We start from the raw sequence: 115,343 nt of genomic DNA, 5'->3' as shown, positions 1-115,343 counted from the left end.
TGATGCACCTGGTGCAGCAGCCCCGTGGCCGTCGGATCGGTGAGCTCCTCCGTCACGCGGCCGACATCGTCGCCGATCAGTCCGATCAGCTCGTCGCCACCGTCACGAGCGCCGTCCACCTCGACGACGCCCACGTCACTCGGTTGCAGCACGGTTTGGCCAGGCAGTTCGGGCGTAGCCTGCGCATCAACCAGGTCATCGATCCCGCCGTCGTCGGCGGCCTCCGCGTCCAGGTGGGCGACGAGGTCATCGACGGCACCGTTGCGACGAAGCTCAGCCTGCTCCGCCTGCAGCTCGCCGGCTAGTCACGCTCTCACACACAGACTCGAGGCCTCCCGAAGCCTCGCTACGAATAGGAATCACAATGGCAGACATCAAGATCAGCCCGGATGAGATTCGCGACGCGCTGAAGGACTTCGTCTCGTCGTACGACCCTTCGAAGGCCTCCACCACCGAGGTCGGCCACGTCACGGACGCAGCCGACGGCATCGCCCACGTCCAGGGGCTCCCCGGCGTCATGGCCAACGAGCTCATCCGCTTCGCGGACGGCACGCAGGGTCTCGCTCAGAACCTCGACGAAGACGAGATCGGCGCCATCGTCCTCGGCGAGTTCTCCGGCATCGAAGAAGGCATGGAGGTCACCCGCACGGGTGAGGTCCTCTCCGTCCCCGTCGGCGACGGCTACCTGGGTCGCGTCGTCGACCCGCTGGGCGCACCCATCGACGGTCTCGGCGACATCGCCACCGAGGGTCGTCGTGCCCTCGAACTCCAGGCCCCCGGTGTCATGCAGCGCAAGTCGGTCCACGAGCCCATGCAGACCGGCATCAAGGCGATCGACGCCATGATCCCCGTCGGTCGTGGGCAGCGCCAGCTCATCATCGGCGACCGCCAGACCGGCAAGACGGCCATCGCGATCGACACGATCATCAACCAGAAGGCCAACTGGGAGTCCGGCGACGAGAACAAGCAGGTCCGCTGCATCTACGTCGCCATCGGCCAGAAGGGCTCCACGATCGCCTCGGTCAAGGGTGCCCTCGAAGAGGCCGGAGCCATGGAGTACACGACGATCGTCGCCGCTCCCGCCTCGGACCCCGCCGGCTTCAAGTACCTCGCTCCGTACACCGGGTCTGCCATCGGTCAGCACTGGATGTACAGCGGCAAGCACGTCCTCATCATCTTCGACGACCTGTCGAAGCAGGCCGAGGCCTACCGTGCCGTCTCGCTCCTCCTTCGTCGTCCGCCGGGACGCGAGGCATACCCGGGTGACGTCTTCTACCTGCACTCGCGTCTGCTCGAGCGTTGCGCGAAGCTGTCCGACGAGCTGGGCGCCGGCTCGATGACGGGTCTGCCCATCATCGAGACCAAGGCCAACGACGTCTCGGCGTACATCCCGACCAACGTGATCTCCATCACCGACGGCCAGATCTTCCTGCAGTCCGACCTCTTCAACGCGAACCAGCGTCCCGCGGTCGACGTCGGCATCTCGGTGTCGCGCGTCGGCGGTGACGCCCAGGTCAAGTCGATCAAGAAGGTCTCCGGCACGCTCAAGCTCGAACTGGCCCAGTACCGCTCGCTCGAAGCGTTCGCGATGTTCGCGTCCGACCTCGACGCGGCGAGCCGTCGTCAGCTCGCACGTGGTGCACGTCTCACCGAGCTCCTCAAGCAGCCGCAGTACTCGCCCTACCCGGTCGAGGACCAGGTCGTCTCGATCTGGGCCGGCACCAACGGCAAGCTCGACGAGGTCCCCGTGCCCGACATCCTGCGTTTCGAGCGCGAGTTGCTCGACTACATGGGCCGGAACACGTCGGTGTTGTCCGATCTCAGGGAGAAGAACGTGCTGTCGGACGACATCGTCGCGGCTCTCGAGAGCGGCATCGACTCGTTCAAGCAAGAATTCCAGACCGGTGAGGGCAAGCCTCTCGCTTCGGTGGGACGTGAAGAGTTCGAGGCCACCGACGCCGACGACGTCAACCAGGAGAAGATCGTCAAGACGAAGCGCTGACGCGCCCGTTCGACGTTCACGACTGACGAGACAACAGGAGAGTAATGGGAGCCCAACTCCGGGTCTACCGGCAGAGGATCCGCTCTGCGCAGACGACCAAGAAGGTCACTCGCGCGATGGAGCTCATCTCGGCCTCGCGCATCCAGAAGGCGCAGGCCCGGATGAAAGCCTCCGGGCCGTACTCGCGAGCCATCACCCGCGCGGTGTCGGCCGTGGCGACGTTCTCGGACGTCGACCACGTGCTGACCACCGAGCCCGAGACGGTCGAGCGTGCCGCGATCGTCGTGTTCACGTCGGACCGCGGCCTCAACGGTGCGTTCAGCTCGAACACGCTGAAAGAGAGCGAGCAGCTCGCGCAGCTGCTGCGGAGCCAGGGCAAAGAGGTCGTCTACTACCTCGTGGGTCGCAAGGCCCAGGGGTACTTCGCCTTCCGTCGTCGTGACGCCGAGCAGGTGTGGACGGGCAACACGGACCAGCCCGAGTTCGTCACGGCGAAAGAGATCGGCGACGCCGTCGTCTCCAAGTTCCTCACCGAGGCGGCCGAGGGCGGCGTGGACGAGATCCACATCGTCTACAACCGTTTCGTGAACATGGTCAGCCAGGTTCCCGAGGTCGTCCGTCTGCTTCCCCTCGAGGTCGTCGAGGGCATCGAAGAGCCCGGAGAGGACGAGGTCCTACCGCTGTACGACTTCGAACCCGATCCGACCGAGGTCCTCGACGCCCTGTTGCCGGTCTACATCGAGAGCCGCATCTTCAACGCCATGCTGCAGTCGGCCGCCTCCGAGCACGCCGCCCGTCAGAAGGCCATGAAGGCTGCCAGCGACAACGCCGACACCCTCATCCGCGACTTCACCCGTCTGGCCAACAACGCGCGTCAGGCCGAGATCACGCAGCAGATCTCCGAGATCGTGGGCGGCGCAGACGCCCTCGGGTCGGCCAAGTAGAGCTCTGCACCACAGCATCATCATCCGAAGAGAGAGAAGCCATGACTGACACCGCAACCGCACCGGTCGCGACCGAGTCGGCTCCCGGCGTCGGGCGCATCGCCCGGGTCACGGGCCCCGTCGTCGACATCGAGTTCCCGCACGATGCCATCCCCGGCGTCTACAACGCGCTGACCACGAAGATCACCATCGGTGACACGACCACGCAGATCACGCTCGAGGTCGCCCAGCACCTCGGTGACGACCTCGTCCGTGCCATCGCCCTCAAGCCCACCGACGGCATCGTCCGTGGGCAGGAGGTCATCGACACCGGCGCGCCCATCTCGGTGCCCGTCGGCGACGTCACCAAGGGCAAGGTCTTCAGCGTCACGGGCGAGATCCTCAACCTCGAGGGTGACGAGACGGTCGAGATCACCGAGCGCTGGCCCATCCACCGCAAGCCCCCGAAGTTCGACCAGCTCGAGTCCAAGACCCAGCTGTTCGAGACGGGCATCAAGTCCATCGACCTCCTCACGCCTTACGTGCAGGGCGGCAAGATCGGTCTCTTCGGTGGTGCGGGTGTCGGCAAGACCGTCCTCATCCAAGAGATGATCCAGCGTGTCGCGCAGGACCACGGTGGTGTGTCGGTCTTCGCCGGTGTTGGTGAGCGTACCCGCGAGGGCAACGACCTCATCGCCGAGATGGACGAAGCGGGCGTGTTCGACAAGACCGCGTTGGTCTTCGGCCAGATGGACGAGCCGCCGGGAACCCGTCTCCGCGTCGCGCTGTCGGCCCTCACGATGGCCGAGTACTTCCGCGACGTGCAGAAGCAGGACGTGCTCCTCTTCATCGACAACATCTTCCGCTTCACGCAGGCCGGTTCCGAGGTCTCGACCCTTCTGGGTCGCATGCCCTCGGCCGTGGGTTACCAGCCCAACCTGGCCGATGAGATGGGTGTCCTCCAAGAGCGCATCACCTCGACGCGCGGTCACTCGATCACCTCGCTGCAGGCGATCTACGTGCCTGCCGACGACTACACCGACCCGGCTCCCGCGACGACGTTCGCGCACCTCGACGCGACCACCGAGTTGTCGCGTGAGATCGCGTCGCAGGGTCTCTACCCCGCGATCGACCCGCTTACGTCGACCAGCCGCATCCTCGACCCGCGTTACCTGGGCCAGGCGCACTACGACACGGCGATCCGGGTCAAGGCCATCCTGCAGAAGAACAAGGAGCTGCAAGAGATCATCGCCATCCTCGGTGTCGACGAGCTCTCCGAAGAGGACAAGATCACGGTGTCGCGTGCGCGCCGCATCCAGCAGTTCCTCTCGCAGAACACCTACATGGCCAAGAAGTTCACCGGTGTCGAGGGCTCGACCGTCCCGCTGAAGGACACCATCGAGTCCTTCACCGCGATCGCCGACGGCGAATTCGACCACGTGGCCACGCAGGCATTCTTCAACGTCGGCTCCATCTCGGACGTCGAAGAGAAGTGGGCTCAGATCCAGAAGGAGAACGGCTGATCGTGGCTGCTCTCACTGTCAGCGTCGTCTCGGCCGACCACGAAGTGTGGTCGGGCGAGGCGTCGTCGATCGTCGCTCGCACCGCCGAGGGTGAGATCGGGATCCTTCCCGGTCACGAGCCGATCCTCGCCATCCTGGCCTCGGGTCAGGTCAGGGTCCGGTTGTCCGACGGCACCACCGTCGAGGCGACTGCCGACGACGGTTTCCTGTCCGTCGAGAACGACACCGTGACGGTCGTCGCGCGCAACGCACAGCTCAACTGAGCTCCGCCCGTCTGCACCACCGAACGACATGCTGTTCCTGCTGCCCCCGTCCGAGACCAAACTCGACGGGGGCAGCGTCGGTTCGCGGCTCGATGTGACGGCACTGTCGTTCGACGAGCTCGACGGCCCTCGCCGCGCCTCCTTGGCCTTGCTCGACGAGATGTCGGCCGACGTCGCGGCGGCCGCCGCCGCACTCAAACTCGGTCCCACGCAGGCTCACGAGGTCGAGCGCAACCGGCTCGTGACCGTGTCGCCCACGATGCCCGCTCTGTCGCGCTATACGGGGGTCCTCTTCGACCCTCTCTGTGTGGCAGGCATGAGTGCCGATGCGTGGACGTGGGCTCACCGGCACGTACTCGTGCATTCGGCCTTGTTCGGCTTGCTCCGGGCTGGTGACGAGATCCCCGCCTACCGGCTCTCACACGACTCGAGGGTTCCCCGGACGTCGTTGAGGAAACTCTGGCGAGGGCCGGTGTCCGCGGTCCTGGCAAGCGTCGGCGAACTCGTCGTCGACCTGCGATCCGAGGGATACGTCGGTCTGGGGCCGGCGGGGACGAGGTCGACGTACGTCCGTGTCGTCTCGGATGCGGGCGACCGACGCCGAGCCCTCAACCACTTCAACAAGAAGAGCAAGGGGTTGTTCGTTCGCGCCCTCCTGGCCGATCGTCCGGACCTGGCCGACATCGGCGACCTGACGGAGTGGGCCCGCGGTCGAGGCTTCGTGCTCGAACCCGGAGACGAGAGCGTGCTCGTGGCGGAGTCGGTCCTGCAGGCGTCCGTCTGATCGCCGGGCGGGCGGCGACGCTTCAGATCTGTCTCAGTCCAGGGGCACGGGACCCTCTCGGAACGCGATGCCCTCGTGGCGGAGGAGCCACTTCTTCGTCTCGACCCCCGTGCCCACGGTGTAGCCGGTGACGCCGCCCGTCCGGCCCAGGACGCGGTGGCACGGGACGAGCAGGGGGAGCGGATTCGCCGCCACCGCTCCACCGACGGCTCGCCCGGCCCGAGGATTGCCGAAGGTCCCGCCGAGTCGTCCATAGGTCGTGGCCCGTCCCCACTCGACCTCGAGCAGCGCGGACCAGACCGAGCGCTGGAAGCTCGAACCGACCAGGCGGAGCGGAAGATCGAAGCGCGTGCGCACTCCTTCGAAGTACCCGTCGACCTGGCGTCGGGCTGCATCGAGCAGGTTGTCGGGCCGCTCGGGTTGACCGTCGTGAGGCAGGACGCCCTCACGCTCGATCGCGAGGCCCTCGACGGCGAAGTGCCGACTGACGATCTCGATTCGTCCCACGGGGGAGTCGAGTCGGACGAGCCCCGGTGGTTCGTCGTCGTCGGCACGGCCGGGTGGCAGCGGGGGTACGAGGACGAGGTCGGTCATGGCGTCACGTTAGGGCGGCCGCCCGGTCGGGACGCCGGAGAACGGGCCGGATGTGAACCGACGGCTGCCGCACCCGGCGTGGGGAGGAGACGTGCGGTGGTGCAGCCTGGGCGCGGGTGTGGACGCGGCACCCGAACGGACCGGTCACCGGGCGCTAGCGTGGAGGTCGTGGTCGCCGAACCGCGCCAGAGCCCCCGGTGAGAGGAACGAGATGCCCACCGAACAGTCACCAGGATCGTGGCACCGAGTCGGCTCGATCGACGACACGGTCGTCGGTCGCCCTGCCCGCCCCTCGGGCGTCGACGAGACGGACGCGGACGACACGGTGCTCCGGGTCTCCCCGCCGGCACGGCCGCCGACGAGCGGGGAGCCGAGCCCGTCGGGCCGACCCACCCCGCGCCTCCACGGGGTGAGGGTCGCCGGGCAGGACCTGTCGCTCGACGTGCCCGTCATCGTGGGGCGTCGCCCGACCGGACCGCGCGTGGGCTCTGGACCCCTGCCACGGTTGGTGACCGTGCCGTCTCCGCGACACGAGGTCTCGGGGGCGCACGTCGACGTGCGCCAGCACGGGGGCACCGTCGTCGTCACCGACCTGCGTTCGACGAACGGGACCCGGGTGATCGAGCCCGGACGCGTTCCCGTCGTTCTCCGGCAAGGCGAGTCGCTCGTCGCCCGTGCAGGCACGATAGTGGACGTAGGTGACGGGAACCTTCTCGAGATCCTGCCTCCCCAGCGCATCATCCCGACGAAAGAACCCCTCCTGTGACAGAGCTCGGCCGCCCCACGACCGCCCACGCCCTCGGCCTCGACGGCCCGGGGCTCACCTTCGACTGGGCGGGGGTGACCGACGTGGGTCGTCGCCGAGCGCACAACGAGGACAGCTACCTCGCAGAGGCGCCGCTGTTCGTCGTGGCCGACGGCATGGGAGGGCACAGCGCGGGCGACGTGGCGAGCGACGCGGTCGTGCGCCGCATGAGCGAGATCGCGTCACGCCCGTTCGCCACCACGGACGACGTCGAGACGGCCCTCCGCGTGGCCACGGAGGACATCGCGGTGGCGGCGGCCGACACCGAGCTCGGGGTCGGCACGACGGCCACCGGGGCGTTCCTCTCACGAGAGGGAGAAGGCGCCGAGGTCGACTTCACGGTCTTCAACGTGGGCGACTCCCGCGTGTACATGTTCGAGGACGGCCGTCTCCGCCAGGTGACCGTCGACCATTCCGTCGTCCAGGAGATGGTCGACGCGGGACTCCTGCACGCGGACGACGCCGAGAAGCACCCCGACAGCAACGTGATCACCCGGGCGGTCGGGTTCGACGTCGACCCGCGTCCGGATTACTGGAGGGTGCCCGCCCGACCCGGCCTGCGCCTCCTCGTCTGCTCGGACGGCCTGACCAAAGAACTGTCCGCCGGGCGGATCGCCGAGCTCCTCGGCGGCGTCGACGGTGCCGAGCCGGCGGCGACGGCCCTCGTCGAGGCCGCCGTCGAGGCGGGTGGACGCGACAACGTCACGGCCGTCGTCGTGGACGTCCGGAGCGCCGAGACGACGGACGCCGAGTAGGCGCGACACGCGGACACGGACGGCCCCGCCCCCGAAATGGGGGGACCGGGTCCGTCCACAGGGGGGCCCACGGGCCTCTCGGGCGTCGGGGACCCCCACGTAGAATGGCTGCGGTCGGACCGACGCCGACCTGTTCCGCCCAGCCGACCCGGCATCGATCCCCAGAGGAGGCGACGTGGCTCGACGACTGCCTTCGGCGCCCCCCGTGCTGCCGGGATTCTCGCATGTGCGCGTGCTCGGGTCGGGCGGCTTCGCCGACGTGTTCCTCTACGAACAGAACATGCCGCGCCGGCAGGTCGCGGTGAAGGTCATGCTCAGCGAGGTCGTGAACGACCAGGTCCGCCAGATGTTCCAGGCCGAGGCGAACCTCATGGCCCAGCTGAGTGCCCACCCGTCGATCCTCACGGTGTTCCAGGCCAGCGTCTCGGCCGACGGCCGTCCGTACCTGGTGATGGAACTCTGTTCGTCGTCGTTGAGCGAGCGGTACCGGCGCGACCGCATCCCCGTCGCCGACGTGCTGCGCATCGGCGTCAAGATCGGCAGCGCGGTCGAGACGGCCCACCGGCAGGGCGTCCTGCACCGCGACCTGAAACCGTCGAACATCCTCATGACGGCCTACGGACACCCCGTGCTGTCCGACTTCGGCATCGCCGCGTCCCTCAGCGAGAGCGAGCCGCAGGAGGTCGTCGGCATGTCGATCCCGTGGTCGGCCCCCGAGGTGCTGCTCGACGAGACCAACGGCACCATCGAGTCCGAGGTGTGGTCCCTCGGGGCGACGGTGTACTCGCTGCTCGCGGGCCGGAGCCCCTTCGAGGTCCTCGGCGGCGACAAGAACGGCGCGTCCGACCTGATCGGTCGCATCGACAAGGCCAAGCTCGTGCCGACCGGACGGACGGACGTCCCTCCCACCCTCGAGCGACTGCTCGCGAGGTCCATGTCGCGGCGCCCCGAGAACCGCCAGGCCAGCGTCCTCGAGTTCGTGCGCGAGCTCCAGCAGGTCGAGAGCGAGATCGGCGTCGCGCAGACCCCCATCGAGGTGGCGGTCGACGACTGGGCCCTGGCGACCGTGGCCGACCTCGAGGACAAGACGCGCCTCCGGGGTGTGACCCCCGTGCAGGCCTCGCGACGTCGCCGCCGGCGCCGGGCGACCGAGGCCCAGGTCCAGGCGCAGAACGGCGGTTCGCTCCAGCAGAGCCGCGCCGTGCCTCGCAGCACGGGTACACGTCCGACGCGCCGTCGGTCGCTGCTCGTCGTGACGTGGGCCCTCGTGGCGGCATCGGTGGTGGGGATCGGCCTCGCGGCCGCCGCGACGCTGGTGCTCGTCCGCTCGACGTCGACCGACATCCCCCGGGTGGCCGACGTCGCGTCGTCGAGCGACGGCTCCTCGGTGGTCTTCACCTGGAGCGACCCGGGGCTCCGGGCGGGTGACACCTACGTCATCTCGACCGGGGGGCAGACGAGCCAGCAATCCGCCGACCGGTTCGTCGCCACCCCCGCCGACCCGGGTGACGAGGTCTGCATCACCGTCTCCGTGAGCCGCGGTGGTTCGACCGGCCCGGAGAGCAACGAGAACTGCGCGACGGCGGGTCAGGGCTGATGGGGCGGCTGCTCGACTGGGCCTCCCGTCGTCGATCCGCCGTCGTGACCGGGGTCGGAGTGGTCGTGGTGGCCACGCTCGTGACGACCGTCGCCGTGGCCAGCGGTGGCTACGAGGCCCAGCGCGTCGACCTCTCCGACGGAACGGTCTGGGTCGCCAACGGAGAACGCGCCGCGATCGGTCGGGCGAACACCGACGTCCTGCAGCTCAACTCCGCCGTGCGCGGCACCGGTGCCGACCTCTCGGTCGTCCAGCGCGAGCAGGACGTCCTGCTCGTGGATCGCAGCAACGCCACGGTCGGTGTCGTCGACACCGCCACGGCCGAGGTGGCCGAGAGCGTCCCGCTCCCGCCCGAATCGCCCGACGTGTCGATCGCCGGGGACCGTGTGCTCGTCGTGTCACAGGGCACGGGGGAGGTCTGGAGCCAACCGCTCTCCGACCTGGCGTCCTTCAGCAACCAGGTCGACCCCGATCTCAGCCTCGGCAAGGGACTGGTCACCGACGTCACGCCCGACGGCCGTGTGGTCGCCTACTCGTCCGACACCGGCAGGGTGTCGATCTTCGACGGAACGGTGTCACCCGACGTCGCCGAGACGCACGACGTGCCCGCCTCGTCGTCCTCCGGGTACCAGGTGGCCTCGGTCGGCGGTCACTGGGCCGTGCTCGATGCCGTCACGGGGGCACTGGTCGTCGACGGACGGCAGGTCGACCTGTCCGACCGGGCCTCGGGCGGGCTCGCCCTGCAGACGGGGTCCGACACGGGCGACGAGGTCCTGGTCGCGACGTCCACCGGCCTCTTGTCCGTGTCGATCGATTCCTCACGGGTCGCCGAGGTCGTCGGCGGCCGCGAGGGCGAGCCCGCGCGACCCGTCGTCGTCGGCGACTGCCGCTTCGGCGCCTGGGCGGGCGGGTCGGCGTGGAGCGACTGTGCGTCGGCCCGCGGGGGAGTCCTCGACCTCGACCAGGTCACCGGAGGGGCGAGCCTGGTCTTCGACGTCAACGCGCGCCGGGTCGTGCTCAACGATCCGGCGTCGGGTCGGTCGTGGGCGGTCCAGCGTTCCGGCGAGCTCATCGACAACTGGTCGGACCTCTTCCAAGAGGACCGCGACCAAGAAGAGCAACAGGAGAACGACGACCAGCAACCGCCCGAGCTGGATCTCGACCAGAAACCACCGGTCGCCGTGGACGACGCGTTCGGCGCACGACCCGGTCGAGCGAGCACCCTGCCCGTGCTGCTCAACGACTACGACCCGAACGGCGACCCGCTCGTGATCGACGACGTGTCCGCACTCGACGATGCCGTCGGCCGGATCGACCTCGTCAACGACCGACAACAGGTGCTCCTCACCCTCACCGACTCGGCTTCCGGCACGTTCTCGGTCGACTACACCATCTCCGACGGACGCGGCGGTCAGGCCAGCGCGACGGTCACCCTCACCGTCCGCCAACCGTCGGAGAACTCGCCGCCGCAGCAGGCGCGCAGGACGTCGGCGTCGGTGTCGTCGTCGGGGCGGGTCACCACCTCGGTGCTCGGCGACTGGATCGACCCCGACGGTGACGCCTTCTACCTGACCTCGGCAGGAGGGGCGCCGGGAGTGTCGTACAAGCCCTCGGGGGACGTCGTCTACCAGGACGCCGGTGCGGGCGACACGACCGTCGAGGTCCCCTTGACGGTCTCGGACGGCCGTGACGAGGGGCGAGGATCGCTCGCGATCACCGTGATGGGGGCAGGGCAGGTGCCCCTCGAAGCCCTGCCCTTCTCGCAGCAGGCCTATGCGGGCCAGCAGCTGACCGTGCGGCCGCTGACCTACGCTCGAGGCGGCACGGGCACCGTCAAGCTGAACAGCGTCCCGGCGAAGGCCGACGTCACCGTCACGCCGAACTACGAACAGGGCACGTTCCGGTTCCTCAGCGACGTGCCCGGGACCCACCTGCTCGAGTACACCGTGACGGACGGCGACCAGACGGCGACCGGCACGGTCAGGGTGGACGTCCAATCCCCTCCGGACGCGGGCACACCGCCCGTCACGACGCCCAAGACGATCTTCGTCGAGACGTTGGGCACGCAGACGCTCGACGTCGTCGCGACCGATCGTGACCCGGCCAACAACGTCCTCATGCTCACGGCGACCGATGCCGTGCCCGCCGCGTCCGGGGTCAGGGTCGAGACCCTCGATCAGCGCTACGCCCGCATCACGCTCGCGGCCCCGCTCGACGACGGGCCGGTCACCTTCGGCTACACCGTCAGCAACGGCCTCGCCTCCGCGCCCGGCACCGTGACGGTGGTCGAGATCCCGCGCCGGGCGATCACCCAGCCGCCGATCGCGACCGACGACCAGGTGACCGTCCGGGTGGGGGACTCCATCGACATCGACGTCCTCGCCAACGACGAGCAGCCCGACGGCGACGAGTTGACGCTGGTGCCGCGACTCGAGAGGGACGTCCCGGCCGGCAGCGGGTTGCTCTTCGCGTCGGGTAACCGTCTGCGGTACCTGGCCCCCACCACCCCGGGCAACGTCACGGCGACCTACACCGTCGAGGGCCCCGACGGGCAGCGGGCCTCGGCCCAGGTCGCCATCGCGGTCCGCGAGGTCGACGCGGGCAGCAACGCCGCCCCCGCGCCCCAGTCGGTGACGGCGCGCGTCGTCGCAGGCGAGACCGTGCGCATCGGCGTTCCGCTCGACGGCATCGATCCCGACGGCGACTCGGTCCAGCTGCTCGGGGTGGGCACGAACCCCGAGAAGGGCAGCGTGTCGACCGTCGGCACCGACTACGTCGAGTACCAGGCGAACGCCAGCTCGGCGGGCACCGACAGCTTCACCTACGCGGTCGTGGACGGCTTGGGTGCCCGGGCCACGGGCACTGTCCGTGTGGGGATCTCGACCCGCGCCGACGGATCCCGCAACCCGATCGCCGTCGCGGACGCCGTGACGATGCGACCCGGGGGTTCCATCACGGTCCGTGTGCTCGACAACGACTCCGACCCCGACGGGGGCGCGTTGTCGGTCGACGCCGTCGAGCCGAACGGCGAGGGCGTCGTCGCGAAGGTCGTGTCGGGGACGATGGTGTCGGTGACGCCCCCCGAGACCCCCGGGACGTACGGCCTCGTCTACACGGTGTCGAACGAGCGCGGCGGGCAGAGCTCGACCTTCGTCACCGTGACCGTCGACCCCGACGCACCGTTGAACTACCCGCTCGCCGACGACACGGTGCTCGAACTCAGCGACATCGCCGGTCGGCAGACCGTGACGGTCAACCCCCTGACCAACGTGTTCTTCTCGGACGGCAGCACGTCGCAGCTCGACCTCGGACTGGCCCCGGGATTCGGCTCGACGGCCGAGGTGACGCCGAACTCACGCGTGACCGTCCGCATCACCGACTCGAGCCAGATCATCCCGTTCTCGGTCTCGAGGAAGGACGACCCGGGCGTCCGCTCCTACGCGTTCATCGTCGTGCCCGGTTTCGACGACGCCCTGCCGCAGGTCGACCGGACGGTCCGCCCAATCACGGTCGAGAGCGAGAAGGCCGTCACGATCGACCTCGACCGCTACGTGATCTCCGCCGGCACCAACGGCGTCCGACTGACCGACCCCGCGACGGTCCGGGCGACGAACTCGAACGGCGACGACCTCGTGGTCGACGACACGACCCTCCGGTTCACGTCCGCCGACCTGTTCTCGGGTACGGCCTCGATCTCGTTCCAGGTGACCGACGGTCGCTCGGCCGACGACCCGGACGGTCGGACGGCGTCGCTCGTGCTGCCCATCACGGTGACGTCGCGAGAGAACCAGCCACCCGTCTTCAACGGCACCTCGATCGACCTCGAACCGGGCCAGTCCCGCACGCTCGACCTCGCTCGGCTCACCACGTACCCCTATCCGGACGACGTCGACGAGCTCCGGTACTCGGTCGAACAGGGCGGCGTCGCGGGCTTCGGCTTCGACCTGTCCGGGTCGAAGCTCACCGTCTCGGCCGAGGCCGGCACCGCGAAGGGGACGAGCAGGTCGCTGCCCGTCGCCGTCAGCGATGCCCTCAACCCGGGCCGGAGCGGTGCCGTCACCGTGTCGGTGGTGGGATCGACCCGCCCGCTCGCTCAACCGGCCGCCGATCGTGCCGTCGTCAAGCGCGGGGCCTCGACCTCGGTCGACGTGTTGCAGAACGACCAGGCGACCAATCCCTTCCCCGGGCAGGCGCTGCGGGTGGTGGCGATCCGTGGGCTGAACGGGTCGTCCGTCCCGGCAGGCGTCTCGATCACGCCGAGCGGTGACAACCGGAGTCTCGCCGTCTCGGTCGCGGCGTCCGCGGCCCCCGGCGACACGAACCTCCAGTACCAGGTCGCCGACGTCACGGACGACCCCGACCGTTACGTCTGGGGCACCGTCACCATCAGCGTGCAGGACGTTCCGAACGCACCCAACGCCCCGGTCCGAACGGGCACCTTCACGGGGGGACAGCTCACCCTGAGCTACACGGCTCCGGCGGCCAACAACTCGCCGTTGACCGGCTACCGTCTGACCGGGGCCGGTTCGTCCGGGGGCTCGTACTCAAAGGCCTGCGGGCTGGCGACGGTCTGTACCCTGACCGACCTGCCCGCTGGCCAGCGGTTCTCCTTCACGGTCGTCGCCACCAACGGCGTCGGGGACTCCGCTGCCTCGGCGCCGAGTCCCGCCTACAGTGCCGACTACGTGCCCGCCGCGCCCACGGGCCTGAGCGCGACTGCGGTGCCGTCGGGCCAGGGCGACACCCGCATCACGTGGACGGACTCGCCGGACCCCCGGCCGGGCTCCGCGATCCAGTCGTACGTCGTCGAGTGGTCCGGGCCCACGACGGGCTCCCAGACCGTTCGCCGTGGAGTGCAGCAGAGCGTCATCCCCGGTCTCGTCCCGAACCAGAACTACACGGTGAACGTCTTCGGGAAGAACGACGCCGACGTCGACAGCGAGGCGGCGTGGGCCCGGGCGTCGCTGACGCGGGTGGTACCCGTCGGGAGCCCCGGGGCACCCCAGGTCACGGCCACCCCCGTGAGCGGTGGCGTGCAGATCACCTGGACGCCGTCGACCGCGAACGGCGGATCGGTTCCCACGTACCGGGTGGTCCGCGTCGCCGGCTCGGACGGGCCGGTGTCCTGCGACACCCCTGGTGACCCCGTTCCGCTCGCCGGCGGGGAAGCGACGGACTCGTCCGCGGAGGACGGAGTCAGCTACCTCTACGTCGTGAAGGCGGACAACGGCACCTTCTGTTCCGCGGGTTCGGGTCGGACCACGGCACTCAAGGCCCCGGGTGCTGCTCGCGCGACCGTGGCGTCGATCGAGAACGGTGGGGGACGCTTCGACGTCAGGGTCTCCGCGACCGACGTGGTGTCGGGTACGGCAGCCCGATTCGAGTGGTCGCAGAACGGGCAGACGGGTTGGCAGCCCCTGGCCGCCGACGGCTTCGTCTCCACCGGGGGATACGGCACCGAACTCCAGGTCTACGTCCGAGGCTGTCGAGACGCTTCCGAGACGTTCTGTGGCGCCGCGTCCGATCGTCAGGCCGCGACGCCCGTGACGGTGCGGCCCGTCATCGTCTCGTGCGTCCCCGGCGAACCCCTCGTGGTGAACCCGCCGTCGAACGGTAACCTCGACTTCTCGGCGACGGTCGAGTTCAACGTGTCGCCCCTCATCCTGGACAACTGGCAGTCGGGAGACAGGAACGGCGCGTACACGACGACGTCCCGGGTCGATCCCTCGGCGACGGAGGTCCGCATCCGCGGGACGGTCGACGGCAAGACCGACAGCGGCTACGCACGGGTCACCTGCGGCTGAAGCCCATGAACGACACATCGAGGAACGAAGACACATGAGCATGACCCCCGAGCAGGCGACCTGGTTCTCCGACATCTTCGGGCGACTGGTGGCCAACGTCGACCAGGTGCTGCTGGGCAAGACCTTCGTCGTGCGGCTGTCGTTCACGGCTCTGCTGAGCGAGGGGCACCTGCTGCTCGAGGACTTCCCGGGCACGGGCAAGACCTCGCTCGCCCGCGCGATCGCCCAGAGCGTCCAGGGCTCGAGCAACCGTGTGCAGTTCACCCCCGACCTCCTGCCCGGTGACATCACCGGCGTCAGCATCTACGACCAGAAGGCCGGTGGGTTCGAGTTCCACCGCGGGCCGATCTTCTCCAACATCGTCCTCGCCGACGAGATCAACCGCGCCAGCCCCAAGACGCAGTCCGCCCTCCTCGAGGTGATGGAGGAGAGCCGCGTGACGGTGGACGGCGTCAGCCACCCCGTGGGTTCGCCGTTCATGGTGATCGCCACCCAGAACCCGGTCGAGCAGGCCGGCACCTACCGTCTTCCCGAGGCCCAGCTCGACCGGTTCATCATGAAGACCTCGATCGGCTACCCCGACCACGCGGCGACCGTCCGCATCCTCGAGGGCTCCGCAACGAGGGTCCACGAGGGCAGCCTCAACCCGATCGTCCAGGCCGGGGTCATCACCGAGATGGCGCAACTCGCCCGCACCGTGCACGTCGAGCCCACCATCAGTGACTACGTCGCCCGGCTCGTCGACGGGACGCGCACGGCCCAGGAGGTCCGTCTCGGTGTGAGCGTCCGCGGTGCGCTGGCCCTCGTCCGTTCGGCCAAGACCTACGCGGCGTCCCTCGGTCGTCACTACGTGATCCCGGACGACGTCAAGTCGCTCGCCGAGCCCGTGCTCGCCCACCGTCTCGTGCTCGACCCCGAAGCGGAGTTCGACGGGGTCACGCCGTCCAGCGTCGTGAGCCAGCTGCTCATCGAGACGGCGCCACCCGCCGAGCGGGTAGCCGTGTGAGCGAGCGTCCCCGAGGCACCGACCGGGCCGCCCGGCCCGTGCCGGGGTCGACCGTGGACGGGTCCCGCGCCGGTCGGACACGACCGCGGGGCGGCACCCGCGGCGCCGACCAGCGATTCGATTCCGCGTTCTCGACGGGAACGCAAGGACTGACGAACGCCCGGACCCGGATCGTCGGCGACCGTACCGGCATCGGAGCGGACCTGCTCGTCCTGCTGGTCAGGACGACGCGTGGGGCTCGCCGTTCCGTCCGCCGGGCGTTCACCAGCGCCTCCTCGGTGGTCACGCCCTTCGGGTGGTCGATGCTCGTCGCCGCACCGGTCGGGCTGCTCGTCGGCTACCTGCTCGGCTGGACCGAGTTGGTGGTGGTCGGGTTCGCCGCGATCGTCCTGCTGCTCGTCGCAGGGCTCGCTCTCGTCGGACGGAACACCGTCCGCATCACGCTCGAGATCCCGCACGAGCGCGTGGCCGTCGGCGCCCCGGCGGCCGGCACCGTGCGGGTGCGCAACGCGAGCGCCCGCCGCATCCTCGGAGTGTCCGTCGAGGTCCCCGTCGGACCGGGGCTCGCCGAGATCGGCCTGCCGAGCCTCCGCTCGGGAGACGAGGTCGCCGAGTCGTTCGACCTGCCCACCACCCGACGCGGCGTCGTGGCCGTGGGTCCGGTCAGCACCGTGCGAGGCGACCCGGTCGGCCTCGCCCGACGCGAGATCGAATGGACCGGCGTCACCGAGGTGTTCGTGCACCCCCGCACCATCGGCATCCCGAGCACGAGCACGGGTCTCATCCGTGACCTCGAGGGCAATCCGACGCGTGACCTCTCGCCCAGCGACATCTCGTTCCACGCCCTGCGCGAGTACCAGCCGGGCGACGAACGACGGAACATCCACTGGAAGTCGACCGCCAAGACGGGCACCTACATGGTGCGGCAGTTCGAGGAGAGCAGGCGCAGCCACCTGGTCATCGCCCTGAGCCTCGCGGCCGGTGACTTCGCCAACGACGACGAGTTCGAACTGGCCGTCAGCGTCGCGGGTTCTCTCGGTGCTCGCGCCATCCGTGACGCGCGTGAGGTCAGCGTCGTCGTCGGCGAGACCACCCCCGAGTTCGCCAAGCGGAAGAACCTCGAGATCCGCTCCCTGAGCACGCTGACCCGGAACCGCCTGCTCGACGAACTCGCGGTCGTCACGTCGGCGGAGTCGGCGCTGGCCATCACCGACGTCGCGCGGGTGGCGGGTGATCAGGTCGTGGGGATCTCGGTGGCGTTCCTCGTCGTCGGGTCCACGACGACGGTCACCGAGATGCGCGCCGCAGCCCTGCAGTTCCCCCTGGGGGTGGAGGCGGTGGCGATCGTGTGCGACCCCGAGACGGTCCCCGGCATGAGGCGCATCGCCGATCTCACCGTGCTGACCATCGGGTTCCTCGAGGACCTGCAGAAGTCGCTCGCCCGAACGGCGAGCGCATGAGCGTCGTCGACGGGGTCCGGACGCCCGCGGGGCCCGCGGCGCCTGCTCCGCGCGCACGGTCCCGCGCGCGGCCGTCACGACTGCGAGCCCCGTTCGTCGCCTGGGTCGTCGCGTTGTTCGCGGCCTCGCTCGGCGCCGCCACCGTGACCTTCTGGCCGGTGTACGAGAGCGCCGCCTTCGTCGTGCTCGTCGTCGTCGCCTTCGCCGTCGGCGTGGTCATCGCGCTGGGCACCGCCGCCCTCCGGCTGTCGAGCGTGTGGGTGTTCGCGGCGACGATCGTGGCGTACCTGTTGCTCGGGGTGCCGCTCGCCGTGCCGTCGCAAGCCTTCGGCGGCGTGCTGCCCACGGGTCGGGGCCTCCTGACGTTGGTCTCGGCGACCGCTCTCGGCTGGAAGCAGCTCGTCACCATCGCCTTGCCGGTGGGCAGCTACGAGGCCCTGCTGGTGCCGGTCTTCGCGCTGGTCCTCGTCGGCACGGTCGTCGGCCTGTCCGTCGCGCTCCGCAGCCGACGCGGAGAACTCGCCGTCGTCGTTCCCGTCGTCGTCTGGATCGCGGCGATCGTGCTCGGTCCGGGCGAGGCCTGGTGGCCCCGCGTCACCGGTCTCGCCGTGTTGGTGACGGTGGTCGTCTGGGTCGTCTGGTGGCGCCTCCGTCGACGTCGCATCGCGCTCGGGGCCCTCACCACCCGTGCTGTCACGACGTCTGCCGGGCACCGCCCGGTGGCCGTCCGGGCCGTCGTCGGTGCGTTCGCCACGCTGGCCGTCGCGGGGACGGCCGGCACGGTCGCCGTCGCCGCGATCCCGCCGGTCACCTCGCGGACCGTGGCCCGCACGGTGGTCGAGCAACCGTTCGATCCGCGGGACCACGTCAGCCCGCTCAGCGGCTTCCGGGCGTACGAACAGGAGCCCACCGTCGACCAGGCGCTCCTCACGGTCGCGGGCCTCCGCGACGGTCAGCGACTGCGGGTGGCGACGCTCGACACCTACGACGGTGTCGTCTACAGCGTCGGCAGCGGCGAGGTCGACAGCGCCTCCGGGTTCTTCACCCGCGTGCCGTCCGACGTCGACCAATCCCGCGTCGACGGGCAGGCGACCGCGGTGGACGTCACGATCGGTGCCTACGACGACCTCTGGCTCCCCACCGTCGGCCGACTCGAGTCCGTCTCGTTCGGCGGACCCACGGCGGAAGCCCGGCGGGACGCGTTCTTCTACAACGACCTCACGGGTACGGCGGCCGTCCTCGGCGGACTGCGACAGGGCGATTCGTACCGACTGGACGCGGTCGAGCCCCGCCAGCCCGGCGACGACGAGCTCGACGCGCTCACACCGGGGACCGCCACCGTGCCGACGCCGCGGGACGTGCCCGACGAGCTCACCTCCTCGCTCGAGGAGGACGTCGCCGGGGTCCAGGGCCCCGGGGCGCGCCTCCGGGCGGCGCTGAGCGCCCTGCGCGAGGACGGCTACGTGAGCCACGGCGTCACCGCCGACGAACCCGTCAGCCGATCCGGGCACGGTGCGGACCGCATCGCCCAGCTCTTCACCGACCCCGTCATGATCGGCGACGCCGAGCAGTACGCGACGGCCGCCGCGCTCATGGCCGACCGGCTGGGGTTCCCCGCGAGGGTCGTCATGGGATTCGCCCCCGAGACGGACGGGGGCCCCGTCGACGTCACGGGGTCGAGCGTGACCGCCTGGATCGAGGTCGACACCGCCCAGTACGGCTGGGTGGCGCTCGACCCGAACCCGGCCGAACGTCCCATCCCCGAGGACCAGGTACAGGACCCGACGCAGATCTCCCGGCCCGAGTCCGTCGTCCAGCCCCCACCCCAGGATCCTCAGATGCGGGACGACCAGACGCCGCCGCAGTCCGAGCAGGACGATCCCGAGACCCCTCCGGCCTGGTTGGCCATCGTCCTGGCGGTCGTGCGGGTCGTCGGCTGGAGCGCCCTCGTCGCCGGTCTGCTCGCGGCCCCGTTCGTGACGGTCGTGGTCCTCAAGGCGCAGCGGCGTCGTCGCCGCCGAACGGCGACGAGTCCCTCCGACCGCATCAGCGGCGGCTGGCACGAGTTCCAGGACGCCGTGGTCGACCACGGCATCCGCACCCCGCCCGCGGCGACCCGGAGCGAGGTCGCCGCCGTCGTCGGTGGCTCGCGTCCCGCCGTGCTCGCCCGGGTGGCGGACCGTGCGGTGTTCTCGCCGAACCCGCCCGCGGAGTCCGACGCCGACCGCGTCTGGACGGCCGTCGCCGAGATGAGACACGCCCTCGGCGTCGGGCTCACGAGGCGGCAGCGGTTCGCCGCGGCGGTCTCGCTCCGATCTTTGCGTGGTTACCATGGGCGCACCCCTCCCGAGCGACAGAGGAACGACTGATGTACTGCCCCACCTGTGCCAGCCCCCTGCCCGTCGGCGCGATGTTCTGCGGCGAGTGCGGTCGGGCGGTCTCGAGCGCAGACCTCGCGGCCGCCCGCCGTCGGGCGGACGCCGCCGCCGAGCACGTCGACGCCACCAGTGCACCCGACCTGCCCGAGGCTCCTCCGCGTGCGACCTCGCACCCCCGCCGCAGCGATGCGCAACCCCCGTGGTGGGTGCGCGACCGTCAGGCCGACACCGGCGTGCCCGAGGTCGAGGTCGAGCCGACCCGTGTCGATCACGCGCGGTCCGAAGTGCCCGCGTCGGCTCCCGAGCCCCCGGTGTGGCCGGTCGACGATCGAACCGTCGTGTCCACGGGCGAGGACGACCGCCCGACGGCCTCCGAGGAGGCGCGGGCCGAGTCCCCGAGGACCCCTGACCCCGGCAACCCCACCGTCTCCGGCATCCCCGCCGTCCTCGACGGCCCGGTCGGGGCCCTCGCGACGCCGCCACCCGAGACGGTCGGATCGCCGACACCGCTCCGAGTGCCCTCCGAGCACCCCGACAACGGGCCCCGCCCCTCGTCCGCCCCGCTCTGGACGGCGTCGTTGACGCCTCTCCCATCGGACGATTCCTCTCCCGACGTGGTGGCCGCCGTCGAACCCCCCTCCGCCGAGGCGCCCCACGGACGTCGAGACGACGACGGCGAGGTCCGGTCAGGCGAGGTCGAGACGTCCACCGCCCCTGACGGAACCCGGCCGGTCGAGAACGACCACACCGAGGGCGCGACCGACCCCGAGGCGACGGTGATGCCGGACGAGTCCGCTCCCTCGTCCGACTCCGCCTCCGAGGTCGCCCCCGGCGACCGGGTCGCACCTCCTGCGGGCCCGCCGCCTCTCGTGCGGCCGACGGCCGACGGGCCGCGGGACGGCGACACCGCCCCGGTGGCCGCCCTCGGCCGTGACCTCCGCCCGCCCGTCCCGAGCGGGTCCCGGCCCGCTCTCCCCGAGTCCGACCGCCCTGAGCCCGTACCGCTCGTCGAGCCCGCACCGCTCGTGGAGCCCGTACCGCTCGTCGAACCGGGCTCCGCCGTCGTCCCCGAACGGTGCACGCACTGTGGCGCACCCATCGACGAGGACGACATCTTCTGCGGCGAATGCGGTGCGGTCGTGCAGTCGGTCGCCTTGTCGTTCACGGGCCCGGTCGTCCCGCTCCCGCCCGAGTGGCGACCCGACGACGAGTCCGTCCTCCGCCGTCGTCCCGCCACACAGGACCGTGAGGGCGCCGGATCGGGCTCCGACGACGCCGGGACCTCTTCGAACGGCCCGAGCTCGGGCGACGACGTACCCGTCCGAGACGAGGCCGACGACCGGCAGGACGCCACGCCACGCCTGGCACCCGAACCGATCGACCACGTCCCGGGCTTCCGCGCCGAACGACCGGCGGCGACTGCGACGCCGAGCGTCGCCGGCGTCCCCCCTGCTCCCACGTCGTCGTCGGCTCCGTCCTGGCGCCCGCGTCGGGCGCCCGTCGACCTGCCCGACGACGCCGACGTCGACGAGACCCGGATCGTCCGTCGTGGTGTACTCGGGACCGAGTACGTGCTGCAGTTCAGCACCGGTGAGAGCATCACGGTCGACGGGACCGGCCTCGTCGGCCGTGCACCGACGCCCCAGCCGGGGGAGCGCTTCGACCAGCTCGTCCGCATCGTCGATCCCGGCAAGTCCGTGTCGAAGACGCATCTGGAGTTCGGTCAGGAGGCCGGAGCCCTCTGGGTCAGCGACCGGTGGTCCGGCAACGGGACGGTCGTCCGTCCTCGTGACCTCCCGCCCCGCCGTGCCGATCCCGGAGTCCGCGTCCGCGTGACGCGTGGCACCCGGGTCGAGATCGGCGAGCAGTTCTTCGTCGTGGTCTGACCCACGGCTCCTCCCCACGCGGCAGGGTGGTCGGTCCTTCCCCCGACCCGACCACCCGGTACCCGCCGCGGCCGGTGCTCCGCTCCACTGGAGTCATGAACTCCTCGACCACCGCGGCGTCACCGGTCCTGCCGTCCCGCGTCCGGCTGCCGTCCGGGCCGGCCAGACCCCGCCCGACGGCGACGCCCGTGGCGGCGATGTCGATGGGTGCCGTCGTGTCCGCGTGCGGTGCTCTCGTCCCGTGGACCGCGCCGCCTGCCGTCCTCGGGCTCTCGCTCGCGACGGCTCTCGCGGTCCTCGTCGGCTGGGCCGTCGACCGTGTCGTCGGGGCGACGCTCACGGCACGGCGCGAACGGTCGAGGTTCCTGGCCGCCCTCGACGACGTCGACGAGGTCGTCGCGCGCCTCCGGGCGGTGCGGTCGCGTGAGCTGGCCGACTGGTACCCGACGGCCGATCGGCTCGACGAGTGCGACGTCGCACGTCGTCCGACCCGGGTGCTGGTGCTCGGGGTGGGTCGCGCCTCCAGCGGGCTCGTCCTCGAGGGGCGTCCCGAGGACGACCTCGAGCCGGGCGACCCGGTCGCCGAACGTCTGGCACGCCTCCGGGCCGAGGCGGCCACCCTCGACGAGGCTCCGCTGTGCCTGCCCCTCTCGTCGGTCGTCAGGGTCGTCGGTCCACCCGTGGTGGCCGAGGCCGTGGCGTCGGGCCTCCGCCGTCAGCTCCGGGCCGCAGGGGCATCGTCGGTCGACGCGGCCGCGGCGATCGACTGCGTGGTGGTCCGGGCGCCGACCTCGGGCGGGGCCCGGCCCGAGGCCGAGCCACCCCCGGTCGACACCGTCGTCGTGATCGGTCAGGACGGAGGGGCCACGGTCACCCTCAAGGACGGCCGGCCGTGCCGACAGAGCCTGCGGGTCGCCTTCGTGTCGGTGCTCGACGACGTCGCGCGGTGCGCCTAGCGGTCGACCCCGCTGCCCAGGCGGATGCGGCCCACCAGGCCGTCACCGCCGGTGACCTTCTCGAGCGTGCGCTCGACGACGCGAGCGGCGGCGGCGGCGTCGACGGCCCCCTCGTCGACCAGGAGGCGCAGCGCGACCAGGGTGCCGGCCCTCACGTTCCCGTCGAGCACCTTCACGGCCACCGCGACGCCGTCGGTCGTGCCCATCACCATGACGCCCTCGGCGCCGAGCTTGGCCAGCACGCCCAGCTCGTCGATCGTCACCGTGTTGGCTCGACCGGGACCGTCGATCGCCCAGGCGTCGCCCAGGACGGCCTCGACGAGATGCGCGGCGTGGCCGTCGCGTCCCGACCCGGTCGCGCCGACCGATCCGGTGATGCGCGCGATCGCCCGGGCCAGGCCGACCACGGTGGTCGCGATCACCGGGGCACCGCAGCCGTCGACGCCGGAGTGGTCAGCGGCCTCGCCGGTGAACTCGGCGACCGTCTCGCGCACCGCGGCCTGCAGGGGGTGGTCGGTGGCGACGTAGCGGGACGGGTCCCAGTCGTTCTCGGCACAGGCAAGGAGGAACGCGGCGTGCTTGCCCGAACAGTTCATCGCGAGCCGGCGCGGCGCGGTGGCCTCGCGGGCGCTGGCCCGGTCACCGGGCCAGTCCGGCGGGCAGAGGAGGTCGTCCTCGGTGCTGCCCGACCGGCCGAGCAACGCCTCGACCACCTCGAGGTGGGCGGGCGTGCCCGCGTGGCTCGCCGTGGCCAGCACGGCCTGGGGACCGTCGAGGGAGACCCCCGACCGCAGCACCGTGAGCGCTTGCAGCGGCTTGAGGCACGAGCGCGGGTAGATGGTCGCGTCGGCGTCCCCGATCCGACGCAGTTCGCGTCCGTCGGCGTCCACGACGACACCGGCTCCGAGGTGACGGCTTTCGTCCCAACCCGAGCGCTCGAGCACGGCCAGCTCGACGCTGGCCGAGGCGGTCAGGGGGTGACGGGAGGGCGCGGCGGGGCGGGGGTCGGTCATGATGGGGAGTGTACCGAGGCCCGCCACGCGACCACGTCGCACCGACGAGGGGCCCGAGAGGGAGGCAGCATGCTCGACCACGACTACGCCGTCGACGTCCGTTGGACGGGCGACCGGGGCGAGGGCACGACCTCGTACCGTTCGTACGGCCGCGACGCCACGATCGTCGCCACCGGCAAGCAGCACGACGTCCTGGCGTCGGCCGACCGCACATTCCACGGTGACGCGGACCGCTGGAACCCCGAGGAGCTGCTGCTCGCCGCACTGGCGCAGTGCCACCTGCTCAGCTACCTGCACGTCGCCGCGGCCGCCGGGGTGGTCGTGGTCGCGTACGAGGACGCCGCCGTGGGACGGATGACCCAGACGCACGACGGCGGTGGTCGCTTCACCTCGGTGACCCTGCGGCCCCGGGTGACCGTCGCCGACGACGACATGGTCGTGCGCGCCCTCGAGCTGCACGCCGAGGCGAGCCGCAAGTGCTTCATCGCCGCGTCAGTCGCCTTCCCGGTCGGTCACGAGCCCACCGTCGTGGCGGTGTCCAGAGAAGCCGACCCGGCGTGAGGCAGAATGGCACGGCACCTCCGCCGCGCCGAGCCCCACGGCACGACCCCCGTCACCCCGACCGAGAGATCCCCATGCGCCGTTCCCTCGCCCTCCTGGCCGTCCCCGCCCTCCTCCTGTCGCTCGCGGCCTGTGCCGGTGACGCCGGCGGGTCCTCCGATGCGGCGACGCCGAGCAGCTCGTCGCAGGCGACCTCCGACGTCCCGCTGCGCGCCTCCGGCGAGCCCCAGGCCCCGCAGGACGGGTTCCCGACGGTCGAGCTCGACGCCGACGGCCGCCCGACGGTGACCGTCCCCGACGCGGACGCTCCGACCGAACTCGGTGTCGAGACCCTGATCAAGGGCGACGGAGCCACGGTCCAGGCCGGTGACACCGTCACCGTCCAGTACCAGGGCGTCATCTGGAACACGGGCGAGATCTTCGACGAGAGCTGGTCGCGCGGTGCACCGGCCACCTTCTCGACCGACCAGGTCATCACCGGCTTCGCGGACGGCATGGTCGGGCAGACCGTCGGATCGCAGACCGTCGTCGTCATCCCGCCGGCCGACGGTTACGGCGAGGCCGGCGCCCCGCAGGCCGGCATCTCGGGCACCGACACGCTCGTCTTCGTCATCGACATCCTCGCCGTCTCCTAGTCGACCGTCGCCGCCGACCCCCGACACGATTCCCCGATGATCCGCACCGCGCCTCCTCGTCCGTCCGCCCGTGTCCGCCGAGGACGGTTCGCCGCCGTGGCGGCCGTTCCGCTCGTCGTCCTCGTGCTGAGCGGCTGCACGGGGGGTTCCACCTCACCGTCGACGACGGCGAGCGGCGCGGCGGGCGACTGCAAGGCGCCGACGTCGGGGGCGCTGTCCGACGGCGTCGACGTCACGGGCGAGGTCGAGAGCAAGCCCGAGGTCGTCTTCGACACCCCGCTCGAGGTCTCGTCGACCCAGCGCACCACCCTGGTCGAGGGCAGCGGCGAGGTCGCCGGGCAGGGCGCGGTGGCCAACGTCCGCATCGCGGTCTACGACGCGACCACCGGGGCCGAGGTCACCTCGGCCGGTTTCGACGAGGGTCAGCAGCCCACGCAGCTCACGGTGAGCACCGACTACTACGTGCCGGGCATCGTCGACGCCATCGCCTGCGTGCCCTCGGGCAGTCGCACGGTGACCGTCGCCTCGGCGGCCGACATGACGACCGCGACCGCGGGGGAGCAGGCGGCCGCACCCACGCCCGTGGTCATCGTCGCGGACGTCGTCTCGATCGTGCCGACCAAGGCGACGGGTGAGGCCCAGCCCCCGAAGGACGGTTTCCCGACGGTCGAGCTCGCCGACGACGGTCGGCCCACCGTGACGATCCCGCCCGGCACCGAACCGCCGTCCGACCTGCAGATCGAGGTCCTGAAGAAGGGCGACGGCCCCGTCGTCCCCGACCCCGCGAACGTCACCGTCCAGTACCAGGGCGTGAACTGGACCACCGGCGAGGTCTTCGACCAGAGTTGGGGCAAGGGCACGCCGACACCGTTCTCGACCGACCAGGTCGTGCCCGGGTTCGCCAAGGCCATGATCGGTCAGACGGTCGGCTCGCAGGTCGTGGTGATCATCCCGCCCGCCGAGGGCTACGGCGAGGCCGGTCAACCGTCGGCCGGCATCGGGGGCACCGACACGCTCGTCTTCGTCATCGACATCCTCTCCGTCGCCTAGCCCCCGGTCCGCCCGACCACGGCTCGCCTCGCGGCGGTGGGCGGCCCCGACGACGCTCGCCCTAGGCTGATCCCATGCGTCGCATCACGATCCTCGGCTCCACCGGTTCGATCGGGGTCCAGGCCCTCGACGTCGTCCGGGCCCATCCCGACCTCTTCGAGGTCGTCGGCCTCTCCGCCGGTTCCGACCGTGAGGGCGTGGCCGCGCAGGCCGCCGAGTTCGGGGTCGAGCACACGGCGCTCGGCACCGACGAGTCGGTGCAACTCGTCCGCGACGTCCGGGCCGACGTCGTCCTGAACGGCATCACGGGCTCGGTCGGCCTCGCGCCGACCCTCGCCGCCCTCGACTCGGGGGCGTCGCTCGCCCTGGCCAACAAGGAGAGCCTGATCGTCGGAGGCGACCTCGTGACGAAGCGCGCCGCCCCCGGCCAGATCGTGCCGGTCGACTCCGAGCACTCGGCGATCGCGCAGGCGCTGCGGTCGGGCTCCGACCGCGAGGTGCGTCGGCTCGTCCTGACGGCGTCGGGTGGGCCGTTCCGCGGTCGCACACGGGAATCGCTGGCCGACGTCACCCCGCGCGAGGCGCTCGCGCACCCCACCTGGGACATGGGCCTTGTGGTGACGACGAACTCGTCGACCCTCGTCAACAAGGGGCTCGAGGTGATCGAGGCGCACCTGCTCTTCGACGTCGACTACGACCACATCGACGTCACGGTGCACCCGCAGTCGATCGTCCACTCGATGGTCGAGTTCGTCGACGGCTCGACCATCGCCCAGGCCTCGCCTCCCGACATGCGCCTCCCGATCTCGCTCGGGCTCGCCTGGCCGGACCGCGTCGCGGGCGTGGGGGTCCCGCTCGACTGGACCCGCGCCTCCACCTGGACGTTCGAGCCCCTCGACGAACAGGCCTTCCCGGCCGTGCGACTCGCCAAGCAGGTCGGGCGCGCGGGGGGGACGTACCCGGCCGTCTTCAACGCGGCCAACGAGCAGGCCGTCCTGGCGTTCCACGCGGGACGCGTCGGGTACCTCGACATCCTCGACGTGGTCGAGGCCGTCGTCGACCGGCACACCGCGGGCGAGAGCAGCCTCGAGGGCGTGCTCGAGGCCGAACGCTGGGCCCGTGCCGAGGCGGACGCGCTGCTGGCCCGCTGAGCCCGCCGCCCCAGTTCGGGGCTCCCAGCGTCGTCATGGCCCCGGCGCGGTGGACGTCCGGGCACGGGCGGCTACCCTTGCCCGGTGCAGACGATCCTCCTCTTCGTGCTCGGCGTCCTGGTCATGGTCGTCGGGCTGGCCGTGTCGATCGCCCTGCACGAGGTGGGCCACCTCGTGCCGGCGAAGAAGTTCGGCGTGAAGGTCGGCCAGTACATGATCGGCTTCGGGCCGACCGTCTTCTCGCGCAAGAAGGGCGAGACCGAGTACGGCGTCAAGGCCCTGCCGCTCGGCGGCTACATCTCGATGTCGGGCATGTTCCCCCCGGGAAGGACCGGGGGAGGCGCGCGCCAGTCGAGCACCGGCTTCTTCAACACCCTCGTGCAGGACGCCCGTACGGCCAGCGCCGAGACCGTCGACGAGGGCGACGAGTCGCGCACCTTCTACCGTCTGCCCGTGTACAAGCGCGTCATCATCATGCTCGGCGGCCCGTTCATGAACCTGCTCATCGCGATCGCCCTGTTCGCGGTGCTGCTCTGCGGCTTCGGCGTCCAGCAGGCGAGCACGACGGTCGGCAGCGTCAGCACCTGCGTCCTGCCCGCCGGCTCCACCGAGACGAGCTGCCCCTCGGACGCGCCCGAGGCCCCGGCCTACGCCGCGGGCATGCTGAACGGCGACCGCATCGTGTCGATCGACGGGACGACCGTGACCGACGGCGACCAGATCACGGGCATCCTGCAGCGTTCTCCCGGCGACACCCTCGACGTCGTGGTCGACCGCGACGGCACGGAGCGCACGCTCCAGGTGACTCCGGCCCTGTCCGAGCGCTACGTGACGACGTCGAGCGGGGCCGTGGCGACGAACCCCGACGGCAGCTCGCAGACGCAGGAGGTCGGTTTCGTCGGCATCGGGTTCGCCTACGAGAAGGTGCGCGAGCCCGTGACGGCCGTGCTGCCGGCGGTCGGCGACAACATCTCGCACGTCGTCGGTGTCATCGTCACCCTGCCGCAGCGACTGGTCGGGGTGGCCCAGGCCGCCTTCGGCGGGGCCGAGCGCGACCCGAACGGACCGGTCAGCGTCGTCGGCGTCGGTCGCATGGCGGGCGAGATCGCCAGCCTCGACACGATCCCGGTGGTCGACCGAATCAGCACCCTCGTCGGGCTGCTCGCGAGCCTCAACGTCGCCCTCTTCGTGTTCAACCTGGTGCCGCTGATGCCGCTCGACGGCGGTCACGTGGCCGGGGCCCTGATCGAGGCGATCCGCCGCGGCTTCGCCAAGCTCCTCCGCCGGCCCGACCCGGGCCCGGTCGACACGGCCAAGGCCATCCCCGTGACCTTCGCCATCGTGATCCTGCTCGGCGGCATGACCGTCCTGCTCACCTACGCCGACATCGTGAACCCGATCGACATCTTCGGCTGACGTCCGGTCGCGAGCGACCCGTGACGCACCGGTCACGCGTCCGTCACTCGGCGTCCAGCGCCGAGGTTTACGATGACTTCGTGCCAGCAGTCAATCTCGGAATGCCGAAGGTCCCCGAAGTCCTCGCCCCGCGCCGCAAGACGCGGCAGATCAAGGTCGGCAAGGTGCTCGTGGGTGGCGACGCCCCCGTCAGCGTGCAGTCGATGACCACGACTCCGACCCCCAACATCAACGCCACCCTGCAGCAGATCGCCGAGCTCACGGCCAGCGGCTGCGACATCGTGCGCGTCGCCGTGCCGAGCCGTGACGACGCCGAGGCCCTTCCGATCATCGCGAAGAAGAGCCAGATCCCGGTCATCGCCGACATCCACTTCCAGCCCAACTACGTCTACCAGGCGATCGACGCCGGGTGCGCGGCGGTCCGGGTCAACCCCGGCAACATCCGCAAGTTCGACGACCAGGTCGGCAAGATCGCCGCCGCGGCGAAGGCCGCCGGCGTCTCGATCCGCATCGGCGTCAACGCCGGCTCGCTCGAGCCCAGCATCCTGCAGAAGTACGGCAAGGCCACCCCCGAGGCGCTCGTCGAGTCCGCCGTGTGGGAGGCCTCGCTCTTCGAGGAGCACGACTTCCACGACTTCAAGATCTCGGTCAAGCACAACGACCCGATCGTCATGGTCAAGGCGTACCGCCAGCTCGCCGAACGCGGCGACTGGCCCCTGCACCTCGGCGTGACCGAGGCCGGGCCCGAGTTCCAGGGCACGATCAAGTCGGCCACGGCCTTCGGCATCCTGCTGAGCGAGGGCATCGGCGACACCATCCGCGTCAGCCTCAGTGCCCCGCCCGCCCAAGAGGTCAAGGTCGGCCTGCAGATCCTGCAGTCGCTCAACCTGCGCGAGCGCAAGCTCGAGATCGTCAGCTGCCCGAGCTGCGGTCGCGCCCAGGTCGACGTCTACAAGCTGGCCAACGACGTCACCGACGGGCTCGAGGGCATGACCGTCCCGCTGCGCGTCGCCGTCATGGGTTGTGTCGTCAACGGTCCTGGCGAGGCCCGAGAGGCCGACCTCGGCGTCGCCTCGGGCAACGGCAAGGGTCAGATCTTCGTCAAGGGCGAGGTCATCAAGACCGTTCCCGAGTCCGAGATCGTCCAGACCCTCATCGACGAGGCGAACCGTCTCGCCGCCGAGATGCCCCCCGGCGAGCTGGGCTCGCCCGAGGTCGTCACCGTCTGATCGGGTCCACCCCGGGGGCGACGCGACCCCCGTCAGGAGGCGCGGTGCGAGATCTCTCGCACCGCGCCTCCTTCGTGTGGTCGCTTCCGCGGCCGGGCCGACGGGGCCGTGTGTCGTCGTGTGACGCCCCGATGTGACGCGCCCCGGGGCGTCCGCCAGCATGGACGACGCACCGTGACGGCCCCGGCCCACCCCCGAGCGGTGCTCCCGCAGCGCCCCGAGAGGAACCCATGACCAGCAGCGCCCCCCTGATCGACGCCCCCAAGAAGGGCCCCGGTCGTCTGATCGCCGTCATCGTCGCGGTCGTCGTCGTGCTCGCCGCCGTCGGCATCGCGATCGGAGTCACCCGTGGCGGTGGCGACGACGAGACCGTCCGCATCGGCGTCGTGGGCGCGAGCGACCCGTACTGGGCCGACTTCGTGCAGGCCGCGGCCGACGAGGGCATCACGGTCGACCTCGTGGACTACTCGGACTACGAGCAGCCCAACCCCGCCCTCGCCGACGGCGAGATCGACCTGAACCAGTTCCAGCACATCGTCTACCTCGCGCAGTACGACGTGGCATCCGGCAACGACATCGTGCCGATCGGTTCGACGGCGATCTACCCCCTGCCCCTGTACTCGTCGAAGTACACCGAGCTGAGCGACTTCCAGGAGGGTGACACCATCGCGATCCCCGACGACTCGAGCAACCTGGCCCGCGCCCTGCTCGTCCTGCAGTCGAACGGCCTGGTCTCGCTGAAGGACGGCGGGACGATCTTCTCGGGCGTCAACGACGTCGACGAGTCGAAGTCGAAGGTGAAGGTCGCGACGGTGAGCGCCGACCTCGCCGCCACGTCACTGCCCGACTACGCCGGTGCGATCATCAACAACGACTTCGCGACGAAGGCCGGTCTGTCGACCGACGACGTCATCGCCCAGGACGACCCCAACGACCCCTCGTCGGTGCCCTACGCCAACGTCTTCGCCGCCCGGGCGGAAGACAAGGACGACGCCACCTACCAGAAGCTCGTCCAGATCTACCAGGACACCAAGGCCGTCACCGACGGCGTCGTCGACAACTCGGGTGGCACGGCGATCATCACGAAGATCCCCGCGAGCGACCTCGAGAAGTCGCTGACCGAGACCGAGAAGCTCGTCGAACAGAACGGCTGACCCACCAGGTCGCCACCCCGGCCCGGACCGCGCGCAGCATCCGCTCGCGGTCCGGGCCTCCGCCCGTGCCGAGGAGAACGCGTGCCCGCCATCACCCTGACCGACGTCGTCAAGACGTACCCGCCCCGTGAGAAGGGCGCCGCACCGCTGACCGCGGTCGACGGCGTCAGCCTCGAGATCGCCGAGGGCGAGATCTTCGGCATCATCGGCTACTCGGGCGCGGGGAAGAGCACCCTCGTCCGCCTCGTCAACGCCCTCGAGCCCACGACGAGCGGGAGCATCCGCGTCGACGGCCGCGAGATCACCGGCCTCCGTGAGCGCGAACTGCGCTCGGTCCGGGCCGGCATCGGCATGATCTTCCAGCAGTTCAACCTGTTCTCGTCGAAGACGGTCTGGGGCAACGTCGAGTTCCCGCTCAAGGCGGCGGGGGTACCCAGGGACGAGCACCAGCGGCGGATCAGCGACCTGCTGCACTTCGTCGGCCTCGGCGACAAGGCCCACGCGCGGCCGGACCAGCTCTCGGGTGGTCAGAAGCAGCGCGTCGGCATCGCCCGCGCGCTCGCGACAAATCCCCGCATCCTGCTCGCCGACGAGGCGACGAGCGCCCTCGACCCCGAGACGACCAGCGAGGTGCTCGCCCTGCTCAAACGCGTCAACGCCGAGCTCGGCATCACCATCGTCGTGATCACCCACGAGATGGACGTCATCAAGTCGATCGCCGACCGGGTGGCCGTGATGGACTCCGGCCGCGTCGTCGAGACAGGCCCCACCTTCGAGGTGTTCTCCGACCCGAAGCAGGCGTCGACCAAACGGTTCGTCTCGACGGTCATCGCGGGCACGCCGCACGGTGACGAACTCGATGCGCTGCGGGCCCGCCACCCCGGCGTCCTGGTGTCGGTGCGCATCGCCGAGGGTGGCGTCGACCAGCGCGACGTCTTCGCGCTGCTCGCGCGTCACGGCCTGTCGTTCGAGATCGTCTTCGGCGGCGTGAACGACATCCAGGGACGCACGTTCGGCACCCTGACCCTCGCCGTGACCGGCGACGACGCGGCCGTCCGAGCGGCCGTCGCCGAGCTGGGCGACGACGCGACCGAACTGCCCACCTCGCCGACGACGTCGGTCCGACCCACGGAAGGACGCTGATGGACTCCCTGATCGAACTGCAGCCGATGCTGTGGCAGGCGGCCGTCGAGACCGTCTACATCGTCGCCCTGACCCTCCTCTTCGGCGGCATCGGCGGACTCCTGCTCGGCTTGGCGCTCTACCTGACGCGGGGCGGAGCCCTCTTCGCGAACCGCGTCGTCTACGGCGTGCTGAACGTGGTCGTCAACGTGTTCCGACCGATTCCGTTCATCATCTTCCTGGCCGCGGCCCAGCCGTTGGCGAGGTTCGTCATCGGGTCGGGCAGCGGCAACCCGGCCATCATCTTCACCCTGTCGCTCGCCGCGTCGTTCGCCATCTCGCGCATCGTGGAACAGAACCTGCTCACCGTGCAGCCGGGCGTCATCGAGGCCGCACGGGCGGCGGGGGCCGGCCCGGCCCGCATCATCGGAACGGTGCTGCTGCCGGAGGCGCTCGGACCGCTCGTCCTCGGCTACACGTTCATCTTCGTCGCGCTGGTCGACATGTCGGCGGTGGCCGGCTACATCGGCGGCGGCGGGCTCGGCAACTTCGCCCTGCTCTACGGCTACCGGCAGTTCGACCCGGTCGTGACCTGGGCCGCGGTGCTGCTGATCATCGTGCTGGTGCAGCTCGTCCAGTTCCTGGGCAACTGGCTGGCGAGGCGCGCGCTCCGGCGATGAGGCGCGGTGCCCGGGGGCACGGGAGCTGTCGGGGGACTGGTTTACAGTGGGGCGCGTGACCGACACCGCCACCGCCAGCCCGACCCCGCCGCCGGCTCCGGCCCCCGTGACGCCCGCCGAGCTCGAGCGGGCTCGGCAGATCGTCGGGGCGGTGTCGCAGGCGTTCGGCCGCAAGGTCGTGGGTCAGACCGCACTCCGCGACACCCTGCTCGTCGCCCTGATCACCGGCGGGCACGTCCTGCTCGAGAGCGTCCCGGGGTTGGCCAAGACGACCGCGGCACAGACCATCGCGCAGTCGATCGACGCGAGCTTCCGGCGCATCCAGTGCACGCCCGACCTCCTGCCGAGCGACATCACGGGCACCCAGATCTACGACGCCCAGAAATCGACCTTCGTCACCCAGCTCGGGCCGGTCCACTCGAACTTCGTCCTGCTCGACGAGATCAACCGGTCGAGCGCCAAGACCCAGAGCGCCATGCTCGAGGCGATGCAAGAGCGACAGACGACCATCGGGGGCACGGTCTACCGACTGCCGTCGCCCTTCCTCGTCCTGGCCACCCAGAACCCGATCGAGCAAGAGGGCACCTACCAACTGCCCGAGGCGCAGCTCGACCGCTTCCTGTTGAAAGAGATCCTCGACTACCCGACCCCCGCCGAGGAGGCCGAGATCATCCGGCGCATCGAGAGCGGCGTCTACGACGAGGCCGCCGCACCGTCCACGGGCGTCGGCCTGGCCGACGTCGTCTACCTGCAAGACCTGGCCAAGCGCGTCTACGTCGACGCGTCGATCGTCAACTACATCGTGCAGCTCATCTACGTCACGCGGCACCCGCAGCAGTACATCCCGGCGACCCTTGCCGACTACGTCGAGTTCGGGGCCAGCCCCCGGGCCAGCATCGCCTTCATGCAGGCGGCCCGTGCCCTCGCCCTGCTGCACGGGCGCGACTACGTCATCCCCGAAGACGTCAAGCACCTGCGCCACTCCGTGCTGCGACACCGCATGATCCTCAACTACGAGGCCACGGCCGACGAGGTCGCGCCCGAGACGATCATCGACGCCGTGTTCGGCGCCGTCCAGACCCCCTGACGCCGGTGGCCAGCCTGTTGCTGCGCGTCAGGACGAAGATGGGGCTGTTCGCCCACCGACGCACGATCGACCTGCTCGAGGGCGGCTACGCCTCGGTGCACCACGGGCGCAGCCACGACTTCGACGACCTCCGGGCCTACGTCCCGGGCGACGAGGTGAAAGACATCGACTGGAAGGCCACGGCCCGTCACGGCGAGCCCCTGGTCAAGCGGTACATCGCGAGCCGCCGGCAGAACCTCGTCCTCGTGATGGACACCGGTCGCAACATGGCCGCGACGGCCACGAGCGGCGAATCGAAGAAAGACATCGCCCTGATGGCGGCCGGCGCCCTCGCCTACATCGCCGCCAAGCACGGTGACGTCGTGTCACTGGTGGCGGGCGATTCGTCGGGTACCCGCGCGCACCCGGCGGGCGCGACCGAAGCCCACCTCGAGACCCTCCTGCGGCAGGTCGACCGACGCGTCGACCTCGACGCCCCGACGAGCGACCTCGCGGCCGTGCTCGAGTGGGTCGCGCGGGGCATCCGGCGGCGCTCCATGCTGCTCGTGATCACCGACGACGTCGCGATCGACGATCGCATCACCCGGTTGCTCCGGCGTCTGCGCGCGCAGCACGAGGTCGTCTGGCTGACGATCGGCGACGCCGACCTGATGACGCGCGCGGGTCGGGCGGGCGAGGTCTTCGACGTCCGCGAGATGGCCGGACTGCCGGCGTACCTGCGCGAGAACGCGCAGCTCCGTCGAGAGTTCGACGACTCCTCCCTGCGGCGCGTCGGCGACACCGAGCGCGAGCTCCTGGCCCTCGGCATCAGCAGCCAACGGCTCGGCAGCCAGGCCGAGGTCGTTCCCGGGCTGTTCACCCTGATAGAGAAGCACCGTCGTGTCGGGCGCTGACGACTTCTTCGGGCCCTACCAGTACCCGCTCTGGGTGCTCTGGCTGGTGCTCGGCCTGGTCGGGCTGGCACTCGTGGCCGCCTGGTACGTCTTCGTGATCCGTTTCTCGGCCCGCCGCCTCCCTCCGGCCCAGCGGGCGGCCCGCGCGGCCTCCCGACCGGTCGCCCTCGCCGACACCAAGGAGAAGTACCTCGCCCTGATCGACGAGGTCGAGACGGCCGCCTCCTCGGGGCGGCTGAACGACCGTGGCGTGCACTCCCGGCTCAGCCTGCTCCTGCGGTTCTTCGCGCACGAGACGAACGGGGTCGACACCCACGTGATGACCCTCGCCGACCTCCGCGAGTCGAACCTGCCCCGGCTCGTCGGTGCGGTCGAGCAGTACTACCCGCCGGCCTTCCGGCTCGAAGCGCCCGGCGACCCGGCCCGTGCCGTCGCCACCGCGAGGGACCTGGTGTCGTCATGGGGCTGATCTTCTGGTGGGTCCCGTTGGTCGCACTGGCGGTCGTGGCGGTCGCGGCATGGCTCTACGTGCGGTGGAGGCGCCGCGACAGAGCGCGCCTCCGTCGCCTCGGCGTCCCGGTCGCGCACGGCGAGCGGCTGACCGCGCTGCCCGCGTACCAGCGCGTCGTCCGGCGCTACCGTGCCGCGCTCGCGGTCGTCCTCGTCGCCATGGTGGCGCTGACCGGCATCAGCGTCCTGCTCGCGGCCCGCGTCTCGAGCACCGACGTCGTCGAGCCCCAGTCGTACAAGCGCGACATCATGCTCTGCCTCGACGTGTCGGGTTCGATGACCGAGGTCGACTCCCAGATCGTCGACACCTTCTCGACCCTCTCGCAGGGGCTCGACGGCGAACGCGTCGGGCTGTACCTCTTCGACAGCTCGGCCGTGCAGGCGTTCCCGCTCACCGACGACTACGACTTCGTGCGCACGCAACTCGAGCAGTACCGCGACTCGTTCGACACCATGGGCGAGAACGGGACCCGCTACTGGACGGGCACCGACCTCGGTGACGGTGCGTCGCTGATCGGCGACGGTCTGGCGTCGTGCGTCCTCGGGTTCGGCGACGACGACAGCACGCGGCCCAAGTCGGTCGTGCTCGCCACCGACAACTACGTCAACGGCAAGGCCCTGCTCACGCTCACCGAGGCTGCCGACCTGGCGACCGAGCGCGACGTCCGCGTGTACGCGGTGAACCCCGCCGACCACGCCACGGACGCCGTGGCCGACCAGGTCGCCGCCGAACTGCGCACCGCGGCCGAGTCGACCGACGGTGGCTACTACGCCCTCGACGACTCGACGACCGTGCCGCAGATCGTCGACGAGATCGACGCCCGCGAGGCGGGGCTCTTCACCGGTGCCCGACGGCTCGTGGTGACCGACCACCCGCAGGCCCTGGCGATCGCCGCCCTGCTCGTCGCGATGGGCGGGCTCGTCTTGCTCTGGCGGGTGCGCCTGTGATCGCCCGGGCGCTGGTGTTCCAGCCCGTCCTGCCCTGGTGGCTCCTCGCCGTGGCCGCCGTCGCCCTGCTCGGGTTCACGGGCTGGCGCGTGGTGGCCGAGCGGGGCCGACGACGGGCCCTTCTCACCTGGGTGCGACGTCTGGTCATCGTCGCCCTGCTCCTCGTCGTCGCCGTGCGGCCGAGCCTGCCGGGCGGGTCGGCGCAGGCGTCGGTCGCCCAGCTCAACGTCTTCTTCGTGGTCGACACGACGTCGAGCATCGCGGCGGAGGACTGGGGCGACGGTCGGCGTCGACTCGACGGGGTGCGGGCCGACATCGCCGAGGTCACCTCGCAGCTGGCGGGAGCCCGGTTCTCGCTGCTGTCCTTCGACAGCACCGCCGTCCTGCGGACGCCGCTGACCGACGACGCCTCCGCCGTGGTCGCCGCGGCCGACGCCATGAACCAAGAGGTCACCTACTACTCGAGCGGCAGTTCCGTCAGCGAGGCGAACGACCTGCTGGCCGAGCGGCTGTCCGAGGCCCGGCAGAGTGCGCCCGAACGGGCCAACGTCGTCTACTACCTCGGCGACGGCGAGCAGACCAGCGGCACCGAGCCCGAGAGCTTCGCGGCATCCGCCGGCGACGTCGACGGCGGTGCCGTCTTCGGCTACGGCACCGAGCGGGGAGGCAAGATGCGCGTCTTCGACGGCTACGGCGACGAGTACTCGACGAAGGAGTACATCCAGGACCGCACACAGCCCGGCGATCCCGATGCCGTCTCGACGATCGACGAGGACGCCCTGCGGCGCATCGCCGATCAGCTCGGCGTGCCGTACGTGCACCGCACGGCCGACACATCCGTCGACGCTGCGGTCGCGGACGTCCGCGACGGCGCCGTGGCCTCCGACGAGGGACGGGCCGACAGCCTGATCGACCTCTACTGGATCGCCGCGATCCCCCTGTTCGTCCTGCTGCTCCTCGACGTCGCACTCGTGGCGAGGGCACTGGGCGAGGTCCGTCCACCACGGCCCGTCCGCGCCGGACGCGGTCGAGGGCGCGGTGCGCCGTCGGGACCCGACGCCTCACGACCCGAGAGGCGAGTCCGCCCGTGACCGACACCCTCGTCCCCCCGCCCGTCGACGAGATCCGCCGCGCCCACGAGGCCGAGGCCGGGCCCGACGTCGAGCAGTACCGGAGACGCCTCCGGCGTCGGCTGCTGCTCTGGTCGGCCCCGGTCGTGCTCGTGGTGCTGCTCGTGGCCCTGAAGCTGCTCAGCCTGCCCGCCTTCGCCGCCCTGACGCAGTGGTCGTACGGCGACAGGGAGTTCGAGCGCAGCGCCTCCTGGTCCGAACCCCTCGGCGTCGCCAACGTGGTCGAGCCCTGGGTGCACCACTTCGACCGGGGGACCGCCTACGCCCAGATCGGCGTGCTCGACGTCGCGCGTCAGGAGTTCGTCACGGCACTCGACCTCGCCCCCGACGACGCCACGATCTCGTGCGTCATCCGGGTCAACCTGGTGCTCACGATCGAGGCCCAGGGCGATGCCGCCCTGCTCGAACTGCGCTACGCCGACGCCGAGGCGCTGTACGAACTCGGGGCGAAGACCGTCGACGAGGCTCCCGAGGGGTGCTTCCAGCCGCCGGAGGACCCCCGGCAGCCCGACACCTCCCAGCCGCTCGACGACGCCCAGCAGCGCCTCGACGAGAAGGGGCAGCAGGCCCAGGGGGGCGAGGGCGACGAGCAGCAGCCCGGAGGGGACGACGGCAGCGATCCCGGCGCCGGGGGAGACGAGCCCGGCGAGGGCGAGGGGCAGGCCGAGTCCGACGACCCGCTCGACCAGCTGCAGCAGCAGGGCGAACAGAGCCAGCAGCAGCAACAGCAGGACACCGACCGCGACCGCTACTACGAGCAGAACCCGGGTGACTACGACGGCAAGCCGTGGTGACCCGGGCACGCCCCTAAGCTGGACGGGTGTCCACACGTCTCTCCCAGCTCTTCGTCCGCACCCTCCGAGAAGACCCCTCCGACGCCGAGGTGACCAGCCACCGGCTGCTCGTCCGTGCCGGGTACATCCGCCGTCAGGCACCTGGGGTCTTCGCCTGGCTGCCGCTCGGCCTGCGCGTCAAGGCGAAGATCGAGGCGGTCATCCGTGACGAGATGCAGGCCGCCGGCGCCCAAGAGGTGCACTTCCCCGCCTTGCTGCCTCGCGAGCCCTACGAGGCCACCGGGCGGTGGACCGAGTACGGCGACGGCATGTTCCGGCTGAAGGACAGGAAGGACGCCGACTACCTCCTGGCCCCCACGCACGAGGAAGCCTTCACCCTGTTGGTGAAGGACCTCTACTCGTCCTACAAGGACCTCCCGCTGACCCTGTTCCAGATCCAGGACAAGTACCGCGACGAGGCTCGACCCCGGGCCGGCCTGCTGCGCGGCCGCGAGTTCACCATGAAGGACGCCTACTCGTTCGACGCGTCCGACGCCGGCCTGGACGACAGCTACCAGAAGCAGCGCGACGCCTACGAGCGCATCTTCACGCGGCTCGGCCTCGAGTACGTCATCGTCAAGGCGGATGCCGGGGCCATGGGCGGTTCGCGCAGCGAGGAGTTCCTGCACCCCACAGCCATCGGCGAGGACACCTTCGTCCGCTCGGCGGGCGGCTACACCGCCAACGTCGAGGCCTTCACGACGATCGTCCCCGACACGGTCCCGCTCGAGGGCCTCGCCCCCTCCCGTCGCCTGGCACCGGCCGACACGCCGACCATCGACTCGCTGGTCGCCCAGCTCAACGCCGACGAGTCCCGCGACTCCGGGCCCTGGACGGCTGCCGACACGCTCAAGAACGTCGTCGTCGCCCTCAGCCACCTCGACGGACGCCGTGAGCTCGTCGTGGTCGGCCTGCCGGGTGACCGCGAGGTCGACATGAAGCGGCTCGAGGTCGCCTTCGCCCCGGCCGAGGTCGAGGCCGCCGGCGACGCCGACTTCGCGAAGAACCCCGTGCTGGTCCGTGGCTACCTCGGCCCCCAGGTGCTCGGTGGCGAGTCCGACTCGGGCATCCGCTACTTCGTCGACCCGCGCGTGGTCGAGGGTTCGGCCTGGGTCACCGGGGCGAACGAGAAGGGCGTGCACGTCGCCGACCTCGTCATGGGCCGCGACTTCACCGCGGACGGCACCATCGAGGCCGCGCAGGTCCGCGAGGGCGACCCCGCGCCCGACGGTTCCGGCCCCATCGAGACCGCCCGCGGCATGGAGATCGGTCACGTCTTCCAGCTCGGCCGCAAGTACGCCGAGGCGCTCGGCCTCAAGGTGCTCGACGAGAACGGCAAGCAGGTTACGGTCACGATGGGCTCGTACGGCATCGGCGTCACGCGCATCCTCGCGGTGATCGCCGAGGCGAACAACGACGCCAAGGGCCTGATCTGGCCGGCCAACGTCGCCCCCTTCGACGTCCACGTCGTGGCCACGGGCAAGGACCCCGTGGTCTACGAGGTCGCCGAGAAACTCACCGCCGACCTCGAGGCCCACCGTCTCGACGTCCTCTACGACGACCGACCCAAGGTCTCGCCCGGCGTCAAGTTCGGCGACGCCGAACTCCTCGGCGTGCCGCAGATCGTCGTCGTCGGCCGTTCGGCCGGCGAGGGCGTCGTCGAGCTCTGGGACCGCCGCACGGGCGAGCGCACGCCGGTCCCCGTGGCCGAGGCCGTCGCGACCCTGACGGCTCCGCGAGCGTCCTGAGCGCCGGCACCGCGCCTCCTCGTCCCGGTCGTGGCGACCCCGAGGAGGCGCGGTGTCGAGCTCGCGGACGGTCCGCCGTCCACCCCGCTCTCGGGTACCGTAGGGGGATGCTGCGCGCGCCATCGTGCGTGCAGCCTGCAGATCTGAATAGTGGAGGCCCTCAGTGGACATCGACCTGAGCGTGCTGCGTCTCATGGAGCGCGAGCGTGAAATCCCCTTCGACGAACTCGTGCGCATCATCGAGCAGGCCATCCTCACGGCCTACCTCAAGCACACGAACCAGCCCGAGAGCCGCATCCCGGTCGCTCGCGTCGAACTCGACCGCAAGACCGGGCACGTCTCGGTCTTCGCCATCGAACGCGACGACGAGGGCGAGGTCGTGGGCGAGTCCGTCGACAGCCCCAGCGACTTCGGCCGCATCGCGGCCTTCGCGGCCAAGCAGGTCATCAACCAGCGCCTGCGCGACATCGGTGACGACAAGGTGCTCGGCCAGTTCAAGGGCCGTGAGGGCGACATCGTCGCGGGCGTGATCCAGCAGGGGCCCAACCCCCGCATGATCCACGTCGACCTCGGCACCGTCGAGGCGATCCTCCCGCCCGAGGAGCAGGTGCCGGGTGAGAAGTACGCCCACGGCTCGCGCATCCGCGTGTACGTCACGGGTGTCAGCAAGGGCACCAAGGGGCCGCAGATCACGGTCTCGCGCACCCACCCGTCGCTCGTGCGCAAGCTCTTCGCCCTCGAGGTGCCCGAGATCGCCAGCGGCGTCGTCGAGATCGTCTCCCTGGCCCGCGAGGCCGGCCACCGCACCAAGATGGCCGTCCGTGCGACCGAGCCCGGCGTCAACGCCAAGGGTGCCTGCATCGGCGAGATGGGACAGCGCGTCCGCGCCGTCACCACCGAGCTCAACGACGAGAAGATCGACATCGTCGACTACTCGAGCGACCTCCCCACCTTCGTCGCCAGCGCCCTGTCGCCGGCCAAGGTGTCGTCGGCCTTCGTGATCGACGCCTCCACCAAGGCCGTCCGGGCACTCGTCCCCGACTACCAGCTGTCGCTCGCCATCGGCAAGGAGGGCCAGAACGCCCGCCTCGCCGCGAAGCTCACGGGCGCGCGGATCGACATCCAGCCCGACAGCATCCTCGAAGACGACTGAGTGGATGTCGATCCGCGCGCCGGGTCGACGACGCGCCAGCGTCGGCGGCCCGGTCACGGGAATGACCCATCCAGCCCGACAGCATCCTCGAAGACGACTGATCGCCCCGACGAGAACCCGGGTGGTCGAGGGCGACCGGCGCACCACGCCGTTCGCCCTCGGCGTCTCCCGTCCGACGACCCGAGGGGGTAAGGTGGAACCCGTCAGAACGTGCATCGGTACTCGAGCGCGCGCTCCACGGTCCGCACTCGTGCGGGTCGTCGCCCGAAACGGACGTCTCGTGGTCGATCCGACCGCGACCCTTCCCGGGCGGGGTGCGTGGTTGACGCCGTCGATCGACGCGTTCGAGTCGGCAGTGAAGCGCAAGGCCTTCCGCCGTGCACTCCGCCTCGACTCCGAACCCGACGTCGACGAGCTCCGCGCCCACCTCACGCGGATCACCACTTCACGACCCATCGCCACGACAGAACAGGCTGAACGGCACATGGACAACTAATGAGCAACCACTAATGAGCGGCTCGAAATGAGACCCGTCCAGAACTAAGGCTCTTCCCGTCTCGGGAAGGGCCCGAGACAGGAGAACTGTGGCTAAACCACGCGTACACGAGATCGCCAGCGAGCTGGGGATCGACAGCAAGACCGCACTAGAGAAGCTCAAAGAGATGGGCGAGTTCGTCAAGGGACCGTCCTCCAGTGTCGAGCCTCCCGTCGCCCGCAAGCTGCGCCAGGCCTTCGCCGGTGCCGCGAAGCCCGCGACCCCCGCCGCCAAGGCCCCCTCGGCCGGTGCCGCTGCGCAGCCCGCGAGCTCGGCGCCCAAGCCCGGCGGCCCCCGTCCGGCAGCCCCCAAGCCTCCCGTCGCCGAGCCGACGCCCGCCCCCGTGGCGGCTGCCGAGCCCGACGTCGACGCGGCACCCGCACCCGTCGCCCCGCTGACGGTCGCCGAGCGCCAGNGGTCGGGCGGGGTGGGCGGGCCATCGGGCCTCCGATGCTCGGGTGGTATCGGTCTGTGCGGCGTGGATTGCATACAATCCTGCCGCACGCCCCAGTTTTGTATACGAATTGTTTCGCGCGGGTAAAACGTGGCCCGGCCGGTCCGGCTCCGGCCCGTCTCGCCTAGAAACGCACCGCCCGCACCCGCACCCGCTCCGAGGTCGCACCACGATCGCGTCACGGAACCACACTCGGGGTTGGTTCGACGACTCGGAAGTGGTGCGACCTGAGCGTCACGGCAAGGGCAGCCCTGCTGAGCGGAGGTTCGCGGCCAGGCGGGGTGGGTGCGACAACTCGTCCCAGACCGTTCGCGCGAATCCGTTGACCTCGGGCCGGTTGCGGATGCGGTCCTCTCGGATCTTCTCGTCCACCACGACTTGTCCGGGCGACCGGCCGTTCTTCCACCGCCCTTCCGCGTACTTGATCCGTCCGTCGAATTCGAGCACGACGCCGAACCGGGGCCACCAGAAGTCGACGACGTCGGCGAAGAGGCCGCCGTCTCCCCAGGTGAAACGCTGCTGGAGCACCGGAGGAGGCGCGCCCAGCTCGTGCAGGACGACCCGCGTCAGCGACTCCCCCGGGGATTCGGCCTCGGGCGTCGCGAAGGCGACCGCCCGGCGTGCACTCGGCAGGCCTCGTGCCGACCCACGTCCGTCGAGGACGTGCCGCACGTCATCCGCGGTGGCGAGCCCCCTCCGCACGAGGGCATCGAGGGCGACCACCGCGTCACGGAACGACGACGTGAGGGCGAGATCGGCTGCTGTTCGAGCCGGAGAGGTGAGGGAAAGTGGAGGGAGCGACCGCACCTCCTCACCGGAGAGCGGTCCCGGGTGCCGCACGACGTTCGCCGTCGTCTGGGTCGTGCGGCGGTCCGGGTCGACGACGTGCACGCGGCTCGGCCACTCACCGAGGGCCGGCAGCTCCCAGCATGCGGCCGCCGACGCATGAGACACCACCATCCGCGAAGCGAGCCGCGGCATGACGGCGAGGACGAGGATCAGGTGGCGATCCCGAGAGGAGGCCGCTCGCCACGCGGCAGCGTCGACGGCTGCCCCACGACGCACCCGGACGAACTCACCCCGCTCGACACCACGACGCACGGCCTCGGACTCCCGCCGCCCGTGCTCGAGCCGGTCGGACCGGATGATGTGGGGCAGATGTTCGATCACAGGGAGAGACTGCCGTCACATGGCGGCCCGCCAGTGGTTGTCCACAGGCAGGGCGACGACGAGGTCACACCACGTCTGCGGCATCGAACCGCCCGACGGGGCAGTTCGATGACTCGACGGTGGTGCGACCTCGTGCAGAGCGGGGCGAAGAAGCCGCGCGGAGGCGAGGAGGCGCGGGGCGGCTACTCGAGGTTGGCGTGGCGGGGCCAGAGCTCGTCGGCATCGGCACCCGAGCGCTTCCACAGCGCGTGGAAGACGGCGTCGCCGAGCAGCACGACGGTCTGCTCGAACAGCCCGCCGGCGTACTGCGACGACGCGGCTCCCGAGCGGTCCTGCTTGTCGGCGGCGGGCACCACGAGCACGGCCTCGGCCAGGTCGGCCAGCGGCGAGTCGGCGGCGGTGGTGATGGCGGCCACCCGCGCCCCGGCGTCGACGGCCGTCCGGGCCGCGGCGACGATGCCGGACGTCGTGCCCGAGCCGCTCGCGGTGAGCAGCACGTCCCCGTCGGCGATGGCCGGCGTCGTGACCTCGCCGACGACGTGGACCTCGAGTCCGAGGTGCATCAACCGCATCGCGGTCATGCGGAGGGCGAGACCCGAGCGACCCGCACCGTGGACGAAGACGCGCTCGGCGTCGTCGAGCAGGTCGGCGAAGGCGTCGAGCTGGCCGGACGTGTCGGACGAGTCGTCGCCTCCGGCGTCCACGTCGAGCACCGCCGAGACGGCGGCGTCGACCTCGTCGGCCACGAGCTCGAGGGCGGTGGCGACGGAACCGTGGTCGTCGTCGGGGGTCGTGCTGTCTGCGGGGGTCACGCGTACCAGCCTGCTCGCCCCGCGCCTCCCGCGTCCAGGTTCGGGCCGGCGGTCCGCGTCGACGGGCTCCGGGCGGGGGTGCGACCAGAAGGGGGGCCACCGTCGACCCGCACTGGGGGCAGCCCGGCTGCCGACCGCTGCCTAGCCTGGGACAGGGGGACGAGACACCGAGAGACACCCGAGGAGCACCACGTGACCAGGACGGTCGACACACCCGCGCACCCGACGCGCAGCTACGAGCGGCTGAGGCCTGCCATGCGCCTGTTCTACCTGTGGACGCTCTCGCGTTCCCGCCACGTGCCCTCCCCGCGCGGACGGCCGACCTACCGGGCGGACTCCCCCGACCCCGACACCGTGCTGCTGATCGGCACGGGTCCGACCCACGGCTTCGGCGTGACGAGCCACGAGCAGGCGCTCACGGGTCAGATCGCCAAGGAGACCTCGAAGAGCACCGGTCGCGCCTGCTCGGTCGACTACATCGGCGACGAGATGATGAACGCCGGTTCGGCCCGTTCGTGGATCGGCGACCACGACCTCAGCCTGTACGACACGGTGGTCGTGATGCTCGGCCTCAACGACGCCGTCATGCTCACCCCGCTCGAGGGATGGCAACGTGACGTGACGACGCTCGTCACCGACCTGACCCGCCGCGTCCACCCGACCGCCCGCATCGTGCTGGTCGGCGTGCAGCCCGTGCGCTCGGTCACGCGGTTCGACAACCCGTTCGGATCGGTCGCCGACCGGCACGCCGCCCGCATGAACGAGATCACCGAACGGATCGCCGCGCAGCACCCGTCGGCCTCGTACTTCCGGCTGCCCCCGGGAGAGCTGCAGCCCGGTCGCCCGCACGGCTGCGAGACGATGTACCGGCAGTGGGGCGCCGTGGTCGCCGACCGGGTGGCCCCGACCCTCGACGTCGTGCGCCGCGGCGAGACCGTCGAGCACATCGGACGCACGTCCGTCGCGCCCGTCGTGCCCGAGCGGGTCGCCGCCCAGCTCGAGGTGGCCCGACTGGCGGCGTCGGTGGCCGCACCGGCCCCGGTCGACCCGGTCGTCGCGCAGCTGGAGGCCGCGCGGGCGGCCGTCGCCCGACTCGAGGCCGAGCAGGCCGTCGCCCGTCTCGAGGCCGAGCAGGCCGTCGCGGCACGCCCGGCGGACGCACCCGCGTCGGCACGCCCGGCGGACGCACCCGCGTCGGCCCCCGCAGCCGCAGCCGCACCCGCACCAGCGCCGGCCCCGGCAGACGCACCCGCGACCGCTCTCGGAACCGGGGCCACCCCGTCGACCGACACCGCGCCTCCTGCCCGTCCGCGTCGGGCCCTGCCCGAGCCGACCTTCGAGTGGTCGGGAGCCGAGAAGCTGGTCGAGCTCGCGAGCAGCGGCGGGTCCGACACCCTGCAGGACCTCGCCCGCCGAGCCGAGAAGGAGTTCGGCGTCGACGTCGCGGTCGTCTCGCTGCTCGACGGCAAGAAGCTCTACTACGCGGTCAACACCGAACTGCTGCCGGTCTCGATCCCCCGCGAGCTGACGTTCTGCGACGTGACCGTCGCGGCCGACGCGCCCGTGATCGTCGAGGACGCCCGCAAGGACGACCGGTTCAAGGACAACCCCTACCTCGACCTCAACCACGGGTACTTCTACGCCGGGCACCCGATCCACTCGTCGTCCGGCGAGGCGATCGGCACCTTCTGCCTGCACAACACGCGGCCCCGCAAGGCGAAGAGCGTGTCGTCCGAGAAGCTGGCCGAGTTCGCCCGGCTCGCCGAACTCGAGCTGCAGAGCTACGAGACGGCCGAGGGCGGTCACGACCTGCCGACGATGTACGAGACCCGGGAGGCGGCGGTCGCGGCGGCCGTGTCGGGTCGCGCCCCACAGGCGGCCGCGCTGGCACGGGGCGTGGCCGACGCCACGAGCGTCGTCGCCGCGCCCCAGCCCGTGGCCGCGCCCACGACTGCGCCCACGGCTACGGCTGCGGCTGCGGCTGCGGCTGCGGCTGCGGCTGCGGCTGCGGCTGCGGGCACGGTCCCCGTGGTCGCCGCTGCTGCCGCACCCACTCCGACCCCCACGCGCGTCGGCCGCCACGCCGCTCCCTGACCGCGACCTGCGGGCGAGGACGCACCACGTCCGCGTCGTCGAACCACCCGAGAGCGTGGTTCGACGACGCGACGGTGGTGCGACCGGCACACCACCACACCGTCACACCGCCACGCCGGCGCGCCGGCGCGCCGTCACGCCGTGGCGGTCGCTGACGCGCCCTTCTGCTGCTTCAGCCACAGCACGAGCATGAAGCTGAAGATCACGAGCACCATCCACGAGCCGATCTTGCTGGGGTGCACGAGGCTCCAGCCGTCGACCTGCGAGGCGTAGGTCCAGGCACCGAGCAGGGTCGCGGCGTTCTCGGCGACCCAGATGAACAGCCCGATGAGGGCGAACGACACGAGCAGGGGCATGCGGCGGTCGACGCCCCGCACGCGGAAGGTCACCGACCGCCGGGCGATCAGCAGCGCGGCGACGCTGAGCAGCACCCAGCGCAGGTCGGCGATCCAGTGGTTTGTGAAGAAGTTCACGTAGAAGCCGACGGCGATGGCCATGGTCGCCGCCATCGGCACGGGGTCGACGCGGAGGTCGAGCCGGCGCCACGCCTGGCAGATGTAGCTCGCGACGGCCGCGTACATGAAGCCGCTGTAGAGCGGCACGTCCCCCAGGCGCAGCACGCCGGGCTCGGGGTACGACCACGAGCCGATCGCGACCTTGAAGACCTCGAGCCCGAGGCCCAGGACGTGGAAGACGCAGATGACGAGCAGCTCGTCCCGGGTCTCGAGCCGCGTCGCGACGAGGACGACCTGCACGAGCAGGCACCAGATCAGCATCGCGTCGTAGCGCGGCACGCCCACGTCGACCACGCGGGTCACGGCGAGCCCGGCGAAGATCGCGACGGCGAACGCGCACGAGAGGGCCTGGGCGCGGCCGAAGGCCAGCAGGTCGAGCAGGGACTCGCGCGCCCGGGCGACGCGACCCGGCCCGTGAAGCGGGACGACCTCGACTGCGGACACCGTGCCTCCTCGGGGTTCGTCGTCGGTGCGGGCCGGGTGGCCGCACCGTCGCGCCCCGCGGGTGCGACCTCGTCCACGCTACGAACCCCGAGGAGGCGCGGCGTCCGCCCCGAGGATCACCCGCCTCCTCCGCGGGTCGCGTCCGCGGACACGCGAGAGCCCCCTCGCCGTGCGGGGAGGGGGCTCTCGTGGGGTGCTCGTCGGCGTCCCGCGCTGCGGGTCGCTGGTACGCACCGTCGACGGGCCGGGCGTCAGCCCGTCCGAAGTCGTGCACCGGGCCGGGGCCCGGGACGGTCAGATCTGGTCGTCGTCCACCAGGCCCGCCACGAAGGGGTAGCGGTCGGCCACGTACTCGTGGAGGTCGGGGTGGACGAGGGTGTCGAGCGAGGGAAGTGAGGAGGTCATGGTCGGGCCGTTCAGTCGAGGTCGTCGGTGTCGTCGAGGGCCGTGTCGAAGTACGACACGTGATCGCCGACCTGGTCGGCGAGGATGCGCTGGGCGAAGGTCACGACGCGCGCCTCAGGCCGACATCGCGTGGGCCGGAGCGGCCACGAGGAAGTCGGCGTAGGTGGGCTCGTCGACCCGGGCGACGGCCGAGACGGCTGCCGAGATCGGCGCGGCGAGGGCGACGGCCGCGACTCGCGCCCGACGACGGCGGGGGTAGGTCTCGATGCGGACGGCCGGGACGCGGGGGTCGCGGCGGTAGAGGCCCGCGTCGACGCGACCGGTGGTCGGGCGGGTCGCCGCGGGGCGGGCCGAACCGACCGTGCCCCGGACGAGCGAGACGAGTTGCTCGTGGCCGAGGCCCTGGAGCGAGGTGCTGCTGGTGTTCATGTTCTTCTCATTTCTGGTGACCCTGCGTCACCTGAGGAACCTGCTGGAACTCCGGCACCGCCCGTGAAGTCGGTGCCCGTACCGCCGTGAACCGGTACGCCCACCACTGTGGCAGGCCGATTGCTAGATGAACTAGCCAGATCGGGAAGAGTGCGCATTGCGGACATGGCTCGGTCCTCGCCTGCACGATCTGCGTTCTTCTTCGTTTTTCTGCTTTTGTCTTGTTTTCTCTGTGGAAGCGACGTACAGTCGGCCCACGCCGGCAGCACGCATGCCGGCAGCACCGCGAGACGACGAGGAGGTCGCATGTACGCCACCGAACGGCACGAGTCGATCGCCGAAGCCCTGCGCTCGGCTGGTCGGGTGTCGGTCAGCGATCTCGCCCTGCGTCTCGACGTCACGGCCGAGACGGTCCGCCGAGACCTCGACGCCCTCGAACAGGCGGGCCTGCTCCAGCGCGTGCACGGCGGTGCCGTCGCCGCCGGCCGCTCCAGCGTCAGCGAACTCAGCCTGAGCGAGCGCGAGACCCGGCACAGCCCCGAGAAGACCTCGGTGGCCCAGGCCGCCGCGCACCTCGTGCCGCCGACGTTCACGGGCTCGATCGCCCTCGACGCGGGCACCACCACCGCCGCCGTCGCCGCCGAACTCGCCCGCTGGACGCCGGCGACGCCCGGCACCGTCCTCACCGTCATCACCAACGCCGTCCCGATCGCGGCGCTGCTGCAGCACAGCCCCCACGTCGACCTGCACCTGCTCGGCGGACGCGTCCGCGGGCTGACCAGCGCCGCCGTCGGCACCAGCACGGTCGAGCAGATCCAGGCGCTCCGCCCCGACATCGTCTTCGTCGGCGCGAACGGCGTCAGCGCCGGCTTCGGGCTGTCGACCCCCGACGAGTTCGAGGGCGCCGTCAAGTCGGCGTACGTCCGTGCCGGACGCCGCGTCGTGGCCGTGGTCGACCAGACCAAACACGGCGAGGAGGCGCTGGTGCGGTTCGCTCGCCTGGCCGAGATCGACACCGTGGTCACCGACGCGCCCCCCGCGCCCGACCTGGGCGAGGCCCTCGAGCTCGCCGACGTCGAGGTGATCGTCGCATGAGCGCCCCGCAGCCAGGAGGCACCCGCATGATCCTCACCGTCACCGCGAACCCCTCGCTCGACCGCACGATCGAGCTGCCGGGCACCCTGCAGCGCGGGGCGGTCCAGCGCTCGGTCAGCACGACCGACGAGCCCGGCGGCAAGGGCGTCAACGTGTCCCGGGCCCTGGCGGCGTCGGGTGCCGAGACCGTGGCCCTGCTGCCCGGCGCCCTCGACGACCCGGTCCTCGTCGCCCTGCGCGAGCGAGGCGTGCCCACCGTCAACCTGCCGATCGGCCAGCGCCTCCGGGCCAACGTCACCCTGACCGAACCCGACGGCACGACCACCAAGATCAACGAGCTCGGCCCCGACCTCGGCTCCCACGTGGACGAGCTCACGGCCCTCGTCGTCGAACACGCGGCCCTCGCCTCGTGGCTGGTGCTCGCCGGCTCGCTGCCGCCCGGCCTGCCGACGACCTGGCTGGCCGACGTCGTCCGGGCCGTGCGCGCCTCCTGCGGTGACGCCGCCCCGCGCATCGCGGTCGACTCGTCGGGCGAGCCGTTCGCGGCCCTGATCGCGTCGGGCGTCGGCATCGACCTCGTCAAGCCCAACGCCGACGAGCTCGCCGAGATCGTCGGCGGCGACCCCGAGGCGTACGAGGCCGACCCGGCCTCGGCCGTCGCCGGGGCCCGACGCCTGCGCGAGCTGGGCGTCGAGACCGTGCTGCTCACCCTCGGCAGCGCGGGCGCCCTGTTGATCGACGACGAGGGCTCGTGGTTCGCCGCCGCCCCCGTCATCACCGCCCTGAGCACGGTGGGCGCCGGCGACTCGTCGCTGTCGGGCTACCTGCTCGCCGAGACGGCCGGGGCACCCGCCCCGGCCCGCCTCGCCCAGGCCGTCGCGTCCGGAGCCGCCGCCGCGGCCCTGCCCGGCAGCATCGTCCCCCGCCTCGACCAGACCTTCCCTGACGACATCGACGTCGTCCCGGTGGCCCCCGCGGCCGTCGGGCACCTCTGAGCAGCGTCGCCCAACCCCAAGGAGCAGAACAGCATGTCATCCCTCATCAGCACCGACCTCGTCGGTCTCGACGAAGACCTGGGCGGCACGTCGACCGACGTCATCCGCGCCCTGGCCGCGCGCGTCGCGGCCTCGGGCCGCGCCGGCTCGGCCGATTCGCTCGCCGACGACGCCATCAAGCGTGAAGCCTCGGTCGGCACCGGCGTCCCCGGCGGCATCGCGATCCCCCACGCGCGGTCGGCCTCGGTCACCGAGCCCACCCTCGCCTTCTCCCGGCTCGCGCGCACGGTCGGCTTCGGTGCCCCCGACGGCGACGCCGACATCGTCTTCATGATCGCGGTGCCCGAGGGCGCCGACGGCGACCACATGACGGTCCTCTCGACCCTCGCCCGCGCCCTCATCCGCGACGACTTCACCGCCGCCCTCCGCGCCGCGAAGACGCCCGCCGACATCGTGCAGCTCGTCGACGACGAGGTCAGCGGCGAGGTCGCCGAGACGCGCGGCGCCACCGCCGCCTCCGCGTCCGGGGCGACCAGCGCCTCCTCGTCCGCGGCCGCCGCGACGGGCGACGGCGCGCGGCGCCCGAAGCTGGTCGGCGTCACCGCCTGCCCCACCGGCATCGCCCACACCTTCATGGCCGCCGACGCCCTCGTCGCCGCGGCGAAGCGCCTCGGCGCCGACCTGCAGATCGAGCCGCAGGGCTCGGGCACGGTCACTCCCCTCGACCCGGCCGTCATCGCCGAGGCCGACGCCGTGATCTTCGCCGTCGACGTCGACGTGCGCGACCAGGGCCGCTTCGCCGGCAAGCCCGTCGTCCGCGGACCGGTCAAGCGCGGCGTCGACGCTCCCGACGCCATGGTGAAGGAGGCGCTGGCCGCCGCCAAGGACCCGAACGCCGCCCGCGTGGCCGGCACGGCCGGTGCCGCCGGTGCCGCCGTGGGCTCGACCGCCGAGAAGCAGGGCTTCGGCTCGTCGCTCAAGCGCTGGCTGCTGACCGGCGTCTCGTACATGATCCCGTTCGTCGCCGGTGGCGGCCTGCTGCTCGCCCTGGGCTTCCTGCTCTCGGGTTACGAGATCGCCGGCAACGCCGCGACCGTGCTGACCGACTACTCGCTCGTGAACCTGCCGCCCGAGGGCCTGATCTACTTCCTCGGTGCCGCCGCGTTCCAGATCGGCAACCTGTCGATGGGCTTCCTCGTCGCCGCCCTTGCCGGTTACATCGCCTATGCGATCGCCGATCGACCCGGCATCGCGCCCGGTTTCGTCGCCGGTGCCGTCGCGGTCTTCATGGGGGCCGGCTTCATCGGCGGTCTCGTCGGTGGTCTGCTCGCCGGCTTCGCCGCCTACTGGATCGGCAAGCCCGACGTGCCCCGCTGGCTGCGCGGCCTGATGCCCGTCGTGATCATCCCGCTGCTCGCGTCGATCTTCGCCTCGGGTCTGCTCGTGCTCGTGCTCGGCGGCCCGATCGCCGCCCTGACCGTCGCCCTGACCGACTTCCTCAACGGCCTCAGCGGCACCGGGGCGATCGTCCTGGGCGTCATCCTCGGCCTCATGATGTGCATCGACCTCGGTGGTCCGGTCAACAAGGTCGCCTACTCGTTCGCCGTCGCCGGCCTGTCCGCGGGCTCCATCAGCGACAACCCGGCCCCCCTGATGATCATGGCCGCCGTGATGGGCGCCGGCATGGTGCCGCCGCTGGCCATGGCCCTCGCGTCGACCGTCCTCTACCGCAAGGGCTTCTCGCAGGTCGAGCGCTCCAACGGCACGGCCGCCTGGCTGCTGGGCGCCTCGTTCATCTCCGAGGGCGCGATCCCCTTCGCCGCAGCCGACCCGCTGCGCGTGATCCCCGCCAGCATGGTCGGAGGCGCGGTGACCGGAGCCATCTCGATGGCCGCCGGCGTCACGTCGCAGGCCCCCCACGGTGGCATCTTCGTGTTCTTCGCCATCGGCAACCTGGGCATGTGGGCGTTGGCGATCGTCGCCGGCACCGTCGTGAGCGCGTTCGTGCTCGTCCTGCTGAAGAAGTTCGTCCGCCGGGGTGCGGCCGCCGGGGCCGACGCGTCGGCCGAGGCCGCCGAGGCCGGTTCGGTCGTCGGCCAGCGCAGCCCCGTCGCCGCGTAGCAGCGACGCCGTCGACGCGACCACACGAGGAGGCGCGTTCCGGGAAGTCCCGGAGCGCGCCTCCTCGGCTGTGGACGGGCCGCGGACGGGCGGCCGCGTCCTCTACCCTGGCGTGAGCAACCGATTGGACCCCACGCCGTGACCGACATGAGCCTGAGGCTCCCCACCACCCATTTCCGTGCCGTGTTCGACCTGGGCCAGCGCCCGGCCGCGCAGACGCCGCTGCCGACCGCGCTCGGCAAGCCGAACCTCTACGCCGAGTACGACGACGACGACCTGATCACCGCCCTGTACGTCGGCTACGAGACCGGACAGGTGCACCTCGAGACCACGCCCTCGGGCGACGTCGAGCACCACTTCCACCTCGCGAACGGTGACGACAGCGACCTCAGCCCCTTCGGCGTCGCCGACACGCGGGTGCTCGTCGAGTGGTCGACCCGGCTGATCGTCGACCTGCACCGCCGCATGCCCGACCTGCTCGACGAGGTCGACGAGGCGGCGGCCTGGCACGACGCCGGCTTCGACCTCTACGTCTGCGAGGTCGAAGAACCACGCAAGCTCGACCTGGTCGAGGTCGACATCGAGGGCGAGCTGCTGACCCTGCCGTGGCTCGGCTCGGGTGCCGTCGAACACGACCACATCGAGGGCGACGACCACCCGATCGCGCTGACCTGGACGCCCCAGGGCGCGTCCGAGGGCGTGCCGATCGCCGAGGCCTGGCTCGACCCCCGGACCGACCAGCCCCTGACGAAGGCCCTGCCCGGCGTCGACTGGGAGGCCGTGGGCTGGGGTCGCGACGAGGTGCTGCCCTGGCTCGAGGCGATCTACATGAACCACCACGTGCTGCCCGACGCGGCTGGCACGATCCTCACGGGCGTGCTCGAACGGCTGGGCGGGATCGACGGCACCGACTAGCCGGGGGGCCTTCGGCCCTCGGCCCTTCGCACCGCGTTTCGTGCACGGCACCGCGTCTCGTCGCGGTGCGGTGCACGAAAGGCGGTGCGGTGCGGCCGGGGCTGCCAGGATGGCGCGATGAGCGACTCGCCCGCACCGCGCCTCCTGAACCTGTTGCTCCTCGACGTCACCGACGAGGCCCGCGACGACCCCGCGTTCGAGCGCGAGCTCGACGACCTGTCCACCTCGGTGGTCGCCGCCGCCGAGCAGGTCGGGTTCACGGTGCGCCGGGTGCCGGCCAACCGGCTCGGCGACGTGCGCGCCGCCCTCGCCGAGGCGGACGCGGTGCTCGTCACCGGTGGCGAGGACGTCGACCCGAGCCACTACGGCGGTCCCCTCGACCACCCGGGGCGGGGCCAGACCTTCGCCGACGCCGACCGGGTGCAGATCGAGGTGGTGCGCGGGTCCGTGGAGGCACGGCTGCCGCTGGTCGGCATCTGTCGCGGCATGCAGGTGGTCGACGTCGCCCTCGGCGGCGACCTCGTGCAGCACCTCGAGCACCCCGGCCACGTGAACCCGGACGACGTCTCGGACAGCATGGTCGACCACCCGGTCCGCCTCGCCGACGACAGCACCCTCGCCTCGATGCTCGGCACGACGTCGCTGGTCGTGCGCAGCTCGCACCACCAGGCGGTGGGACGCCTGGGCGAGGGGCTGCGCGCGGTGGCCTGGGCCGACGACGGCACGGTCGAGGCCGTCGAGCACGACACGGCTCCGGTGTGGTGCGTCCAGTGGCACCCCGAGGACCGCGGGGCCACCGGCACGGTGCTGACCGACCTGCTCGTCGCGGCGCGCGACGCCGCCCTCGGTCGAGCCGGCGACCGGTCGCGTCGCACCGCCGACTGAACGTCGCACCGCCGATGTGAGCGGTGAGACGTCCAGTGGGCGGTGCGTTGCTCGACCGCGGCGGGCGGGCCGGGGCCCGGCCCAGGTGGCCGGGCCCGAGGCCGGCCCGGTGACCGGCCCGCGATCGCGCCCGGCTCCTAGCGCTCGCGCACGATCAGGGCCGAGGCCGCGGTCACGAGCCGCCGGGGCAGGAACCGGTGCGCCTGGGCACCGATCGCGTTGCCGAGCCCGCTGACCACGACGGCACGGCGACGACGCACGGCCCGCAGCGCCGCGGTGACGACCTGCTCGGGCGTCTGGCGGCCGCTCGTGAGGAAGTCGCTCCCGGTCGCGGCGAAGAAGCCGGTCTCGGTCGCGCCCGGGCAGAGGGCCGTGACGGTGACGCCCGACCCCCGCACCTCGGCGTGCACCGCCTCGCTGAACGAGAGCACGAACGACTTGGTCGCCCCGTAGACCGCCATCGTCGGGATCGGCTGGAAGGCCGCGGTCGAGGCGACGTTGACCACCGTTCCGCGGCGTCGCTCGACCATGCCCGGCAGCAGCGCGCGCGTCAGCGCGACCACCTGCGAGCAGTTGAGGTGCACCTGCGCCTGGACGGCGGCGGGGTCGGACTCGACGAACGCCCCGTGGGAGCCGACGCCGGCGTTGTTCACCAGCACGTCGATCGCGCGGTCGCCGACGGCGGCCAGCACGGTCTCGACCCCGTCGGGCGTCGACAGGTCGGCGACCACGGCCGTGAACGACCCGGAGGCGCGGGTCGCCACGAGCTCGGCCCTCACCTGCTCGAGACGGTCGCCGCTGCGCGCCACGATCACCACGTCGTGGTCGGGGGCGAGCCGCCGGGCGAACTCCGCGCCGATGCCGCCGGAGGCGCCGGTGACGAGTGCGGTGGGCAAGGACGTGGTGGGTGCGGGCATGTCGCCCATCCTGCCGCGCCCGCCGTCGGAGGAGGTCGCACCACGCTCGCGTCGTCGAACCATCCGGGGGGCTGGTTCGACCACGCGAGCGTGGTGCGGCCGGCCCCGCGGCGGGGCCCCGCGGCCGGGCCCCGCGGCTGGGCCCCGCAGCCGGGCCCCGCGGCCGGGCCCCGCAGCCGGGCCCCGCGACACACGGCGTCACGCGGCGACGCATGACGTGACACGTCCTCGCGAACGCGACCCGCGCCTCCTTATGCTCGGCGACACCCCGAACCCACCACCTCAGCCGACACCCTGGAGCCCCCATGATCAGCCTCGAGCAGCTGACGAAGGTCTACGAGACCGGATCGCACCGCACGACCGTCCTCGACCGCGTCGACTTCCGGGTCGACACCGGCGAGATCGCCGCGGTCGTCGGCCCGAGCGGCGCCGGCAAGAGCACCTTGGCCCAGTGCGTGACGCTGCTCGAACGACCGACCTCGGGCTCGGTCGTCGTCAACGGCGACGACCTGACCCGGCTCGGCGAGCGCGACCTGCGGGTCGCACGCCGTCGGATCGGCACGGTGTTCCAGTCGGACGGTCTCTTCGGCCGTCGGACCGCCGCACAGAACGTGGCCCTGCCGCTCGAGTACCTGGGCGTGACCAAGGCCGAGACGAGGCGTCGAGTCGCCGAGCTGCTCGACCGCGTGGGGCTCGGCCACCGCGCCGAGGCCCGGCCGCACGAGCTCTCGGGCGGACAACGCCAGCGCGTCGGCATCGCCCGGGCGCTGGCCCTGCGGCCGACCGTGCTGCTCTCGGACGAGGCAACGTCGGGCCTCGACCCCGCCTCGACCACCTCGATCGTCGACCTGCTGCGCGAGTTGCGTGACGACCTCGGCCTGTCGATCCTGTTCGTCACCCACGAGATGGACACCGTGCTGCAGATCGCCGACACCGTCGCCCGCCTCGACCACGGACGCATCGTCGAACGGGGTCGCGTGCTCGACCTGCTGCGCGACCCCGCGTCGGGGCTCGGTGCGGCGCTGCGACCGACTCGACCGGCGGCCGGCGCCCCCGACGGCTCCCGCACCTGGCGGCTCGACTACGTCTCGGCCGACGTCCCGACCGACTGGCCGACCACGCTCGGATCGGCCCTGGGGTCGCCCGTGTCGCTGCTCGGAGCCTCGATCGAGACCCTGGGAGGCGCGACCGTCGGGCACGCGACCGTCGCCGTCCCCGAGGCGGTCGCCTCGCGCCTGCCCGGGGTCGCCGCCGCACTCGGGCTCACCGCCCGCTCCCTCGACCCGTCCCCGGCGCCCACGCCCGAACAGGAGCTCGTCCGATGAGCGTCGTCAACACCGTCGCCCCGATCGCGACGACCGTCCTCGCGTCGGGCACGAGCCCGTCGACCGCGTACGACAACTCGGTGCCGTGGGCGCAGATCCCCGCCCTGGTGCTCCCGGCGCTCGGCGACACCTTCGTGATGGTCGGCATCGTGATGGCGATCGTCGTGCTGGTCGGGGTGCCGCTCGGGGCCCTGGTGCACAACCTCGGCCCCGCGGGCCTCGTGCCGAACGCGCCGGTGCACACGGTGCTCAGTGCCGTCATCAGCATCGGACGCTCGCTGCCGTTCTTGATCCTGATGGCGTCGATCGTCCCGTTCACCCGGTTCGTGACCGGCACCAACATCGGCATCGCGGCCGCGGTGGTGCCGATGTCGATCGCCGGCATCGCCTTCTTCACCCGCATCGTCGAGAACTCCCTGCGGAGCGTCCCGAGCGATCGGGTGCGCGTGGCGACCGCGAGCGGGGCGTCCCGCCTGCAGATCGTCCGCACCGCACAGCTGTCCGAGGCGCTGCCCGGCCTGATCGGTGGTCTCACGATCAACACGATCGCGATGATCGAGTACTCCGCCATCGCCGGCACCATCGGCGCCGGCGGCATCGGCTACGTCGCCGTCACCTACGGCTACCAGCGCTTCGACCACACCGTGATGATCGTCACGATCGTGTTGCTCGTCGCGACGGTCGCGGCCGTCCAACAGCTCGGCGACCTCGCCGTACGGGCCACGAGCCCCGAACCGGTCCGCCGGCGCCGCTGGTGGCGGCGCCGCGCGACCGACCTGCCCCCGGTGGCCGCCGCGGTCTGAGCCGCACCGCGCCTCCCCGCGTCGTCGGCGTGAGCCGAGGAGGCGCGGGTGCCCGCCGCCGGCCGCCGCTGGCCGCACGTCGCCCCCTACGCCGCCACCCGCCGCCGCTCTCGCCCGCGCATCACCACCACGACCGCGACCATCGCCGCGAGCGCCAGCCCCACGATCGCCGGAGCCCCGACGTCGACGGCGCTCTCGAGCCCTCCGCGGGTCGCCTGCGCGCCGAGCCACAGGGCGGTCGCCCCCTGCACCAGGTAGGCGACGAGGTACACGGCCGACAGAGTCCCCGCCCGGTGGTGCTCCGGAGCGAACCGCGACACGATCCCCAGCCCCGACGCGAAGAAGAGGCTGTAGCCGACTCCCGACAGCACACAGAACGCCAGGAACAGCCCCAACGACTGCTGTGCCGCGGCCAGCACCAGCGCCGTGAAGCTGAGCGCCGTCGCCACCGCCGCCACGACGACGGCGACGACCACCGGGACGCGTCGTGACGCCAGCGCCACGACCGCGATGACCACCATCGACAGGGCGATCACCGCGCCGGTCACGAAGGCGTTGTCGCTGCCGATCAGCGTCACGCCGATCTCGGCACCGAGCGAGAGCACCACGGCCCCGAGAGCGTAGGAGGCGCTGACGCAGACGGCCGCGGCGCCCACCGCCCCGAGGAGCGCACGCGGCACGCTCGGCCACCGTGGCCTCCAGCGCCCGGCCAGCGCGTCCCGGTCCCGCGGCAGCCGCCAGACGAGGACGAGCACGCCCACCTCGACGACGAGCAGCACCCAGTACGTGAGGTGCAGCGGTTCGGGCGCGTACTGGACGAGCGCTCCGCCGAGCAGTGTCGCGAAGACGAGGCCCACGGCGGTGGAGGCGGTGCTGATGGCTCCGGTGCGCGCCGAGTTGACCGCACCGGCGATGTCGATCATCGCGGCGGTGGCGGGGCTGAGCGACACGCCGACGCCGAGGCCCATGAACGCGCGGCCGACCAGCACCCAACCGACGTCCGGAGCCAGCGCGAACAGCAGCACGCCGACGATCGACGCACTGACGCCGAGCAGGATGCTCGCCCGCCGACCGATCGTGTCGCTGAGGCTGCCGAAGACGAGCAGCACGACGACGAGGACGAGCGGGTAGACGGCGAAGATCGCGGTCGTGACGAACGGCGTCAGCTGCCAGTCGGTCGCGTAGAGCGGGTAGACCGGCGTCGCGGCGCCGCTCGTCCACAAGGCGAGGGCGAGGACGGAGGCGCAGGTCCAGAACGCGAGCCGGTCCGGCCCGTCGGGACGGACGGAGGCAGCGAGGTCACGGGGCATGACGGCGACGCTAGCACCCTGGATACGAAAAGCCTATCGAGGTAGGGTGTCGGCATGGCTTCTCGTGGACCCCTGGACCCGCGCTGCGGCATCGCACGCAGCCTCGACCTGCTCGGCGAGCGCTGGGCCCTGCTCGTGGTGCGGGAGGCGCTGCTCGGGCACACCCGGTTCTCGCAGTTCCGGGCACGGCTCGGCCTGTCGCCCGACGTGCTGACGGCCCGGCTCGAGTCGCTCGTCGCCGCCGGCGTGCTCGAGCGCTCGACCTACCGGGAGGACGGGGCCCGAGAGCGCGTCGAGTACCTGCTGACCGACGCCGGCCGCGACCTCTCCCCCGTGCTGGCCGCCCTCGCCGTCTGGGGCGACGAGCACGATCCGCACCCCGACGGCGCCGCACGACGGTTCAGCGTCGCCGGCTCGGGCGAGCCCGTGCGGGTCGCGTTCGTCACGGGCGACGGCCGCGAGGTCGAACCCGCCGACGTCGAGATGGTGCTGAGCGCGAGCGACTAGGCCCCGCCTCCTCGGGTCTGCGGCCGTTGCCGCCGGCCCACCTGCCTGCCTTCGCCCGGCTGTCGGTCCACCCGCCAACCCCGCAGCCCCGCCTGCGAGCCCGCCGGCCCGCCACGAAATAAACACCCCGCCACGGAATCGGATGGCGGTTTGTTCATCTCGTGGCGTGGTGCGGGGCGCGCGGACCCTCAGCCCGTGCTGTCGACCGCGCCGGGCTTGGCCGGTCGCGGGAAGGCCGCGCGCATGTGGTCGCTCGTGAGGAGGTCGCCGATGCCGATCATCAGCAGCGAGAAGACGATCTGTTCGACGACCATCCACCCGGGGTAGAGCCCGGGGATGGTCGCGATGATCAGCGTCACGATCGGGAAGATGCGGCTGAACAGGCGGAGGCGCGAGTAGGCCCAGTAGTAGCCGAGCTGGGCGCGCCACGCGAAGACGTACAGCGAGGCGGTGATGAACAGGACGACCGTGGAGCGGAACCACACGGCCCACGGGACGTGTTCGCCTCGGCTGGTGAGGACGGCGGCGATGAAGATGGCGGTGAGCCCGACGACGGTCTCGCCGAACAGGAGCCACCGGATGCCGACGAAGCTACGGACCGTGCGCGGGTGCCGCTGCATGTCCTCGTGGATGACGTAGCCCGAGTGACGCCCCCCGGCCAGCCGGTCGAGCTGCAGCCGCTGCCACACCCGGTCGGCCGCGGCCGACAACCCCGCCCCCGAGGAGGCGCGGTGCCACAGCCCAGCGCCCGTCACCCTCGCACCCCGTCCGCTCGTCTCACGAACACCAATGGTGCCCTACTCCGCCCTCAGAACTGACCACCCTCTGCCTGCCCGGGCTGCAGCGTGAAGCACCACGAACTCGACGACACCTGGACCTTCGAGCGGCCCGTGTAGACCGTGATGGAGTAGCGAGTTCCATCTGTGCTCCACACTACGAGCCATTCGTCCCTGCCATCAGGCGTAAAGACCCGCTCGGTCCGGAAGTCCGCAGAGTCAGCCAGTTCTGATTCCACGAGGGAGAAGTACGCCTCTTTTTCTGGGGCTTCGGCGTACTCGATAGTCGTCGACCCGGTCCATTGGTGTCGACCCTCGGAACACGACATCAGGACCCCGTCGGCTGGCTCCAGGATGCCCACGATGCCCTCCGCGCCGCCCATGGACGCCAGGTCTCGTTGAGTCACCATGATGTCGCGTTTCAAGGCCGCGAGATCCACTCGATCGGTCTGTTCGTCTATGTACTTCATCTGCTCAAGCCCCTCCGGGGTCTCTTGGGCGCAACCCGCGACCAAGCTGGACAACACTGCAATCACGGCTGCACACCGAATCGCTATAAATCTCGCCTTGGTTTTAGCCATCAGGGAACAGCTCCCGCCTCAAGGCATCGCGCACCGGTGCATTGTCGTCACTCGATCGAGCGACGAGCGCATGGTTGTCGTCCAGCTTCCAGACCGGGGTGTAGCTTGCCCCGGTCTGCTCGAGTTCCACGTCATGCGGACTCTGGTAGTACCCACGCGAGTCGAAGTCGTCGGACCGGTTCGGGTTCCGCCCGCCCCAGACACCACCGGTTGACTGGGCCTCCATCAGGAAGTCCCAGTAGCTGTAGTCGGTGTAGGTCGTGCCCGCTCGCGGCTCCCACTCCGGCGGCATCCCGGCCCCCGCGAGGGAGATCACCTTGTTGTACGTAGCCCCATGGACCTCGGCGGACGTGATGTTCGCCAACCCCCAACTGTGCCCGATGGCCACGTCGCGGTATCCGGGTTCCGTTCTGATCGGATCCACGGCCAGCCCCCGCTGGAAGTCGTACAGCGCCTTGCTCGTCTCGCGCGCGAATTCGGGGTCGTTGGCTTGCGCGAAAGCCCCGACGAATTCGGCCGGGTTCTTGCTGCCTTCGGCGCCACCCGGGAAGACCCCGTCCTTGAAGACGAACGCCACGGACGTTCCATCCGGATCGTTTGCCTCCAGCCACTTCGCCATCTGCTGCAGACTTCCGTTCTTCCCGTAGAACGAGTCCATGTTCGTCAGCGTCCCCGGCACGTAAGTCAGCACCGTCCTGGTCGATCCGTTCCAGTCCCCGATCATCTCGATGATGCGACTCTTCGACGGATCGAAGAGGTACAGCTGAACCGTCGGCGGCTCCGCCGCCGCTCGCCCGAGGTACGCGCGCCCGCGCGCCAGTGCGGCGAGCAGCTCATCGTCGCCTTGCAGCCCCCGCCGCCCGATCGGCCCCACCATCTCGTCGATCTCGGCCATCCGCCGCTTCGCGTTGAACACGTTCGCCGCGACCCGCACCGACGGCGGCAGACCGTCGAGGGCCCCGATGATCGCCGGAGCCCCTCGCACCAGTGCCACCTGCACCGCGGTCAGCCCATCAGCCTTTCGCGCACCCTGCTGGCCGAGCTCGTCCCACCAGGCCCGCACCCGCTCGGGATCGGCCAGGAACGCCTCGTCGACCAGTTCGGGGTGCTGCTCGAGCAACATCGTCAGCTCGGTGGCCGAGAGCCCTGCCAGCAGCGCCAGCAATTCTTCGGACGACCCCGCGGCCAGGGCCTCCCCGGTGACCTGCGGCAGGGACCCCATCGCCTCGGGGCTCTGCAGCGCGGCGACGCACCGACGATCGGCCGCAGCCCGCTCTTCGACCAGGTCGGCCCACAAGCCCGCGACGACCTCGAGCTCGCGTTGCTCGTCGTCGATGCGACGCTGCAAGGTCGACCGTTCACCCGAGCGGTACTCGGACTCCACGACGAGGCCGAACAGGTCGCCCTGTGCCGCCTCCTGCGCCTCGCGCATGACCGTCTTCAGCGCGACCCCCGTCGAGAGGATGTTCTGCTCGGCCATCGCACGCCGCGCCTCCAGGGTCTGCTGAGACCCCTGGATCAACGACACGTCGACCGCGTACGCCTCGAGCGCCGCCGCGTGGTGCTCGAGGCCCCGAGCCACAGCAGTCACCTCGGCGGACACCTCCGTCATGGACGCGACGAACTGCTCGCCCGAGCGTCCCCGCCAGCACTCGGCACCCCAGCTCGCCGCCTCGGCCAACCGGTAGGCCGCCACCTCGAGATCGTCGACCTCGGTCCGCCTCGTCGTCGCGAGCTGCCGGATGCCCTCGACCGACCCGACCCCCGGGTCGGCGTCGGCAGTCATTTGGACCCCACCCCGGCCAGGTCGCCCACCGGCAAGCCGGCGGCGAGCCGCGACTCCACCTGTTCGAACTCGCGCACGAACGTCGTCGTGAAGTCGCCCACCGCCTGGATCGCCTCGACGGCCAACCCCGCCCGTCTCACCAGCTGTCCCGTCGCCTCGTCGAGGACCCCCGCCACGCTCGGTGAGCCGACGTCGGCCGCCGACCCGAGCGTCAGCGTCGCCGACACCTCGGCGTCGACGGCCGCCGTCGACACCCGCCAAGCAACCGACGTCAACGTCTTCTCGTTCACCACCAGGTCTGCCATGCACCCTCGCCCTCCATCATGCGACATTCACATATCGCTGCCGATGGGAGCCACCCCAGCAATGCAGAACGCCCGGTGTGGAAACGATCCACAACCGGGCGTTCAGTCCACAGGCGAGCCTGCGGGCGGTGCCGTTCCGTCGACGGGACGGGCACGGGAGAAGGACTACGGGCGCTTGCGCTTCTCGCGGACGCGCATGTTGACCGTGATGGGCGTCCCCTCGAAGCCGAAGATCTCGCGCAGGCGTCGCGTGATGAAGCGACGGTACTGCGGGTCGAGGAACCCGGTCGTGAAGAGCACGAAGGTCGGCGGGCGGTTCGCGGCCTGGGTCCCGAACAGGATGCGCGGCTGCTTGCCGGACCGCAGCGGGTGCGGGTGCTCGGCGACGAGCTCGGCGAGCAGGGCGTTGAACTTGCCGGTCGGGATGCGGGTGTCCCACGACTCGAGCGCGAGCTCGAGGGCGGGCACGAGCTTCTCGAGGTGACGACCCGTGCGGGCCGAGATGTTCACGCGCGGGGCCCACGACACGTGGTCGAGGTCCTGCTCGATCTCGCGTTCGAGGTAGCGACGACGGTCGTCGTCCAGGAGGTCCCACTTGTTGAAGGCGAGCACGAGCGCGCGACCCGACTCGAGCACGAGGTCGATGATGCGCAGGTCCTGCGTCGAGATCTGCTCGGTGACGTCGATCACGACGACCGCGACCTCGGCCTTCTCGAGCGCGGCCGAGGTGCGCAGCGACGCGTAGAAGTCGGCGCCCTGCTGCAGGTGGACGCGCTTGCGGATGCCGGCGGTGTCGACGAAGGTCCACACGCGACCGGCGATCTCGACCTGCTCGTCGACGGGGTCACGGGTCGTGCCGGCGAGCTCGTTGACGACGACGCGCTCTTCGCCCGCGGCCTTGTTCAGCAGCGAGCTCTTGCCGACGTTCGGTCGACCGAGGATCGCGACGCGACGAGGGCCGCCGATCTCTTGCTTGGCCACGGTCGAGACCGCGGGCAGCTTGGTCATGCACAGGTCGAGCAGGTCGGCGACGTTGCGACCGTGCAGCGCCGACGCGGGGAAGGGCTCGCCCAGCCCCAGCGACCACAGTGACGCGGCTTCGAGGTCTTTCCGGGCGTCGTCGCTCTTGTTGGCGACGAGGATGACCGGCTTGTGCGAGGCACGGAGCATCCGCACGACGGCCTCGTCGGTGGCGGTCGCCCCGACGTTGACGTCGACGACGAACAGCACGGCGTCGGCCAGGTCGACCGCGATCTCGGCCTGCATCGCGACCGAGCGGTCGATGCCGATCGCGTCGGGCTCCCATCCGCCGGTGTCGACGAGCGTGAAGCGGCGTCCGCCCCATTCGGCCTTGTACGAGACGCGGTCGCGCGTGACGCCGGGCTTGTCCTCGACGACGGCCTCGCGCCTCCCGAGGATGCGGTTGACCATGGCGCTCTTGCCGACGTTCGGTCGGCCGACGATCGCCAGCACCGGCAGGGCCGGGGCGTAGGTGAGTGCGTCGGGGTCCCAGTCGGCCCCCTCGAGGACGTCGATGTCGCCCTCGTCGAGGTCGTAGTCGGTCAGGCCGGCGCGGAGGGCTCGGGCGCGCTGGTCGGCGTCCTCGTCGGGCATCGTCTGGATGCGGTCGACCATCTGCTCGTCGAGCTCGGGGTACTTGTCGTCGTCTGCCATGGGGCTTCCTTAAGAAATGGGGGTGCTCGCTCGCACGAGCTCGACCACGGCCTGCACGGTCTGGTCGAAGTCGAGTTGGGTGGAGTCGACGGTGGAGACGCCGGGTGCGGCGGTCATGAAGTCGACGACCTTGCTGTCGAGCCGGTCGCGGGTCGAGAGCTGCCGAGCTGTCTCTTCGGCACTCTGCCCGGTCACCTCGGCCGAACGCCTGGCCATTCTAGCGGCTTCGCTCGCGGTCAACAGGATTCTGACCTGGGCATCCGGTGCGACGACGGTCGTGATGTCGCGCCCCTCGGTGACGATGCCCGGCTTGTCGGTCGACGCGATGATGCGGCGGAACAGGTCGACCATGAAGCGGCGGACCTCGGGCAGCTTGGCCACGTGGCTGACGGCGGTCGTCACGCGTGGCGTGCGGATCTCGTCGGTGACGTCGCGACCACCGATCGTCACCGAGGAGGCGCGGGCCGGGTCGATCCCGATCGCGTAGTGGAACGTCGGCAGCGTCGCGATGACGGCCTCGGCGTCGTCGAGGTCGACGCCGCTGTCGAGCGCGTGCAGGGCGAAGGCCCGGTAGGCCGCCCCGGTGTCCTGGTAGTCGAAGCCGAGGGAAGCTGCGGAGGCGCGGCTGACGCTCGACTTGCCGCTTCCGGCCGGCCCGTCGACGGCCACGACCACGTGGCGGTGCACGGCCTCGGCGGTCTCGGCCCGCAACTCTTCGACGTGGGCCTCGCCGGCGGGACCTCCGACGCCGTGCTCACCCGGCGAGCGCTCGGGGTCGACGTCCGACGAGCCGACGGGGCTCGTGCCGCCCTGGTCGCCGCTCACGCGAACGCCCCCACGACGGTCCAACCCCGGGTCTCGAGTTCGGTGACGAGTCGGTCTTCTTGTTCGGGCACGATCGATACCTCCGCGAGTCCTACCTGCGCGCCCGGCGAGTGCTCGAGCCGCAGATCTTCCAGGTTGACGCCGATCTCACCGATCTCGGTGAGCAGGCGGGCCAGTTGCCCGGGAGTGTCGTCGACCATGACGATCACCGAGCTGAACTGGGTCTGTTGCCCGTGCTTGCCGGGCAGACGGGCGACGCCGACGTTGCCGGCGCCGATGCTCTCGGCGACGGCGCGGCGACTGCCCGGCGCGTCGGGTGCCTCGAGGGCCTCGACGACGCGGTCGAGGTCGGCGCGCAGGTCGCGCAACACGACGGCCACGCGGGAGGCGTTCGCCCCCAGGATCTGCGTCCAGAGCGCCGGGTCGCTGCTCGCGACCCGCGTGACGTCCCGGACGCCCTGACCGGCGAGGCCGAGCGAGGCGTCGGGTGCGTCGCGCAGACGCGTCGCCATGAGGGAGGCGACGACCTGCGGCGCGTGGCTGACGAGGGCGACGCCGGCGTCGTGTTCCTCCGGCGTCATCTCGATCGGGGTCGCTCCGAGGTCGAGCGCCAGGTCTTCGACGGCGGCCGCCCGACGGTACGTGATGTCGTCGTGCCCCGCGATGACCCAGGGGCGGCCGACGAAGAGGTCGGCGCGAGCCGAGACGGCTCCCCCGCGTTCGCGGCCGGCCATGGGATGCGAGCCGATGTACCGCGACACGTCGGCGCCGCGCGCACGCAACTCGGCGAGCGGGGCGACCTTGACCGATGCGACGTCGGTCACGAGCGCCTGGGGCCAGGCGTCGAGTTCGCGCGCGACGATGTCGCTGGTGACGTCGGGCGGCACGGCGACGACGACGAGCCCGGGGGCGTCGCCGTCGGCCGGGGGCCGCCCGGCGCCGTAGTCGACGGCGAGGCTGCGCGCCGCCGGTGACACGTCGTCGAGGATCACGTCCACGCCGTGCTGACGCAGACGCAGACCGATGCTGGCACCGAGCAGACCCGAACCGACGATGCGCACCTGGCCTGCCAGCCGGCGGCTGCCCGCCGTCAGCACGCCGACCGTCGAAGGGTCGGCCGACGGCGCGTGAGCGAGGAGCGCGTCAGACCCGAGGGCGTCGTCGGACGAGGAGGCGCGGTGCGCGTCGGTCACGACCGTCCGCCCCCTCGGGGACCACGTCCCCCGGCGTCGGGTCGGCCACGGTACGGACGGTCGCCGCCACGGTCGTCGCGGCCGCCACGGTCGTCGCGGCCTCCGCGGTCGTCGCGCGGGCCACGGGCGGGTCCGCCACGCGAACCCCCGCGGTCGTCGCGTTGCTCACGGCCCTGGTAGCCGCCGCTGCGCGCCCCGTCGCGGCCTCCACGGTCGTCGCGACCCTGGTAGCCACCGCGCGAGTCTCCGCGGTCGTCACGACCTTGGTAGCCGGCACCGCGCGAGCCACCGCGGTCGTCACGACCCTGGAAGCCACCGCGGTCGTCACGACCCTGGAAGCCACCGCGCGAGTCTCCGCGGTCGTCACGCTGTTCTCGTCCCTGGTAGCCGCCACGCGACGCACCACGGTCGTCGCGACTCTGGTACCCACCGCGCGAACCACCACGGTCGTCACGACCGGCACGATCGTCACGTCCGCCTCGGTCGTCGCGGCCCTGGTACCCGCCACGCGAGCCCCCACGGTCGTCGCGCGAATCGCGCCCACCCGTGTAGCCACCGGCACCGGCACCGGCACGACGGTCGTCACGCGCGCCACGGTCGTCTTCGCCCCGCTCCGCTGCGCCGCGGTCGACCCATCCGCGGTTGGTCGCCTTGCCGCCGGCACGGATGCCCGAGGGGCGTCCGGTACGCGGGTCGCGGTTGGCGTCGCGGTTCGGGTACCCCGCCGCGCGCTCTTCTCCAGGGCTCAGCGGACGGTCTCCACCACCTCGAGGCGCACGGTCGTCGCGCGAGACGAACCCGCCTCGCGAGCCGCGATCGTCGCGAGACACGAACCCACCGCGATCGTCACGACCGCGGCCGTCGTCGTTCCGCCCCTGGTAGCCCGGTCGTGCTCCCCCGCGGTCGTCACGTCCCTGGTACCCGCCGCGAGCCGGACGCTCGTCGCGCCCGCGACCGTCGTCGTTGCGACCTTGGTAGCCACCACGAGACTCGCCGCGGCCGTCATCGTTGCGGCCCTGGTAGCCACCACGAGATCCACCGCGGTCGTCGCGTCCCTGGTACCCGCCGCGAGCGGGACGCTCGTCACTGCCGTGGTAACCGGTGCGAGCCGGTCGTCCCTCGCGTCCGCGACCGTCGTCGTTGTTGCCCTGGTAGCCGCGCACGGGACGCTCGTCGCCCGAGCGTCCGTCGTGCCGGTTGCCCTGGTACCCACCTCGGGTCGGGCTCTCGTCGCGTTGACCGCGGCGCGCCTCCTGCTCTCGCCGGACCTGCGCCCGGCGCGAGGTCGACTCGGCCTGGTCGCGGGCCGCGGCACGGCGACGCTCGGCACGGGCATCGGTCGCGGGGTCGTACTCTTCGTCGTCCTCGTCGTAGTAGTCCTTCTCGACCTCGTCGTCGGCGAGGGCCAGCTCGACGACGTCAGCCTCGTCGACGGGGGCGTCGGGGCTCTCGGTGATCGGGGCGGCGTCGACCGTCGAGTCGGCCGTGGCGTCGCGCGAGATGGTGAGGATGGCCCCGAGCTCGACCTTGGTCAGCGAGCGCATGTGGCCGACCTTGAGCGTGCCGAGGTGCAGCGGGCCGAACGACCGGCGCACGAGGTCGATGACCGGGTGGCCGACGGCCTCGAGCATGCGACGGACGATGCGGTTGCGCCCGGAGTGCAGGGTGATCTCGATCAGCGACGAGTCGGACGAACGCGAGAGACCCGCGCCACCGGCGACGAGCGTCGCCTTGTCCGCCGCGATCGGGCCATCGTCGAGTTCGACGCCGGTCATGAGCTCGTTGAGCACGGCGGGCGTGACGACGCCCTTGACCTTCGCGATGTACGTCTTGGTGACGCCGAACGACGGGTGCGCGAGAACGTGCGCGAGCTCGCCGTCGTTGGTCAACACGAGGAGGCCGCTCGTCTCGACGTCGAGGCGGCCGACGTTGAAGAGGCGCTCTTCGTACTGCTCGGTGAACTGACGCAGGTCGGGCCGGCCGTTCTCGTCGCTCAGGGTGCTGACGATGCCGACCGGCTTGTTGAGCATGACGTAACGACGCGTGGCGTCGAGCTGCACGGCGCTGCCGTCGACGACGATCTTGTCTTTGGTCGGGTCGATGCGGCGGCCGGGTTCGGTGACGACCTTGCCGTTCACCGTCACCCGCCCGGCGGCGATCATGTCTTCGCTGACCCGGCGCGAGGCCACGCCCGCGGCCGCCATGACCTTCTGCAGGCGCTCGCCCGAGGCCAGCTCGGAGTCGTCGGAGGAGAACTGACTACGCGACATCGTCGAACCCCCCCTGGCCGTCCGAGAGCAGGGGCGAGATGAGCGGCAGCTCATCGAGCGAGTTGATGCCGAGATGGGTCAAGAGGAGGCCTGTCGTTTCGTAGTTGATGGCGCCTGTCTCGGGGTCGGTGGACGACTCCGTGATCAGACCGCGACCCAGCAGCGTACGGACGACCGAGTCGACGTTGACCGCCCGGATCTGGGCGATGCTGCTGCGGGTGATGGGTTGCTTGTAGGCGATGACCGCCAGCGTCTCGAGAGCCGCTGAGGACAGTTTCGTCGGGTTCTGCGTCAGCACGAAATCGCGCACGACCGGATCGTGCTCGTCACGGACGTAGAATCGCCAGCCGCCACCGACCTCACGCAGCTCGAAACCCCGTCGGATCGTGCCGTCGACACCGTCGAAATCGGCCACGAGCGTCGTGATCGCCTGCTGCACCACGGCGACGGGGGCGCCGACGGCGGTCGCCAGGTCGACGAGCGACTGCGGCTCGTCGGCGACCATCAACACCGCCTCGAGACGACGTGCGACGGCATCGGGTGACGACGGCGATTCGTCGACGGCCTGGACGACGTCGTCGTCGGCCGTCCCGACGGACGAGGAGGCGCGGGTCGCGTCAGCCCTCATAGTCGGCCCCCAGCGCCGCGAGGTTCTCTTCGGTCCAGGTCTCGGCCACCCAGCGCACGCTGAGTTCACCGAGCGGCTCGACCTGCTCGAACGAGATGGACGCGTGGCGGTACAACTCGAGCAGCGCGAGGAACCGGGCGACGACGACGCCCTTCTCGTCGATTCCCGCGACGAGCTGGCGGAAGGTGAGGACCGTCCCACGACGGAGCAGCGCCACGACGACGGCCGCCTGCTCGCGGATGCTGACCAGGGGGGCGTGGAGGTGGTCCAGGCCGACCGTGGGTGTCTCGCGCGGCGTCAGTGCGAGGGTGGCGAGCGCCGCGAAGTCGTCGGGCGAGAGCGTCCAGACGAGCTCGGGGGTCGTGACGCGGTACTTCTGTTCGAGCCGCACCGAGCGGGCGTGACGCGCCGCTTCGGCAGCGCCGTGCTGCGCGAACCACTCGGCGGCCTGCTTGAAGGCCCGGTACTGCAGCAACCGGGCGAAGAGCAGGTCGCGCGCCTCGAGCAGGGCGACGTCCTCGGCGTCGACGAGCTCGCCCTGGGGCAGCAGCCCCGCCACCTTGAGGTCGAGCAGCGTGGCCGCGACGACGATGAACTCGCTGGCCTGGTCGAGGTTCTCGTCGGTGTCGATGCGACGGAGGAACGACAGGAACTCGTCGGTCACGGCGCTGAGGGCGACCTCGGTGATGTCCATCTCACGCCTGCTGATCAGCGAGAGCAGCAGGTCGAACGGCCCGCTGAAGTTCTCGAGCCGCACCTCGAAGCCCGGCGAGACCTCCGGGCCCGCGAGGGCGGTCTCGTCGGCGCCGGCCTCGGCGGTCGCCGACTCAGGCCGCGGCACCACGCGCGATCAGCTCTCGGGCCAGCTGGCGGTAGGCCTGCGCCGCCGGGTGCTCGGGGGCGAACTTGGTGATCGGGGTGCCGGCGACCGAGGCGTCGGGGAACTTCACGGTGCGGCCGATGACGGTCTCGAGCACCTGGTCGTCGAACGCCTCGACGACGCGTTCGAGCACCTCGCGGCTGTGCAGCGTGCGCGAGTCGAACATGGTCGGCAGGATGCCGTCGAGGGTGATCGCGGGGTTGAGCCGGTCGCGCACCTTCTCGATGGTCTCGACGAGCAGGGCGACGCCGCGGAGGGCGAAGAACTCGCACTCGAGCGGGATGAGCACGCCGTGCGCCGCGGTGAGGGCGTTGACGGTCAGCAGGCCGAGCGAGGGCTGGCAGTCGATCAGGACGACGTCGTACTCGTCGCTGACCTGGCGCAGGATGCGCGCGAGGATCTGCTCGCGGGCGACCTCGTTGACGAGGTGCACCTCGGCGGCGGAGAGGTCGATGTTGGCCGGCATGACGTCGAGGTTGTCGACGCGGGTGGGCACGATGACGTCGTGCGCGTCCTTCACGGCACCGATCATCAGATCGTAGATCGTGGCCTGGTCGTGCGACTGCACGCCGAGGCCGGCCGTCAGCGCACCCTGCGGATCGAAGTCGATGGCCAACACGCGACGGCCGTACTCGGCGAACGCGGCACCGAGGTTGATCGTCGTGGTGGTCTTGCCGACGCCGCCCTTCTGGTTGCAGAGGGTGATGATGCGGGCCGGGCCGTGGCTCGACAGGGGCGCGGGAGTCGGGAACTCGGTGCGCGGGCGCCCGGTGGGGCCGTTCGCGGGGACGGTCGCCGGAGCGCTCTCGAAGAGGGCGGGGGTGCTCGAGGTCGGCTTGGTGCTCACGGGTACGAGAGTACCGGCGCCCCCCGACGCCGACGGGCTGCCGCGCCCGGCCCGTCACCAGGAAGCCTCATGCCTTGCTTGAGGGTTTTGCCTGGTCAGCGCCAGGTCGGGGCCGGGTCGGCCTTGGGTCCCCGCGTGGTGGGCGCCGGGTCGTCGTCGGGTCGTCGCCGGGTCGTCACGCGGGTGACGACGCCCACCGGGCACGCGGGTGCGCCGTCGAGTAGACGTCCCGCAACGCGTCCGCCGTCACCAGCGTGTAGATCTGCGTCGTCGCGACCGACGAGTGCCCGAGCAACTCCTGCACGACCCGGACGTCGGCCCCGCCCTCGAGCAGGTGCGTCGCGAACGAGTGCCGCAACGTGTGCGGCGACACCTCGATGCCGAGCTGCGCCCGGTCGGCCGCCGCCTGGATGATCAGCCACGCGTTCTGCCGGGACACCCGGGCCCCGCGCGTACCGAGGAACAGCGCGGGCGTCGGGTCTCCCCGCGGCGAGAACACCGGTCGGGCCCTCACCAGGTAGGCGTCGAGCGCCCGGCGCGCGTAGCTGCCGAGCGGGACGACGCGCTGCTTGTTCCCCTTGCCGAACAGGCGCACGACGTCGCCCTCGATCACGTCGTCGACGTTGAGCGACACGGCCTCGCTCACGCGTGCCCCCGTCGCGTAGAGCAGCTCGAGCAGGGCCTTGTCGCGCAGCCGGGTCGGTTCGTTACCGTCCGTCGCGGCGAGCAGCGCCTCGACCTGACCAACCGAGATCGCCTTGGGCAGGCGACTCGGCAGCTTGCGCGGCCGGGTGGTGGCTGCCACGTCCGCCGCGACCAGCCCCTCCTCGAGCGCGAAGCGGTGGAAACCGCGCACCGACGACAACACCCGGGCCACCGAGGAGGCGCCGAGCGGCTTCTCGGCGCGGGTCGCCAGAGCCGCGGGGAACGTCGCGACGTCCGCGGCCTCGACCTCGTCCAGGGTGCGCCGTCCGGCCTCCGCCAGGTGCGCTCGCCAGAGGACGAGGTCGCGGCGGTACGCGGCGGTCGTGTTCGGGCTGAGACCGCGCTCGACCGAGACGTGTCTCAGGTACCTGTCCAGCGCCTCCTCGATCGTCACGAGGTCAGGCTACGGCCGGGACCGCCGTGCCACCTCGGCGACGCACGCCTCAGCGGGACGCGACCGCGGCGAGCGCCGCGATGCTGAGGATCGAGTTGTGCAGCCGGCCGGCCAGCACTCCGTCGACGATCTCGTCGAGCGAGACCCAGCGCTTCTCGATGTCGGCCTCTTCGTCGCTCCGCTCGAACGCGTCCGCCGTGGCGCCGACGCCGGTCGCCCGGAAGACCGTGACCATCTCGTCGTTGCCGCCGGGTGTGGTGTGGAACGAGACGAGCTCGTCCCAGTTCGTCGCCTGCAGGTCGGCCTCTTCGGCGAGCTCGCGCTTCGCGGCGTCGAGCTTGCTCTCGCCCTCGGCGTCGAGCAGGCCGGCGGGCAGTTCCCAGTCGCGGGAGCGGATCGGGTGCCGGTACTGCTTGATCACGAGCACGCGCTGCTGGTCGTCGACGGCCAGCACCGCCACGGCACCGGTGTGCGCGACGTACTCGCGCACCATCGGCGAGCCGTTGTAGTCGACGGTGTCGCGCTTGACGTTCCAGACCGCGCCTTCGAAGACGACCTCGGACTTCGTGATCGTCGGCGACGCCGGTTCGTCGGCGAGCGGCTCGCCGGTCGCGTCGGTCACGCGACGACCTCGGCGGCGTCGGCTTCGTCGGCGAACAGCTTGCTCGCATCGTGGCGCTCGAGCGACGCCGCCACGAGCCCGGCGAACAGCGGGTGCGCGTCGTTGGGGCGGGACCGCAGTTCGGGGTGGGCCTGCGTCCCGATGTAGAACGGGTGGACGTCGCGGTCGAGTTCGACGTACTCGACGAGCGTGCCGTCGGGTGAGGTGCCCGAGAAGCGCAGGCCCGCGTCGGCGATCTGCTGACGGTACTGGTTCGAGACCTCGTAGCGGTGACGGTGACGCTCGGACACCAGCTCGGACCCGTAGAGGTCGGCGGCGAGCGAACCCGGCGTCAACGCGGCCGGGTAGAGGCCGAGGCGCATGGTGCCGCCCAGGTCACCGTCGGCGATGATGTCGACCTGCTCGGCCATGGTCGCGACCACCGCGTACTCGGTGTCGGGGTCGAACTCGGACGAGGAGGCGCCGGTCAGGCCGGCCTCGTTGCGCGCGTACTCGATGACCATGCACTGCAGGCCGAGGCACAGGCCGAGTGCCGGCAGGCCGTTCTCGCGGGCGAAGCGCAGCGCACCGAGCTTGCCCTCGATGCCGCGGATGCCGAAGCCACCGGGCACGCAGATGCCGTCCACCTGGCTGAGGGCCTTCGCGGCGCCCTCGGCGGTCTCGCAGTCGTCGGAGGGTATCCAGGTCAGCGACACCTTGGTCTGGTGTGCGAACCCGCCGGCTTTGAGGGCCTCGGTGACCGAGAGGTAGGCGTCGGGCAGGTCGATGTACTTGCCGACCAGGCCGATCGTGACCTCGTGCTTCGGCTCGTGGACGGCGGTCAGGACGGGCTGCCAGCCCGACCAGTCGACCTCGCCGGCCTTCTCGTCGAGGCCCAGGTGGTCGATGATGTACGCGTCGAGCCCCTGGTCGTTGAGCATGGCCGGGATGTCGTAGATGCTCGCGACGTCCTTCGCGTTGACCACGGCGTCCTCGTCGACGTCGCACATCAGGGCGATCTTCTTCTTGTTGCTCTCGCTGACCGGACGGTCGCTGCGCAGCACGAGGGCGTCGGGCTGGATGCCGATCGAGCGCAGGGCCGCGACGCTGTGCTGGGTCGGCTTGGTCTTCTGCTCCCCCGACGCGCCCATGTAGGGCACGAGGGAGACGTGCACGAAGAAGACGTTCTTGCGACCGAGCTCGTGGCGCACCTGACGGGCGGCCTCGATGAACGGCTGGCTCTCGATGTCGCCGACCGTGCCGCCGACCTCGGTGATGATCACGTCGGGCTTGGGGTCGTCGTCGGCCTGCTGGCGCATGCGCCGCTTGATCTCGTCGGTGATGTGCGGGATGACCTGCACGGTGTCACCGAGGTACTCGCCGCGTCGTTCCTTCGCGATGACGGTCGAGTAGATCTGCCCCGTCGTGACGTTCGCCGACTGGCCGAGGTCGATGTCGAGGAACCGCTCGTAGTGGCCGATGTCGAGGTCGGTCTCGGCGCCGTCGTCGGTGACGAAGACCTCACCGTGCTGGAACGGGTTCATGGTGCCCGGATCGACGTTCAGGTACGGATCGAGCTTCTGCATGACGACCCGCAACCCGCGGGCCGTGAGCAGATTGCCCAGGCTGGCGGCCGTCAGGCCTTTTCCGAGGGAGGAGACGACGCCTCCGGTGACGAAGATGTGCTTCGTCGTGCTGGCATCTGGACCCGAGTTCTCAACGTTCACCACGGGATTCCATCCTATGTCACACCGAGCCGTTCCGACAGACCACGCCTGTTACGAACGTGTGTCGGCCGTGGCCGGTCGTCGGGCCGACGAGGCGAGTTCGAGCAGTTCACGGGCGTGTTCGAGACCGCTGGAGCTGTCGGGCAGCCCTGAGAGCAGACGGGCCATCTCGGCGACGCGCTCGTCGCCCTCGAGCTGGTGCACGCTGCTCGCCGTCACCTCGCCCGAGGCGTCCTTCACGACGCGGAGGTGGTTGGTGGCGAACGCGGCGACCTGGGCCAGGTGCGTCACCACGATGACCTGTGCCCGTTCGGCGAGCGCCGCCAGGCGTCGGCCGATCTCGATCGCGGCCGAACCGCCGACGCCGGCGTCGACCTCGTCGAAGACGAAGGTGGGCACGTCGCTCGACCCGGCCATGACGACCTCGAGCGCGAGCATGACGCGCGAGAGTTCGCCGCCGGACGCGCCCTTGCCGAGGGGGCGGGGCTCGCTGCCGGGGTGCGGCCTCAGCAGGAGCGACACGACGTCGCCGCCGCTCGTCCCGAGCTCGTCCCGAGGCGAGACCTCGACGACGATCTCGGCACCGGTCATGGCGAGGGCGCTCAGCTCGGCGCTGACCCGCGTCGAGAGGTCGGCCCCGGAGGCGCGGCGCAGGTCCCCGAGGACGCCCGCCCGTCGTTCGGCCTCGGCCCGCACCTCGGCGACCTCGTCGTCGAGGTGCGCGAGGCGGTCGTCGTCGCCGTCGAGCTCGACCAGGCGTCGGCTGCCGTCGTCGAGGAGGCGGATGACGTCGTCGAGGGTGGGGCCGTACTTGCGGACGAGCCCGGCGAGGTCCGCGCGCCGGGTCTGCACCGACTCGAGTTCGACGGCCACGTCGGCGTCGAGGGTGCCGAGGTAGCTCGACAGGCGGGAGGCGGATTCGCCGACCTGCACGCTGACCTCGGCCAGCAGGTCGGCGATGGGCTCGAGCGCCGGGTCGTGCGGGGCGACGCGTTCGATCTGACGGCGTGCCTCCTCCACGAGGGAGACGACGTCGCGGGTCCCGTCGACCGCGTCGGTCGAGAGCACCTCGTGGGCGAGGCCGGCTGCCAGCCTGAGGTCTTCGGCGTTGCTGAGTCGCTCGGCCGCGGCATCGAGCTCGTCGAGTTCGCCGGCCACGGGGGCGAGGCCTTCGATCTCGTCGATCGCGGCCCGCAGGGTGTCGGCCTCGTCACGTCGGGCGTCGCGGTCGCGGGTGATCTCGTCGAGTTCTGCTCGGGCGGCCAGCCAGGCGTCGTACGCGCCACGGTAGTGTGCGGCAGCCTCGGCGAGGGCGGCCCCGCCGTGCGCGTCGACGGCCGCGCGCTGGGCGGCAGCGGACTTCAGTCGGATCTGCTCGGACTGGCCGTGGACCACCACGAGGTGGTCGGCGAGGTCGCCGAGCACACCGATCGGGGCCGTGCGTCCGCCGACCACCGCACGGCTACGTCCCTCGGCCGAGACCACACGACTGAGGAAGAGCTCGCCGTCGTCGACGTCGCCGCCCGCGTCCCGGACGCGCTCGACGATGGCCCCCTCGGCAGGGACCAACCAGCGCCCGTCCACGACGGCCTGGGGGCTGCCCGAACGGACGACGCCGCTCTCGGCACGCTGACCGAGCAGCAGGCCGAGCGCCGAGACGACCATGGTCTTGCCCGCCCCCGTCTCGCCGGTGACGGCCGTGAAGCCGGGGCCGAGCGGCAGGGTCGCGCGACCGATCACGCCGAGGTCGCGGATCGAGATCTCTTCGATCATCGGTCGCCCTCGCGGGCCGGATCGGACGTGGTCGGGGTGATGGTGGCCCCGACGGCGACGTCCTCGACGGTGGCCGGTCCGCGCCAGCCCGTGACGGGGAGCTGGAACTTGGCCACGAGGCGATCGGTGAACGGGCCCGTCCGCAGGCGGGCCAGTCGCACGGGCTGGTCGGAGCGGCTGCACTCGACCCGGGCCCCCGGGGGCAGGTCGTGCTCTCGGCGACCGTCACACCACAGGATGCCGCGAGCATCCGTGCGGCTGAGCACCTCGACGGCGAGCACCGAGTCGGGCCCGACGACGAGAGGTCGGGCGAAGAGCGCGTGGGCACTGAGCGGCACGAGCAGCAACGCCTGCACGGCAGGCCACACCACCGGGCCGCCGGCCGAGAACGAGTAGGCCGTCGAGCCGGTCGGCGTGGACATGACCACGCCGTCGCAGCCGAACGACGACAGGGGACGACCGTCGACCTCGATGACGACCTCGAGCATGCGCTCGCGTGAGGCCTTCTCGACCGTGGCCTCGTTCATGGCCCAGGTCTCGTAGACGACCTCGTCACCGTTGGTGACCTTGACGTCGAGCGCGAACCGCTCCTCGACCTCGTAGTCGGCCGCGAGGACGCGGGCGACGGTGTCGGCCATCTCGTCGCGCTCGCTCTCGGCCAGGAACCCGACGTGGCCGAGGTTGACCCCGACGATGGGAGCGCGGGTACCGCGGATCAACTCGGCGGCACGGAGGATCGTGCCGTCGCCACCCAGGACGATGACGCATTCGAGGTCGTCACAGGCCACGCCGTCGAACAGGATCTCGACGTCGTCGATGGCGGCCGTGGGCTGTGCCCGACGGATGTCGTCCCACTCGTCGCGGGGAAGGACGGGAACCACACCGGCGTCGCCCAACAGCCCGCAGACCTCGAGGGCGGCGTCGATGGAGTCGGGACGCCCCGTGTGCGAGACGACCAGGATGTGTCGGGTCGAAGAGATGTCGTTCACCCTCTCGTCAAGCTGTCGGCCGTGCTGAGCCATTCTGTCGGATTCGTCCCGACCGAGGCCGAGAAGTGCACACAGTACTCGCGGTTGCCCGAGCCGCCGACGATCGGGGACGAGATGAGCCCGGCCGTGCCGAGCCCCAGGTCGTGGGCGGCCCACAACACCGTGGTGACGGCCTCGTTCCGCAGCACGGGGTCGAGCACGAGGCCTTCACGGACGCCCTGTCGGCCGACCTCGAACTGCGGCTTGATCAGCAGGACGAAGTCGTTGTCCACACCCACGCTCGCCACGAGTGCGGGCAGCACCATCGTCAGGGAGATGAACGACACGTCGGCCACCACGAGCGACACCGAGGAGGCGCGGGTCGTCAACGCCGCGAACCGCTCGGCCGTCAGGTAGCGCGCGTTCTCGCCCTCGACGATCGTGACCCGCGGGTCGAAACGAACCGGGTTGGCCAACTGACCGTGGCCGACGTCGAGGGCGACCACGTGCTCGGCCCCGCGCTCGAGGAGGACCTGCGTGAACCCGCCCGTGGACGCTCCGACGTCGAGGGCCGTCCGGCCCGTGGGGTCGACCCCGAACGCGTCCAGCGCGCCAAGGAGCTTGTGTGCCGCACGACTCACGTAGTGGTCGAGGCCGGCGACGGCGACATCGTCCGACTCGCCCACCCGAGCGGACGCCTTGACCACTCCCACGCCGTTGACGGTCACCAATCCGTCCGACAACAAGCGGGCGGCATGCGTCCGTGACCGGGCGAGACCACGCCGGGCGAGAACCGAGTCGAGTCGATCCCCCGGCGCTTCGGCGGCCGTCATCGACCGCCCTGACCGATGTCGTCGGTGGTGCCCTCGAGCACGGCGCGGAGCTCGTCGTGGATCGCGGCGAAGGCCTCGGCCCGCGAGGCCAAGGGGAGGGACTCGATGCCCGACAGCTGCTCGGCGGACGCCACCTGCGCCTCCTGACGGTCTGCGGCGTCCACGACGTCGAGGTCGGTGTCGTCGCGGACGGTCGCGTCGGGATGGTCGCTCATGGTGTCGTCCAGACTAGCCGCCGCCCCTGACGGGTCGGATCGGGAGCGATCAACCGTCGGCGTGCAGCTTCGGGTCGACGTCGAGCCCGTAGATGGCCTTGCCTGTCCCCCACACCGCGGCGGCCCCGGCGCGCAGCAGGTCGACGGGGTCGCCTCCGTCGGACAACACCCGCACCACGTGACCGCGGACGGCGACGCTCGCGCCGCGGACCGTGACGACGTGCACGTCCTCTTCGTCGTGTTCGACGGTGTCGGGATACGGCTGGTCCAACTCACGGAGGTCGCCGACGATGAAGTCCGGCCGGGACTTCGCGTCGGCGGCGAGCACCTGCTTCGCGCCGTCGATGCCGGTCAGCACCAGGATCGAGACGAGTCCCGCGGCGTTCGCGCCGACGATGTCGGTGTCGAGCCGGTCCCCGATGAACGCGGCCTTCGTCGCCCCGAACCTCTCGACGGCCGCGGTGAAGATCGGCGTCTCGGGCTTGCCGGCGGTCACGGGCAGACGCCCGACGGCCGTGTGGACCGCGGACACCAGCGTTCCGTTGCCGGGCGCTACACCACGCTCCTGCGGGATCGTCCAGTCCGTGTTCGTCGCGATCCACGGGATGCCCGTGTGCAAGGCGAAGGACGCCTCGGCGAGCTGCGCCCATCCGACGTCGGGGCTGAAACCCTGCACGACCGCAGCGGGCGCGTCGTCGGCCGAACGGGTGACGACGAAGCCCTCGGCCTCGAGCACCGACGTCAGGCCCTCGCCGCCGACGACCAGCACCGTCGAGCCGGCGGGCACGGCATCGACGAGGAGGCGCACAGCGGCCTGCGGGGACGTCACCACGTCGTCCGCGCCCACCTCGAGTCCGTAACCGGCCAGTTGACCGGCCACCGTCTCGGCGGTCCGCGACGCGTTGTTCGTGACGTACCCGACCCGACGGGTGCGAGCCAGATCCGTCAGGCTCTCGACCGCGTGCTCGATGGCGTGCCGCCCCCGGTAGACGACCCCGTCGAGGTCGGCGAGGACGGTGTCGACGCCGTCGAGGGGCGTGATCGCGTCAGGCACGGTCGTCGTCGGCGTGGTCCGTGCCCTGCGGGGCCGTCTCGGGATCGGCAGTCTCATCGTGCTGGCCCTGCTCTTCATCGTGCTGCTCGTCCGTCTGGTCGTCCGGACGCTGCTCGGGTCCGTCCAGGTCGTCGGTGCCGCCCTGAGGCTCCACTGACACCTCGCCGGGCTCGCCGAGTGCCGGCTCACCGGACTCGTCAGACTTGGGTTCATCGGACTCTTCGGTGGTCAGCTCAGCGGGCTCGTCGAGGACGACGGGTCGTTCGTCCGAGAATTCGACGTCCTCCTCGACGATCTCCACGGTCTCGCCGTCGGCGCCACCGTGTTCGAGAGCCGCGAGAGCGTCCTCGGCCCGGTCGGCGAGTTCGAGCCACTTCTCGCCCTCGTCGGGGCGACCAAGATCCTCGAGGACCGTGCCGTAGGCGGCGAAGAGGGCCGGGCTGTAGCTGAACGCCTTCGTCCGGTCGAGTTGGGGGATCTCGAGCTCGCCCAGAGCAGCTTGGGGTTGGCCGAGGTCGAGACGTGCACCCGACATCGCGATGGCCAGTGAGACGCGCACCTGGACGTCGAGTGTCGACACGTCGACGGACCGCCCGAGCTCGAGCGCCCGCTCGGGACGACCCAGACCCCGTTCACTGTCGACCATGAGAGGCAACTGGTCATCACGGCCCGAGATGCGACGGTAGGTGCGTAGTTCGCGGAGGGTGAGGGCGTAGTCCCCCACCTGGTAGGCCGTGATGGCGATCGTCTCGCGGACGACGGAGATGCGCCCGGCCCGACGTCCTGCCGACAGGGCGTGCTTGTGGGCCTCCTCCGGGTCCTCGTCGATCAGACGACCAGCCATGACCAGGTGCTTGGCCACCCAGTCCGCGTTCTCCTTGCTGAGCGTCTTGAGCTCACCACGGGCGACCTTGTCGAGATCACGGGGCTCGACGTCATCCGGGACGTGCGCGACCTCTTGCGCCGGACGGACCGACTTGATGCCGAACGGGTCACGGTCTTCCGGGGTCTCGCGGGGCGTCCAGCCCTCTCGACGATCGCCACGTCCCGTCGAACCGGCACGAGGACCTGCTCCGCGACGATCGTCGCCACCCGGGCGACCACCGCGCTGCGGACGGTCGCCGGACGACGGACGATCTCCCCGCTGAGGCCGGTCACCATGCGAGGGACGATCCCCGCGCTGCGGCCGATCACCGTAGGACGGACGATCCCCGCGCTGTGGGCCGCCGCTCGAGGGTCGTCCCCCGCTGGGACGTCCGTTGGTGGGTCGTCCCTCGGAAGGACGGTCGCCGCGCGGGGGACGCCCGCCAGCCGGGCGATCGCTCGAGGATCGACTCCGGTCACCGAACGAGGGCCGGCCTGTGCCCCCACCGCGGTTCGCTCCCCCGCTGCCAGAGCCCGAGGAGGGACGGCGTGGGCCGTCCTTGCGGTCGTCGTCGTCGCGATCAGTCACCGAAGTGCTCCTCTGTTGTTCTCTGCCAGCTGTCGAGTTGTGAAGGGTCGACTCTACCAAAGCGACCACGACTGCAGGAGGCGCGGTTCGGCTGGGCGAGATTCGTCCCGTAACGCAGAAAAGCCGCCCCAACTGGGGCGGCTCTTCTGGTGTTTCGTGTGCTGTTCGCACTAAAAGGAGTCCGGCGGTGTCCTACTCTCCCACAAGGTCCCCCTTGCAGTACCATCGGCGCTGAGAGTCTTAGCTTCCGGGTTCGGAATGTGACCGGGCGGGGTCGGGGCGTCGAGGGTCGGGGCGACCGCGTCGAAGGCGTTGTCGACGAGGTTGCCCAGGATCGTGACGAGGTCCCCGGGCTCGACGTCGATCGTCCCCAGGTCGGGCTCGACGTCGACGCGCAGGTCGATCGACCGTTCGCGGGCCTGTGCCGCCTTGCCGAGCAGCAGGGCGGCGAGCGTCGGCTCGTCGATCGCGGCCACGACCCGGTCGGCGAGCCGCTGGCCGAGGTCGAGCTCGTCGGCCGCGAACCGGAGGGCCTCGTCGCCACGCCCGAGCTCGATCAGCGACACGATCGTGTGCAACCGGTTCGAGAACTCGTGGGTCTGCGAGCGCAGCGCGTCCGAGAGGGTGCGCATGGTCTCGACCTCGCCGGTGAGGTGGGTGAGCTCGGTGTGGTCGCGCAGGGTCGTCACGGTCCCGAGCGTGCGGCGGGAGCGCGGGCGGGTGGCGCCGGTGACCGGTGCCGCGCCTCCTGACGGTGTCGCGCCTCCTCGTCCGGTCGAGGGCGACGGGTGGGACGGGCCCTCGGTGGGTTCGGTGACCTCCTGGTTCACGACCAGCACGCGGTCGTCGGTCACGTGCACCTCGTCGGAGGCGCGGCGTCCGGAGGCGAGCAGCTCGCGGAGCGAGTCGGGCAGCTGCAGGTCGGTCAGCGGGACGGGAGCGGCGATGCCCCCGGGCGGCAGGTCGAGCAGCTCGGCCGCCTGGTCGTTGTAGAGCGTCAGCCGGCCGCGGTCGTCGACGAGCACGAGACCCTCGCGCACGGAGTGCAGCACGCCTTCGTAGTACGCGAACATCCGAGCGAGTTCCTCCGGGCCGCGGCCCCAGGTCACCCGCCGCAGGTACCGGCTGAGCAGCCACGAGACGATGCCGCCGAGCACCACGGTCGCCCCGGCGGCCGCGAACACGAGCGGCAGCCGCTCACCGACCGACTGCGTGATGGTATCGACCGTGACCCCGGCCGACACGAGGGCGACGACCTCGCCGTCGCCCTCGATCGGCACGACCGCGCGCACCGACGGGCCGAGGGTGCCGGCGTAGGTCTCGGTGAACGACCGCCCGCGGAGGGCCGGGGCGATCGTGCCGACGAACGGGCGGCCGATCTCGTCGGGGTCGGGGTGCGTCAGGCGCGTGCGGTCGGGCCGCATGATCGTGACGAAGTCGGTCGACGTGTCGCTCATCAGGGCCACGGCGTAGGGCTGCAGACGGGCGCTCGGGTCGGACGTCCCCATCGCGTCGACGACGTACGGGTTGTCGGCGATCGAGGTGGCGAGCGCCAGGCAGGCCCGTGCCGCCGAGCGATCGGCGTCGTCGCGGGCCGACCGGATCGTCCAGGCCGTCGCCAGCAGGGTCACGGCGACGACGAAGACCACGAGCAGGGCGAACAGCCGGGTGGCGATGCTCCACCGGGTGGGGTCGACGGTCATCTCTGGCGGGCTCCTCGCTGCGCTGCGGCCGGGGTCCATCATGACGCACCACCGGCGCGACCAGTATGACCACAACGTCGACGCCCACCCGGCGACCGGCGAGAGTCGCGGCGACGAACCCCGCACGACCGACGACGACGACGCCGCCGGTCACGAGCTCGAGGAAGACCCCCATGGCAAAGACGCACAAGGGCCCGCAGACCCCCACACCCGGCGGAACGACGACGACGGGCGGCGTCCGCCCCCGGCGCCGGATCGACCGCTCGCACTGGCTCTACATCGCGGTGATCGTGGCCGTCGCGGCCGGCATCGTCGTCGGCCTCACGGCACCCGAGGTCGCCGTGCAGCTGAAACCGATCGGCACCGCCTTCGTGTCGCTCATCTCGATGATGATCGCGCCGGTGATCTTCTGCACGATCGTGCTCGGCGTCGGCTCCATCGCCAAGGCCGCGACCGTCGGCAAGGTGGGCGGGCTCGCGCTCGGCTACTTCATCGCGATGTCGACCTTCGCCCTGGCCATCGGCCTCGTGGTCGGCAACCTGATCCACCCGGGCGAGGGCCTGATGATCGGCTCGACCGGATACGAGGCGCCCGCCGCCGAGGAGGCCGGTGGCACGGCGGGCTTCCTGCTCGGCATCATCCCCGAGACGCTGGTGTCGTCGCTGACCAGCGGCTCCATCCTGCAGACGCTGTTTGTGGCCCTGCTCGTCGGCTTCGCCCTGCAGCGCATGGGCGATCGCGGCGCGACCATCCTCGAGGGCGTCCGCAACCTGCAGGTGCTGGTGTTCCGCATCCTCGCGATGATCATGTGGGTCGCCCCGATCGGTGCGTTCGGTGCGATCGCCGCGGTGGTCGGCGAGACCGGCGTCGCCGCCATCGTGGCGCTCGGCACCCTGATGGTCGCCTTCTACATCACGTGCATCCTCTTCGTCGCCGTCGTGCTCGGCACGATCCTCAAGCTCGTCACGGGCGTCAACATCTTCCGGGTGATGAAGTACCTCGGACGTGAGTACCTGCTGATCGTCTCGACCTCGTCGAGCGAGGTCGCGCTGCCCCGCCTCATCGCCAAGATGGAGCACCTCGGCGTCTCGAAGCCCGTCGTCGGCATCACCGTGCCGACCGGCTACTCGTTCAACCTCGACGGCACCGCGATCTACCTGACCATGGCGTCGCTCTTCATCGCCAACGCCATGGGCACGCCGCTCAACGTCGGCGAGCAGGTCTCGCTGCTGCTGTTCATGATGATCGCCTCGAAGGGAGCCGCCGGCGTCACGGGTGCCGGCATCGCCACCCTCGCGGGAGGCCTGCAGGCACACCGCCCCGACCTGGTCGACGGCGTCGGCGTCATCGTCGGCATCGACCGGTTCATGTCCGAGGCGCGCGCCCTGACCAACTTCACGGGCAACGCCGTCGCGACGATCCTCGTCGGCACCTGGACGAAGCAGATCGACAAGGACCGCGTCGAGACCGTGCTGTCGGGTCGCGCGCCCTTCGACGAGGCGACCATGAACGCGGACGGTCACGGCGCCTCCTCGGGGTCGGACTCGGGCTCGGGTTCGGACTCCGCTTCGGCCGGCCCGGCCGCCGCGCGCCTGCTCGACGGTCGCGCGGGTGGGCTGGGCTCGCTCGAGGGCACCTCGCCCGACCGCATCTCGACCGGCTCGTTGCACGCCATGGTCGGCACCGACGGTCGGCGGGCGGACGAGCACCTCGCCGACGCCGCCGCGGACGACGAGCCCCGTCGCGGGTAGGACCCGCCTCGGACCCCAAGTCGTGGCCGAGACCCCCGTGCGTGCGCGGGGGTCTCGGCGACGTCCCGGGGTCTCGCCGTCGGCCCGCCGACCCGCGGCGGGTGCAGCGTGCAACATCCGTGTCGGAGGCGTACCGTCGCACCCGATGTGCGGTCACGCCCCGCGGTCAGAGCCGACCGACCGGGCCCCGCAGGACGGAGCCACCATGCTCGCCGGACGCCTCGACGTCAGCACCCGCCACTTCTCGGTCACCGAGGTGCCCACCCCCGACGCCGGCCCGGGGCAGGTGCGCATCGCCGTCGCCGCCGCCGGCGTCTGCCTCAGCGACGTGCACCTGATCCAGGGGTCGCTCACGCCGCTGCACCTGCCGGGCGACACCGTCACCCTCGGCCACGAGGTGGCCGGCACGGTCGACCAGGTGGGCGACGGCGTCACGCACGTCGCCGTCGGCGACCGCGTGCTGCTGCAGGCCGGTGAGGAGCGCGACGGCCAGGTCTTCACCCGCGGCGTCGACTACGACGGCGGGTGGGCCGAGTTCGCCGTGGCCCGCGCCGACACGGTCGTGAAGATCCCGGACTCCCTCCCGTTCGAGCAGGCCTGCTTCATCCCCGACGCCGTGTCGACTCCCTGGGCCGCGCTCACCACGACCGCCGACACCCGGCCCGGCACGGCGGTCGGCGTCTGGGGCGTCGGCGGCCTCGGCGCCCACGCCGTCCAGCTGCTCTCCCTGCTCGGAGCCGCGCCGATCGTCGCGGTCGACCCCCTGCCCGGTGCCCGGGCCCGGGCGCTCGAGTTCGGTGCGGACCTCGCGCTCGATCCCGCCGACCCGGACTTCGCCGTGGCGCTCGGCCGGGCGACCGGTGGCCGCGGACTCGCCCGGGCCTTCGACTTCGCGGGGGTGCCCGCCGTGCGCGAGCAGGCCATCGCCTGCCTCGGATACCGGGGACGGTTGACGCTCGTCGGCCTGTCGGACCAGCCGATCACGATCACCGACGGCACGAAGTTCAGCTTCCTGCAGCAGCAGGTCCTCGGCCACTACGGCTCCGAGCCTGCCGACGTCACCACGCTCGTCGCGCTGGCGGCCCGGGGGAGGCTCGACTTCGCGAAGTCGGTCAGCGCGACCGTGCCGCTGGCCGAGGCCGAGCGGGCGGTGCAGATGCTCGAACGCAAGGAAGGCGACCCGATCCGGATCGTGCTGGTCCCGTGAGCGACGCGACCCGCGCCTCCTCGGTCCCGGGCGAGGGTGACGACCGCCCCGCCGGTGGTGACGACCGCCCCGCCGGTGGTGACGACCGCCCCGCCGGTGGCGACGACCGCCCCGCCGGTGGCGACGACCGCCCCGCCGTGGGAGGCGTCGAACACGTCGACCTGCTCGTCGTCGGCGCCGGCCTGTCCGGAGTCGGCGTGGCGGCGCAGCTCCGCCGGGACTTCCCCGGCCGCAGCCTGGCCGTCGTCGAGGCCCGCGCGGCGATCGGCGGCACCTGGGACCTCTTCCGCTACCCGGGGGTCCGATCGGACAGCGACATGTTTACCCTCGGCTACGGGTTCCGACCCTGGCGCGACGCGCGGGCGATCGCCCCGGGCGAGGCGATCAGGGAGTACGTCCGTGACACGGCCGACGAGACGGGCGTCGCCGGGCTGATCCGGTTCGGGCACCGCGTGGTCGCGGCCGACTGGTCCTCCGCCGAGGCCCGGTGGACCGTCACGATCGAGGTCGCGAGCGCGGTGGCAGCGGACGCGTCGTCCACCGCCGGCGAGGAGCCGAGCGCAGGAGGCGCGGGTGCCGCCCCGGCGGCTCGTCGCGTCACGATCACGTGCTCGTTCTTGTTCGTCTGCTCGGGGTACTACCGCTACGACGAGGGCTGGTCGCCCGCGTTCCCGGGGCAGGACTCGTTCGCCGGACGCGTCGTGCACCCCCAGCACTGGCCGGAGGACCTCGACGTGAGCGGCAAGCGCGTGGTCGTGATCGGATCGGGGGCGACGGCGGTGACCCTGGTGCCCGCCCTCGCCGAGGGCGCCGAGCAGGTCACCATGCTGCAACGTTCGCCGACCTACGTGCTGTCCCTTCCCTCGCGCCGGAAGGAGCCCCGCGCCTGGCGTCGGCTGCTGCCACAGGCCGTCGACGACCGGCTGATCCGGTGGCGCAGCATCGGCATGGCCTTGCTCAGCTTCCAGACGAGCAGGCGCTCTCCCGAGAAGATGAAGGCGTTCCTCCGGGCGCAGGTGGCACGGCGCCTGCCGGACGACTTCGACGTCGACCGGCACTTCCAGCCGAGCTACGACCCGTGGGACCAGCGTCTCTGCATCACCCCGGACGGCGCGCTGTTCCGGGCGTTGCGCTCGGGGTCGGCGTCGATCGTGACCGACGACATCGACTCGTTCACGGCCGACGGCATCCGGGTGGCCGGTCGCGACGGCCAGCGGGCGCACGAGCTGCCCGCGGACGTCGTCGTCACGGCGACCGGGCTCAACCTGTTGCTGTTCGGCGGCATGCGGTTGTCGGTCGACGGGGTGGAGGTCGACCCGGCGACCCAGCTGACCTACAAGGGGTTCATGCTCTCGGGGGTGCCGAACCTCGCGTTCGCCATCGGCTACACGAACGCGTCGTGGACGCTGAAGATCGACCTCGTCGTGCACTACGTCGCCCGGCTGCTGCGTCACGCCGATCGTCACGGGTACCGGTCGGCCGTGCCGATCGCGCCGGAGCGGCCGGGACCGACGAGCCCGCTGATCGACCTGACGAGCGGGTACGTGTCGCGCGGGGTGCACCTGATGCCCCGGCAGGGATCGCGGTCACCGTGGCGGATGCACCAGAACTACCCACGCGACGTCTGGTTGATGCGGCACAGCACCCTGACCCGGGACGGCATGCGGTTCGAGCGCTGAGCGAGCCCCGGCGGTCTCGCGTCGGACGACGCGGTGGCCCGCCGGGCGACGACGCGGCGGCCCGCCGGGGACGACTCAGCCGACCACCGCGAGGGCGAAGGGCAGCACGGCGGGGGCCCCGGCGCGGCGCAGGTCGCGTCCGGCCACCGTGAGCGTCCAGCGGCTGTCGACCAGGTCGTCGACGAGCAGCACCGGCCCGGACACGTCGGCGAGGGCCGCGGCCAACTCGGGGCCGACCTCGAAGGACTGCCAGACGTCGGCCAGACGGTAGACGCTGTTGCCGCCCTGGCCGCGGCCGGCCGAGGGGCGGGCGCTGCCGAGCGTGCCGAGCAGCGGCAACCGCCCGACGGTGCTGATCGCCTCGGCCAGCGACCCGACGAGCTGCGGCCGTGACGTCGACGGCATCGCGACGACCCCCACCGGGCGTTCGGCCCACGGCCACTCCTTCAGGACGCGCACGACCCCGTCGAGCAGGTGCTTCGACAGGGGAGCGTCGGGGGCGGTCGCCGCGAAGACCTCGCGGAGGGTGTTGCCCCACCCCAGGTCGGTCAGTCGGGCGAGCGCCCGACCCGGCTCGACCCGTTCGCCCTCGGGGATCTTGCCCTTGACGGCGACCCCGGCCCGGTCGGCGCCCGTGGGCCACTGGGCCCGGGGGTCGATCTCGACGCCGACCCGGTCGAGGGTGCTCGCGGCCGAGGTCGCCGCCTCGCCGGCGATGTCGGTCGGGTACCAGGTGCCCGCGCAGACGTCGCACCGCCCGCAGGGCTCGGCGGCCGGATCGTCGAGGTCGACCTGCAACATCTGCATGCGGCAGGTCTCGCCGCGCTCGAACGCGAGCATCGACTCTTGCTCGGCGACCCGGGCCGCGGCGATGCGGTCGTAGCGTTCGGCGTCGTAGACCCAGGGCTCGCCCGTGCTCACCCAGCCGCCCTGGACCCGGCGGACGGCACCGTCGACGTCGAGCACCTTGAGCATCAGTTCGAGCGGGGTGCGCTTGACGTCGACCCGCGCCTCGAGGGCGGGCGTCGACAGCGGTGTCTCGCCCAGCTCGGCCAGCACGGCCGCCGCCCGCGCCTCGGAGGGCATCGAGGCCGTGGCGAAGTATTGCCAGATCTCGGCGTCCTCGGTGCCGGGCAGCAGCAGCACGTCGGCGTTGTCGGTGGCGCGACCCGCTCGGCCGATCTGCTGGTAGTACGCGACGGGCGACGACGGCGCGCCGAGGTGGATCACGAAGCCGAGGTCGGGTTTGTCGAAGCCCATGCCGAGGGCGCTCGTGGCGACCAGTGCCTTGAGGTCGTTGCCCTTGAGGCGCTGTTCGAGCTGTTCGCGTTCTTCGGGGTCGGTGCGGCCCGAGTACGACCGCACGTCGTGCCCGGCCTCGCGCAGCAGGCGGGCGGTGTCGTCGGCGGCCGAGATCGTGAGCGTGTAGATGATGCCGCTGCCGGGCAGGTCGGCGAGGTGGCTGAGCAGCCAGCCGAGTCGATCGCGCGAGGTCGGCAGCTGCAGCACCCCGAGACGCAGGGAGGCGCGCGCCAGCGACCCCCGGATCGTCAGCACCTCGTCGCCCGGCCCCACGGCGAGTTGCTCGGCGACGTCGGCCACGACGCGAGCGTTGGCCGTGGCCGTCGTCGCCAGGACGGGCACGCCCGTGGGCAGGGTGCGGATGAGGTCGGCGAGGCGACGGTAGTCGGGCCGGAAGTCGTGGCCCCAGTCGGAGATGCAGTGCGCCTCGTCGACGACGAGCATGCCGAGCCGGGCGATGAGGACGGGCAGCTGCTCGTCGCGGAACCGCGGGTTGTTGAGTCGTTCGGGGGAGACGAGCAGCACGTCGATCTCGTCGTCGACGAGCTGCTGCTGGACGTCGGACCACTCGTGGGCGTTCGCCGAGTTGACCGCGACGGCCCGGACCCCGGCCCGGGCGGCGGCGGCGACCTGGTCGCGCATCAGGGCGAGCAGGGGGGAGACGAGCAGCGTCGGGCCGGTGCCGCGTCGACGAAGAAGCAGGGTGGCGATGAAGTACACCGCCGACTTGCCCCAGCCGGTGCGCTGGACGACGAGGGCTCGACGACGATCGGCGACGAGCGCCCGGATGGCCTCGAGCTGCCCGTCGTGGAAGACGGCGTCGTCGCGCCCGGTGAGCGCCCGCAGCAGGTCGAGTGCCTCGGCGTCGATGTCGGTCGCGGTGCTCGTCGGTGTCATGGCCCCATGCTCGCAGAGGCCACCGTCACCCGCCGGACGGACGGAGGGCGCGACCACCCGACGTCGGGGGTCGCGCCCTGGGGACGAGACGAGGGAGGCGGGTCAGCCCGCCGAGGAGTCCGAGCCCGGCTCGGCCGGGGGAGTGGCCCGCTTGCCGAGCTCGACCGCCACGAACGAGGCGACGACGCCGGCGACGAGCGCGAAGACCGTTCCGCCGGCACCCCACGACTTCTTGCCGAAGAGCTGGTCGACCGAGGGCCCGCCGGGGCCCGAGGCCAGGGCGGCGGCGGCGGCGATCAGGACGGCGTTGTACTCGTAGCCGCCCTCGGTCACCCACGGGCCCTTGGAGAGGTGCACCTTGCGGACGGCGGTGACCATCGTGCCGACGATGCCGGCGGCGGCGAGCGGGGTCGCCGCGCCGAGGGCGAGTGCGGCACCGCCGGCGGTCTCGGTGACCGCGACCAGACGGGCGTTGCGGGCGGCGGGGTGCATCCCCGTGCCGGCCATCATCTGCTCGGTGCCGGCGAGTCCGGGACCGTCGAAGGCGCCGGTCAGCTTCTGGAGTCCGTGGCCGACGAAGAAGCCGCCGACGGTCAGGCGGAGGAGGGTGGATGCGAGGCTCATGCACCGTTCCTACCCGGTGTGGGCCGTCGCCGTCCGCGGCGGGGAGCGTCCGGTCCGCCCGCTCGTGTCAGGATCGGGGGATGCGCGCCGTCCAGTACGACCAGTTCGGGTCGATCCCGACCATCGTCGACCTCCCGGCACCCGTGCCGCCCGCCCACGGCGTCGTGGTCCGCGTCGCGGCCACGGGGGTGTGCCGGAGCGACTGGCACGCCTGGAAGGGTCACGACGACTCGGTGCGCCTTCCCCACGTGCCGGGCCACGAGTTCGCGGGCGTGGTGACGGCGGTGGGTGCCGACGTCTCCCAGGTCGCCGTCGGCACCCGCGTGACCGCCCCGTTCGTCTTCGCCTGTGGCACGTGCGACGAGTGCCGTGCCGGTGCCACCCAGGTGTGCTCGCGTCAGCAGCAGCCCGGCTTCACCCTTCCCGGCTCGTACGCCGAGTCGTTGGTCGTCCCGCACGCCGACGTGAACGTCATCGCCCTGCCGGACGAGGTCGGCTTCGTCGAGGCGGCGGCGCTCGGCTGCCGCTTCGGCACGGCGTACCACGCCCTGCACGCCCGGGCCCGCGTCCGGGCGGGTGAGTGGGTCGCCGTCTTCGGCTGCGGCGGAGTGGGTCTCTCGGCGGTCGCCGTGGCGGTGGCCGCCGGTGCTCGCGTCGTCGCGTCGGACATCTCGCCCGCCGCCCTCCAACGGGCCGCCGAACTGGGTGCCGAGACCGTCCCCATGGACGACCTCGCCGTCGACCGGGTCCGAGCCCTCACCGGGGGAGGCGCCGACGTCGCCCTCGACGCGTTCGGCAGCCGGGTGACGTCCGTCGCGTCCGTCGCGTCCCTCCGTCCGCGGGGTCGACACGTCCAGGTGGGCCTGCTGCTCGACGACGACGCCGCCCCGGTGATCCCGATGGGGCGGGTGATCGCCGACGAACTCGAACTGTTGGGCAGTCACGGCATCTCGGTGGGCGAGTACGCCGCGATGCTCGACGACGTCGTCGCGGGCCGACTGCGTCCGCAGGAGTCCATCGGTCGGATCATCGCCTTCGACGACCTGCCCGACGCCGTGGCCGCCATGGACCGGCCGGCGACCACCGCCGGCATGACGGTGGCCGTGTTCTGACCCGATCTACCTCAGTCCTCGAAGGTTGGTGACGCTCAGCCAGATCAGGCAGAGCATGCCGATCAGCGTGAAGTACGACCCCGACTTCCCCGGATCGAGGACGATCAGGACGATCGAGGCCGCCGCGATCGTCACGGCGACGGCGAGGAGGACGCGCCACGTGGTGCGGCCCGTCGGGGGCGGGGGATTCGAGGTCATCCTCCATGCTGTCATCCCTCCCCGGCGTCCGCGAGGGGCCCGGTACGGGGAGGATGGCCCCATGACTGCACTCCAGGGAATCGACGTCGCGGCCGAACTCCGACAGGTGACCGAGCACTGGACGCCGCGGGTCGTCGGGCAGGTGAACGACCAGTACGTGAAGGTCGCGAAGCTGCTCGGCGAGCTCGTCTGGCACGCGCACGACGCCGAGGACGAGATGTTCCTCGTCGTCTCGGGCACCTTACGCATCCAGCTCCCCGACGACCACGAGGTGCTGCTCACCCCCGGGCAGTTCCACGTCGTGCCTCGGGGAGTGCCGCACAACCCCGTCGCCGACGACGAGGTCGAGATCGTGCTGATCGAGACCACCACGACGGCCCACACCGGTGACGTCGTCGTCGACCGCACCGTGCCCGTCGACCGTCAGGTCGGCGACTTCCGCTGACGACGACCGGTCTGGCATCCGCCCTCGCACCCGCTCGGGCACTCGGCCTCGGGACCGCACCCGGCAGGCCGCCCCGGCGTCGCCAGCGGGCGGCGACTCAGGTGAGATCGCGGGAGAAGCTCGCGATGTCGGCCGCGAGCAGCTCGGGTTCTTCGTGCGGTGCGAAGTGTCCACCCCGCGGCATCTCGGTGAAGCGGACGACGTCGTGGGTCCGTTCCGCCCAGCGGCGCGGGGGATGCACCAGGTCGCGGGGGAACACCGCGACCGCCGTCGGGACGCTCACCCGGATCACCGGGGTCGTGTGCCCGGCAGCGTGCTCCCAGTACGGGCGCAGGGCCGTGGACGCCGCGCCGGTGAACCAGTACAGCGAGGCGAGCTCGAGGAGGTAGTCGTCGCTGAAGCGCGTCGAGACGTCACCGGCGCAGTCGCTCCAGGCGCGGTGCTTCTCCAACAGCCACGAGAGCAGGCCGACCGGTGAGTCCGACAGGGCGGGTGCCAGGGTGAGCGGGCGCGTCCGTTGCTGGTGTTCGTAGGCGCCCTCGGTCGCCGACCACGAGGCGACCTCGTCGAGGTGTGCGCGTTCGTCGGATGCGAGACCGGCAGGGTCGTACTCCGGGGGACCGCCCACGGCGAGCAGGTGGATGCCGGCCACCTCCTCGGGGTGGCTCTGAGCGAGTCGGGAGGTGATGCCCGCCCCGAGATCGCCGCCGTGGGCGACGTAGCGGGAGAACCTGAGCTCGTCGGTCATGAGACGGTGCCACAGCTCGTGCGTCTGGTCGCCGAGCGTGGGTCGGGGCGGCGAGAACGGGAACCCCGGCAGCGCGGGGACGATGACCGTCATCGCGTCGTCGGGGTCGCCTCCGTGCTCGGACGGCCGTGACAACCGCCGGGCGAGCTCGACCAGTTCGAGTGCCGTGCTCGGCCAGCCGTTCGTGAGCACCACGGGCAGTCGCTTCGAGTCCTCGCCCTCGAACCGGAGGTACGACAGCGCGGTGCCGTCGAGGTCCACCGAGCCCCACGGCAGCGACGCCATGCGGCTCTCCCGGGCTCGCCAGTCGAAGCCGGTGACCCAGTGCCGCGCAAGGCGGCGCAGGACGGCTTCGTCGGTCCCCGCCTGCCAGGCGTCCACGGGCCAGCCGGTCGCCCATCGGGTCGATCCGACACGGTCGAGGAGGTCGGTCAGGTCGGCGTCCGACACGGAGAGGTCCATGGCCTCATCTTCCCGTGATCAGGCCGTCGACCCCGAGGAGGCGCGGGGCGCGTTCCCGAGGACGGCGCGAGCCACCGTGTCGACGGCGTCCTCGACGAGCGCGTCCCGGGCGTCGGCGTCGTCTCGCTCGGACTCGTGCACGACGATCGTCGCGCCTCGCCGGGCGCCGACGTAGTCCACGATCCCGTGCTCGATCTGCGTCCGCATCGCCGTCTCGTAGCCGTGCCGTTCGTACGTCCCGGCCGAGTCGCCGGCCACGGCGAGGAGGTGCACGGTCAACCTGCCGAGCCGGCGGCGCGTACCGCCCTCGGGGTCGATCTCGAACGCCCACCCGTTGACGAAGACCCTGTCGATCCAGCCCTTCATCAGGGCGGGCATCGACCACCAGTAGACGGGGAACGCCAGGACGAGGTGGTCCGCCCGGTCGATCCGCTCCTGTTCGCGCACGACGTCGGCGGGAACGGTCCGGTGGCCACGGTAGGCCGCGCGGTCCGCCGTGCCGAAACGTGGGTCGAACCCTTCCGCCGCGAGGTCGGCCAGCTCGACCGTGCCCGGCGGCAGGGCCTGCACGAGCCGTCGGGCGACACCGGAGGTCAGTGAGGCGTGATCGGGATGGGCGGTGACGATGAGCGTGTTCACGGCGACCAGTCAATCCGGTCCCGCTGGGCACCCGTCGACTGGGCAGGGCAGGGCAGGACCGGACCGGACAGGACAGGACAGGACAGGACAGGACAGGGCAGGGCAGGGCAGGTCAGCCGCCGCGGGTCCACTCCGCGACGAGCGAGACGGTGTGGGCGTACTCGGCCAGCCGGGGCCGGTTCAGGAAGGCATGGCGGGTGCCCGTCAGGACGTGGTGCCGCACGTCGACCCCCGCGTCGGCGAGCTCCCCGGCGAACACGTCGCCCGAGGCGCGCATGTTGTCGCGCTCGGCGGCCACCACGAGCGTCCGGGGGAATCCCGAGAGGTCGTGACCTCCGGGGAAGGCGAGACGGTCGGCCAGTGCCGTCCGCGAGCCGGCGTAGTTGCGGTTCATCACGTCGAGCGCCCACCTCGCGTGGCTGAGTCCCCGGTGTCCGCCCGACCGGTGGCGTGCCTCCGCCATCGGGGGATGCGCCGGGTGGAAGAAGCCGTAGGCGAAGACGGCGCCCACCGGAGGGCGACCCTCGTCGATCGTGCGGAGGGTGGCCGCGGCGGCGAGGCACGCCCCCGCGCTCGCGCCTCCGACGACGACGCCCTCGGGCGACCGGTCGGCCACCTCGCCGTAGGCCGTCACCACGTCGTCGAGTGCCCCCGGGTACCGGCTGCGCGACGGCATCAGCCCGGCCACGAGACCGAGACCCGGAGGAGGCGCGAGGCGGTAGTCCACCGTGGCGACCCTCACCCCGCGTGCGGCGAGCGACCGCGCCACGTCGTGCGCCTCCGGCTGGTCGAGCCCTCCGCGGAAGAACCCACCGCCGTGCAGCCACAGCAGCGTCGGCCCGGGCGAACCCGTCGACACCGGCCACGGCTCGTACCAGCGGACGGGCACGGGGACCCGGTCGGTCCCGCCACCCGGGGCGGCGAGTAGTCGGCTCATGCCCCGTCGACCGTGTCGTCGGGCAGGACCAGCAGGTCGAGGTGGTCCTGCAACTGCTGCACCACGTCGATGCGGTCCGGGTCGAGCAGCCACTGCAGCTGGATGCCGTCCCACAGGGCCACGAGCCCGGACGCCGCCCGGTCGGGGTCGACCCCGGGGCGCAATCGACCCCGCGCCTCCAGCGCTCGCAGGGCGTCGCCGTACTCGGCACGCAGACGCTCGAAGCGCTCACGCACGTAGTCGCTGCCGGGGTTGCCGGTCGTGACCGCCTCGCCCGCCAGCACCGCGTAGAGCGCGATGAGTCCGGGCACCGTCTCGTTGTGTCGCGCCTGCCCGAGGACGGTCCCGATCAGGTCACCCCGGTCGGGAGGCTCGGCCGAACGGTCCGAGACCGTGTCGCGACGTTCGAGCACCGCGAGCAGCAGCGCGCTCTTCGACGGGAAGTAGTGCAGCAGGCTCGTCTGACTCATGCCGACGACGTCCGCCACGTCACGGAGCGACCCGCCGACGTAGCCCTTGGTGGAGAACACCTCGAAGGCCGCCTCGACGATCGCGAGCCGGCGTTCGGCCGACTTCGCGTACGGGCCGCGACGCGTGGGACGAGAACCGTCGGCACCACCCGCGGGCGCGCCTCCTGGGTCGCTCGTCGTCGAGCCGGTCGTCGTCATGATCGGCCACTCTACGACCTCCCGGACACCTCGCCCGTGAAATTCGAGCGACCACTCGAATTTGTGTTAGCGTCGCTGACGCCACGGCCCCACGACGAAGTGAGATGAACATGAGCCCGATTTCCCGACGGCAGTTGCTCGGCCTGGGGGTGACCGCCGGCGCCACTGCCATGCTCGCCGGCTGCGCCACGCCCGGGACGACCTCCGTGAACTCCCTGCCGACCATCCCCGCGGCCGACGGCCCGGTCAAGCTCCAGTACTGGGCCTGGCTCAAGGGCCTCAACCAGGTCACCGCCTTGTACAACAAGAGCCAGTCGCGCGTCCAGGTCGAGACCGTCTTCATCCCCGGCGGCAACGCGGGCGGCTACCAGAAGCTGTACTCGGCGCTCGCCGCGGGGGCCGGGCCCGACATCGCCCAGGTCGAGCTGCGCTCGCTGCCCGAGTTCCTCCTCGCCAACGGCGTCGTCGACCTGAAGCGCTACGGCGCCGACCAGTACGCCGACCTCTACGACCCCACGCTGTGGAACCAGGTCAGCTACACCGACGGCGTCTACGCGATCCCGCAGGACAGCGGCCCGATGGGCATGTTCTACCAGCCCGCCGTCTTCGACACCGTCGGCGCCGGCGTCCCCGCCACGTGGGACGAATGGGCCGCGGTCGGCACCGAACTCAAGGGGGCCGGCGTGCTGATGGACTCCTTCCCGCTCGCCGACGCCTCGCTGTTCGCCGCCTACGCCACCCAGGCCGGTGCCTCGTGGCTGCGCGCCGAGGACGACGGCTGGGTCATCGACATGACCGACGAGGCGACCCTGACCGTCGCCCGGTTCTTCGACAAGGCGATCGACGACGGCATCGTCACGACCGCCTACGGCGCCTACACGCCGGCCTGGTTCTCGGCCGCCAGCGCGGGCACGATCGCCTCCGTCGCGACCGGCTCGTGGGGTGACGCCCTGATCGAGGGCGTCAGCGGCGCCGAGGGCAAGTGGAAGTGCGCCCCGCTGCCCACCTGGCAGACCGGCTACGCGTCGAGCTTCCTCGGCGGCTCGACCGCCGCGATCCTCGCGAACAGCCAGCACCCCCAGGAGGCGCTGGACTTCGCCGTCTGGATGACCACGACCCCCGAGGGCATCAACGCCCTCATCGAGTTCTGCGGCATCGGTTGGTCGCCGGCCCGCGACGTCGTCGGCTCGCTGCGCGAGCAGCCCAGCCCGTTCTTCAGCGGTCAGAACTACAACCAGGAGGTCTTCGTGCCCGCCACGAAGGAGTCCTCGCAGAACCAGGACTGGAGCTGGTGGCCCATCACCCAGCAGTCCTTCAACATCCTGAGCGACGGGTTCCGGGGCAAGGCGTCGGGCGGCACGCTCGTCGACGCCGTGGCCCAGGCCGAGAAGGACATCATGGCCGTCTTCCAGAACAAGGGCCTCACCATCCGGAAGGCGAACGCATGAGCGCCGCGACCGACACCAGGCCCGACGCGGCGACCGACTCGACCCGCGCCTCCTCGGGGCCCCGCCGCAGCAGCTCGAAGGGCGCCGTCAAGCGGGCGCCCTGGGTGCTGCTCGCGCCGTTCCTGGCGCTCTTCGCCCTGACCTTCGTGATCCCGATCGTCATCGCCCTCTTCTCGAGCTTCACGAAGGTCACCCGCAGCGGCCTGTTCGGCGAGGGCGGCGTGACCAGCGGCTTCGCCGGCTTCGACAACTACGCCCAGGTCATCGGCGACCCCAACTTCGTCGCCTCGATCGGCCGCATGTTCCTGTTCGGCATCGTCCAGGTGCCGGTCATGCTCATCCTCTGCACGGTGCTCGCGCTGCTGCTCGAGTCGGCGTCGGCGAAGTGGCCCGGCGTGTTCCGCGCCGCGTACTTCCTGCCGTACGGCGTGCCCGGCGTCATCGCGACCATCCTCTGGTCGTTCCTGTACGTGCCCGGTCTCAGCCCGATCATCGACATCGGCGAGGTCTTCGGCGTCACCCCCGACTTCCTCGGGGCGAACACCGTGCTGTGGTCGATCGCGAACATCGTGACCTGGAGCTACACCGGCTACAACATGCTGATCATCATCGCCCAGCTCAAGTCGATCCCGGTCGAGCTGTACGAGGCCGCCAAGGTCGACGGTGCGTCGTCGTTGCGCGTCGCGTTCAGCATCCAGCTGCCGCTGATCCGTCCGGCCCTGCTGCTCACCGCCGTCTTCTCCATCATCGGCACCCTGCAGCTGTTCGCCGAGGCCCAGGTGCTGCAACGCGTCTCGCCGGCGATCGACAGCCAGTACACGCCCAACCTCAGCGCGTACACCACGGCCTTCGCCTACAACGACTACAACGTCGCGGCCGCCCAGTCCGTGCTGATCGCCCTCGTCGCGTTCGCGCTGTCGATCACGTTCCTCAGCATCACGAACAGGAAGCAGAAATGAGCCTCTCGACGAAGGGCGCCGAGCACGCCACCGAGACCGAGTCCATCGTGACGGCACAGGGTCGCGGCCGCGGTGCCGAGAAGCCCGCCCGCCGCCGTGCCCGGAGCGCCGGCCCCGACCGCACGGCCGGACGCTCGAAGGCGTCCACCATCATCGTCACGGCCGTCCTGGTCGTGGTGGCGCTGTACTTCCTGGTGCCGGTCTACTGGGTCGTCGTCGCGGCGACCAAGACCACGCCCGACCTGTTCGGCACCTTCGGCTTCTGGTTCGCCCCGACCTTCTCGCTCTGGGACAACCTCGGCCAGGTGCTGACCTACGGCGACGGCATCTTCGTGCGGTGGGTGCTCAACTCGGTGCTCTACGCCGGCGTCGGAGCCCTGATCGCGACGTACTTCGCCGCGGCCGGCGGCTACGCGCTCGCCAAGTACGAGTTCCGCGGACGCAACGTCGTCTTCGGCACGATCCTCGGCGGCGTGCTCGTGCCCGGCACCGCCACGGCCCTGCCCCTCTTCCTGCTGTTCAGCCAGATGGGCATCGCCAACACCTATTGGAGCGTGCTGCTGCCGTCGCTCGTGTCGCCGTTCGGCCTGTTCCTCTGCCGCATCTACGCGCAGGCCACGGTCGACACGTCGCTCATGGAGGCCGCCCGCCTCGACGGCGCCAGCGAGCTGCGCATCTTCCACACCCTGGGACTGCGCATCCTCACCCCGGCGCTCGTCACGGTGTTCCTGTTCCAGCTCGTGGGCATCTGGAACAACTACTTCCTGCCTCTGGTCATGCTGAGCGACGTGGACAAGTTCCCCGTCACGCTCGGCCTCAACAACTGGCTCAGCCAGACCGACCGCCTGCCCGAGTTCTACCAGCTGACGACCGGCGGCGTGCTGCTGTCGATCATCCCGCTGGTCATCGCCATGGTCGTCCTCCAGCGCTTCTGGCGCGGCGGCCTTACCGAAGGAAGCGTCAAGTGACCCCCAGCACCACACCGTCCACCGTCTCCGCCGACTACCTCACCGACACCGGCCCGGGTCAGGGTGCCCGCACACCGGCGCGGTCGTGGCTGCACACCGACGCCCCGACGCTGTCCCTCGACGGCACCTGGTCGTTCCGTCTGCTGCCCGGCGCCCCCGGCACGCTGGGCAGCCGCGGCGTGCTGCCCGAGGGCGAGCCCGTCGACGGCGTCGGCGCGGTCGACGTCGACGAGTCGTCCTGGGGCGAGATCGAGGTGCCGTCGCACTGGGTGCTCGGCGGTGACGGTTCGCGCGGCGCCCCGATCTACACCAACGTGCAGTTCCCGTTCCCGACCGAGCCGCCCTTCGTGCCCGACGCGAACCCGACCGGCGACCACCGCCGGACGTTCGAGCTGCCGTCGTCCTTCGACGGCGCCGAGCGCGTGCTGCTGCGGTTCGACGGCGTCGAGTCGCGCTACGTGGTGTGGCTGAACGGCGTCGAGATCGGCATGGGCGTCGGCAGCCGCCTCGCCCAGGAGTTCGACGTCACCGACGCCCTGCACCCGGGCGAGAACGTGATCGCGGTGCGCGTGCACCAGTGGTCGGCGTCGAGCTACGTCGAAGATCAGGACCAGTGGTGGCTGCCCGGCATCTTCCGCAGCGTCACGCTGCAGGCCCGCCCGGTCGGCGGCCTCGACGACGTCTGGCTGCAGACGCCGTTCCACGGCACGGCCGGTCAGGGCGAAGGAGGCGCGACGATCGTCCCCGAGATCACCGCCGGCGAGGCCGCCTACCCGGTCACCCTCTCGGTGCCCCAGCTCGGCGTCGAGGTGACCTGGGCCACCCCGGCCGACGTCGCGCCCGTCGCGCTCGACGCGGTCGAGCCGTGGTCCGCCGAGACCCCGCGCCTCTACGACGCGACCGTCTCGAGTGCGGGCGGCGCCGAGACCGTCTCGTTGCGCCTCGGCTTCCGCACGGTCCGCATCGTGGGCGACCAGTTCGAGGTCAACGGCCGCCGCGTCGTGTTCCACGGCGTCAACCGCCACGAGACCCACCCCGACCGTGGCCGCGTCTTCGACGAGGAGTGGTCGCGCCGCGACCTCGCCCAGATGAAGCGGTTCAACGTGAACGCGATCCGCACGTCGCACTACCCGCCGCACCCGCGCCTCCTCGACCTCGCCGACGAGCTGGGCTTCTGGGTCGTCCTCGAGTGCGACCTCGAGACCCACGCCTTCGAACGCCAGGAGTGGATCGGCAACCCCAGCGACGACCCGGACTGGCACGACGCCTACGTCGACCGCATGGTGCGCACCGTCGAGCGCGACAAGAACCACCCGAGCATCGTCCTCTGGTCGCTCGGCAACGAGGCGGGAACGGGTCACAACCTCGCGGCGATGGCGGCGTGGACCCACGCCCGTGACGGGGGCCGTCCCGTGCACTACGAGGGCGACTACACGGGCGCCTACACCGACGTCTACTCGCGCATGTACTCGTGGATCGACGAGACGCGCGCCATCGGGTCGGGCGACGAGTCCGTCCCGCTGCTGGGCTGCACGCCGGCCGAGGCCGCGCGCCAGCGCTCCAAGCCGTTCCTGCTCTGCGAGTACGTCCACGCGATGGGCAACGGCCCCGGCGCGATCGACGAGTACGAGGACCTGGTCGACGCGTACCCGCGCCTGCACGGCGGCTTCGTCTGGGAGTGGCGCGACCACGGCCTGCGCACGCACACGGCCGACGGCGTCGAGTACTTCGGCTACGGCGGCGACTTCGGCGAGGTCGTCCACGACGGCAACTTCGTCATGGACGGCATGGTGCTGAGCGACGACACCCCGTCACCGGGCCTCTACGAGTGGGCCCAGGTCGTTGCCCCGATCCGCCTGCGCTTCGAGACGCCCACCGTCGACGGTCGACCGGGGCTCGTCGTGTCGAACCTGCGGCATTCGGCGAGCGCCTCCGACGTGGTCTTCCGCTGGGTCGCGTCACACGACGGCGAGGAGGTGCGCTCGGGCACGCTCGACGTGGTCGGCCTCGACGGCGGCGCCCTGGCCGCCCACGAGACGGTCGTCGTCCCGCTGCCCGAGGTGCCCGTGTCGGGCACCGGCGAGACGTGGTTCACGGTCACCGCCGAGCTGGCCGACGCCACCGTGTGGGCGGACGCGGGTCACGTGCTCTCGACCCAGCAGCTCGACCTCACGCCGGCACCGGTGCCGGTCGCGACACCGCGCCCCGCAGTCGTGGGTGACGTGCGCGACCGCGTGGCCCGCGCCTCCTCGGGGCGCGTCGAGCTCGGTCCGGCCGTCTTCGACGACGGGCGGCTGGTCTCGCTGGCCGGGCGCCCGGTCGACGGCGCCCGCCTCGAGCTGTGGCGCGCGCCGACCGACAACGACCGCGGCGAGTGGCTGACGCCGAAGGACCGCGACCGCGACGTGATGCGCAACCGCCACCGCGTCGACCTGTACGAGGTCGGCGTGCTGCCCAGCTCGCAGGACACCTGGCTGCTCGCCGGGCTCGACCGGATCACCGCGCGCGTCGAGTCGGTGAGCGTCGCGCCGGACTCGGTCCGGGTGCGGACGCGCTACGCCGCGGCCGACACGCGCAACGCGGTGACGACCGACGAGCAGTGGCAGCTCGTCGGTGACGACCTCTGGCTGTCGGTCGACATCGTCCCGACGGGGTGGTGGGACATGGTCTGGCCCCGAGTCGGCGTGCGCTTCGACCTGCCGGGCGACGTCGACCACGCCTCGTGGTTCGGCACCGGTCCGCGCGAGTCCTACCCCGACAGCCGTCACTCGGCGTTCGTCGGACGCTACGAGTCGGGCATCGACGACCTGTCGGCCGGGTACGCCCGCCCACAGGAGACGGGGCACCGCAGCGACCTGCGCACGCTCGACCTCGGCCCCGCCGGTCGGCCGTGGCTCCGCGTCGAGGCGGTGCCGAGCGCCACGGGTGGACGACCCGGCTTCACGCTGAGCCGCCACACGGCCCAGCAGATCGGCGTGGCCGAGCACCCGCACGAGCTGCCCGCGAGTGACCGCACCCACCTGTACCTCGACGCCGCCCAGCACGGCGTCGGGTCGCGGGCGTGCGGACCGGACGTCGCGTCGCGGCACGTGCTGCGTCCGGGCGCCCACCAGCTGCGCCTGAAGTTCAGCGCGCTGTAGCGGGCCGACCCCGCCGAGGACGGGCGGGTCCGTGCCGGGCGGGCGTCTCAGGACGCCCGTGCCGGACGGACCCGCCCGTCCTGCGTGCGGCCGCGTCCGCGTGCCGCCCGGGCGGCGCCGACCTCAGCCGTCCCGGCGCGTGGCGCGGACGACCACGTCGGCCACGTGCCAGACCTCACCGTCGGGGCCCGTCATGTCACGCGGGCGCACCTCGGCGACGTCGACCCGCCACGAGTCGGGGGAGAGCCCGCCGACCACCTCGCCGACGGTGAAGAGCATGGCCGGGTCGCCGTGCTTCCCGGCGCCGCCCGGCAGGGCGTCGACGTCGTGGCCGACGATCAGCAGGGTGCCGCCCGGTGCCACGCCGTCGGCCAGTGCCGGGAACAGCCGCTCGCGGTCGGTGGGCGGCAGGTGCATGAAGTGCGCCGTGACGAGGTCGAAGGAGGCGCGGGTCGGGCTCCACTCCGTCAGGTCCGCCTGCTGCCAGGTGAGGTGGGCCGGGTCGACGTCCTCCTGCTCGCGGGCCAGCGCGGCCGCCTTGTCGAGGGCGTTCTGCGAGATGTCGACGCCCGTGACCCGCCAGCCCCGCGAGGCGAGCCAGAGGGCGTCGCCGCCCTCGCCGCTGCCGACGTCGAGTGCGCGACCGGGGGCCAGCTGGGCGACCTCGGCGACGAGGGCGGCGTTGGGGCGTCCGCTCCAGGCGCGGCCGGGCTGCCCGTAGCGGTCCTCCCAGTAGTCGCGGTCGAAGACGGGGTGGGCGTGCCCGTTCCCGTGTCGCTCCTTCTCCTGCTCGTGCTCGTGGTGGTGCTGCTGCTGCCCTCGCTCCGCCTCGCTCATGCGTCGATCCTCTCCCCGGTGCGCAGGGCGGCGACGGCCGCCGCGACCTCGTCCGTGACCAGGTCCATGTTGATCGCTGCGCCGGCCATCGTGCCCGCTGCGGCCGCCGCGACGACCTGCGCCATCGGTTCGGTGACGTTGCCCGCGAGCCAGACCCCCGGCACGGCCGATCGGCCGGTGAGCGGCTCGATCGTGGCGAGGTGGGTGCCGACGCCGGCGGGGTGCTCGGTCGCCTCGAGTCCGAGGTCGGCGAGGAAGTCCGCCCGCGAGCGGACCCGGGGCATGACGGCCAGGGCGCCGACGTCGACCGTGCGACCGTCGTCGAGCGTCACGCCGGTGAGGGCGTCGTCCTCGACCCGGAGGCGCGCGACCGGGCCGTCGACCACGGTGACCCCGCGGGCCCGCAACTGCTCGGCCTGCTCGTCGTCGGGGGTGAACGAGGCGTTGGTGAACAGGACGATCTCGCGGCTCCACTGCCCGAAGAGCAGGGCCTGGTGCATCGCGAACGGGCTCGTGGCCAGCACGCCGATCACGCGGTCCTGCACCTCCCAGCCGTGGCAGTACGGGCAGTGCACGGCGTCGCGGCCCCAACGCTCGACGAGGCCGTCGACGGCGGGCAGCTCGTCGACGAGGCCGGACGTCACCAGGAGGCGCCGGGCACGCACCTCGGACGCGTCACCACCCCTGCCGGTGACGGTCACGACGAAGGGGGCGACGGGGTCGTCGTCGCGACGGACGCCGGTCACGGTGCCCGACGTGATCGCGCCTCCGTACGCCCCGACCTCGGCGCGACCGAGGCGGGTGAGCTCGCGCGGGGCGACGCCGTCGCGGGTGAGGAACGCGTGGACGCCCTCGGCGGGAGCGTTGCGGGGCCGGTCGTCGTCGACGACGAGCACGGTGCGGCGGGCGCGGACGAGCGACAGGGCGCCGCTGAGTCCGGCGGCACCGCCGCCGATCACGACGACGTCGTGGACGACGTCGTGGACGGCGCCGACCGGGTGGGTGTTCTGGTTCATGGTGTGACCTCCTGACCCGATCCTGCGACCTGGATCGTCGGGCTGGCAATCCAAGTTGCCGAAGTGGCAAGATGACCGGCATGGACCACCCCACGAACGCCCCCGGTGCCGACGCCCCGAGCACCGACGACGTCCTCGCCGCGGTCGGCCCGCGCCTCCGTGCCCTGCGCGCGCGGCGCGGCGTGACCCTCGCCGAACTGGGGGAGCGGACCGGCATCTCGGTCAGCACCCTGTCCCGGCTCGAGTCCGGGCTTCGACGGCCCACCCTCGAACAGCTGTTGCCGCTCGCCCGCGAGCACGGGGTTCCGCTCGACGACCTCGTCGGCGCGCCCGAGACCGGCGACCCCCGCGTGCACCTCAAGCCCCGGCAACAGCACGGCATGACGGTCGTGCCGCTCTCGCGCGGCGGCGGCGCGATCCAGGCCTTCAAGATGGTGATTCCTGCGGACTCGCCTCGGAGCGAACCCGTGCTCCGCACGCACGAGGGCTACGACTGGCTGTACGTGCTGCGCGGACGCATCCGGCTCGTGCTGGGCGACCTCGACCTCGTGCTGCCCGCCGGCGAGGCGGCCGAGTTCGACACGCGCACGCCGCACTGGTTCGGCCGGGCCGACGACCGGGCCGTCGAGGTGCTCAGCCTGTTCGGTCGGCAGGGCGAGCGGCTGCACCTGCGGACCGCGCCCGGCTCGCCCGCGTGAGGCGTCCCGGGGTGTCGGTGGCGCCTCCTAGGCTCGGGGCGGGCGTCCAGGCCGCGTCCCGACAGAAGGAGTCCGCGTGTACCTCGACGACGACCGGGTGGTCACCAGCCCGTCCGACCTGACGACCTGGGCCGCGTGCGAGTGGTCGTTCCTCCGACGGCTCGACGCGAAGCTCGGCCGGGTCGACGCCGTCGCCGACGCGTCCGACGACATGCTCGACCGCACGGCCCGGCTCGGCGACGCGCACGAGCTGCGGTACCTCGAGGCGCTGCAGGCGACCCGTGACGTCGTCGAGTTCGACCGTCCGGCCCCGTCGGGCTACGCGGCGGCCGCCGAGGAGGCGCGGCTCGCCATGGCCTCCGGGGCCGACGTGCTCTTCCAGGCGACGTTCTTCGACGGATCGTTCATCGGCTTCAGCGACTTCGTGGTGCGCACCGACGACGGCACCTACGAGGTCTACGACACCAAGCTCGCCCGCCACGCGAAGATCCCCGCGCTGCTGCAGGTCGCGGCCTACACCGACCAGATCCGCGCGCTCGGACTGCCGTCGGCCGACACCGTGCGCCTCGTGCTCGGCGACGGCAGCGAGAGCGTGCACGACGTCGCCGACGTGCTGCCGGTCTACCGGGTCCAGCGTGACCGGCTGCGGGCCGCCCTGGCCGAGCGGCTCGCCGCCGAGGGTCCGCTCACCTGGGGCGACCCGGGCGTCACCGCCTGCGGGCGCTGCACGGCCTGCCAGGCCCAGGTCGACGAGCACCGCGACCTCGTGCTCGTCGCCGGCCTGCGCGGCGAGCAACGTCAGCGGCTGCACCTGGCCGGCGTCGCCACGATCGACGAGCTCGCCGGGTCGGACGGGCCCGTCGCCGGCATCGGGGCGACGGCCCTCGCCCGCCTGCGGGGGCAGGCCCGGGTGCAGCTCGCCACCGAGCGCGACCACACCGGCGCGCCCGCGGTCGAGGTCGTCGACGCCGACGCCCTGCGGACGATCCCGCGGCCCGACGCCGGCGACGTCTTCTTCGACTTCGAGGGCGACCCGCTCTACACCGAGGGCGACGGGCGGGCCTGGGGCCTCGACTACCTCTTCGGGCTGGTCGAGGCCGACGGCACCTTCCGGGCCTTCTGGGCGCACGACTTCGCGGGCGAGCGGCAGGCGCTGATCGACTTCCTCGACTACCTCTCCGAGCGCCGCCGGCGATTCCCCGACCTGCACGTGTACCACTACGCCTCGTACGAGCGCAGCCACCTGCTCTCGCTGGCGGCCCGCCACGGCGTCGGCGAGGACGCGGTCGACGACCTGCTCCGCGACGGCGTGCTCGTCGACCTCTACCCGGTCGTGCGGCAGGCGTTGCTCGTCGGGTCGCACAGCTACTCGCTCAAGAAGCTCGAGCCGCTCTACATGGGTGACGACCTCCGGCAGAGCGACGTCAAGACGGCCACCGCCAGCATCACCATGTACGTCGACGCCATCGCCGAGCGCACCACCGGCGACGCGGCGCGGGGTGACCAGATGCTCGACGAGGTCCGCGACTACAACGAGTACGACTGCCGGTCGACCCTGCGGCTGCGCGACTGGTTGCTCGAGCTGGCCGACCGGCACGGCACCCGGGGCGACGACCCCGACGGCCCGACCGCGCCCGACCCGCTCGAGCTCGCCCGCGTGCCCCGCGAGCCGAACCCGGTCGCCGTGGGCCTCGCGGCGCACGTGGCCGACGTCGACCCGCTCGACCGCACCCCCGACCAGACGGCCATCGCCCTCGCGGCGTCGGCCATCGACTACCACCGCCGCGAGGCCAAGACGTTCTGGCAAGAGCACTTCGACCGCCTCCGCAATCCGGTCGACGACTGGGCCGACACCCGCGACGTGTTCGTGGTCGAGACGGCCTCGGTCGAGCGCGAGTGGCAGAAGCTGCCCCGGGCCCGCAAGCTCAGCCGCGAGGTGCGGCTGCGCGGCCGCCTCGCGCCCGGCAGTCGCCTGGGCGAAGGAGGCGCGCCCTACGCCGTCTACGACGCCCCCGTCCCGCCCGGGGTCGCCTCGCTCGGCCCCGGGCTGCGGGGTGCCGTCGGGTCGACGGTGGTCGAGGCCGGCTCGAACGGCGACCGGCACGAGGTCGTGCTGCTCGAGCGCGTCACCGGCGACGACGACCGGCACGACGCGTTCCCGGTCGCGCTGACGCCCGCCGCGCCTCCCCGAGCCACTCCCCAGCCCGAGGCGATCGCCGAATGGGGTGGGCACGTGCTCGACGCCCTGCCCGAGATGCTGCCCGACCCGGCGTTCGACCTGCTGCGGCGGCAGCCGCCGCGTCGGCGGTCGGGTGGCGGGCCCGCACCCGTGGTCGGGAACGACACCGTCTCGGCCGTCGTCGAGACCCTGCTCGACCTCGACCGCTCGTACCTCGCCGTCCAGGGTCCTCCCGGCACGGGCAAGACCTACGTCGGTTCGCGGGTCGTCGCCCGGCTGGTGCGTGAGCACGGCTGGCGTGTCGGGGTCGTCGGGCAGTCGCACGCCGTGGTCGAGAACGTCCTGCGGGCGGCGATCACGGCCGGGGTCGATCCCGAGCGCGTGGGCAAGGTGCCGAAGTCGGGCACGACCGCCGAGCAGGCCGACGAGCAGCCCTGGCGTGCCCTGAAGTCCGGCGGTGAGGCCGCGTTCCTCGCCGAGGCCGACGGTGGCGCGGGCGGTGCCGGGGTCGACGGCGGCGGGCAGGCCGTGGGGGCCGTGTTCGGGGCGACGGCCTGGGGGTTCGCCAACGCCGACAAGGTGGCCCGCGCCTCCCTCGACCTGCTGGTCGTCGACGAGGCCGGGCAGTTCTCGCTCGCCTCGACCGTGGCGGCCTCGGTCGCCGCGACGCGGTTGCTGCTGCTCGGCGACCCGCAGCAGCTGCCGCAGGTCAGCCAGGGCAGCCACCCCGAGCCGGTCGACGAGTCGGCCCTCGGCTGGTTGGCCGACGGCCACGACGTGCTGCCGGCCGAGTACGGCTACTTCCTCGCCACCACCTGGCGCATGCATCCGGCGCTGTGCGCCCCGGTCAGCGAGCTGTCCTACGGCGGGGCCCTGACCGCCCATGTGTCCGACCGCCGGCTCGAGGGCGTCACACCCGGCCTGCACGTCGAACCGGTGACGCACGTCGGCAACACCACCTCGTCGGTCGAGGAGGCCCGGGCGGTCGTCGAGATCGTGCGGTCGGTCGTCGGGCTCGACTGGTCGGACGCCGACGGCACCCGGCCCCTGACCGCGGCCGACGTCATCGTCGTCGCGCCGTACAACGCCCACGGCGCCGTGCTGCGCGAACACCTCGACGCGGCCGGCTTCGACGAGACGCCCGTCGGCACGGTCGACCTGTTCCAGGGGCAGGAGGCCGTCGTGGCCGTCGTCTCGCTGGCGGCGTCGAGTGCCGCCGACATCCCGCGCGGGCTGGACTTCCTGCTGATGCCGAACCGGTTGAACGTGGCCTTGTCGCGGGCGAAGTGGGCGGCGTTCCTGGTGCACTCCCCGCTGCTCGCGACGGGCTTGCCCACCTCGATCGCGGGGCTCGGGCTGCTGAGCGGGTTCCTGCGCCTGACCGGGCAGGGCCAGCCGGCCGTCGAGGGTTGAGCCGGTCCGTGCGGAGGGGCTGGCGGTCGGGCTAGCGGACGGGGCGCCGCGTCAGCACCTCGGCGCCGTCCTCGGTGATGGCGATCGTGTGCTCGCTGTGGGCCGTCCGGCAGCCCGTCGCGCTGCGCAGCGTCCAGCCGTCGGCGTCCGTGACGAGCTCGTCGGTGTCGGTCATCACCCACGGTTCGAGCGCGAGCAACAGCCCGGGCCGCAGGCGGTAGCCCCGCCCCGGGCGCCCGGTGTTCGACACGTGCGGGTCCTGGTGCATGGTCGAGCCGATGCCGTGGCCGCCGAACTCGACGTTGATCGGGTAGCCCGCGTCCGACAGCACCGAGCCGATCGCGTGCGACAGGTCGCCGATGCGCGCCCCCGGCCCGGCCGCCGCGATGCCGGCCTCGAGCGCCCGCTCGGTCGTCTCGATCAGGCGGACGCTCTCGGCCGGACGGGAGTCGCCCACGACGAAGCTCACCGCCGAGTCGGCCGCCACCCCGTCGAGCACGACGGCGAGGTCGAGCGTCAGCAGGTCGCCGTCGACGAGTCGTCGGTCGTGCGGCAGCCCGTGCAGCACGGCGTCGTTCACGGCCGTGCAGACGTAGTGGCCGAAGGGGCCCCGGCCGAACGACGGCGCGTAGTCGACGTAGCACGAGACCGCCCCGGCCTCGTCGATCATCGTCTGGGTCCACGAGTCGACGTCGAGCAGGTTCGTGCCGACGGTCACCCGGTCGCGCAGCGTCTGCAGGATGGTGCCGACGAGTGCGCCGGTCGCCCGGGCACGTTCGATCTCGGAGGGGTTCAAGATCTCGATCATGGGTGTCCTGCCGTTCGCGTGCCGAAGATCATCCCGGTAAAGGTATCCCAGTCGGGCCGTCGGCGCACTACGCTCGGGGCATGGTCCGTCTGCCGCTCACGCCCGCCGAGATCGAACGCGGTCGCCGCCTCGGGGTGCTGCTGAGGCGGGCCCGTGGCTCCCGGCCGATGCTGCAGGTCGCCCTGGACGCCGGGCTGTCGCCCGAGACCCTGCGAAAGATCGAGACCGGTCGCGTGGCGACGCCGGCCTTCTCGACCATCGCCGCGATCGCCGCTGTCGTCAGCATCTCGCTCGACGACGTCTGGGCCGAGATCACGCGCGACGGAGCCGGGGGAGCAGCGGACGCACCGTCCGTCGTCGACGCGGCCCGCGCCTCCTGACCCCGTCGGGGTGTCGCTCGCGTGCCGGGGCGAGCGTCCCGTCGTGACGGCTCGGTGACCCGAGGAGGCGCGGTGTCAGCCCTGCGGGCGCGCCAGCGACCCGAGGTCGAGCCGGGTCGAGACCTCGTGCCAGACGGCGTCGGCGAGTTCGTCGGTCGAGCGATCGGCGTCGACCGTGACGACGACCTCGTCGGCCTGCTCGATGGCCTCGGCGTAGCGTTCGCGGGCTGCCCGGAGTCGCTCGTCGACCTCGAACCGGTCGGTGGTCGTGCGTCCGCTGGCGAGGCGCTCGAGGGCGACCTCGGGCGAGACGTCGAGGTAGATCGTCAGGTCGGGCAGCATCAGGTCGGTGCTGATGGAGTTCGACGAGGCGATCCAGTCGCTGCCCACGTCGGACGCCTGGTAGGCCTGTGACGACAGGTGGTACCGGTCGCAGAGGACGGTCGTGCCCCGCTCGACGATGCCGAGCATGCCGTCGTGGGCGTTCGTGATGTGGTCGAGGCGGTCGGCGACGAAGAGCGACGCGATGACGCGGTCGTCCAGGTCGACCCGGCGGTTGAAGCCGTTGCGGATCAACGTGCCGACGGGGCCGGTGGTCGGCTCGGCCGTCTGGTGCACCGGCACCCCCGCGTCCTGGAGACGGGCGGCGAGCAGGCGCGCCTGCGTCGACTTGCCCGACCCGTCGATGCCCTCGAACACGATGAACGCCCCACGGGCTGCCTGATCCGTCACCCGGCGAGCCTATCGATCGTCGCCCCCGTCGCGGGACGGACCGCGACGCGGACGTGTGCCGACGGAGGCAGCCCCAGGAGGCGCGGTGAGGTCCCCGATCCCGCCCTCGACGTCTCCGGTCAGCACACGGTGGTGAACGATGCAGGGTGCGCGGTCACCGGTGATCGGTGCGGGGCTGAGTGGTGACGACGTGAGTCGTAGCGCTGCCCTCCGCGCCTGCAGGGTGACCGGGATGACCGCCGGTCGCGGTTCGTGCTCGCCCCGGTGACGTCTACCGACTCACCGCGCAGGTCAGTTCTGCAGTTCGGCCTCCCAGTTGGTCTTCTGGATCTCGACGTCGAGTTCGCGGAGCTCCTTGGCGACGGCGTCGGCACGGTCCCGCAGCTCGGCGACCGGCAGGGCCGAGAACATCCGCAGCTCGCTGCGCAGCTGGCGGTAGCCGCCGGAGGCGCCGCGGGCCGCGTCGGAGGCGGTCACGAGCAGGGCGTGGGTGGCGCGCAGGGTCTCGCGGCGGGCCAGGGCGGCGGTCATCGTGCTGCCGTCGGCGAGGGTCGTGCGGGCGTTGGTGAGGTTGATGCGCACGACGAGCGACTCGAGGGCGGCGAGGGTGTCGACCGCCTGGCGCAGCAGCTCGGCGGCGTCCTCGGTGGGCTCCTCGCCCTCCTGGTAGCGGGCATTCGCGGTGACGCGATCACGCAGCTGGTCGACCCGGCGCTGGGCGTCGGACCGTTGCAGGAGGGCTTCGGCGAGCTTCATGATGAGAAATCCTACGCACGTCGGGTGCGCGGCGCGTCGTGCGTGTCGCCGGCGCCCGGTCGCCGGTCGTTCATCGGGACACCTTCGCGACCGCGTTTGGCCGGCTGGGCTCAAGTGGCGCCTGGCCTGCGGATTCGCGTATGCCTGTCCCGCAAAAATGCCCGGTGACGGGGGTTTAAACGCTACAGTCGTCGGATGCTCATCGGATACGCCCGCGTCTCGACGTCAGGACAGGATCTCGCAGCACAACGTGATGGTCTTCAAGCCCTCGGTGTTGACGATCAACACGTGCATGTTGACCACGGGCTATCGGGGACGACTCGAGCCCGGCCCGGCCTCCGCGAGGCGTTAGCCGCGTGCCGTACCGGCGACGTCCTGGTCGTCACCAAGCTCGACCGCCTCGCCCGATCCCTGCGCGACGCAACCGACATTGCCGACGAGCTGACGACGAAGGGCGTCGCCCTGAAGCTCGGGGGAGCGGTCTACGACCCCACCGACCCAGTCGGCCGGCTGCTGTTCAACGTCCTCGGCATGGTGGCCGAGTTCGAAGCCGACCTCATCCGTGCCCGCACCCGAGAGGGCATGGCGATCGCCAAGGCCGCCGGCAAGCTCCGCGGCCGAAAGCCCAAGCTGACTCCCTCGCAGGAGAAGCACCTCGTGCAGCTACACCGCACCGGCGCCCACACCACTAGCGACATCGCCGAGCTCTTCGGCGTCGCCCGCTCAACGGTCTACAGAGCCGTCCGACGCAGCGACCAGTAGCCAGTCACATGGTTGGTGCTTCGAGAAACTCGCTAGTCGAGCGATCCTTCCTGGTCTCCTGCGGCCTCAGTTTCAAGTCCCTCTTCTCGGAGTTTGACTGCTGCTTCTGCTGCCTTCATGGCTGCCAACGCCTGTTCGACTAGATGCCGCACCCCGGTCAAGAGGAGCGCGCCATCTGTGTCCTTCTCCTCGTCCACCTCGATAGTGGCCGGGATAACGAGATCGAGGCAAGCCAGCAGAAGACGGCACGCCAGAGAGGTGGATGAGGCAAGCCCCAAGTTCGTAGGGCCAGCGGCAAATACGTCTTCGTCCCGAAATTTGATGAGCCCGTGATGCCATCCCGCCGAGTCGGCATGTACGTGCGAGCTGGTGATGCTGTATAGGATCGCCAGCTTAGGTTCGACAAAATTGGCAAGCTTGGTGAACGAGATCCGCTCTCCTGGAGCAAAGAGTGGCTGAGCCCACCCATACGCTCCACGGAACTCTGCGCCAAACTCAGCGATGAGTTCTTGCTCCCTTTGGGCCAGCAGGTCGAGGGTGTCGGCGTCGAATAGATCGTCTTCGAGAGCGCCACTGGCCGCCAGCTTCCTGGCCGTGTCCGGGTAAAAAACTTCGCGGTGCCGCGAGAACCGCTGCACCAATTCAGGATGAGCAGCATCAGGATTTCCGTGTTCAGCAATGACTGCGGCAGTGATGGCGAGCTCGTGCATTGTTCGTACGCGGGCTAAAGCTCCATTCGGATAACCGCCCTGAGCGAGCCATGTCACCTCAGCGAAGGCAAGCAAAGATCGTGCCCCCAGCCCACGCATGAGCCACTCGTACTCATCAAGGCGTTGAGCCTCGCCCTCCTCGCTGCTCGCATCCGCGTAAAGGCCAGCAATGTATTCGTCCATAGCCGTTGCGCCCCAACTTGCTGCCTCGACCGCCGCGGCATGCACACGCGCTAGCCGGTCGAAGGCGCTTCCGTAGTCCTGTCGGAGCCGGTCTCGAAACAAGGGCAGGACGTTCGCCTGATCTGAGGCGTCTTCGTCCCACAACTCGTCCAGCTTGCTTAGGAACGACGCGACGGTCTCCGCGTCAAGCTCCGGCTCGCTGCTACCAAAAGAGAGCTCCCGATCCGTCATGCTCTCGATGATTCTTCATGCGTGGCCTTTCTGGGCCTTCCCGCTGGTTTTCTCATGGTTGACGCTCGGATGGCTCGAGCGCAATGTCCGGTAGACGATCGACATCTAGGACAAACCGTGGGGTCCTCAACCGCCGTGACGCAGGCTAAGTCCGTCGAAGCCCTCGGAGCCAAGACGCCACGGCAGCGAGGTCGCCCCAGGCCCAGAGCAAAAGGACAAGGAATGCGATCGACAGCACTGCGAACACCGGTGGAAGGACGTAACCCACCCATTCGGACTGGCCATCGTTGACTGTTTCGTTGGGGCCGAGGTAGGCGGTGGGCTGGGCGTAGGCATAGGCGTGTCCGTCCGGCCCGGTGGAACCTGTCAAGACGACGTCGTCAAGCGTTACGTGCGCGTCAGCGGAAATCCACCGGCCGATGATGACGTCACCGCCACGGCGGCCGGCCAATTCCCGTCTCTCCTCCGTGAACGTGCCCCAGATCTTGGGCTCACCTCGATCATGCGCGGCGAATGCGGAGATGACAATGAAGAACGCCGCCAAGGCAATGCAAGAGACATACGCGGCCAGTTGACCCCAGCGCTGTAGTCGGAAGAATAAGGGTCCACGTGGTCGGGCGGGGCGCAGTGGAGGCACCAGGTCAGCGTGCCATACCGCGATGCACGTACCGGGTTCGAGCATCCGTCAACCCCAGGAGGGACCGTCTGCTTCACGTTGCGTTGCTCCACGGAGCCAGCCCACGAAGCAGTGCCCGATAGGGGATCGGGCTACGGACGATCCTCTGCGTCTTTGAAGCCTGCTACCACGGCACGTCGAATCACCCAGTAGAGCGCGTAGAGAATCGCGCACGTGATTGCAACGAAGAGGGCGGCGCTAGACAACGGGCCCATGACCCAACCGTACGAGGTGTCGTGGGCCGTAGTTCGTGAGTTGATCACGAGCTGTCCCGGTAGCCGATCCTTCGCCGCGACGGTTGCGACGTCGATTCTTGAGGCGAGTAGTCGGCTGCCCTGGCGCTGGGTTCATTGCTCGGCCAGGATGAGGCCATGAACATGGGGAAGTGGGCACGGTTGGCGATAGTGCTTCTGGGGGCCGGGGCGCTAGCGGGCTGCTCCTTCGCTACAGCGGATGACGTCTTTGCTGAGGAACAGGTCAGTTCGGACGCGCTGCCCCAAGTTGAGAGTGTGGTGCTCGAGGATCTCGACCCGGAGTCGGCGCGGTACCTCGGTGAGGCTGAGGGCTCGCAGTTTTGGGCGGCGCGGAACGCGGATGGCGAGTTCTGCGTCCTCACGAAGGTTGTCGAGGGCGGTCCCAACGAGATGATGTCTGGCTGCAGCCCAGGGGATGGCGACACGCTCACGATCTCGATGAGCGGAGGGCCGGCAGCTTCGTGGTCGGCCGTAGAGAATCCGACCGTGCCGGATGGCGACACGCTGCTCCGCGCCCACCTCCTGGTGTCGCCCCGCTGACTGCACAGTCCGCCAGCCGCCTCATGACGGAAGGACGGCTTGAACGGGCTGGCTTAGCGTTCGTATCGTCCCCTCCAGTGTGACCAACCTGTCCCACTAGGGGATCGTCTACTGGATACGAGCCATCATCTTGGTGGGCTCTCGGAGCGGGGCAAACCCGAATTGTGCGTAGAGGCCGTGAGCGTCACCGGTGGAGAGCAGGATGCGCTTGAGGCCAAGGGGTTCAAGATCATCGATGACGGCTGCCGCGAGCATCTTGCCAAGGCCCTGCCCTCGCGCCGCGGGATCCACGAAGACGTCGCAAAGCCAGGCGAAGGTCACCCCGTCGGTGACGACACGGCCATACGCGACCTGTTCCGAGGTCTCGTTGTCGTAGATGCCGTAGTTCCGGGATGCGTCGATTGCTGCATCCTGCGTCTGACGGGACCGGCCCTGAGCCCAGTAGGACAATTCGCTCAACCAGTAGTGCACACGCTTGCGGTCAAGCCGTCCTGTCGAGGTAGAGACGTGATGACGCTCAGACATGCCGACAGCCTATCGGCGGTGCCCGGTAGGCGATGGGCAAGTGGGCATACCGCACGCCAATGAATCAGGACGGGGCCCGCCGGAATACACGCTTGCTCGGCCCTGACTTCTCGTTGTCGCGAGTGTCTTGCGCTTAGTCACGCGGGTTCTAGACACTAGCGCTGAGGCCAAACTTGGCCGAGCTGAGGATGAGTAGGACGGGCCCGACATTGAATAAGTTCGCGAGGGTGGTGGGCATGCTGGCTGTTGCGACGCTTTTAGCAAACTCAGCGTCGGCCTGCTCGAGGGAGGGCCAACGTTGTCTGCCGGCTGCTCTCGTCGCGTTTCCGGATGAAGTCGTCGCCGGTGGGATCGTGAAAGTGTCCAGTCCTGCGGTCGACTGCGATCTCGGCATTGGCGCCGACGCCAAGTACTCGATGGTTCTGCAAAACGAAGCGGACCCGTCATCGCAAACCGAACCGCTGAGCGTCGATGTTGCAGCGGACGGTTCGTTCGAGGCTGACCTGCCCGTTCCTGACGGCTTCCCGGTGGGGGTCGCTCAGGCGCCAGTCACTGGAAGTCCGCTGGATAAGTGTGATGATCGCGGCTCGTGTGCCGCGTACCTCGTCCCGGTGCAGATAACGGGTGACAGCGGCTGATCTGCCTCCGCTGCCTGCGTGCCCGATAGGGGATCGTTCACCGAGATCAGTTTCGGACTGACCTATCGAGACAGCCGGTGCTCCGTAGGCGCGGGGGAGTGGCTAGCATCCGCCGGTGGTCGGTGACCGATCGTCTATCGAACGCCTCCCCAAACGGTGGAAGCACCTGCACGCTCCGGGTGCGAATGGTCAGACAGCAACCAGGGGTGGTGGAGTGGTGGACGACTCGATGATCGCGAATCCGCGACCGCGGAGCCGGCGCCGCTCGTCGGATAAGTAGCCCAGCAGGCGGTCGCGGGTTCCTCGGCTGTGGGAAACAACAAGCGCTACTGCCTTCTCGGAGTCCCTCGATCGGACGGCGGCGATGATCTCGAGATGTTCCGCGCGAGCGTGTGCACGGGACTCGGGAGTGCGCACCTCAAGCCACCGCGTCCGGCTGAGCCGGGTCAACGCACCACTCATCGCGTCGGCAAGGAACTTGTTGCGAGACAACCGGGCGAGAGCCACGTGGAAGTCCCCGCCGTCCCGAAGCCCGCTCTCTTCATCGTCCCCGTCGGGCATGTCGATGAGCGCACGCAGAGCGGCCAGTTCGTCATCACCTGCACGCTCGACAGCAAGAGCAACAGCTGCGGTCTCAACCGCTTCCCGGTACTCCATCACGGCCCGAACCTCGGCCAGATCGATCGGAGTGACCTGCCACCCTCGACCCGATCGTTGAGTAAGCCCCTCGTTCTCCAACCGCATCAAAGCAGCTCGGATCGGAGTGCGTGACGCCCCGAGCAAGGACTCGAGCCCCCGCTCGCTCAACTTCTCTCCCGGCACCAGATCCAACGACAGGATCGCCGCCCGC

100 protein-coding genes, 1 rRNA gene and 3 pseudogenes (2 of these 104 only partly in view) are annotated in these 115,343 nt (G+C 71.2%); 58 read left to right on the top strand and 46 right to left on the bottom strand.

Features of this window, described 5'->3' with window-relative positions; translation table 11 throughout:
• The 6 genes in view from ARTHRO9V_RS02140 to ARTHRO9V_RS02115 are tightly spaced (at most 59 nt apart) and all read left to right on the top strand, a layout consistent with a single transcriptional unit that may run on beyond the window.
• Positions 1–305, top strand: partial view of a F0F1 ATP synthase subunit delta gene (locus ARTHRO9V_RS02140; protein WP_159825240.1) — the 3' portion only. The gene continues 490 nt to the left of window position 1, outside the view; only the last 305 of its 795 coding nucleotides appear in the window; its start codon lies off the left edge, out of view; its stop codon occupies positions 303–305.
• A 59-nt stretch (positions 306–364) separates the two neighbouring features.
• Positions 365–2,002: a F0F1 ATP synthase subunit alpha gene (gene atpA / locus ARTHRO9V_RS02135; RefSeq protein ID WP_056045891.1), complete on the top strand. Its 1,638-nt coding sequence runs from the start codon at positions 365–367 to the stop codon at positions 2,000–2,002.
• Between the two features lie 44 nt (positions 2,003–2,046).
• Positions 2,047–2,946, top strand: coding sequence for a F0F1 ATP synthase subunit gamma (locus tag ARTHRO9V_RS02130; protein WP_056045889.1), 900 nt, complete (start codon positions 2,047–2,049; stop codon positions 2,944–2,946).
• 41 nt (positions 2,947–2,987) lie between these two features.
• On the top strand, positions 2,988–4,448 hold the full coding sequence (gene atpD, locus ARTHRO9V_RS02125) for a F0F1 ATP synthase subunit beta (RefSeq protein ID WP_043594513.1): 1,461 nt from the start codon (positions 2,988–2,990) through the stop codon (positions 4,446–4,448).
• Between the two features lie 2 nt (positions 4,449–4,450).
• Positions 4,451–4,711: a F0F1 ATP synthase subunit epsilon gene (locus tag ARTHRO9V_RS02120; protein WP_043594515.1), complete on the top strand. Its 261-nt coding sequence runs from the start codon at positions 4,451–4,453 to the stop codon at positions 4,709–4,711.
• A gap of 28 nt (positions 4,712–4,739) precedes the next feature.
• Positions 4,740–5,495, top strand: a complete 756-nt coding sequence (locus ARTHRO9V_RS02115; RefSeq protein WP_159825238.1) for a YaaA family protein — start codon at positions 4,740–4,742, stop codon at positions 5,493–5,495.
• A gap of 33 nt (positions 5,496–5,528) precedes the next feature.
• Here the strand turns inward: ARTHRO9V_RS02115 and ARTHRO9V_RS02110 are convergent, their stop codons facing one another.
• Positions 5,529–6,089 (bottom strand): methylated-DNA--[protein]-cysteine S-methyltransferase, encoded by a 561-nt coding sequence (locus ARTHRO9V_RS02110; RefSeq protein WP_082460259.1) that lies wholly within the window; start codon positions 6,087–6,089, stop codon positions 5,529–5,531.
• A 211-nt stretch (positions 6,090–6,300) separates the two neighbouring features.
• On the opposite strand from ARTHRO9V_RS02110, the gene ARTHRO9V_RS15960 reads away from it, so the two are divergent.
• The 9 genes from ARTHRO9V_RS15960 (at position 6,301) to ARTHRO9V_RS02070 (ending at position 22,736) form a co-directional block, all read left to right on the top strand.
• Positions 6,301–6,855 (top strand): FHA domain-containing protein, encoded by a 555-nt coding sequence (locus tag ARTHRO9V_RS15960; RefSeq protein ID WP_370516158.1) that lies wholly within the window; start codon positions 6,301–6,303, stop codon positions 6,853–6,855.
• Positions 6,852–7,649, top strand: coding sequence for a PP2C family serine/threonine-protein phosphatase (locus ARTHRO9V_RS02105; protein ID WP_123570230.1), 798 nt, complete (start codon positions 6,852–6,854; stop codon positions 7,647–7,649). The genes ARTHRO9V_RS15960 and ARTHRO9V_RS02105 overlap by 4 nt, the downstream gene beginning before the upstream one ends.
• A 232-nt stretch (positions 7,650–7,881) precedes the next feature.
• The gene (locus ARTHRO9V_RS02100; protein WP_236556838.1) at positions 7,882–9,246 is read left to right on the top strand and encodes a serine/threonine-protein kinase; all 1,365 of its coding nucleotides are present in this window, start codon (positions 7,882–7,884) and stop codon (positions 9,244–9,246) included.
• Positions 9,246–15,050, top strand: coding sequence for an Ig-like domain-containing protein (locus ARTHRO9V_RS02095; RefSeq protein WP_159825236.1), 5,805 nt, complete (start codon positions 9,246–9,248; stop codon positions 15,048–15,050). Before ARTHRO9V_RS02100 ends, ARTHRO9V_RS02095 begins: the two co-directional genes overlap by 1 nt.
• A gap of 34 nt (positions 15,051–15,084) precedes the next feature.
• Complete coding sequence (locus tag ARTHRO9V_RS02090; RefSeq protein ID WP_056045870.1) at positions 15,085–16,056, top strand: MoxR family ATPase; 972 nt, start codon at positions 15,085–15,087, stop codon at positions 16,054–16,056.
• Positions 16,053–17,516, top strand: coding sequence for a DUF58 domain-containing protein (locus tag ARTHRO9V_RS02085; RefSeq protein ID WP_233568338.1), 1,464 nt, complete (start codon positions 16,053–16,055; stop codon positions 17,514–17,516). The genes ARTHRO9V_RS02090 and ARTHRO9V_RS02085 overlap by 4 nt, the downstream gene beginning before the upstream one ends.
• Complete coding sequence (locus ARTHRO9V_RS02080; RefSeq protein WP_159825234.1) at positions 17,513–19,885, top strand: transglutaminase domain-containing protein; 2,373 nt, start codon at positions 17,513–17,515, stop codon at positions 19,883–19,885. The genes ARTHRO9V_RS02085 and ARTHRO9V_RS02080 overlap by 4 nt, the downstream gene beginning before the upstream one ends.
• Positions 19,885–21,780, top strand: coding sequence for a zinc-ribbon domain-containing protein (locus tag ARTHRO9V_RS02075; RefSeq protein ID WP_159825232.1), 1,896 nt, complete (start codon positions 19,885–19,887; stop codon positions 21,778–21,780). The genes ARTHRO9V_RS02080 and ARTHRO9V_RS02075 overlap by 1 nt, the downstream gene beginning before the upstream one ends.
• A gap of 95 nt (positions 21,781–21,875) precedes the next feature.
• Positions 21,876–22,736 carry a hypothetical protein gene (locus tag ARTHRO9V_RS02070; protein ID WP_159825230.1) on the top strand — a complete coding sequence of 287 codons (861 nt, stop codon included), beginning with the start codon at positions 21,876–21,878 and terminating at the stop codon, positions 22,734–22,736.
• On the opposite strand, the gene ARTHRO9V_RS02065 is transcribed toward ARTHRO9V_RS02070, so the two are convergent.
• A complete protein-coding gene (locus ARTHRO9V_RS02065) occupies positions 22,733–23,749 on the bottom strand; it encodes an asparaginase (RefSeq protein ID WP_056047589.1) in 1,017 nt (338 codons plus the stop codon). The genes ARTHRO9V_RS02070 and ARTHRO9V_RS02065 overlap by 4 nt on opposite strands.
• A gap of 69 nt (positions 23,750–23,818) precedes the next feature.
• On the opposite strand from ARTHRO9V_RS02065, the gene ARTHRO9V_RS02060 reads away from it, so the two are divergent.
• From ARTHRO9V_RS02060 to ARTHRO9V_RS01970, 19 genes and pseudogenes are all read left to right on the top strand, one after another.
• On the top strand, positions 23,819–24,310 hold the full coding sequence (locus tag ARTHRO9V_RS02060) for an OsmC family protein (RefSeq protein WP_159825229.1): 492 nt from the start codon (positions 23,819–23,821) through the stop codon (positions 24,308–24,310).
• Positions 24,311–24,384: 74 nt separating this feature from the next.
• Positions 24,385–24,945: an FKBP-type peptidyl-prolyl cis-trans isomerase gene (locus tag ARTHRO9V_RS02055; RefSeq protein WP_056045854.1), complete on the top strand. Its 561-nt coding sequence runs from the start codon at positions 24,385–24,387 to the stop codon at positions 24,943–24,945.
• A gap of 36 nt (positions 24,946–24,981) precedes the next feature.
• Complete coding sequence (locus ARTHRO9V_RS02050; RefSeq protein WP_123570224.1) at positions 24,982–25,995, top strand: FKBP-type peptidyl-prolyl cis-trans isomerase; 1,014 nt, start codon at positions 24,982–24,984, stop codon at positions 25,993–25,995.
• 74 nt (positions 25,996–26,069) lie between these two features.
• Positions 26,070–27,146 (top strand): 1-deoxy-D-xylulose-5-phosphate reductoisomerase, encoded by a 1,077-nt coding sequence (dxr, locus tag ARTHRO9V_RS02045; protein WP_123570223.1) that lies wholly within the window; start codon positions 26,070–26,072, stop codon positions 27,144–27,146.
• An 84-nt stretch (positions 27,147–27,230) separates the two neighbouring features.
• Positions 27,231–28,562, top strand: coding sequence for an RIP metalloprotease (locus ARTHRO9V_RS02040; RefSeq protein ID WP_199736192.1), 1,332 nt, complete (start codon positions 27,231–27,233; stop codon positions 28,560–28,562).
• Between the two features lie 80 nt (positions 28,563–28,642).
• Positions 28,643–29,791 (top strand): flavodoxin-dependent (E)-4-hydroxy-3-methylbut-2-enyl-diphosphate synthase, encoded by a 1,149-nt coding sequence (ispG, locus tag ARTHRO9V_RS02035; RefSeq protein WP_171007237.1) that lies wholly within the window; start codon positions 28,643–28,645, stop codon positions 29,789–29,791.
• Between the two features lie 230 nt (positions 29,792–30,021).
• Entirely contained in the window at positions 30,022–30,945 is a 924-nt protein-coding gene (locus tag ARTHRO9V_RS02030) for a MetQ/NlpA family ABC transporter substrate-binding protein (RefSeq protein ID WP_056045848.1), read from the top strand.
• An 81-nt stretch (positions 30,946–31,026) separates the two neighbouring features.
• A complete protein-coding gene (locus ARTHRO9V_RS02025; RefSeq protein ID WP_056045846.1) occupies positions 31,027–32,088 on the top strand; it encodes a methionine ABC transporter ATP-binding protein in 1,062 nt (353 codons plus the stop codon).
• Entirely contained in the window at positions 32,088–32,747 is a 660-nt protein-coding gene (locus ARTHRO9V_RS02020; protein ID WP_056045843.1) for a methionine ABC transporter permease, read from the top strand. The genes ARTHRO9V_RS02025 and ARTHRO9V_RS02020 overlap by 1 nt, the downstream gene beginning before the upstream one ends.
• Before the next feature lie 55 nt (positions 32,748–32,802).
• Positions 32,803–33,834: a MoxR family ATPase gene (locus ARTHRO9V_RS02015; protein WP_082460258.1), complete on the top strand. Its 1,032-nt coding sequence runs from the start codon at positions 32,803–32,805 to the stop codon at positions 33,832–33,834.
• Positions 33,835–33,839: 5 nt separating this feature from the next.
• Positions 33,840–34,727: a DUF58 domain-containing protein gene (locus tag ARTHRO9V_RS02010; RefSeq protein WP_056045840.1), complete on the top strand. Its 888-nt coding sequence runs from the start codon at positions 33,840–33,842 to the stop codon at positions 34,725–34,727.
• On the top strand, positions 34,714–35,196 hold the full coding sequence (locus tag ARTHRO9V_RS02005; RefSeq protein ID WP_056045838.1) for a hypothetical protein: 483 nt from the start codon (positions 34,714–34,716) through the stop codon (positions 35,194–35,196). The genes ARTHRO9V_RS02010 and ARTHRO9V_RS02005 overlap by 14 nt, the downstream gene beginning before the upstream one ends.
• Positions 35,187–36,185: a VWA domain-containing protein gene (locus ARTHRO9V_RS02000; protein ID WP_056045834.1), complete on the top strand. Its 999-nt coding sequence runs from the start codon at positions 35,187–35,189 to the stop codon at positions 36,183–36,185. Before ARTHRO9V_RS02005 ends, ARTHRO9V_RS02000 begins: the two co-directional genes overlap by 10 nt.
• The gene (locus tag ARTHRO9V_RS01995) at positions 36,182–37,276 is read left to right on the top strand and encodes a VWA domain-containing protein (protein WP_056045832.1); all 1,095 of its coding nucleotides are present in this window, start codon (positions 36,182–36,184) and stop codon (positions 37,274–37,276) included. Before ARTHRO9V_RS02000 ends, ARTHRO9V_RS01995 begins: the two co-directional genes overlap by 4 nt.
• Positions 37,273–38,109 carry a hypothetical protein gene (locus ARTHRO9V_RS01990; protein WP_056045829.1) on the top strand — a complete coding sequence of 279 codons (837 nt, stop codon included), beginning with the start codon at positions 37,273–37,275 and terminating at the stop codon, positions 38,107–38,109. Before ARTHRO9V_RS01995 ends, ARTHRO9V_RS01990 begins: the two co-directional genes overlap by 4 nt.
• Positions 38,110–38,135: 26 nt before the next feature.
• Positions 38,136–39,896: a proline--tRNA ligase gene (locus ARTHRO9V_RS01985; protein ID WP_056045826.1), complete on the top strand. Its 1,761-nt coding sequence runs from the start codon at positions 38,136–38,138 to the stop codon at positions 39,894–39,896.
• Between the two features lie 163 nt (positions 39,897–40,059).
• Positions 40,060–41,049, top strand: coding sequence for a transcription termination factor NusA (gene nusA / locus ARTHRO9V_RS01980; protein WP_056045823.1), 990 nt, complete (start codon positions 40,060–40,062; stop codon positions 41,047–41,049).
• Positions 41,050–41,053: 4 nt separating this feature from the next.
• On the top strand, positions 41,054–41,545 hold the full coding sequence (locus tag ARTHRO9V_RS01975; protein ID WP_369794377.1) for a YlxR family protein: 492 nt from the start codon (positions 41,054–41,056) through the stop codon (positions 41,543–41,545).
• Between the two features lie 88 nt (positions 41,546–41,633).
• Positions 41,634–41,999, top strand: a pseudogene (locus tag ARTHRO9V_RS01970) (translation initiation factor IF-2 N-terminal domain-containing protein); the annotation flags it as partial.
• Positions 42,000–42,272: 273 nt separating this feature from the next.
• Here the strand turns inward: ARTHRO9V_RS01970 and ARTHRO9V_RS01965 are convergent.
• The gene (locus ARTHRO9V_RS01965) at positions 42,273–43,208 is read right to left on the bottom strand and encodes a hypothetical protein (protein WP_159825225.1); all 936 of its coding nucleotides are present in this window, start codon (positions 43,206–43,208) and stop codon (positions 42,273–42,275) included.
• A 182-nt stretch (positions 43,209–43,390) separates the two neighbouring features.
• A complete protein-coding gene (hxlB, locus tag ARTHRO9V_RS01960) occupies positions 43,391–43,921 on the bottom strand; it encodes a 6-phospho-3-hexuloisomerase (RefSeq protein ID WP_370516164.1) in 531 nt (176 codons plus the stop codon).
• Between the two features lie 291 nt (positions 43,922–44,212).
• Between hxlB and ARTHRO9V_RS01955 the strand changes: the two genes are divergently transcribed.
• The gene (locus tag ARTHRO9V_RS01955) at positions 44,213–46,114 is read left to right on the top strand and encodes a GAF domain-containing protein (protein WP_159825221.1); all 1,902 of its coding nucleotides are present in this window, start codon (positions 44,213–44,215) and stop codon (positions 46,112–46,114) included.
• Between the two features lie 134 nt (positions 46,115–46,248).
• On the opposite strand, the gene ARTHRO9V_RS01950 is transcribed toward ARTHRO9V_RS01955, so the two are convergent.
• Positions 46,249–47,073, bottom strand: coding sequence for a DUF817 domain-containing protein (locus ARTHRO9V_RS01950; protein WP_201298901.1), 825 nt, complete (start codon positions 47,071–47,073; stop codon positions 46,249–46,251).
• A gap of 519 nt (positions 47,074–47,592) precedes the next feature.
• Complete coding sequence (locus ARTHRO9V_RS01945; protein WP_056046878.1) at positions 47,593–47,907, bottom strand: hypothetical protein; 315 nt, start codon at positions 47,905–47,907, stop codon at positions 47,593–47,595.
• A 306-nt stretch (positions 47,908–48,213) separates the two neighbouring features.
• On the opposite strand from ARTHRO9V_RS01945, the gene ARTHRO9V_RS01940 reads away from it, so the two are divergent.
• From ARTHRO9V_RS01940 to ARTHRO9V_RS01920, 5 genes are all read left to right on the top strand, one after another.
• Complete coding sequence (locus ARTHRO9V_RS01940; protein ID WP_056046880.1) at positions 48,214–49,002, top strand: DeoR/GlpR family DNA-binding transcription regulator; 789 nt, start codon at positions 48,214–48,216, stop codon at positions 49,000–49,002.
• Positions 49,003–49,028: 26 nt separating this feature from the next.
• The gene (locus ARTHRO9V_RS01935) at positions 49,029–49,997 is read left to right on the top strand and encodes a 1-phosphofructokinase family hexose kinase (RefSeq protein WP_159825498.1); all 969 of its coding nucleotides are present in this window, start codon (positions 49,029–49,031) and stop codon (positions 49,995–49,997) included.
• A 33-nt stretch (positions 49,998–50,030) separates the two neighbouring features.
• Positions 50,031–52,118 carry a fructose-specific PTS transporter subunit EIIC gene (locus ARTHRO9V_RS01930; RefSeq protein ID WP_159825219.1) on the top strand — a complete coding sequence of 696 codons (2,088 nt, stop codon included), beginning with the start codon at positions 50,031–50,033 and terminating at the stop codon, positions 52,116–52,118.
• Positions 52,119–52,256: 138 nt separating this feature from the next.
• A complete protein-coding gene (locus tag ARTHRO9V_RS01925) occupies positions 52,257–53,033 on the top strand; it encodes a hypothetical protein (RefSeq protein ID WP_123570659.1) in 777 nt (258 codons plus the stop codon).
• 117 nt (positions 53,034–53,150) lie between these two features.
• Entirely contained in the window at positions 53,151–53,918 is a 768-nt protein-coding gene (locus ARTHRO9V_RS01920) for a gamma-glutamyl-gamma-aminobutyrate hydrolase family protein (RefSeq protein WP_159825217.1), read from the top strand.
• Positions 53,919–54,055: 137 nt separating this feature from the next.
• Here the strand turns inward: ARTHRO9V_RS01920 and ARTHRO9V_RS01915 are convergent, their stop codons facing one another.
• The gene (locus ARTHRO9V_RS01915; protein WP_123570661.1) at positions 54,056–54,835 is read right to left on the bottom strand and encodes an SDR family oxidoreductase; all 780 of its coding nucleotides are present in this window, start codon (positions 54,833–54,835) and stop codon (positions 54,056–54,058) included.
• A 305-nt stretch (positions 54,836–55,140) separates the two neighbouring features.
• Here ARTHRO9V_RS01915 and ARTHRO9V_RS01910 point away from each other — a divergent pair, with 305 nt between their 5' ends.
• Positions 55,141–56,160, top strand: a complete 1,020-nt coding sequence (locus ARTHRO9V_RS01910; RefSeq protein WP_159825215.1) for a methionine ABC transporter ATP-binding protein — start codon at positions 55,141–55,143, stop codon at positions 56,158–56,160.
• Complete coding sequence (locus tag ARTHRO9V_RS01905; RefSeq protein WP_159825213.1) at positions 56,157–56,963, top strand: methionine ABC transporter permease; 807 nt, start codon at positions 56,157–56,159, stop codon at positions 56,961–56,963. Before ARTHRO9V_RS01910 ends, ARTHRO9V_RS01905 begins: the two co-directional genes overlap by 4 nt.
• Before the next feature lie 86 nt (positions 56,964–57,049).
• Here the strand turns inward: ARTHRO9V_RS01905 and ARTHRO9V_RS01900 are convergent, their stop codons facing one another.
• On the bottom strand, positions 57,050–58,273 hold the full coding sequence (locus ARTHRO9V_RS01900; protein WP_159825211.1) for an MFS transporter: 1,224 nt from the start codon (positions 58,271–58,273) through the stop codon (positions 57,050–57,052).
• Positions 58,274–58,327: 54 nt separating this feature from the next.
• Here ARTHRO9V_RS01900 and ARTHRO9V_RS01895 point away from each other — a divergent pair, with 54 nt between their 5' ends.
• Positions 58,328–58,780 carry a helix-turn-helix domain-containing protein gene (locus ARTHRO9V_RS01895; protein ID WP_159825209.1) on the top strand — a complete coding sequence of 151 codons (453 nt, stop codon included), beginning with the start codon at positions 58,328–58,330 and terminating at the stop codon, positions 58,778–58,780.
• Positions 58,781–58,968: 188 nt separating this feature from the next.
• On the opposite strand, the gene ARTHRO9V_RS01890 is transcribed toward ARTHRO9V_RS01895, so the two are convergent.
• The 22 genes and pseudogenes from ARTHRO9V_RS01890 to ARTHRO9V_RS15955 all read right to left on the bottom strand — a co-directional run.
• Positions 58,969–59,535, bottom strand: coding sequence for a hypothetical protein (locus ARTHRO9V_RS01890; RefSeq protein ID WP_233568299.1), 567 nt, complete (start codon positions 59,533–59,535; stop codon positions 58,969–58,971).
• A 53-nt stretch (positions 59,536–59,588) separates the two neighbouring features.
• The gene (locus tag ARTHRO9V_RS01885; RefSeq protein ID WP_159825207.1) at positions 59,589–60,137 is read right to left on the bottom strand and encodes a hypothetical protein; all 549 of its coding nucleotides are present in this window, start codon (positions 60,135–60,137) and stop codon (positions 59,589–59,591) included.
• The gene (locus ARTHRO9V_RS01880; protein WP_159825205.1) at positions 60,130–61,923 is read right to left on the bottom strand and encodes a hypothetical protein; all 1,794 of its coding nucleotides are present in this window, start codon (positions 61,921–61,923) and stop codon (positions 60,130–60,132) included. The genes ARTHRO9V_RS01885 and ARTHRO9V_RS01880 overlap by 8 nt, the downstream gene beginning before the upstream one ends.
• Positions 61,920–62,228 carry a hypothetical protein gene (locus ARTHRO9V_RS01875; protein WP_159825203.1) on the bottom strand — a complete coding sequence of 103 codons (309 nt, stop codon included), beginning with the start codon at positions 62,226–62,228 and terminating at the stop codon, positions 61,920–61,922. The genes ARTHRO9V_RS01880 and ARTHRO9V_RS01875 overlap by 4 nt, the downstream gene beginning before the upstream one ends.
• Before the next feature lie 165 nt (positions 62,229–62,393).
• Positions 62,394–63,863 carry a ribosome biogenesis GTPase Der gene (gene der, locus ARTHRO9V_RS01870; protein WP_369794368.1) on the bottom strand — a complete coding sequence of 490 codons (1,470 nt, stop codon included), beginning with the start codon at positions 63,861–63,863 and terminating at the stop codon, positions 62,394–62,396.
• Between the two features lie 48 nt (positions 63,864–63,911).
• Complete coding sequence (cmk, locus tag ARTHRO9V_RS01865; protein ID WP_056044916.1) at positions 63,912–64,589, bottom strand: (d)CMP kinase; 678 nt, start codon at positions 64,587–64,589, stop codon at positions 63,912–63,914.
• 134 nt (positions 64,590–64,723) lie between these two features.
• Entirely contained in the window at positions 64,724–65,821 is a 1,098-nt protein-coding gene (locus ARTHRO9V_RS01860) for a prephenate dehydrogenase (protein WP_056044918.1), read from the bottom strand.
• A gap of 1,574 nt (positions 65,822–67,395) precedes the next feature.
• A pseudogene (locus tag ARTHRO9V_RS01855) lies at positions 67,396–68,190 on the bottom strand (pseudouridine synthase); the annotation flags it as partial.
• A complete protein-coding gene (gene scpB / locus ARTHRO9V_RS01850; RefSeq protein ID WP_159825201.1) occupies positions 68,180–68,818 on the bottom strand; it encodes an SMC-Scp complex subunit ScpB in 639 nt (212 codons plus the stop codon). The pseudogene ARTHRO9V_RS01855 and the gene scpB, both read right to left, overlap by 11 nt.
• Entirely contained in the window at positions 68,808–69,662 is an 855-nt protein-coding gene (locus tag ARTHRO9V_RS01845) for a ScpA family protein (RefSeq protein WP_123569911.1), read from the bottom strand. The genes scpB and ARTHRO9V_RS01845 overlap by 11 nt, the downstream gene beginning before the upstream one ends.
• A complete protein-coding gene (locus ARTHRO9V_RS01840) occupies positions 69,646–70,545 on the bottom strand; it encodes a ParA family protein (protein WP_056044876.1) in 900 nt (299 codons plus the stop codon). The genes ARTHRO9V_RS01845 and ARTHRO9V_RS01840 overlap by 17 nt, the downstream gene beginning before the upstream one ends.
• A 175-nt stretch (positions 70,546–70,720) precedes the next feature.
• Positions 70,721–71,644, bottom strand: a complete 924-nt coding sequence (gene xerD / locus ARTHRO9V_RS01835) for a site-specific tyrosine recombinase XerD (protein WP_159825199.1) — start codon at positions 71,642–71,644, stop codon at positions 70,721–70,723.
• A 49-nt stretch (positions 71,645–71,693) separates the two neighbouring features.
• A complete protein-coding gene (locus ARTHRO9V_RS01830) occupies positions 71,694–72,266 on the bottom strand; it encodes an NUDIX hydrolase (RefSeq protein WP_159825197.1) in 573 nt (190 codons plus the stop codon).
• Entirely contained in the window at positions 72,263–73,972 is a 1,710-nt protein-coding gene (locus ARTHRO9V_RS01825; protein WP_159825496.1) for a CTP synthase, read from the bottom strand. Before ARTHRO9V_RS01825 ends, ARTHRO9V_RS01830 begins: the two co-directional genes overlap by 4 nt.
• A gap of 51 nt (positions 73,973–74,023) precedes the next feature.
• Entirely contained in the window at positions 74,024–75,745 is a 1,722-nt protein-coding gene (gene recN / locus ARTHRO9V_RS01820) for a DNA repair protein RecN (protein WP_159825195.1), read from the bottom strand.
• The gene (locus ARTHRO9V_RS01815) at positions 75,742–76,725 is read right to left on the bottom strand and encodes an NAD kinase (protein WP_236556878.1); all 984 of its coding nucleotides are present in this window, start codon (positions 76,723–76,725) and stop codon (positions 75,742–75,744) included. Before ARTHRO9V_RS01815 ends, recN begins: the two co-directional genes overlap by 4 nt.
• A gap of 5 nt (positions 76,726–76,730) precedes the next feature.
• Positions 76,731–77,546: a TlyA family RNA methyltransferase gene (locus tag ARTHRO9V_RS01810; protein ID WP_123570738.1), complete on the bottom strand. Its 816-nt coding sequence runs from the start codon at positions 77,544–77,546 to the stop codon at positions 76,731–76,733.
• Positions 77,543–77,761 (bottom strand): hypothetical protein, encoded by a 219-nt coding sequence (locus ARTHRO9V_RS01805; protein WP_159825191.1) that lies wholly within the window; start codon positions 77,759–77,761, stop codon positions 77,543–77,545. Before ARTHRO9V_RS01805 ends, ARTHRO9V_RS01810 begins: the two co-directional genes overlap by 4 nt.
• A 49-nt stretch (positions 77,762–77,810) precedes the next feature.
• Positions 77,811–78,815 carry an HAD-IIA family hydrolase gene (locus tag ARTHRO9V_RS01800; protein WP_233568298.1) on the bottom strand — a complete coding sequence of 335 codons (1,005 nt, stop codon included), beginning with the start codon at positions 78,813–78,815 and terminating at the stop codon, positions 77,811–77,813.
• The gene (locus ARTHRO9V_RS01795; RefSeq protein WP_201298900.1) at positions 78,808–79,659 is read right to left on the bottom strand and encodes a hypothetical protein; all 852 of its coding nucleotides are present in this window, start codon (positions 79,657–79,659) and stop codon (positions 78,808–78,810) included. The genes ARTHRO9V_RS01800 and ARTHRO9V_RS01795 overlap by 8 nt, the downstream gene beginning before the upstream one ends.
• Positions 79,660–80,447: 788 nt before the next feature.
• Positions 80,448–80,562 (bottom strand): 5S ribosomal RNA (gene rrf / locus ARTHRO9V_RS01790).
• Between the two features lie 908 nt (positions 80,563–81,470).
• Positions 81,471–81,971 (bottom strand): annotated as a pseudogene (locus ARTHRO9V_RS15955) (histidine kinase); the annotation flags it as partial.
• 173 nt (positions 81,972–82,144) lie between these two features.
• Between ARTHRO9V_RS15955 and ARTHRO9V_RS01770 the strand changes: the two are divergent.
• The 3 genes from ARTHRO9V_RS01770 to ARTHRO9V_RS01760 all read left to right on the top strand — a co-directional run bounded on the left by ARTHRO9V_RS01770 (position 82,145) and on the right by ARTHRO9V_RS01760 (position 86,608).
• Complete coding sequence (locus tag ARTHRO9V_RS01770) at positions 82,145–83,722, top strand: cation:dicarboxylate symporter family transporter (protein ID WP_159825189.1); 1,578 nt, start codon at positions 82,145–82,147, stop codon at positions 83,720–83,722.
• Between the two features lie 205 nt (positions 83,723–83,927).
• On the top strand, positions 83,928–84,929 hold the full coding sequence (locus ARTHRO9V_RS01765) for a zinc-binding dehydrogenase (RefSeq protein ID WP_159825187.1): 1,002 nt from the start codon (positions 83,928–83,930) through the stop codon (positions 84,927–84,929).
• Positions 84,926–86,608 (top strand): NAD(P)/FAD-dependent oxidoreductase, encoded by a 1,683-nt coding sequence (locus ARTHRO9V_RS01760; protein ID WP_236556836.1) that lies wholly within the window; start codon positions 84,926–84,928, stop codon positions 86,606–86,608. The genes ARTHRO9V_RS01765 and ARTHRO9V_RS01760 overlap by 4 nt, the downstream gene beginning before the upstream one ends.
• Positions 86,609–86,683: 75 nt before the next feature.
• On the opposite strand, the gene ARTHRO9V_RS01755 is transcribed toward ARTHRO9V_RS01760, so the two are convergent.
• On the bottom strand, positions 86,684–88,807 hold the full coding sequence (locus tag ARTHRO9V_RS01755; RefSeq protein WP_159825185.1) for an ATP-dependent DNA helicase RecQ: 2,124 nt from the start codon (positions 88,805–88,807) through the stop codon (positions 86,684–86,686).
• A 102-nt stretch (positions 88,808–88,909) separates the two neighbouring features.
• Entirely contained in the window at positions 88,910–89,431 is a 522-nt protein-coding gene (locus tag ARTHRO9V_RS01750) for a DoxX family protein (RefSeq protein WP_056044783.1), read from the bottom strand.
• An 80-nt stretch (positions 89,432–89,511) separates the two neighbouring features.
• Between ARTHRO9V_RS01750 and ARTHRO9V_RS01745 the strand changes: the two genes are divergently transcribed.
• Positions 89,512–90,543, top strand: a complete 1,032-nt coding sequence (locus tag ARTHRO9V_RS01745) for an alcohol dehydrogenase catalytic domain-containing protein (RefSeq protein ID WP_159825183.1) — start codon at positions 89,512–89,514, stop codon at positions 90,541–90,543.
• A gap of 6 nt (positions 90,544–90,549) precedes the next feature.
• Here the strand turns inward: ARTHRO9V_RS01745 and ARTHRO9V_RS01740 are convergent, their stop codons facing one another.
• The gene (locus ARTHRO9V_RS01740; RefSeq protein ID WP_056044780.1) at positions 90,550–90,741 is read right to left on the bottom strand and encodes a hypothetical protein; all 192 of its coding nucleotides are present in this window, start codon (positions 90,739–90,741) and stop codon (positions 90,550–90,552) included.
• A 61-nt stretch (positions 90,742–90,802) separates the two neighbouring features.
• Here ARTHRO9V_RS01740 and ARTHRO9V_RS01735 point away from each other — a divergent pair, with 61 nt between their 5' ends.
• On the top strand, positions 90,803–91,186 hold the full coding sequence (locus tag ARTHRO9V_RS01735; protein WP_159825181.1) for a cupin domain-containing protein: 384 nt from the start codon (positions 90,803–90,805) through the stop codon (positions 91,184–91,186).
• A gap of 97 nt (positions 91,187–91,283) precedes the next feature.
• On the opposite strand, the gene ARTHRO9V_RS01730 is transcribed toward ARTHRO9V_RS01735, so the two are convergent.
• From ARTHRO9V_RS01730 to ARTHRO9V_RS01715, 4 genes are all read right to left on the bottom strand, one after another.
• Positions 91,284–92,396 (bottom strand): epoxide hydrolase family protein, encoded by a 1,113-nt coding sequence (locus ARTHRO9V_RS01730; RefSeq protein ID WP_056044776.1) that lies wholly within the window; start codon positions 92,394–92,396, stop codon positions 91,284–91,286.
• A gap of 18 nt (positions 92,397–92,414) precedes the next feature.
• Entirely contained in the window at positions 92,415–93,035 is a 621-nt protein-coding gene (locus ARTHRO9V_RS01725; RefSeq protein ID WP_056044774.1) for an NAD(P)H-dependent oxidoreductase, read from the bottom strand.
• Positions 93,036–93,147: 112 nt separating this feature from the next.
• Positions 93,148–93,972 (bottom strand): alpha/beta hydrolase fold domain-containing protein, encoded by an 825-nt coding sequence (locus ARTHRO9V_RS01720; protein WP_159825179.1) that lies wholly within the window; start codon positions 93,970–93,972, stop codon positions 93,148–93,150.
• Positions 93,969–94,640, bottom strand: a complete 672-nt coding sequence (locus tag ARTHRO9V_RS01715; RefSeq protein WP_159825177.1) for a TetR/AcrR family transcriptional regulator — start codon at positions 94,638–94,640, stop codon at positions 93,969–93,971. The genes ARTHRO9V_RS01720 and ARTHRO9V_RS01715 overlap by 4 nt, the downstream gene beginning before the upstream one ends.
• Positions 94,641–94,750: 110 nt before the next feature.
• On the opposite strand from ARTHRO9V_RS01715, the gene ARTHRO9V_RS01710 reads away from it, so the two are divergent.
• Genes ARTHRO9V_RS01710 through ARTHRO9V_RS01695 form a run of 4 tightly spaced genes read left to right on the top strand, consistent with a single transcriptional unit; the run spans position 94,751 to position 101,155 of the window.
• Positions 94,751–96,088 carry an extracellular solute-binding protein gene (locus ARTHRO9V_RS01710; RefSeq protein ID WP_159825175.1) on the top strand — a complete coding sequence of 446 codons (1,338 nt, stop codon included), beginning with the start codon at positions 94,751–94,753 and terminating at the stop codon, positions 96,086–96,088.
• Positions 96,085–97,047 carry a carbohydrate ABC transporter permease gene (locus ARTHRO9V_RS01705; protein WP_056044767.1) on the top strand — a complete coding sequence of 321 codons (963 nt, stop codon included), beginning with the start codon at positions 96,085–96,087 and terminating at the stop codon, positions 97,045–97,047. Before ARTHRO9V_RS01710 ends, ARTHRO9V_RS01705 begins: the two co-directional genes overlap by 4 nt.
• A complete protein-coding gene (locus ARTHRO9V_RS01700) occupies positions 97,044–98,015 on the top strand; it encodes a carbohydrate ABC transporter permease (RefSeq protein ID WP_082059946.1) in 972 nt (323 codons plus the stop codon). The genes ARTHRO9V_RS01705 and ARTHRO9V_RS01700 overlap by 4 nt, the downstream gene beginning before the upstream one ends.
• Positions 98,012–101,155: a glycoside hydrolase family 2 TIM barrel-domain containing protein gene (locus ARTHRO9V_RS01695; RefSeq protein ID WP_159825173.1), complete on the top strand. Its 3,144-nt coding sequence runs from the start codon at positions 98,012–98,014 to the stop codon at positions 101,153–101,155. The genes ARTHRO9V_RS01700 and ARTHRO9V_RS01695 overlap by 4 nt, the downstream gene beginning before the upstream one ends.
• 123 nt (positions 101,156–101,278) lie before the next feature.
• Here ARTHRO9V_RS01695 and ARTHRO9V_RS01690 read toward each other — a convergent pair whose 3' ends face one another.
• Positions 101,279–101,992 carry a bifunctional 2-polyprenyl-6-hydroxyphenol methylase/3-demethylubiquinol 3-O-methyltransferase UbiG gene (locus ARTHRO9V_RS01690; protein WP_159825171.1) on the bottom strand — a complete coding sequence of 238 codons (714 nt, stop codon included), beginning with the start codon at positions 101,990–101,992 and terminating at the stop codon, positions 101,279–101,281.
• Positions 101,989–103,008 carry an NAD(P)/FAD-dependent oxidoreductase gene (locus ARTHRO9V_RS01685; protein ID WP_159825169.1) on the bottom strand — a complete coding sequence of 340 codons (1,020 nt, stop codon included), beginning with the start codon at positions 103,006–103,008 and terminating at the stop codon, positions 101,989–101,991. Before ARTHRO9V_RS01685 ends, ARTHRO9V_RS01690 begins: the two co-directional genes overlap by 4 nt.
• An 80-nt stretch (positions 103,009–103,088) precedes the next feature.
• On the opposite strand from ARTHRO9V_RS01685, the gene ARTHRO9V_RS01680 reads away from it, so the two are divergent.
• Complete coding sequence (locus ARTHRO9V_RS01680) at positions 103,089–103,706, top strand: helix-turn-helix domain-containing protein (protein ID WP_123570750.1); 618 nt, start codon at positions 103,089–103,091, stop codon at positions 103,704–103,706.
• Between the two features lie 76 nt (positions 103,707–103,782).
• Positions 103,783–107,298: a TM0106 family RecB-like putative nuclease gene (locus ARTHRO9V_RS01675; protein ID WP_159825167.1), complete on the top strand. Its 3,516-nt coding sequence runs from the start codon at positions 103,783–103,785 to the stop codon at positions 107,296–107,298.
• A 31-nt stretch (positions 107,299–107,329) separates the two neighbouring features.
• Here ARTHRO9V_RS01675 and map read toward each other — a convergent pair whose 3' ends face one another.
• Complete coding sequence (gene map, locus ARTHRO9V_RS01670; protein WP_159825165.1) at positions 107,330–108,106, bottom strand: type I methionyl aminopeptidase; 777 nt, start codon at positions 108,104–108,106, stop codon at positions 107,330–107,332.
• A gap of 80 nt (positions 108,107–108,186) precedes the next feature.
• Between map and ARTHRO9V_RS01665 the strand changes: the two genes are divergently transcribed.
• Positions 108,187–108,486: a helix-turn-helix transcriptional regulator gene (locus ARTHRO9V_RS01665; RefSeq protein ID WP_123569972.1), complete on the top strand. Its 300-nt coding sequence runs from the start codon at positions 108,187–108,189 to the stop codon at positions 108,484–108,486.
• 75 nt (positions 108,487–108,561) lie between these two features.
• Here ARTHRO9V_RS01665 and tmk read toward each other — a convergent pair whose 3' ends face one another.
• Together tmk and ARTHRO9V_RS01655 are read right to left on the bottom strand one after the other, a co-directional pair.
• A complete protein-coding gene (gene tmk, locus ARTHRO9V_RS01660; RefSeq protein WP_123569973.1) occupies positions 108,562–109,218 on the bottom strand; it encodes a dTMP kinase in 657 nt (218 codons plus the stop codon).
• Between the two features lie 291 nt (positions 109,219–109,509).
• A complete protein-coding gene (locus tag ARTHRO9V_RS01655) occupies positions 109,510–109,974 on the bottom strand; it encodes a DIP1984 family protein (RefSeq protein ID WP_159825163.1) in 465 nt (154 codons plus the stop codon).
• A 195-nt stretch (positions 109,975–110,169) separates the two neighbouring features.
• Here ARTHRO9V_RS01655 and ARTHRO9V_RS01650 point away from each other — a divergent pair, with 195 nt between their 5' ends.
• The gene (locus ARTHRO9V_RS01650; protein ID WP_159825161.1) at positions 110,170–110,736 is read left to right on the top strand and encodes a recombinase family protein; all 567 of its coding nucleotides are present in this window, start codon (positions 110,170–110,172) and stop codon (positions 110,734–110,736) included.
• Positions 110,737–110,768: 32 nt separating this feature from the next.
• Here ARTHRO9V_RS01650 and ARTHRO9V_RS01645 read toward each other — a convergent pair whose 3' ends face one another.
• Positions 110,769–111,860 (bottom strand): DUF5677 domain-containing protein, encoded by a 1,092-nt coding sequence (locus ARTHRO9V_RS01645; RefSeq protein WP_159825159.1) that lies wholly within the window; start codon positions 111,858–111,860, stop codon positions 110,769–110,771.
• Between the two features lie 145 nt (positions 111,861–112,005).
• The gene (locus ARTHRO9V_RS01640; protein ID WP_159825157.1) at positions 112,006–112,404 is read right to left on the bottom strand and encodes a hypothetical protein; all 399 of its coding nucleotides are present in this window, start codon (positions 112,402–112,404) and stop codon (positions 112,006–112,008) included.
• A 503-nt stretch (positions 112,405–112,907) separates the two neighbouring features.
• On the opposite strand from ARTHRO9V_RS01640, the gene ARTHRO9V_RS01635 reads away from it, so the two are divergent.
• Positions 112,908–113,330 (top strand): hypothetical protein, encoded by a 423-nt coding sequence (locus ARTHRO9V_RS01635; RefSeq protein ID WP_159825155.1) that lies wholly within the window; start codon positions 112,908–112,910, stop codon positions 113,328–113,330.
• Positions 113,331–113,438: 108 nt separating this feature from the next.
• Here ARTHRO9V_RS01635 and ARTHRO9V_RS01630 read toward each other — a convergent pair whose 3' ends face one another.
• Positions 113,439–113,855, bottom strand: coding sequence for a GNAT family N-acetyltransferase (locus tag ARTHRO9V_RS01630; RefSeq protein ID WP_159825153.1), 417 nt, complete (start codon positions 113,853–113,855; stop codon positions 113,439–113,441).
• 236 nt (positions 113,856–114,091) lie between these two features.
• On the opposite strand from ARTHRO9V_RS01630, the gene ARTHRO9V_RS01625 reads away from it, so the two are divergent.
• Positions 114,092–114,493: a hypothetical protein gene (locus tag ARTHRO9V_RS01625; RefSeq protein ID WP_159825151.1), complete on the top strand. Its 402-nt coding sequence runs from the start codon at positions 114,092–114,094 to the stop codon at positions 114,491–114,493.
• Positions 114,494–114,682: 189 nt separating this feature from the next.
• Here ARTHRO9V_RS01625 and ARTHRO9V_RS01620 read toward each other — a convergent pair whose 3' ends face one another.
• Positions 114,683–115,343 carry the 3' portion of a GntR family transcriptional regulator gene (locus ARTHRO9V_RS01620; protein ID WP_056260688.1) on the bottom strand. 35 nt of this gene lie beyond the right edge of the window, so 661 of the gene's 696 nt are visible here — the last part of the coding sequence; its start codon lies beyond the right edge, outside the window; its stop codon occupies positions 114,683–114,685.

It is taken from the genome of Frigoribacterium sp. 9N, assembly GCF_902506305.1.
Lineage (GTDB): Bacteria > Actinomycetota > Actinomycetes > Actinomycetales > Microbacteriaceae > Frigoribacterium.
Note: the sequence above shows the minus strand (reverse complement) of the source record. Positions and strands in the feature narration are given on the sequence as shown.

Coding starts and splice junctions, on each gene's coding strand:
- ARTHRO9V_RS02080 (WP_159825234.1), top strand. CDS start 17,513: ATGAGCGTCGTCGACGGGGTCCGGACGCCCGCGGGGCCCGCGGCGCCT.
- ARTHRO9V_RS01735 (WP_159825181.1), top strand. CDS start 90,803: ATGACTGCACTCCAGGGAATCGACGTCGCGGCCGAACTCCGACAGGTG.
- ARTHRO9V_RS02060 (WP_159825229.1), top strand. CDS start 23,819: ATGCTCGACCACGACTACGCCGTCGACGTCCGTTGGACGGGCGACCGG.
- ARTHRO9V_RS01910 (WP_159825215.1), top strand. CDS start 55,141: ATGATCAGCCTCGAGCAGCTGACGAAGGTCTACGAGACCGGATCGCAC.
- ARTHRO9V_RS02030 (WP_056045848.1), top strand. CDS start 30,022: ATGACCAGCAGCGCCCCCCTGATCGACGCCCCCAAGAAGGGCCCCGGT.
- ARTHRO9V_RS02000 (WP_056045834.1), top strand. CDS start 35,187: ATGGGGCTGATCTTCTGGTGGGTCCCGTTGGTCGCACTGGCGGTCGTG.
- ARTHRO9V_RS02130 (WP_056045889.1), top strand. CDS start 2,047: ATGGGAGCCCAACTCCGGGTCTACCGGCAGAGGATCCGCTCTGCGCAG.
- ARTHRO9V_RS01635 (WP_159825155.1), top strand. CDS start 112,908: ATGAACATGGGGAAGTGGGCACGGTTGGCGATAGTGCTTCTGGGGGCC.
- scpB (WP_159825201.1), bottom strand. CDS start 68,818: ATGAGGGCTGACGCGACCCGCGCCTCCTCGTCCGTCGGGACGGCCGAC.
- ARTHRO9V_RS01905 (WP_159825213.1), top strand. CDS start 56,157: ATGAGCGTCGTCAACACCGTCGCCCCGATCGCGACGACCGTCCTCGCG.
- ARTHRO9V_RS01710 (WP_159825175.1), top strand. CDS start 94,751: ATGAGCCCGATTTCCCGACGGCAGTTGCTCGGCCTGGGGGTGACCGCC.
- ARTHRO9V_RS01665 (WP_123569972.1), top strand. CDS start 108,187: ATGGTCCGTCTGCCGCTCACGCCCGCCGAGATCGAACGCGGTCGCCGC.
- ARTHRO9V_RS01885 (WP_159825207.1), bottom strand. CDS start 60,137: ATGGCTAAAACCAAGGCGAGATTTATAGCGATTCGGTGTGCAGCCGTG.
- ARTHRO9V_RS01685 (WP_159825169.1), bottom strand. CDS start 103,008: ATGAACCAGAACACCCACCCGGTCGGCGCCGTCCACGACGTCGTCCAC.
- ARTHRO9V_RS01740 (WP_056044780.1), bottom strand. CDS start 90,741: ATGACCTCGAATCCCCCGCCCCCGACGGGCCGCACCACGTGGCGCGTC.
- ARTHRO9V_RS02070 (WP_159825230.1), top strand. CDS start 21,876: ATGAACTCCTCGACCACCGCGGCGTCACCGGTCCTGCCGTCCCGCGTC.
- ARTHRO9V_RS02020 (WP_056045843.1), top strand. CDS start 32,088: ATGGACTCCCTGATCGAACTGCAGCCGATGCTGTGGCAGGCGGCCGTC.
- ARTHRO9V_RS01765 (WP_159825187.1), top strand. CDS start 83,928: ATGCTCGCCGGACGCCTCGACGTCAGCACCCGCCACTTCTCGGTCACC.
- ARTHRO9V_RS02065 (WP_056047589.1), bottom strand. CDS start 23,749: ATGACCGACCCCCGCCCCGCCGCGCCCTCCCGTCACCCCCTGACCGCC.
- ARTHRO9V_RS01700 (WP_082059946.1), top strand. CDS start 97,044: ATGAGCCTCTCGACGAAGGGCGCCGAGCACGCCACCGAGACCGAGTCC.
- ARTHRO9V_RS15960 (WP_370516158.1), top strand. CDS start 6,301: ATGCCCACCGAACAGTCACCAGGATCGTGGCACCGAGTCGGCTCGATC.
- ARTHRO9V_RS01630 (WP_159825153.1), bottom strand. CDS start 113,855: ATGTCTGAGCGTCATCACGTCTCTACCTCGACAGGACGGCTTGACCGC.
- ARTHRO9V_RS02095 (WP_159825236.1), top strand. CDS start 9,246: ATGGGGCGGCTGCTCGACTGGGCCTCCCGTCGTCGATCCGCCGTCGTG.
- ARTHRO9V_RS01945 (WP_056046878.1), bottom strand. CDS start 47,907: ATGAACACCAGCAGCACCTCGCTCCAGGGCCTCGGCCACGAGCAACTC.
- ARTHRO9V_RS01940 (WP_056046880.1), top strand. CDS start 48,214: ATGTACGCCACCGAACGGCACGAGTCGATCGCCGAAGCCCTGCGCTCG.
- ARTHRO9V_RS01930 (WP_159825219.1), top strand. CDS start 50,031: ATGTCATCCCTCATCAGCACCGACCTCGTCGGTCTCGACGAAGACCTG.
- ARTHRO9V_RS02075 (WP_159825232.1), top strand. CDS start 19,885: ATGTACTGCCCCACCTGTGCCAGCCCCCTGCCCGTCGGCGCGATGTTC.
- ARTHRO9V_RS02090 (WP_056045870.1), top strand. CDS start 15,085: ATGAGCATGACCCCCGAGCAGGCGACCTGGTTCTCCGACATCTTCGGG.
- ARTHRO9V_RS01770 (WP_159825189.1), top strand. CDS start 82,145: ATGGCAAAGACGCACAAGGGCCCGCAGACCCCCACACCCGGCGGAACG.
- ARTHRO9V_RS01720 (WP_159825179.1), bottom strand. CDS start 93,972: ATGAGCCGACTACTCGCCGCCCCGGGTGGCGGGACCGACCGGGTCCCC.
- ARTHRO9V_RS01900 (WP_159825211.1), bottom strand. CDS start 58,273: ATGCCCCGTGACCTCGCTGCCTCCGTCCGTCCCGACGGGCCGGACCGG.
- ARTHRO9V_RS01795 (WP_201298900.1), bottom strand. CDS start 79,659: ATGGCTGGTCGTCTGATCGACGAGGACCCGGAGGAGGCCCACAAGCAC.
- ARTHRO9V_RS02055 (WP_056045854.1), top strand. CDS start 24,385: ATGCGCCGTTCCCTCGCCCTCCTGGCCGTCCCCGCCCTCCTCCTGTCG.
- atpD (WP_043594513.1), top strand. CDS start 2,988: ATGACTGACACCGCAACCGCACCGGTCGCGACCGAGTCGGCTCCCGGC.
- map (WP_159825165.1), bottom strand. CDS start 108,106: ATGATCGAGATCTTGAACCCCTCCGAGATCGAACGTGCCCGGGCGACC.
- ARTHRO9V_RS02110 (WP_082460259.1), bottom strand. CDS start 6,089: ATGACCGACCTCGTCCTCGTACCCCCGCTGCCACCCGGCCGTGCCGAC.
- ARTHRO9V_RS01975 (WP_369794377.1), top strand. CDS start 41,054: ATGTCGATCCGCGCGCCGGGTCGACGACGCGCCAGCGTCGGCGGCCCG.
- ARTHRO9V_RS01745 (WP_159825183.1), top strand. CDS start 89,512: ATGCGCGCCGTCCAGTACGACCAGTTCGGGTCGATCCCGACCATCGTC.
- atpA (WP_056045891.1), top strand. CDS start 365: ATGGCAGACATCAAGATCAGCCCGGATGAGATTCGCGACGCGCTGAAG.
- ARTHRO9V_RS01895 (WP_159825209.1), top strand. CDS start 58,328: ATGGCTTCTCGTGGACCCCTGGACCCGCGCTGCGGCATCGCACGCAGC.
- recN (WP_159825195.1), bottom strand. CDS start 75,745: ATGATCGAAGAGATCTCGATCCGCGACCTCGGCGTGATCGGTCGCGCG.
- ARTHRO9V_RS01655 (WP_159825163.1), bottom strand. CDS start 109,974: ATGAAGCTCGCCGAAGCCCTCCTGCAACGGTCCGACGCCCAGCGCCGG.
- ARTHRO9V_RS02050 (WP_123570224.1), top strand. CDS start 24,982: ATGATCCGCACCGCGCCTCCTCGTCCGTCCGCCCGTGTCCGCCGAGGA.
- ARTHRO9V_RS01650 (WP_159825161.1), top strand. CDS start 110,170: ATGCTCATCGGATACGCCCGCGTCTCGACGTCAGGACAGGATCTCGCA.
- ARTHRO9V_RS01915 (WP_123570661.1), bottom strand. CDS start 54,835: ATGCCCGCACCCACCACGTCCTTGCCCACCGCACTCGTCACCGGCGCC.
- ARTHRO9V_RS01935 (WP_159825498.1), top strand. CDS start 49,029: ATGATCCTCACCGTCACCGCGAACCCCTCGCTCGACCGCACGATCGAG.
- ARTHRO9V_RS02115 (WP_159825238.1), top strand. CDS start 4,740: ATGCTGTTCCTGCTGCCCCCGTCCGAGACCAAACTCGACGGGGGCAGC.
- der (WP_369794368.1), bottom strand. CDS start 63,863: ATGGTCGACCGCATCCAGACGATGCCCGACGAGGACGCCGACCAGCGC.
- ARTHRO9V_RS01880 (WP_159825205.1), bottom strand. CDS start 61,923: ATGACTGCCGACGCCGACCCGGGGGTCGGGTCGGTCGAGGGCATCCGG.
- ARTHRO9V_RS01690 (WP_159825171.1), bottom strand. CDS start 101,992: ATGAGCGAGGCGGAGCGAGGGCAGCAGCAGCACCACCACGAGCACGAG.
- ARTHRO9V_RS01705 (WP_056044767.1), top strand. CDS start 96,085: ATGAGCGCCGCGACCGACACCAGGCCCGACGCGGCGACCGACTCGACC.
- ARTHRO9V_RS01755 (WP_159825185.1), bottom strand. CDS start 88,807: ATGACACCGACGAGCACCGCGACCGACATCGACGCCGAGGCACTCGAC.
- ARTHRO9V_RS01730 (WP_056044776.1), bottom strand. CDS start 92,396: ATGGACCTCTCCGTGTCGGACGCCGACCTGACCGACCTCCTCGACCGT.
- ARTHRO9V_RS01810 (WP_123570738.1), bottom strand. CDS start 77,546: ATGACGGCCGCCGAAGCGCCGGGGGATCGACTCGACTCGGTTCTCGCC.
- ARTHRO9V_RS01875 (WP_159825203.1), bottom strand. CDS start 62,228: ATGGCAGACCTGGTGGTGAACGAGAAGACGTTGACGTCGGTTGCTTGG.
- ARTHRO9V_RS01715 (WP_159825177.1), bottom strand. CDS start 94,640: ATGACGACGACCGGCTCGACGACGAGCGACCCAGGAGGCGCGCCCGCG.
- ARTHRO9V_RS01750 (WP_056044783.1), bottom strand. CDS start 89,431: ATGAGCCTCGCATCCACCCTCCTCCGCCTGACCGTCGGCGGCTTCTTC.
- ARTHRO9V_RS01625 (WP_159825151.1), top strand. CDS start 114,092: ATGCTGGCTGTTGCGACGCTTTTAGCAAACTCAGCGTCGGCCTGCTCG.
- ARTHRO9V_RS01680 (WP_123570750.1), top strand. CDS start 103,089: ATGGACCACCCCACGAACGCCCCCGGTGCCGACGCCCCGAGCACCGAC.
- ARTHRO9V_RS01920 (WP_159825217.1), top strand. CDS start 53,151: ATGAGCGACTCGCCCGCACCGCGCCTCCTGAACCTGTTGCTCCTCGAC.
- ARTHRO9V_RS01645 (WP_159825159.1), bottom strand. CDS start 111,860: ATGACGGATCGGGAGCTCTCTTTTGGTAGCAGCGAGCCGGAGCTTGAC.
- ARTHRO9V_RS01805 (WP_159825191.1), bottom strand. CDS start 77,761: ATGAGCGACCATCCCGACGCGACCGTCCGCGACGACACCGACCTCGAC.
- dxr (WP_123570223.1), top strand. CDS start 26,070: ATGCGTCGCATCACGATCCTCGGCTCCACCGGTTCGATCGGGGTCCAG.